The 112443-nt window shown below is 71.7% G+C and carries 106 protein-coding genes, 1 tRNA gene, 1 pseudogene and 1 riboswitch (1 of these 109 only partly in view); of the genes and pseudogenes, 50 read left to right on the plus strand and 58 right to left on the minus strand.

All coding sequences use genetic code 11. The features are described 5' to 3' along the window. Positions 1-389: 389 nt before the first annotated feature. Positions 390-1031, minus strand: a complete 642-nt coding sequence (locus ACGF8B_RS12785; protein ID WP_392737453.1) for a DNA-3-methyladenine glycosylase — start codon at positions 1029-1031, stop codon at positions 390-392. A 73-nt stretch (positions 1032-1104) separates the two neighbouring features. On the opposite strand from ACGF8B_RS12785, the gene ACGF8B_RS12790 reads away from it, so the two are divergent. The 3 genes from ACGF8B_RS12790 to ACGF8B_RS12800 all read left to right on the plus strand — a co-directional run bounded on the left by ACGF8B_RS12790 (position 1105) and on the right by ACGF8B_RS12800 (position 3133). Continuing rightward, positions 1105-1887 (plus strand): sporulation protein, encoded by a 783-nt coding sequence (locus tag ACGF8B_RS12790; protein WP_392737455.1) that lies wholly within the window; start codon positions 1105-1107, stop codon positions 1885-1887. A gap of 52 nt (positions 1888-1939) precedes the next feature. Further along, positions 1940-2470 (plus strand): YbhB/YbcL family Raf kinase inhibitor-like protein, encoded by a 531-nt coding sequence (locus tag ACGF8B_RS12795; RefSeq protein WP_392737456.1) that lies wholly within the window; start codon positions 1940-1942, stop codon positions 2468-2470. A gap of 156 nt (positions 2471-2626) precedes the next feature. Then, on the plus strand, positions 2627-3133 hold the full coding sequence (locus tag ACGF8B_RS12800) for an HNH endonuclease (protein ID WP_392737457.1): 507 nt from the start codon (positions 2627-2629) through the stop codon (positions 3131-3133). Between the two features lie 60 nt (positions 3134-3193). On the opposite strand, the gene ACGF8B_RS12805 is transcribed toward ACGF8B_RS12800, so the two are convergent. From ACGF8B_RS12805 to ACGF8B_RS12820, 4 genes are all read right to left on the minus strand, one after another. Continuing rightward, entirely contained in the window at positions 3194-3961 is a 768-nt protein-coding gene (locus ACGF8B_RS12805) for a sulfite exporter TauE/SafE family protein (RefSeq protein WP_392737459.1), read from the minus strand. Between the two features lie 61 nt (positions 3962-4022). Then, positions 4023-4952, minus strand: coding sequence for an SPFH domain-containing protein (locus ACGF8B_RS12810; protein WP_384761141.1), 930 nt, complete (start codon positions 4950-4952; stop codon positions 4023-4025). Positions 4953-5098: 146 nt separating this feature from the next. Beyond that, positions 5099-5527: an NfeD family protein gene (locus ACGF8B_RS12815; RefSeq protein ID WP_392737460.1), complete on the minus strand. Its 429-nt coding sequence runs from the start codon at positions 5525-5527 to the stop codon at positions 5099-5101. 90 nt (positions 5528-5617) lie between these two features. Beyond that, positions 5618-6415 carry an ABC transporter ATP-binding protein gene (locus tag ACGF8B_RS12820; RefSeq protein WP_124718429.1) on the minus strand — a complete coding sequence of 266 codons (798 nt, stop codon included), beginning with the start codon at positions 6413-6415 and terminating at the stop codon, positions 5618-5620. A 142-nt stretch (positions 6416-6557) separates the two neighbouring features. On the opposite strand from ACGF8B_RS12820, the gene ACGF8B_RS12825 reads away from it, so the two are divergent. Continuing rightward, complete coding sequence (locus ACGF8B_RS12825) at positions 6558-7343, plus strand: hypothetical protein (protein WP_266916809.1); 786 nt, start codon at positions 6558-6560, stop codon at positions 7341-7343. A gap of 98 nt (positions 7344-7441) precedes the next feature. Here the strand turns inward: ACGF8B_RS12825 and ACGF8B_RS12830 are convergent, their stop codons facing one another. The 3 genes from ACGF8B_RS12830 to ACGF8B_RS12840 all read right to left on the minus strand — a co-directional run bounded on the left by ACGF8B_RS12830 (position 7442) and on the right by ACGF8B_RS12840 (position 9618). Continuing rightward, positions 7442-7690, minus strand: coding sequence for a chaplin family protein (locus ACGF8B_RS12830; RefSeq protein WP_392737462.1), 249 nt, complete (start codon positions 7688-7690; stop codon positions 7442-7444). 145 nt (positions 7691-7835) lie between these two features. After that, on the minus strand, positions 7836-8480 hold the full coding sequence (locus tag ACGF8B_RS12835; protein ID WP_392737464.1) for a response regulator: 645 nt from the start codon (positions 8478-8480) through the stop codon (positions 7836-7838). Further along, positions 8473-9618, minus strand: a complete 1146-nt coding sequence (locus ACGF8B_RS12840; protein ID WP_392737465.1) for a GAF domain-containing sensor histidine kinase — start codon at positions 9616-9618, stop codon at positions 8473-8475. Before ACGF8B_RS12840 ends, ACGF8B_RS12835 begins: the two co-directional genes overlap by 8 nt. Before the next feature lie 582 nt (positions 9619-10200). On the opposite strand from ACGF8B_RS12840, the gene ACGF8B_RS12845 reads away from it, so the two are divergent. Further along, entirely contained in the window at positions 10201-10971 is a 771-nt protein-coding gene (locus ACGF8B_RS12845; RefSeq protein WP_392737466.1) for a transglycosylase SLT domain-containing protein, read from the plus strand. 95 nt (positions 10972-11066) lie between these two features. Here ACGF8B_RS12845 and ACGF8B_RS12850 read toward each other — a convergent pair whose 3' ends face one another. Beyond that, the gene (locus ACGF8B_RS12850) at positions 11067-13631 is read right to left on the minus strand and encodes an FHA domain-containing protein (RefSeq protein ID WP_392737468.1); all 2565 of its coding nucleotides are present in this window, start codon (positions 13629-13631) and stop codon (positions 11067-11069) included. Positions 13632-14030: 399 nt separating this feature from the next. Between ACGF8B_RS12850 and serB the strand changes: the two genes are divergently transcribed. Further along, the gene (serB, locus tag ACGF8B_RS12855; RefSeq protein WP_342280627.1) at positions 14031-15308 is read left to right on the plus strand and encodes a phosphoserine phosphatase SerB; all 1278 of its coding nucleotides are present in this window, start codon (positions 14031-14033) and stop codon (positions 15306-15308) included. A 167-nt stretch (positions 15309-15475) separates the two neighbouring features. Here the strand turns inward: serB and ACGF8B_RS12860 are convergent, their stop codons facing one another. The 4 genes from ACGF8B_RS12860 to ACGF8B_RS12875 all read right to left on the minus strand — a co-directional run bounded on the left by ACGF8B_RS12860 (position 15476) and on the right by ACGF8B_RS12875 (position 17975). Next, positions 15476-15994 carry a SixA phosphatase family protein gene (locus tag ACGF8B_RS12860; protein WP_392737470.1) on the minus strand — a complete coding sequence of 173 codons (519 nt, stop codon included), beginning with the start codon at positions 15992-15994 and terminating at the stop codon, positions 15476-15478. Positions 15995-16068: 74 nt separating this feature from the next. Then, a complete protein-coding gene (locus tag ACGF8B_RS12865; protein WP_342280629.1) occupies positions 16069-16275 on the minus strand; it encodes a hypothetical protein in 207 nt (68 codons plus the stop codon). A gap of 231 nt (positions 16276-16506) precedes the next feature. Continuing rightward, entirely contained in the window at positions 16507-16617 is a 111-nt protein-coding gene (locus ACGF8B_RS12870) for an SGM_5486 family transporter-associated protein (protein WP_259931089.1), read from the minus strand. Positions 16618-16643: 26 nt separating this feature from the next. Continuing rightward, positions 16644-17975 (minus strand): CynX/NimT family MFS transporter, encoded by a 1332-nt coding sequence (locus ACGF8B_RS12875; protein ID WP_392737472.1) that lies wholly within the window; start codon positions 17973-17975, stop codon positions 16644-16646. Positions 17976-18132: 157 nt separating this feature from the next. On the opposite strand from ACGF8B_RS12875, the gene ACGF8B_RS12880 reads away from it, so the two are divergent. Continuing rightward, on the plus strand, positions 18133-18807 hold the full coding sequence (locus ACGF8B_RS12880; RefSeq protein ID WP_392737474.1) for a FadR/GntR family transcriptional regulator: 675 nt from the start codon (positions 18133-18135) through the stop codon (positions 18805-18807). Positions 18808-18866: 59 nt separating this feature from the next. Here ACGF8B_RS12880 and ACGF8B_RS12885 read toward each other — a convergent pair whose 3' ends face one another. The 3 genes from ACGF8B_RS12885 to fabG form a co-directional block, all read right to left on the minus strand. Continuing rightward, positions 18867-19247 carry a hypothetical protein gene (locus tag ACGF8B_RS12885; RefSeq protein WP_392737476.1) on the minus strand — a complete coding sequence of 127 codons (381 nt, stop codon included), beginning with the start codon at positions 19245-19247 and terminating at the stop codon, positions 18867-18869. Between the two features lie 167 nt (positions 19248-19414). Further along, the gene (gene fabI, locus ACGF8B_RS12890; protein ID WP_342280633.1) at positions 19415-20182 is read right to left on the minus strand and encodes an enoyl-ACP reductase FabI; all 768 of its coding nucleotides are present in this window, start codon (positions 20180-20182) and stop codon (positions 19415-19417) included. 5 nt (positions 20183-20187) lie between these two features. After that, the gene (gene fabG, locus ACGF8B_RS12895) at positions 20188-20907 is read right to left on the minus strand and encodes a 3-oxoacyl-[acyl-carrier-protein] reductase (RefSeq protein ID WP_392737478.1); all 720 of its coding nucleotides are present in this window, start codon (positions 20905-20907) and stop codon (positions 20188-20190) included. Positions 20908-21139: 232 nt separating this feature from the next. Here fabG and ACGF8B_RS12900 point away from each other — a divergent pair, with 232 nt between their 5' ends. The 4 genes from ACGF8B_RS12900 to tyrS all read left to right on the plus strand — a co-directional run bounded on the left by ACGF8B_RS12900 (position 21140) and on the right by tyrS (position 25955). Further along, entirely contained in the window at positions 21140-22714 is a 1575-nt protein-coding gene (locus ACGF8B_RS12900; protein ID WP_392737480.1) for a TldD/PmbA family protein, read from the plus strand. 197 nt (positions 22715-22911) lie between these two features. Then, complete coding sequence (locus ACGF8B_RS12905; RefSeq protein WP_392737482.1) at positions 22912-23145, plus strand: hypothetical protein; 234 nt, start codon at positions 22912-22914, stop codon at positions 23143-23145. 77 nt (positions 23146-23222) lie between these two features. Beyond that, positions 23223-24617, plus strand: a complete 1395-nt coding sequence (locus ACGF8B_RS12910) for a metallopeptidase TldD-related protein (RefSeq protein WP_392737484.1) — start codon at positions 23223-23225, stop codon at positions 24615-24617. 72 nt (positions 24618-24689) lie between these two features. Then, positions 24690-25955, plus strand: coding sequence for a tyrosine--tRNA ligase (tyrS, locus tag ACGF8B_RS12915; protein ID WP_342280638.1), 1266 nt, complete (start codon positions 24690-24692; stop codon positions 25953-25955). A 109-nt stretch (positions 25956-26064) separates the two neighbouring features. On the opposite strand, the gene ACGF8B_RS12920 is transcribed toward tyrS, so the two are convergent. Then, positions 26065-26340 carry a GlsB/YeaQ/YmgE family stress response membrane protein gene (locus ACGF8B_RS12920; protein ID WP_392737486.1) on the minus strand — a complete coding sequence of 92 codons (276 nt, stop codon included), beginning with the start codon at positions 26338-26340 and terminating at the stop codon, positions 26065-26067. Between the two features lie 248 nt (positions 26341-26588). Between ACGF8B_RS12920 and ACGF8B_RS12925 the strand changes: the two genes are divergently transcribed. After that, positions 26589-26954: a DUF3099 domain-containing protein gene (locus ACGF8B_RS12925; protein ID WP_392737488.1), complete on the plus strand. Its 366-nt coding sequence runs from the start codon at positions 26589-26591 to the stop codon at positions 26952-26954. Between the two features lie 257 nt (positions 26955-27211). Next, on the plus strand, positions 27212-27469 hold the full coding sequence (locus tag ACGF8B_RS12930; RefSeq protein ID WP_350980455.1) for a hypothetical protein: 258 nt from the start codon (positions 27212-27214) through the stop codon (positions 27467-27469). Between the two features lie 606 nt (positions 27470-28075). On the opposite strand, the gene moaA is transcribed toward ACGF8B_RS12930, so the two are convergent. From moaA to ACGF8B_RS12945, 3 genes are all read right to left on the minus strand, one after another. Then, on the minus strand, positions 28076-29065 hold the full coding sequence (gene moaA, locus ACGF8B_RS12935; RefSeq protein WP_392737490.1) for a GTP 3',8-cyclase MoaA: 990 nt from the start codon (positions 29063-29065) through the stop codon (positions 28076-28078). 190 nt (positions 29066-29255) lie between these two features. Beyond that, the gene (locus ACGF8B_RS12940) at positions 29256-30899 is read right to left on the minus strand and encodes a cation acetate symporter (protein ID WP_392737492.1); all 1644 of its coding nucleotides are present in this window, start codon (positions 30897-30899) and stop codon (positions 29256-29258) included. Continuing rightward, the gene (locus ACGF8B_RS12945) at positions 30896-31261 is read right to left on the minus strand and encodes a DUF485 domain-containing protein (protein ID WP_392737493.1); all 366 of its coding nucleotides are present in this window, start codon (positions 31259-31261) and stop codon (positions 30896-30898) included. Before ACGF8B_RS12945 ends, ACGF8B_RS12940 begins: the two co-directional genes overlap by 4 nt. Positions 31262-31553: 292 nt before the next feature. Here ACGF8B_RS12945 and ACGF8B_RS12950 point away from each other — a divergent pair, with 292 nt between their 5' ends. Beyond that, positions 31554-33089, plus strand: coding sequence for a S8 family serine peptidase (locus tag ACGF8B_RS12950; RefSeq protein WP_392737495.1), 1536 nt, complete (start codon positions 31554-31556; stop codon positions 33087-33089). A gap of 106 nt (positions 33090-33195) precedes the next feature. On the opposite strand, the gene ACGF8B_RS12955 is transcribed toward ACGF8B_RS12950, so the two are convergent. Genes ACGF8B_RS12955 through ACGF8B_RS12965 form a run of 3 tightly spaced genes read right to left on the minus strand, consistent with a single transcriptional unit; the run spans position 33196 to position 35825 of the window. Further along, positions 33196-34239: a zinc-dependent alcohol dehydrogenase family protein gene (locus tag ACGF8B_RS12955; protein ID WP_392737497.1), complete on the minus strand. Its 1044-nt coding sequence runs from the start codon at positions 34237-34239 to the stop codon at positions 33196-33198. 21 nt (positions 34240-34260) lie between these two features. Continuing rightward, positions 34261-34950 carry a lysoplasmalogenase gene (locus tag ACGF8B_RS12960; RefSeq protein ID WP_392737499.1) on the minus strand — a complete coding sequence of 230 codons (690 nt, stop codon included), beginning with the start codon at positions 34948-34950 and terminating at the stop codon, positions 34261-34263. Then, positions 34947-35825, minus strand: coding sequence for a sterol desaturase family protein (locus ACGF8B_RS12965; protein WP_392737501.1), 879 nt, complete (start codon positions 35823-35825; stop codon positions 34947-34949). Before ACGF8B_RS12965 ends, ACGF8B_RS12960 begins: the two co-directional genes overlap by 4 nt. Positions 35826-35974: 149 nt before the next feature. On the opposite strand from ACGF8B_RS12965, the gene ACGF8B_RS12970 reads away from it, so the two are divergent. After that, positions 35975-39070: an NACHT domain-containing protein gene (locus ACGF8B_RS12970; RefSeq protein ID WP_392737503.1), complete on the plus strand. Its 3096-nt coding sequence runs from the start codon at positions 35975-35977 to the stop codon at positions 39068-39070. A gap of 5 nt (positions 39071-39075) precedes the next feature. Here ACGF8B_RS12970 and ACGF8B_RS12975 read toward each other — a convergent pair whose 3' ends face one another. The 5 genes from ACGF8B_RS12975 to ACGF8B_RS12995 are packed head-to-tail and all read right to left on the minus strand — an operon-like array spanning position 39076 to position 44016. Further along, a complete protein-coding gene (locus ACGF8B_RS12975) occupies positions 39076-39789 on the minus strand; it encodes a VIT family protein (protein WP_392737505.1) in 714 nt (237 codons plus the stop codon). A 25-nt stretch (positions 39790-39814) separates the two neighbouring features. Then, complete coding sequence (locus tag ACGF8B_RS12980; protein WP_392737507.1) at positions 39815-41044, minus strand: amidohydrolase family protein; 1230 nt, start codon at positions 41042-41044, stop codon at positions 39815-39817. Continuing rightward, positions 41044-42324 carry an amidohydrolase family protein gene (locus tag ACGF8B_RS12985; RefSeq protein WP_392737508.1) on the minus strand — a complete coding sequence of 427 codons (1281 nt, stop codon included), beginning with the start codon at positions 42322-42324 and terminating at the stop codon, positions 41044-41046. The genes ACGF8B_RS12980 and ACGF8B_RS12985 overlap by 1 nt, the downstream gene beginning before the upstream one ends. Positions 42325-42334: 10 nt before the next feature. Further along, a complete protein-coding gene (locus ACGF8B_RS12990) occupies positions 42335-43219 on the minus strand; it encodes an SDR family NAD(P)-dependent oxidoreductase (RefSeq protein WP_392737510.1) in 885 nt (294 codons plus the stop codon). Beyond that, positions 43216-44016, minus strand: a complete 801-nt coding sequence (locus tag ACGF8B_RS12995) for an acetoacetate decarboxylase family protein (protein WP_392737512.1) — start codon at positions 44014-44016, stop codon at positions 43216-43218. Before ACGF8B_RS12995 ends, ACGF8B_RS12990 begins: the two co-directional genes overlap by 4 nt. A gap of 144 nt (positions 44017-44160) precedes the next feature. On the opposite strand from ACGF8B_RS12995, the gene ACGF8B_RS13000 reads away from it, so the two are divergent. The 6 genes from ACGF8B_RS13000 (at position 44161) to ACGF8B_RS13025 (ending at position 49704) form a co-directional block, all read left to right on the plus strand. Then, positions 44161-44835: a TetR/AcrR family transcriptional regulator gene (locus ACGF8B_RS13000; RefSeq protein WP_392737513.1), complete on the plus strand. Its 675-nt coding sequence runs from the start codon at positions 44161-44163 to the stop codon at positions 44833-44835. A 29-nt stretch (positions 44836-44864) separates the two neighbouring features. Then, the gene (locus tag ACGF8B_RS13005) at positions 44865-45863 is read left to right on the plus strand and encodes a DEDDh family exonuclease (RefSeq protein ID WP_342280655.1); all 999 of its coding nucleotides are present in this window, start codon (positions 44865-44867) and stop codon (positions 45861-45863) included. A gap of 64 nt (positions 45864-45927) precedes the next feature. Further along, positions 45928-46161 carry a hypothetical protein gene (locus ACGF8B_RS13010; protein WP_072482991.1) on the plus strand — a complete coding sequence of 78 codons (234 nt, stop codon included), beginning with the start codon at positions 45928-45930 and terminating at the stop codon, positions 46159-46161. 71 nt (positions 46162-46232) lie between these two features. Then, positions 46233-47045 carry an SURF1 family protein gene (locus ACGF8B_RS13015; RefSeq protein ID WP_392737516.1) on the plus strand — a complete coding sequence of 271 codons (813 nt, stop codon included), beginning with the start codon at positions 46233-46235 and terminating at the stop codon, positions 47043-47045. A gap of 99 nt (positions 47046-47144) precedes the next feature. Next, positions 47145-48944 (plus strand): glycoside hydrolase family 15 protein, encoded by a 1800-nt coding sequence (locus ACGF8B_RS13020; RefSeq protein WP_392737518.1) that lies wholly within the window; start codon positions 47145-47147, stop codon positions 48942-48944. Positions 48945-48948: 4 nt separating this feature from the next. Beyond that, a complete protein-coding gene (locus ACGF8B_RS13025) occupies positions 48949-49704 on the plus strand; it encodes an SDR family oxidoreductase (protein WP_392737520.1) in 756 nt (251 codons plus the stop codon). 66 nt (positions 49705-49770) lie between these two features. Here the strand turns inward: ACGF8B_RS13025 and amaP are convergent, their stop codons facing one another. The 5 genes from amaP to ACGF8B_RS13050 are packed head-to-tail and all read right to left on the minus strand — an operon-like array spanning position 49771 to position 52094. Further along, positions 49771-50349 (minus strand): alkaline shock response membrane anchor protein AmaP, encoded by a 579-nt coding sequence (gene amaP, locus ACGF8B_RS13030; protein WP_392737522.1) that lies wholly within the window; start codon positions 50347-50349, stop codon positions 49771-49773. Between the two features lie 5 nt (positions 50350-50354). Next, a complete protein-coding gene (locus tag ACGF8B_RS13035; RefSeq protein WP_392737524.1) occupies positions 50355-51041 on the minus strand; it encodes a DUF6286 domain-containing protein in 687 nt (228 codons plus the stop codon). Then, on the minus strand, positions 51038-51400 hold the full coding sequence (locus ACGF8B_RS13040; protein ID WP_392737525.1) for a hypothetical protein: 363 nt from the start codon (positions 51398-51400) through the stop codon (positions 51038-51040). The genes ACGF8B_RS13035 and ACGF8B_RS13040 overlap by 4 nt, the downstream gene beginning before the upstream one ends. After that, a complete protein-coding gene (locus tag ACGF8B_RS13045) occupies positions 51397-51588 on the minus strand; it encodes a hypothetical protein (protein WP_124718389.1) in 192 nt (63 codons plus the stop codon). The genes ACGF8B_RS13040 and ACGF8B_RS13045 overlap by 4 nt, the downstream gene beginning before the upstream one ends. Before the next feature lie 32 nt (positions 51589-51620). Next, the gene (locus ACGF8B_RS13050; RefSeq protein ID WP_392737527.1) at positions 51621-52094 is read right to left on the minus strand and encodes an Asp23/Gls24 family envelope stress response protein; all 474 of its coding nucleotides are present in this window, start codon (positions 52092-52094) and stop codon (positions 51621-51623) included. A gap of 92 nt (positions 52095-52186) precedes the next feature. Between ACGF8B_RS13050 and ACGF8B_RS13055 the strand changes: the two genes are divergently transcribed. Further along, a complete protein-coding gene (locus tag ACGF8B_RS13055) occupies positions 52187-52882 on the plus strand; it encodes a hypothetical protein (RefSeq protein ID WP_392737529.1) in 696 nt (231 codons plus the stop codon). 113 nt (positions 52883-52995) lie between these two features. On the opposite strand, the gene ACGF8B_RS13060 is transcribed toward ACGF8B_RS13055, so the two are convergent. From ACGF8B_RS13060 to ACGF8B_RS13070, 3 genes are all read right to left on the minus strand, one after another. Further along, entirely contained in the window at positions 52996-53787 is a 792-nt protein-coding gene (locus tag ACGF8B_RS13060) for an enoyl-CoA hydratase/isomerase family protein (protein WP_392737531.1), read from the minus strand. Positions 53788-53937: 150 nt separating this feature from the next. Continuing rightward, the gene (locus ACGF8B_RS13065) at positions 53938-54159 is read right to left on the minus strand and encodes a helix-turn-helix domain-containing protein (protein WP_018518904.1); all 222 of its coding nucleotides are present in this window, start codon (positions 54157-54159) and stop codon (positions 53938-53940) included. Between the two features lie 340 nt (positions 54160-54499). Then, positions 54500-56098, minus strand: coding sequence for an ABC-F family ATP-binding cassette domain-containing protein (locus ACGF8B_RS13070; RefSeq protein WP_392737533.1), 1599 nt, complete (start codon positions 56096-56098; stop codon positions 54500-54502). Positions 56099-56373: 275 nt separating this feature from the next. Between ACGF8B_RS13070 and ACGF8B_RS13075 the strand changes: the two genes are divergently transcribed. Both ACGF8B_RS13075 and ACGF8B_RS13080 read left to right on the plus strand, forming a co-directional pair. Beyond that, the gene (locus ACGF8B_RS13075; RefSeq protein ID WP_392737535.1) at positions 56374-57264 is read left to right on the plus strand and encodes a neutral zinc metallopeptidase; all 891 of its coding nucleotides are present in this window, start codon (positions 56374-56376) and stop codon (positions 57262-57264) included. Between the two features lie 113 nt (positions 57265-57377). Continuing rightward, on the plus strand, positions 57378-57806 hold the full coding sequence (locus tag ACGF8B_RS13080; protein ID WP_392737537.1) for a VOC family protein: 429 nt from the start codon (positions 57378-57380) through the stop codon (positions 57804-57806). Between the two features lie 54 nt (positions 57807-57860). Here the strand turns inward: ACGF8B_RS13080 and ACGF8B_RS13085 are convergent, their stop codons facing one another. The 3 genes from ACGF8B_RS13085 to ACGF8B_RS13095 form a co-directional block, all read right to left on the minus strand. Continuing rightward, the gene (locus ACGF8B_RS13085) at positions 57861-59171 is read right to left on the minus strand and encodes a hypothetical protein (RefSeq protein WP_392738330.1); all 1311 of its coding nucleotides are present in this window, start codon (positions 59169-59171) and stop codon (positions 57861-57863) included. 184 nt (positions 59172-59355) lie between these two features. Continuing rightward, positions 59356-60483 carry an alpha/beta hydrolase gene (locus tag ACGF8B_RS13090; protein WP_392737539.1) on the minus strand — a complete coding sequence of 376 codons (1128 nt, stop codon included), beginning with the start codon at positions 60481-60483 and terminating at the stop codon, positions 59356-59358. A gap of 166 nt (positions 60484-60649) precedes the next feature. After that, entirely contained in the window at positions 60650-61318 is a 669-nt protein-coding gene (locus ACGF8B_RS13095) for a class II aldolase/adducin family protein (RefSeq protein WP_392737541.1), read from the minus strand. A gap of 209 nt (positions 61319-61527) precedes the next feature. Here ACGF8B_RS13095 and ACGF8B_RS13100 point away from each other — a divergent pair, with 209 nt between their 5' ends. The 7 genes from ACGF8B_RS13100 to ACGF8B_RS13130 all read left to right on the plus strand — a co-directional run bounded on the left by ACGF8B_RS13100 (position 61528) and on the right by ACGF8B_RS13130 (position 70155). Then, the gene (locus tag ACGF8B_RS13100; RefSeq protein WP_392737543.1) at positions 61528-62799 is read left to right on the plus strand and encodes an anion permease; all 1272 of its coding nucleotides are present in this window, start codon (positions 61528-61530) and stop codon (positions 62797-62799) included. A 44-nt stretch (positions 62800-62843) separates the two neighbouring features. Beyond that, positions 62844-63074: a hypothetical protein gene (locus ACGF8B_RS13105; protein ID WP_124718378.1), complete on the plus strand. Its 231-nt coding sequence runs from the start codon at positions 62844-62846 to the stop codon at positions 63072-63074. 150 nt (positions 63075-63224) lie between these two features. Further along, positions 63225-63357: riboswitch (cobalamin riboswitch) on the plus strand. 144 nt (positions 63358-63501) lie between these two features. Further along, a complete protein-coding gene (locus ACGF8B_RS13110; protein WP_392737545.1) occupies positions 63502-64515 on the plus strand; it encodes a cobalamin biosynthesis protein in 1014 nt (337 codons plus the stop codon). Further along, positions 64512-66047, plus strand: coding sequence for a cobyric acid synthase (locus tag ACGF8B_RS13115; protein WP_392737547.1), 1536 nt, complete (start codon positions 64512-64514; stop codon positions 66045-66047). Before ACGF8B_RS13110 ends, ACGF8B_RS13115 begins: the two co-directional genes overlap by 4 nt. 58 nt (positions 66048-66105) lie before the next feature. After that, complete coding sequence (locus tag ACGF8B_RS13120; protein WP_392737549.1) at positions 66106-68136, plus strand: putative cobaltochelatase; 2031 nt, start codon at positions 66106-66108, stop codon at positions 68134-68136. Continuing rightward, on the plus strand, positions 68136-68735 hold the full coding sequence (gene cobO / locus ACGF8B_RS13125) for a cob(I)yrinic acid a,c-diamide adenosyltransferase (RefSeq protein WP_388581221.1): 600 nt from the start codon (positions 68136-68138) through the stop codon (positions 68733-68735). The genes ACGF8B_RS13120 and cobO overlap by 1 nt, the downstream gene beginning before the upstream one ends. Positions 68736-68781: 46 nt before the next feature. Beyond that, a complete protein-coding gene (locus tag ACGF8B_RS13130) occupies positions 68782-70155 on the plus strand; it encodes a cobyrinate a,c-diamide synthase (RefSeq protein ID WP_392737551.1) in 1374 nt (457 codons plus the stop codon). A gap of 73 nt (positions 70156-70228) precedes the next feature. Here ACGF8B_RS13130 and ACGF8B_RS13135 read toward each other — a convergent pair whose 3' ends face one another. Continuing rightward, positions 70229-70951: a ZIP family metal transporter gene (locus ACGF8B_RS13135; protein WP_392737553.1), complete on the minus strand. Its 723-nt coding sequence runs from the start codon at positions 70949-70951 to the stop codon at positions 70229-70231. Positions 70952-71031: 80 nt separating this feature from the next. On the opposite strand from ACGF8B_RS13135, the pseudogene cobC reads away from it, so the two are divergent. Next, positions 71032-72714, plus strand: a pseudogene (gene cobC / locus ACGF8B_RS13140) (Rv2231c family pyridoxal phosphate-dependent protein CobC). Positions 72715-72862: 148 nt separating this feature from the next. Here the strand turns inward: cobC and ACGF8B_RS13145 are convergent. Both ACGF8B_RS13145 and ACGF8B_RS13150 read right to left on the minus strand, forming a co-directional pair. After that, a complete protein-coding gene (locus ACGF8B_RS13145) occupies positions 72863-73966 on the minus strand; it encodes an SCO1860 family LAETG-anchored protein (RefSeq protein WP_392737555.1) in 1104 nt (367 codons plus the stop codon). Between the two features lie 324 nt (positions 73967-74290). Then, positions 74291-75391, minus strand: a complete 1101-nt coding sequence (locus ACGF8B_RS13150) for an amidohydrolase family protein (RefSeq protein WP_392737556.1) — start codon at positions 75389-75391, stop codon at positions 74291-74293. Positions 75392-75529: 138 nt separating this feature from the next. Between ACGF8B_RS13150 and ACGF8B_RS13155 the strand changes: the two genes are divergently transcribed. The 8 genes from ACGF8B_RS13155 to ACGF8B_RS13190 all read left to right on the plus strand — a co-directional run bounded on the left by ACGF8B_RS13155 (position 75530) and on the right by ACGF8B_RS13190 (position 85020). Further along, a complete protein-coding gene (locus ACGF8B_RS13155; RefSeq protein WP_392737558.1) occupies positions 75530-76636 on the plus strand; it encodes a pyridoxal-phosphate-dependent aminotransferase family protein in 1107 nt (368 codons plus the stop codon). 338 nt (positions 76637-76974) lie between these two features. Then, positions 76975-77505 (plus strand): diaminobutyrate acetyltransferase, encoded by a 531-nt coding sequence (ectA, locus tag ACGF8B_RS13160; protein WP_311203009.1) that lies wholly within the window; start codon positions 76975-76977, stop codon positions 77503-77505. 114 nt (positions 77506-77619) lie between these two features. After that, positions 77620-78888 carry a diaminobutyrate--2-oxoglutarate transaminase gene (gene ectB, locus ACGF8B_RS13165; protein WP_392737560.1) on the plus strand — a complete coding sequence of 423 codons (1269 nt, stop codon included), beginning with the start codon at positions 77620-77622 and terminating at the stop codon, positions 78886-78888. Positions 78889-79001: 113 nt separating this feature from the next. Then, entirely contained in the window at positions 79002-79400 is a 399-nt protein-coding gene (locus ACGF8B_RS13170) for an ectoine synthase (RefSeq protein WP_342286998.1), read from the plus strand. A gap of 3 nt (positions 79401-79403) precedes the next feature. Further along, the gene (gene thpD, locus ACGF8B_RS13175) at positions 79404-80297 is read left to right on the plus strand and encodes an ectoine hydroxylase (protein ID WP_392737563.1); all 894 of its coding nucleotides are present in this window, start codon (positions 79404-79406) and stop codon (positions 80295-80297) included. A gap of 98 nt (positions 80298-80395) precedes the next feature. Next, entirely contained in the window at positions 80396-81421 is a 1026-nt protein-coding gene (locus ACGF8B_RS13180; protein ID WP_392737564.1) for a VOC family protein, read from the plus strand. A 335-nt stretch (positions 81422-81756) separates the two neighbouring features. Further along, positions 81757-82326 (plus strand): hypothetical protein, encoded by a 570-nt coding sequence (locus ACGF8B_RS13185; RefSeq protein ID WP_392737566.1) that lies wholly within the window; start codon positions 81757-81759, stop codon positions 82324-82326. Positions 82327-82935: 609 nt separating this feature from the next. Beyond that, entirely contained in the window at positions 82936-85020 is a 2085-nt protein-coding gene (locus ACGF8B_RS13190) for a WD40 repeat domain-containing serine/threonine protein kinase (protein ID WP_392737568.1), read from the plus strand. A gap of 233 nt (positions 85021-85253) precedes the next feature. On the opposite strand, the gene ACGF8B_RS13195 is transcribed toward ACGF8B_RS13190, so the two are convergent. Next, positions 85254-86363, minus strand: a complete 1110-nt coding sequence (locus tag ACGF8B_RS13195) for an alkene reductase (protein ID WP_392737570.1) — start codon at positions 86361-86363, stop codon at positions 85254-85256. A gap of 172 nt (positions 86364-86535) precedes the next feature. Between ACGF8B_RS13195 and ACGF8B_RS13200 the strand changes: the two genes are divergently transcribed. Beyond that, positions 86536-87051: a MarR family winged helix-turn-helix transcriptional regulator gene (locus ACGF8B_RS13200; protein WP_392737572.1), complete on the plus strand. Its 516-nt coding sequence runs from the start codon at positions 86536-86538 to the stop codon at positions 87049-87051. Between the two features lie 19 nt (positions 87052-87070). Here ACGF8B_RS13200 and ACGF8B_RS13205 read toward each other — a convergent pair whose 3' ends face one another. From ACGF8B_RS13205 to ACGF8B_RS13230, 6 genes are all read right to left on the minus strand, one after another. Beyond that, positions 87071-88132, minus strand: a complete 1062-nt coding sequence (locus ACGF8B_RS13205; RefSeq protein ID WP_392737574.1) for an aminotransferase class V-fold PLP-dependent enzyme — start codon at positions 88130-88132, stop codon at positions 87071-87073. A 249-nt stretch (positions 88133-88381) separates the two neighbouring features. After that, positions 88382-89101: a DsbA family oxidoreductase gene (locus tag ACGF8B_RS13210; RefSeq protein ID WP_384761202.1), complete on the minus strand. Its 720-nt coding sequence runs from the start codon at positions 89099-89101 to the stop codon at positions 88382-88384. Between the two features lie 407 nt (positions 89102-89508). Next, a complete protein-coding gene (locus ACGF8B_RS13215; RefSeq protein WP_392737576.1) occupies positions 89509-90279 on the minus strand; it encodes an HAD hydrolase family protein in 771 nt (256 codons plus the stop codon). A 261-nt stretch (positions 90280-90540) separates the two neighbouring features. After that, complete coding sequence (locus ACGF8B_RS13220) at positions 90541-91056, minus strand: hypothetical protein (RefSeq protein WP_392737578.1); 516 nt, start codon at positions 91054-91056, stop codon at positions 90541-90543. After that, positions 91056-91667 carry a DUF1349 domain-containing protein gene (locus ACGF8B_RS13225; RefSeq protein ID WP_392737580.1) on the minus strand — a complete coding sequence of 204 codons (612 nt, stop codon included), beginning with the start codon at positions 91665-91667 and terminating at the stop codon, positions 91056-91058. The genes ACGF8B_RS13220 and ACGF8B_RS13225 overlap by 1 nt, the downstream gene beginning before the upstream one ends. Continuing rightward, entirely contained in the window at positions 91664-93184 is a 1521-nt protein-coding gene (locus tag ACGF8B_RS13230) for an aldehyde dehydrogenase (NADP(+)) (protein WP_392737582.1), read from the minus strand. The genes ACGF8B_RS13225 and ACGF8B_RS13230 overlap by 4 nt, the downstream gene beginning before the upstream one ends. Before the next feature lie 205 nt (positions 93185-93389). Here ACGF8B_RS13230 and ACGF8B_RS13235 point away from each other — a divergent pair, with 205 nt between their 5' ends. From ACGF8B_RS13235 to ACGF8B_RS13245, 3 genes are all read left to right on the plus strand, one after another. Next, positions 93390-94160 (plus strand): IclR family transcriptional regulator, encoded by a 771-nt coding sequence (locus ACGF8B_RS13235; RefSeq protein WP_342287150.1) that lies wholly within the window; start codon positions 93390-93392, stop codon positions 94158-94160. Positions 94161-94319: 159 nt separating this feature from the next. Beyond that, positions 94320-95771, plus strand: a complete 1452-nt coding sequence (locus ACGF8B_RS13240) for a peptidoglycan D,D-transpeptidase FtsI family protein (protein ID WP_392737584.1) — start codon at positions 94320-94322, stop codon at positions 95769-95771. A gap of 144 nt (positions 95772-95915) precedes the next feature. Beyond that, complete coding sequence (locus tag ACGF8B_RS13245) at positions 95916-97172, plus strand: MFS transporter (protein ID WP_392737586.1); 1257 nt, start codon at positions 95916-95918, stop codon at positions 97170-97172. On the opposite strand, the gene ACGF8B_RS13250 is transcribed toward ACGF8B_RS13245, so the two are convergent. Then, positions 97155-98333: a hypothetical protein gene (locus tag ACGF8B_RS13250; RefSeq protein WP_392737588.1), complete on the minus strand. Its 1179-nt coding sequence runs from the start codon at positions 98331-98333 to the stop codon at positions 97155-97157. The two genes, ACGF8B_RS13245 and ACGF8B_RS13250, sit on opposite strands and share 18 nt — an antisense overlap. Next, the gene (locus ACGF8B_RS13255; RefSeq protein ID WP_392737589.1) at positions 98330-99289 is read right to left on the minus strand and encodes a 5-dehydro-4-deoxyglucarate dehydratase; all 960 of its coding nucleotides are present in this window, start codon (positions 99287-99289) and stop codon (positions 98330-98332) included. Before ACGF8B_RS13255 ends, ACGF8B_RS13250 begins: the two co-directional genes overlap by 4 nt. Positions 99290-99535: 246 nt before the next feature. Between ACGF8B_RS13255 and ACGF8B_RS13260 the strand changes: the two genes are divergently transcribed. The 3 genes from ACGF8B_RS13260 (at position 99536) to ACGF8B_RS13270 (ending at position 101916) form a co-directional block, all read left to right on the plus strand. Next, on the plus strand, positions 99536-100345 hold the full coding sequence (locus ACGF8B_RS13260) for an NAD-dependent epimerase/dehydratase family protein (protein ID WP_392737591.1): 810 nt from the start codon (positions 99536-99538) through the stop codon (positions 100343-100345). Between the two features lie 64 nt (positions 100346-100409). Then, positions 100410-100628, plus strand: a complete 219-nt coding sequence (locus ACGF8B_RS13265; protein ID WP_342287156.1) for a hypothetical protein — start codon at positions 100410-100412, stop codon at positions 100626-100628. Positions 100629-100704: 76 nt separating this feature from the next. Next, positions 100705-101916 carry a TerD family protein gene (locus ACGF8B_RS13270; protein ID WP_392737593.1) on the plus strand — a complete coding sequence of 404 codons (1212 nt, stop codon included), beginning with the start codon at positions 100705-100707 and terminating at the stop codon, positions 101914-101916. Positions 101917-102022: 106 nt separating this feature from the next. Here the strand turns inward: ACGF8B_RS13270 and ACGF8B_RS13275 are convergent, their stop codons facing one another. The 5 genes from ACGF8B_RS13275 to ACGF8B_RS13295 all read right to left on the minus strand — a co-directional run bounded on the left by ACGF8B_RS13275 (position 102023) and on the right by ACGF8B_RS13295 (position 107615). Further along, positions 102023-102253: a hypothetical protein gene (locus tag ACGF8B_RS13275; RefSeq protein WP_037711258.1), complete on the minus strand. Its 231-nt coding sequence runs from the start codon at positions 102251-102253 to the stop codon at positions 102023-102025. A gap of 78 nt (positions 102254-102331) precedes the next feature. Continuing rightward, positions 102332-103912, minus strand: coding sequence for a TROVE domain-containing protein (locus tag ACGF8B_RS13280; RefSeq protein ID WP_392737595.1), 1581 nt, complete (start codon positions 103910-103912; stop codon positions 102332-102334). Between the two features lie 355 nt (positions 103913-104267). Next, positions 104268-104337, minus strand: a tRNA-Asn gene (locus ACGF8B_RS13285). A 135-nt stretch (positions 104338-104472) separates the two neighbouring features. Then, complete coding sequence (locus ACGF8B_RS13290) at positions 104473-105957, minus strand: alkaline phosphatase PhoX (RefSeq protein ID WP_392737597.1); 1485 nt, start codon at positions 105955-105957, stop codon at positions 104473-104475. Between the two features lie 194 nt (positions 105958-106151). Next, the gene (locus tag ACGF8B_RS13295; protein WP_392737599.1) at positions 106152-107615 is read right to left on the minus strand and encodes a hypothetical protein; all 1464 of its coding nucleotides are present in this window, start codon (positions 107613-107615) and stop codon (positions 106152-106154) included. Positions 107616-107876: 261 nt separating this feature from the next. Here ACGF8B_RS13295 and ACGF8B_RS13300 point away from each other — a divergent pair, with 261 nt between their 5' ends. Further along, positions 107877-109733, plus strand: coding sequence for an endonuclease/exonuclease/phosphatase family protein (locus tag ACGF8B_RS13300; RefSeq protein ID WP_392737601.1), 1857 nt, complete (start codon positions 107877-107879; stop codon positions 109731-109733). A gap of 15 nt (positions 109734-109748) precedes the next feature. Here ACGF8B_RS13300 and ACGF8B_RS13305 read toward each other — a convergent pair whose 3' ends face one another. Further along, the gene (locus ACGF8B_RS13305) at positions 109749-110471 is read right to left on the minus strand and encodes an antibiotic biosynthesis monooxygenase (protein WP_392737603.1); all 723 of its coding nucleotides are present in this window, start codon (positions 110469-110471) and stop codon (positions 109749-109751) included. 137 nt (positions 110472-110608) lie between these two features. On the opposite strand from ACGF8B_RS13305, the gene ACGF8B_RS13310 reads away from it, so the two are divergent. Together ACGF8B_RS13310 and ACGF8B_RS13315 are read left to right on the plus strand one after the other, a co-directional pair. Beyond that, complete coding sequence (locus ACGF8B_RS13310) at positions 110609-111742, plus strand: lipid II:glycine glycyltransferase FemX (protein ID WP_392737605.1); 1134 nt, start codon at positions 110609-110611, stop codon at positions 111740-111742. Positions 111743-111809: 67 nt separating this feature from the next. Continuing rightward, positions 111810-112253: a GNAT family N-acetyltransferase gene (locus ACGF8B_RS13315; protein WP_392737607.1), complete on the plus strand. Its 444-nt coding sequence runs from the start codon at positions 111810-111812 to the stop codon at positions 112251-112253. Positions 112254-112433: 180 nt separating this feature from the next. Here the strand turns inward: ACGF8B_RS13315 and ACGF8B_RS13320 are convergent, their stop codons facing one another. Then, positions 112434-112443 carry the 3' end of a DUF4232 domain-containing protein gene (locus ACGF8B_RS13320; RefSeq protein WP_392737609.1) on the minus strand. Its footprint extends 665 nt past the window's final position, so 10 of the gene's 675 nt are visible here — the last part of the coding sequence; its start codon lies beyond the right edge, outside the window; it ends in the stop codon at positions 112434-112436.

The raw sequence follows: 112443 nt of genomic DNA on the forward strand, positions 1-112443 counted from the left end.
GACTCTATCAGACTCTTTCGTGTCCGATTCCCGGTCGAAGCGGGATCCTGCTTTTCGCTTTCCAGTTCTTCGCTTTCGCGTTTCCCTTTCCGGCGGTTCCAACCTTACCAGACTCTTTTTCGTTCCGTTTCCGGTCCGAATTTGAATTCCGGTGGCCTTTGGAGTGGCCTTGCCTTTCGGCGTGTCCACTACATTAGCCGATTTCCTTGGCGACTCATAATCGAGCCGAGGGGATTGAATTACGGCATGCCGAATTCGCACCCGCCAGGGTGATTCGTAGGTAGTGGTTGGCCGCTCAGGGATGCTTCGGATGCGGTCCGGTGGACCTCATCGAAAACAGCACCCGTCTCAAGCGGCTCGGACTACATTAGGCGCCCCTCAAGGGCGAGTCAAGTTGCGCGTCGACGTGGCACATGGGCCCGGTAGGGGCTCACCGTGGGGTCACCGTCGATCCAGAATCGCCAGGGATGTGTGGCGCCGTCGCCGCCCACTCCGGTGCGGGGACCGTTGCGTACCTGGTCGCATGGGGGCGGGGTGCCGTGCAGTACGGACAGCGAGGCGCCGGGGTGGGCGATGGCGTCGGTGCCGTTCAGTGCGCGGTCGACGTCGAGGGCGGTGGCCAGTCGGGCCGGGCCTTTGGCCAGTTCCCTGTCGTTGCGGGCCGAGTTCCGACGGTCGCGGGTGAGTTCGGCGCCGACCTGGATGTCGCCGGCGCGGAGCAGGACCCCGCTCGCCCAGCCCTCGGGGCCGCACACCAGGTTGAGGCAGTGCCACATGCCGTAGGTGAAGTAGACGTACGCGTGGCCGGGCGGTCCGAACATGACGCTGTTGCGTGCGGTGCGGCCTCTGAAGGCGTGCGAGCCGGGGTCGATCTCGCCGGCGTACGCCTCCACCTCGGTGAGGCGGAGCTCGATGGGTCCGTCCGGTGTGGCTCGCACCAGGGTCCGGCCCAGGAGGTCGGGTGCCACGTCCAGTACGGGGCGGTCGAAGAAGTCACGTGTCAGCGGCGTACGGTCCAAGCCCTCGATCATGGCGGTCGAGGGTACCGGGAACCGACTACGGTCGTGGCGCGTATCTAGGGGTCAGGACCAAGGAGGAGTAAACATGGGCTTCAAGCGGCTGCTCGCGAGCATGGGTGCCGGTGGCGCTTCGGTGGAGACCGAGCTTTCCGAGCTCAACGTCGTACCGGGTGGGGTCGTCCAGGGCGAGGTGCGGGTCCAGGGCGGTTCCGTGGATCAGCAGATCGAGGGACTCTCCGTGGGCCTCCAGGCCCGGGTCGAGGTCGAGGGCAACGACACGGAGACCAAGCAGGACATCGAGTTCACCAAGCTGCGCCTCGGCGGCGCGTTCGAGGTGCGGGCCGGTGCCGTGCACGTCGTACCCTTCGGGCTCGAAATTCCGTGGGAGACGCCGATCACGATGTTCGCCGGTCAGCACCTGCACGGCATGAACATCGGCGTGACCACGGAGCTGGAGATCGCGCGGGCGCTGGACTCAGGCGACCTGGACCCGATCAACGTGCACCCGCTGCCGGCCCAGCAGGCCATCCTCGACGCCTTCGGCCGGCTCGGCTTCGGCTTCCGCAGCGCGGACATGGAGCGCGGTCACATTCGCGGTACGCGTCAGCGGCTGCCCTTCTACCAGGAGATCGAGTTCTTCCCGCCGCAGCAGTACCGCGGGCTGAACCAGGTGGAGCTGACGTTCGTCGCGGACGACCGTGAGATGGACGTCGTCCTGGAGATGGACAAGAAGTCGGGCCTCTTCAGCGAGGGCAGCGACTCCTACCGCTCGTTCAAGGTCGGGCTGCACGACTACCAGGGGACTGACTGGGCGGCGTACCTCAATCAGTGGCTGGCGCAGGTCGGCGGTCAGCGCAACTGGCTCTAGGGTCGGTGGGAGACCTGCTGACAGCAGGAGAGCGATCAGGAGAGGTGCTGACGTGACCGAGCCGAAGAGGGCGCCGCTGCCGCACGACTTCCATCCGGAGGTGCCGTCGTTCACCGTGGCGAGCGAGGATCTCGCCCCCGGTGCCGTGCTGGCGGACGCTCAGGTGTTCGCTGCCGGGAACACCTCGCCGCAGCTGCGGTGGGAGGGATTCCCCGCGCAGACCAAGAGTTTCGCCGTGACCTGCTTCGACCCCGATGCCCCCACCGGCAGCGGGTTCTGGCACTGGGTGCTCTTCGACATCCCGGCGTCGGTCACGGAACTGCCGGCCGGTGCGGGCGGCGGGAAGTCCGAGGGGCTGCCTGCCGGCGCCGTCCAGGCCCGTAACGACTACGGCTCGAAGGACTTCGGCGGTGCCGCTCCGCCCGCCGGGGAGAACCACCGCTACGTGTTCACGGTGTACGCGGTGGACACCGAGAAGCTGGGTGTCGACAGTGACGCGTCGCCCGCGGTCGTCGGTTTCAACCTGCGGTTCCACACGCTGGGCCGTGCTCAGCTGATCGGCGAGTACACCGGTCCCGCCTAGTACCCGGTGAGCCGAGAGTTCCCCTGCTGTTTGCCCTGCCCTGGTCCTGGAGAGATCAGGGCAGGGCATTTTTTATTGCGTTGTCCATCACGGCTCGCCCGGCCAGAGTTGATCCGGGCCTGCCAGGGGGCGGCCGGCACACGGGAGGTGGGCGAGATGCGGGACACGCTGGTACTGAATGCGAGCTTCGAGCCGCTGTCGACGGTGACGCTGAATCGTGCGGTGGTGCTGATTCTTCAGGACAAGGCCGTCGTCGAGCAGTCGCATCCCGATCTCCGCATGCGTGGTGCCGCCGTGGACATTCCGGTGCCCCGGGTGATCAGGCTCTGCCGGTACGTACGGGTGCCGTTCCGAAGACATGCCCCCTGGTCCCGGAGGGGTGTGCTGATACGGGACCAGCACCGGTGCGCGTACTGCGGGCGGCGGGCGAGCACCGTCGACCACGTGGTGCCGCGTGCCCAGGGGGGTCAGGACGCCTGGCTCAACACGGTGGCGTCCTGTGCCGAGGACAATCACCGCAAGGCGGCCCGGACGCCGGAGCAGGCGGGAATGCCGCTGCTGCGCCAGCCGTTCGTGCCGTCTCCCGCGCAGGCGATGCTGCTGGCGATGGGGTCCGGTGACCGGTCGGCGCTGCCGGAGTGGCTGGAGGGCACCGCAGCGTAGGCGGTGTACGCATTTCGTCGGGGTGAAGCCCGTCTCCGTGGGGAGGCGGGCTTCGCCGTGTCAGCGGAGCAGCAGCTGGACGATGGCGGCCGTGCCGACCGCGACGATGAGGACGCGCAGCACGGTGGGGCTGAGGCGGCGGCCGATCCTGGCACCGATCTGGCCACCCAGCGCGGATCCGACCGCGATCAGTACGACGGCCGTCCAGTCGAAGTGCGCGACGAAGAGGAAGAAGAGCGCGGCGATGCTGTTGACGACGGCGGCCAGGACGTTCTTGACGGCGTTGAGGCGCTGCATGGTGTCGTCGAGCAGCATGCCCATCAGGGAGAGGTAGATGATCCCCTGGGCGGCGGTGAAGTAGCCGCCGTAGACGCTGGCGAGCATCAGGCCGACGAACAGCAGCGGTCCGCCGTCGGGACGGGCGGGGGTGCCGGTGTGCTCGCGCCGGCGCTGGACCGCTTTGCTGATGCGTGGTTGCAGGATGACCAGGACCAGAGCCAGGGCCACCAGGATCGGCACGATGGTCTCGAAGGCCGTCGAGGGCAGGGCCAGCAGGAGGGTGGCACCGGTGAGGCCGCCCATGAGGGCGCCGACGGCGAGCTTGAGTACGCGGCGGCCCTGTCCCTTGAGTTCCTCGCGGTAGCCGATGGCGCCGCTGACGGAACCGGGTATCAGGCCGAGGGCGTTGGAGACGGTCGCCGTGACCGGGGGAAGGCCGGTGGCGAGCAGCACGGGGAAGGTGATCAGCGTTCCCGAGCCGACGATCGTGTTGATCGTGCCTGCACTGATGCCCGCGACGAAGACGGCGAGCATCTCCCAGGTGTTCATTGCGTACCCCCCGTGCATGATCGGTGCTTGGTGCATTGATCATGCACGGGGCGTGTACGCGTCAGTCGACCGGGGGCTGTTCCCGGCGTTCCTTGCTGGTGTCGAAGCCGGGGACGCCGTTGCCGAGGTTGCCGAAGGCACCGCTGAGGCCCTTGAGGGCGTCGCCGATCTCGCTGGGCACGATCCAGAGCTTGTTGGCGTCTCCCTCGGCGATCTTCGGGAGCATCTGGAGGTACTGGTACGAGAGGAGCTTCTGGTCCGGGTCGCCGGCGTGGATCGACTCGAAGACCGTACGGATCGCCTGGGCCTCGCCCTCGGCGCGCAGGGCCGATGCCTTGGCCTCACCCTCGGCGCGCAGGATCGCGGACTGCTTCTCGCCCTCCGCGGTGAGGATCGCGGACTGTCGCGTTCCTTCGGCCTGGAGGATCGCGGCGCGCTTGTCACGGTCGGCGCGCATCTGCTTCTCCATCGAGTCCTGGATGGAGGTGGGCGGCTCGATCGCCTTGAGCTCGACGCGGTTGACGCGGATGCCCCACTTGCCGGTGGCCTCGTCGAGGACGCCGCGCAGGGCCGCGTTGATCTCCTCGCGGGAGGTCAGGGTCCGCTCCAGGTCCATGCCACCGATGATGTTGCGGAGGGTGGTGACGGTGAGCTGCTCGATCGCCTGGATGTAGCTGGCGACTTCGTAGGTCGCGGCCCGCGCGTCGGTCACCTGGTAGTAGATGACGGTGTCGATGTTGACGACCAGGTTGTCCTGGGTGATCACCGGCTGGGGCGGGAACGGCACGACCTGTTCACGGAGGTCGATGCGGTTGCGGATGGAGTCGATGAATGGAACGACGATGTTCAGGCCCGCGTTGAGCGTGCGGGTGTAGCGGCCGAAGCGCTCCACGATGGCGGCGCTGGCCTGCGGGATGACCTGGATCGTCTTGATCAGGGCGATGAAGACGAGCACCACCAGAATGATCAGAACGATGATGATCGGTTGCATCGTGTTCCTCGTTGCCCTTCGGTTGCCGACGGATCGCGATGATCGAGGTCGAGTTCGCGGGAGGGGCCGGAAGCTGTACCGGCCCCGATCTCATGATGATCGACATCGAGTCTGACAGAACGCGCTCTGCCTTGTGGGTGGTTCGGTCACATGACGACTGCCGTGGCTCCGTCGATGTCGACGACATCGACCTGTTGGCCGGGATCGAAGCTCTGGCCCTCGTCGAGTGCGCGGGCGGACCAGATCTCGCCGGCCAGCTTGATCCGGCCGCCGCCGCTGTCGACCCGCTCCAGGACGACCGCCTGACGGCCTTTCAGCGCGTCGATACCGGTGGCGAGTCGGGGCCGGTCGGTACGGTGTCTGGCGGCGATCGGACGGACCACCGCGACGAGTGCCACGGAGACCACGACGAACACCAGCACCTGGGCCACGATGCCGCCGCCGAGTGCCGCGACGACAGCCGCTGCGACCGCTCCGACGGCGAACATGCCGAACTCGGGCATCGCAGTCATGACGAGTGGGATGCCCAGTCCCACCGCGCCGATCAGCCACCACACCCACGCATCGATGTCCACGGGGCCATGGTAGAACCGCGAACGCCCTCGCGGACAGGGCGCAAGCCGGTCGCTGCGCCCGTTACGGCCGGGAGTCCGTGCCGGCGGCGGTTACGAGAGCGGCAGTCCGTGGGCCGTGTAGCGGTCGCCGGTGTGCTCGACGACGAGCGGCAGTCCGAAGCAGAGGGAGAGGTTGCGGGAGCTGAGTTCGGTCTCCATGGGGCCCGCGGCGAGCACCTTGCCCTGGCGGATCATCAGGACGTGGGTGAACCCGGGGGCGATCTCCTCGACATGGTGGGTGACCATGATCATGGAGGGGGCGTACGGGTCGCGGGCCAGCCGGCCGAGGCGCCGGACCAGGTCCTCGCGGCCGCCGAGGTCGAGTCCTGCCGCAGGCTCGTCGAGGAGCAGCAGTTCGGGGTCGGTCATCATGGCGCGGGCGATCAGGGTGCGCTTGCGCTCGCCCTCGGACAGGGTGCCGAACTTGCGGTCGAGGTACTCGGTCATGCCGAGCCGGTCGAGGAAGGCGCGGGCGCGCTCCTCGTCGACGGCCTCGTAGTTCTCGTGCCAGGTGGCGGTCATGCCGTACGCGGCGGTGAGCACCGTCTGCAGGACGGTCTGGCGCCGGGGCAGCTTCTCGGCCATGGCGACGCCCGCGATGCCGATGCGGGGGCGAAGCTCGAAGACGTCGGTGCCGACGCCGCCGAGCTGCTCGCCGAGGACCTTGGCGGTACCGGTGCTCGGGAAGAGGTAGCTGGACGCGATGTTGAGGAGGGTGGTCTTGCCGGCGCCGTTGGGGCCGAGGATGACCCAGCGCTCCCCCTCCTTGACCGACCAGGAGACGTCGTCCACCAGAGCGCGTCCGTCGCGGACCACGGATACGTCCACCAGCTCCAGTACATCGCTCATGGCGCGTTGTCTCCCCATGCAGTGTCGAGATCGTCGGTACCTGTGGGCACAGCTCCCAGGGAAATCTACGCCACCGCGCGAGTGCTCCCGGCGCTGGGCCCGAGTGACGACAGCCCCCGGGTCCGTTCCCTAGGGTGTTCCCATGCTTTCGGAACCACGCTCAGGGCTGTTGGCCGCTTGGGGAAACGCGCTTCTGGCGGGACTGGTGTCGCCGGACGAGGCGGCGCTCGCCATTGTCGGGGAGGACGCGGTGCACCGCGTCGAGGGGCTGCCGGGCGAGGCGGGGCCGGTCGGGCTCACGCTGGCGCTCGGCCGGCTGCGGGGTCTGGGGGTGACGGGTTTCCGGGTGGCGCTGCCGGCGCCGGGCCATCCGCTGGGGCTGAGCGGTCCGCCGGACTTCAACGCGCGGGCGCTGGAGGCCGAGGAGGCGGTGGTGGCCTTCGGTGCGCCGTACGGGCTGGTTCCCGAGGTGCGTGAGGTGGGGCCGGCCGGGGATCTGCACATCGAGGTGGTGTGGCGTTGTCTGGCGGTGCGGGAGGCGCCGCCGGCCGATGTGCCGTCGCTGGGCGAGGCGGAGCGGGAGCTCGCCGAGGCGTTGCGGGACGCGACGGCGGTGCTGTCGCGGTTGGACGTGGCCGGTTCGGGGCCGGTGGCGGATGCGGCGGTGGACGCGTACCGGGCGCGGGCGGAGCGGGGGCGCGAGGTGCTGGCTCCGGGTTATCCGCCGCGGGCGGTGCGGGTGCTGGAGCTGGCGCAGCGGGTGGGGCTGCTGATCTCGGTGGCGTACGAGAACGGGCACGGTGGGGCGGTGAGCGCCTCGGAGATCGCGGCCAGGGGCGAGGCGCTGAGACCGGTGGAGCGGGTGGCCCGGCGGGCGCAGGTCGCCGCGTACAACGCGTATGTGGAGGAGCGCGAGCGGGAGCGGTGAGCGGGAGCGGTCGGGCGGGCGGCGGGGTCGCCGGACGGGCTCGATGCGCCCGTCCGGCGAGGTGTGACCGTGGCGCCGGTCAGCCGGCCGCGGGTCGGTCAGCCGTTCAGGCCGAGGTTGCCGAAGGCCGGGTTGAGCAGGCCGATCACGTTGACCGTGTTGCCGACCACGTTGACCGGGACGTCCACCGGGACCTGGATCACATTGCCGCTGACCACGCCCGGGGAGTGGGCCGCGACACCGCCGGCACCCGCGCCGTGTCCGGTGGCGGAGGCGGCGCCCGCGCCGGCGGCGATGATCCCGCCGGCGATCATGGTGACGGCAGCGGCCTTCTTCAGGTTCTTCACTTCAGGATCCTCCTAGCGTGGCTGCGGCCGACCGCCGCAGCACCCTGGAGAACGCCCCGGGGCCGAGCAGGTTGCGCCGTCCGGGTGACATACACCCGACAGTATGAATCTCAGCCCGGAGAGAGACGGTCCACTTCGGCGCAGGTCAGCCCGCCGCCCCGTGTCGCACCGCCCACAGGGCCGCCTGGGTCCGGTCCGAGAGGTCGAGCTTCATCAGGATGTTCGATACGTGCGTCTTGACGGTCTTCTCGGAGAGGACCAGCGCTCGCGCGATCTCCCGGTTGGAGCGGCCGTCGGCGATCAGCCCGAGCACCTCCCGCTCCCGCTCGGTGAGGGTGCTCCCCCGGCCCGTGCCACTGCCCGAGTCCTCCTGGGCGAGCAGGGCCCCCGCGACCTCCGGCTGGAGCAGGACGTGGCCCGCGTACACCGAGCGGATCGCGCCGGCCAGCGCGTCCGGGTCGACGTCCTTGTACACGTAACCGGAGGCTCCGGCGCGCAGCGCGGGGACCACCGTGCGCTGCTCGGTGAAGCTGGTGACGATGAGGACCTTGGCCGGGCTCTCCAGCTCGCGCAGCCTGCGCAGCGCCTCGATGCCGTCGGTGCCGGGCATCTTGATGTCCATCAGGACGACGTCGGGGTGGAGCTCCTCGGTCCTGGCCACTCCTTCCGCGCCGTCGGCCGCCTCGCCGACCACCTCTATGTCGTCCTGGATCTCCAGGAACGTACGCAGACCGCGGCGGACCACCTGGTGGTCGTCGACCAGCAGCACCCTGATGATCTTGTCAGCCACCGGGTACCTCCATCTCGATCGTGGTGCCCTTGCCGGGCGCCGATTCAACGATGAGCTTTCCGCCGACGCCGTTCGCACGGTCCCGCATGGACACCAGGCCCAGGTGCCGGCCCGCCTGCCGGGTCGCCGCGGGTTCGAAGCCGCTGCCGTCGTCGGTGATCCGCAGCAGTGTGCCGCTGCCGTGCCGGGCGAGTGTGACCTCGACGTGTTCCGCCCCGGAGTGGCGCAGTGCGTTGTGCAGGGCCTCCTGGGAGACCCTCAGCAGCGCCTCCTCGTGGGCGGCCGGCAGAGCCCGTGTGCCCAGGCTCTCGAAGGTGACCCGGGCGGTGTGGGCCCGGTCCAGGACCTGGATCTGGGTACGGAGGGTGGCGACCAGGCCGTCCTCGTCGAGCGCGGCGGGGCGCAGCTCGACGACGGCGGCGCGCAGTTCGTCCACGGCTTCCGCGGCGAGTGCGGCGACCTGCTGGAGCTCGCCCTTGGCGCGGGCCGGGTCGCGGTCCACCAGGGCGGCGGCGGCCTGGGCCGTCAGCCGCAGCGAGAAGAGCTTCTGGCTCACCGCGTCGTGCAGCTCGTGGGCGAGCCGGGACCGCTCCTCGGCGATGGTGAGCTCGCGGCTGCGTTCGTAGAGCCGGGCGTTGGTGAGGGCGATCGCCGCGTGCTGGGCGAGGATGGCCAGCAGTTCCTCGTCCTCGGCGGTGAAGCCGCAGCTGCCCTCGGGCTTGGGGCAGCGTTTGTTGGCGAGGAAGAGGGCGCCGATGACCTCCTCGCCGTCCCTGATGGGCAGGCCGAGGAAGTCGGACATGTCGGGGTGGGCGGCGGGCCAGCCCTCGAAGCGGGGGTCCTTGCGGACATCGGCGAGCCGCTCGGGCTTCGCCTCGTGGAGCATCGACGCGAGGATGCCGTGCTGTCTGGGCAGCGGGCCGATGGCCTTCCACTGCTCGTCGCTGACACCGTCGACGACGAACTGGGCGAAGCCGCCGTGGTCGTCGGGGACGCCCAGGGCGGCGTACTCGGCGTCCAGCAGCTCGCGGGCCGAGACGACGATCTTCTTCAGGACGTCGCGCACTTCGAGATGCCGGCTCATGGCGAGCAGCGCGGCGCTCACGGCGGCGAGACCCGACGACGGGCGATGGCTCATGGCCTCACCGTACCGGCGGGGTTCGAACGCCGTATCGGCCTGTGGACGGCCGCCGGTTAGGGCGCAGGGACTAGGTCCCTGCGCCTGTTCGCGAGAACGGCCTCCCCTCAGGGACGGCCTTCTCTCAGGGCCGTCCTCCTTCAGGGACGGCCTTCCTTCAGGACCGGCTGCCTGTACGGGAGCGGCCTGTACGTACGGGAGCGGCCCCGTACACGCGCGAGCGGCCGCGCAGACAGGGGGTGGCGGCCCCGTCGGATACGCACACGCACCCCGGAATCTCACACTCCGGATTGCTGGAGCAACGGTTGGTGAGGTTTCCGCCCGCCCGGTGTGAGGCCGCGCATAGGACCCACATCACTTACGAAGGCTGCTAGTGGACACATAAGCGCCACATCAATGGTTATGAGCGCGGGCCGACACGTTCGAGCGGAGCCCCGGTCCACTACCCGGGTTCGTACGTCACACCTTTGCCACCAGATTTTGCGGGCGCTAAGAATTGCTCTCGTCCCCGACGGAGATGCGCGAACGCTTCCCGTCTTCGTCCTCCGTGAGGACTCCCGCTATTCGAAGAGGTACGTCTGCATGTCCGTGTCCAGCATCCCCGGCCGTCGTCGTCGCCTGAACAAGACCCAGAAGCTCTCCGTCGCGGGAATCTCCGCCATGGCCGTCGCCGCACTCTCGTTCTCGCTCGTCCCCGCCAACGCCGACCCCAAGCCCGAGGCCGAGACCCCCGTGTCCGCCGCCCCCGTGGTCCTCGCGTCGGCCGCCGGTACTCCGCAGGCCAAGGCCGTGCAGGCCAGCATCATCGAGCAGCACTCCACCGCCGAGAAGCTGGTGAAGGCGGCCGACCTCGCCAAGGCCAAGAAGGCCGCCGCCGCGAAGGCCAAGGCCGCCGAGGCCGCCGAGGTCAAGGCCCGGGCCGAGGCGAAGGCCAAGGCCGAGGCCGCCGCCAAGGTGAGGGCGAAGGCCGTCGCCGCCGAGCGCACCGCGCCGCAGGCCGCCAGCCGCTCCGAGGCCCGTACCCCGGTGTACGCGAACAACCTGGACGGCTGGATCAACCAGGCCCTGGACATCATGCGGGCCAATGGCATCCCCGGCTCGTACAACGGTCTGCACCGCAACATCATGCGCGAGTCGACCGGCAACCCGAACGCGGTCAACGGCTGGGACGTCAACGCCCAGAACGGCACCCCGTCCTGCGGCCTGCTCCAGGTCATCCAGCCGACGTTCAACGCGTACCACGTCCCGGGCACCTCGTGGAACATCTACGACCCGGTCGCCAACATCACGGCCGCGGCCAACTACGCGGCCGACAAGTACGGCTCCATGGACAACGTCAACAGCGCGTACTGACCGGCACCGAGCGTCGCCGGACGGCATCCGCATACGCCGAAGGGCGGCACCCCGCGTGGGGTGCCGCCCTTCGGCGGTCGTGCGCCGGACCCGCGCTACTTGCGCATGACCTCCGGCTCGTGGCGGCGCAGCAGTCGCGCGACCACGACGCCGCAGATGATGCCGAGCAGCAGCAGCACCGAGATGTTGATCCCCCACTGAGTGGCCGAGTGCTCCCACAGCGGGTCGAGATCGGTCGGGTTCTTCGGATCCCACGGCGCCATGAGGTGCGAGAGGTCGAGCGTCGTGCCCGCGCCGGCGATGGCCCAGCGGGACGGCATCAGCCAGGCGAACTGCTCCAGGCCCGGCGAGCCGAACACCTGGAAGAGGATGCCGGTGAAGACGACCTGGACGATCGCGAACATGACCAGCAGGGGCATGGTCTTCTCGGCGGTCTTCACCAGCGAGGAGATCACCAGGCCGAACATCATCGAGGTGAAGCCGAGCACGATGATCGTCAGGCAGAGCTCGACGGCCGGCGGCATGATCAGGCCCTCGGCCGGCAGCTCGCGGGTGGCGAAGCCGATGCCGCAGATGATGACGCCCTGGAAGGCGGTGATCACGCCGAGAACGATCACCTTCGACATCAGATAGGCGGAGCGGGACAGGCCGGTGGCCCGTTCCCGTTCGTAGATGACGCGTTCCTTGATCAGTTCTCGTACGGAGTTGGCCGCGCCGGAGAAGCACATGCCGACCGCGAGGATCAGCATGATCGTTCCGGCGGCTCCGTTGAACCGGGACGGCGGCTTCGGCGGGGCCAGGCCGAAGTCGGCCGGGATGACCACGCTGACGACGCCGAGCACCGCGGGCAGGATCACCATCAGACCCATGAAGCCCTTGTCGGACGCGATCACCGAGACGTAGCGGCGCATCAGCGTCCACAGCTGGGCCGACCAGCTCTGCGGCTTCGGCGGCCGCATCTGCTGCGGGGGCGGCATGTGTACGGACTGTGCGGCGACGGCGTCGATGTCCGCGGCGTACATCTGGTAGTGCTGCGATCCGCGCCAGCGGCCCGACCAGTCGTAGTCGCGGTAGTTCTCGAACGCGGAGAAGACGTCGGCCCAGGTGGTGTAACCGAAGAAATTGAGCGCTTCCTCCGGCGGGCCGAAGTAGGCGACGGACCCGCCCGGCGCCATGACCAGCAGCTTGTCGCAGATCGCCAGCTCGGCGACGGAGTGCGTGACGACCAGGACGGTGCGGCCGTCGTCGGCCAGACCGCGCAGCAGCTGCATGACATCGCGGTCCATGCCCGGGTCGAGGCCGGAGGTCGGCTCGTCCAGGAATATCAGCGACGGCTTGGTGAGCAGCTCCAGGGCGACGGAGACGCGCTTGCGCTGACCGCCGGAGAGCGAGGTGACCTTCTTGTCCTTGTGGATGTCGAGCTTGAGCTCGGCGAGGACTTCGAGGATCCGGGCCTGGCGCTCGGCCTCGGTGGTGTCCGCGGGGAAGCGGAGCTTGGCCGCGTACTTGAGCGCCTTGGTGACGGTGAGTTCCTTGTGCAGGATGTCGTCCTGCGGGACCAGACCGATGCGCTGGCGCAGTTCGGCGAACTGCTTGTACAGGTTCCGGTTGTCGTAGAGCACGTCGCCCTGGTTGGCGGGCCGGTAGCCGGTGAGCGCCTTGAGCAGGGTGGACTTGCCGGAGCCGGACGGGCCGATGACCGCGACGAGCGACTTCTCCGGGACGCCGAAGGAGACGTCCTTGAGGATCTGCTTCCCGCCGTCGACCGTCACCGTGAGGTGGCGGGCGGAGAAGGAGACCTCACCGGTGTCGACGAACTCTTCGAGCCGGTCGCCGACCAGGCGGAAGGTCGAGTGGCCGACACCGACGATGTCGTTCGGCCCGATCAGCGCGGAGCCCGACTTGTGCAGCGGCTGACCGTTGACGTACGTGCCGTTGTGGGATCCGAGGTCACGGATCTCGAAGCGGCCGTCGGGGGTCGCGTGGAATTCGGCGTGGTGGCGGGAGACCTGGAGGTCGGAGACGACCAGTTCGTTCTCCAGCGCACGACCGATGCGCATGACGCGACCGAGGTCCAGCTGGTGGAACGTGGTCGGGCTGCGGTCTCCGTACACCGGCGGAGCCCCCGCGGCTCCGCCCGTGCCGGGCGGCTTCGCCGCGCCCTGCTGCTGCGGGACCTGCGGTTGCACGGGCTGCTGCGGCGGCACTCCCTGGGGCGCCTGCTGCGGCCAGCCCTGCTGCGGCTGGTGCGGGGCGGGGGCCTGCTGGCCGGGCCAGCCGGCGCCACCCTGCTGGGGCTGCTGGACCGGTGCCTGCTGGGCACCCGCGCCCTGTCCGCTGTACGCGTCGGCACCTGCCGCGGCGGTGAGGCTCAGCCGCGGGCCGTCAGTGGCATTGCCCAGGTGCACGACCGAGCCGGGGCCGATCTCCAGTTGCTGGATCCGGTTGCCCTGTGCATAGGTTCCGTTGGTGCTGCCGTGGTCCTCGATGAACCAATTCCGGCCTCCCCAGCTGATCGTGGCGTGCCGCCACGACACTCTGGCGTCGTCGATCGTCAGGTCGCCCTGCGGATCGCGCCCCAGCGTGTACGACCTGGACGGATCGAGCGTCCAGGTCCTGCCATTCAATTCCAGTACGAGTTCCGGCACTCCGCGCCCCACTAGTTGTCCCCCGAGTTACCCCCATCGCAGGGAGTCTAGGGATGCTGAACATCGTGGGGAACTATTCCAGGAGCAGTCCCCGATACGAAAGTCGAGCAGGCCGAAGACCCTGCCTGGACCTGCATCGTTACGGTGCCGACACGAACCGCGGAAGCGGCGCGCGACCAAAGGGAACAGGGCACGGCAAGCGACCCGAGTACGTATGAATCACTGGTTACCGGAACATCCCGGTCACCCCGCGTCCGTGGTCCCATCGCCCCGCCGGACACCGGCCGGATCCGGACGCGCGCGATCCGTCACCACGCACGGGCGCCCGGCGGGTGTGGGTGTCCGACGCGCTGTCCGGTCCTCGGGACGGGCCACCGGAGCGCCGGGGCGGACCGATACGGTGGAAGCACCATGAGCGCATCTCAGCCACCTCGGTCCTCCTCGTCTCCTGAGTCCCCTGAGTCCCGTTCCGAGCCCCCCGGGTCCTCTCGGGGCGCCGGCACTCCCACCCTTCTCGTGAAGATCTTCGGGAAGGACCGCCCCGGTATCACCGCCGGGCTCTTCGACACCCTCGCCGCCTACTCGGTCGACGTCGTCGACATCGAGCAGGTCGTCACCCGTGGCCGCATCGTCCTGTGCGCGCTGGTCACCGCCCCGACCGCGGGCGGCACCACCGAGGGCGACCTGCGGGCGACCGTGCACAGCTGGGCCGATTCGCTGAAGCTCCAGGCCGAGATCATCTCCGGTACCGGTGACAACCGGCCGCGTGGTGACGGGCGTTCCCATGTGACGGTGCTCGGGCACCCGCTGACCGCGGAGTCGACCGCCGCCATAGCGGCCACGATCACCTCCACCGGCGGCAACATCGACCGCATCTTCCGGCTCGCGAAGTATCCGGTCACGGCAGTCGAGTTCGCGGTGTCCGGCACCGCTACCGAGGAACTGCGCACCGCACTGGCGACGGAGTCCGCCGGCATCGGCGTCGACGTCGCGGTGGTGTCGGCCGGTCTGAGCCGCCGGGCACAGCGCCTGGTCGTCATGGATGTCGACTCGACGCTCATCCAGGACGAGGTCATCGAGCTCTTCGCCGCCCACGCGGGCTGCGAGGACAAGGTCGCCGAGGTGACCGAGCAGGCGATGCGCGGCGAGCTCGATTTCGAGCAGTCGCTGCACGCGCGGGTGGCGCTGCTGGCCGGGCTCGACGTGTCGGTGGTGGACAAGGTGCGCGCCGAGGTGCGACTGACGCCGGGCGCTCGCACCCTGATCCGTACGCTGAAGCGGCTCGGCTATCAAGTCGGTGTGGTCTCGGGCGGGTTCACCCAGGTCACCGACGATCTGAAGGAACGGCTCGGGCTCGACTTCGCCTCTGCCAACACGCTGGAAGTGGTCGACGGAAAGCTCACCGGCCGGGTCGTCGGCGACATCGTCGACCGGGCCGGCAAGGCCCGGCTGCTGCGCAGCTTCGCCGAGCAGGCCGGGGTGCCGCTGGCGCAGACCGTCGCGATCGGTGACGGTGCCAACGACCTGGACATGCTGAACACCGCCGGGCTCGGGGTGGCCTTCAACGCCAAGCCGGTGGTCCGCGAGGCCGCGCACACCGCGGTGAACGTGCCGTTCCTGGACACCGTGCTGTATCTGCTCGGCATCACCCGCGAGGAGGTCGAGGCCGCCGACGGCCTCGTCGACTGACGCGTTCACACAGAGTCGGCCTCATCGACTGACGCGTTCACACAGAGTCGACCGACGCGACTCACGCGTTGACAGGAGTCGACCGACGCGACTCACGCGTTCGTACAGATGTGTCGCAGGGCCCCGGTGCTTCTCCCACCGGGGCCCTGCGACGTACGGGAACGATGTCAGTCGTTGGGCGTCCAGTACTCGACCAGCTTGCCCACTCCGTGTTCCACGCCCTTCCAGGAGCCGGTGAACTCGACGACGGCGAACGCCGCGGTGGGGAAGCCACCGCGGGTCATCCGGGACAGTGCGTCGCCCTCGGACGACTCCGCGAGGGCGTCGGCGACCGCGTGCATACCGGGGTTGTGGCCGATGACCAGGAGGTTGTGCACATCGTCGGGAGTCTCGTTGATCAGCGCGATCAGCTCACCGAGGGATGCCTCGTACAGCCGGTCCTCGTACACGGTCCTGGGGCGCTGCGGCATCTCGTGGACGGCCAGCTTCCACGTCTCGCGGGTCCTGGCCGCGGTGGAGCAGAGGGCCAGATCGAGGGCGATCCCGGAGTCGACGAGTTTGCGGCCCGCGACGGGGGCATCCTTGCGGCCGCGCTCCGCGAGCGGTCGCTCGTGGTCGGAGTCCTGCGACCATTCCGCCTTTGCGTGCCTGAGAAGGACGATCCTGCGAGGTGTATCGACGCTCATACACCTCAGCTTCGCATGAAATGTGCCGCCCGGCGCAGGGTGTTGGCGGGCTTCCGCGGGGTGTGCGGACGACGTCAGCCGGTCACCAGGGCCGTGATTCGCGCGAGCAACCGGCTGATCGCCGGGTCGGCGGTCGCGGCCTGCGCCTCGCCGGATCCCATGATCAGCAGCAGAAGTGCGGCGAACGCGATCGCGGGCAGCGCGATGGCCCACCATGGCAGCCGGACCTCGACGCTTCCGGTGGCCGGGTGGGTGGTCGGGGTGTGCGTTCGGGCCGGCATGTCCGCCTCCGCGGGTCTTCGGTGCTGATACCGAAAACCTACGGACCCGGGGCGGCCGGTCCCATCCGGCGGCCCACCCACTTCACCCTGACCCTGGCCCCCTAAGGGATACGGGGGCCAGCCCCACCATCGGCGGCCGTACGGCTCGAAGGACGCGTACGGCTGGGGGCGCGTACGGCTGGGGGCCGTACGGATCAAGGAGATGCGTACGGCTCAGGGGGCACGTACGGCTCAGGGAGACGCGATCGAAGCGATCACTGCGACGATCACGGTGATCAGCAGCATCGCCCCGAGCACCATGAGGAGCTTCTTCTGACCGTTCTGGGGATTCGGGTCGAGCACAGGAGACATGGGCTCAGTCTCGCACTTCAGCATTCGTCCTCGATGGTCCGGTCCCGCCCGGCGAGGATTCCGACCGCCATCTGCGGCACCATGAGGCCCGCCATCAGCGCGATCGGCAGTTCCCAGCCGCCGCTGTGCTGGTAGAGCACACCGATCAGCAGCGGCCCCGGGATCGAGATCAGATAGCCGACGGACTGCGCGAACGCGGACAGCCGGACCACTCCGGCGCCACTGCGGGACCGCATGCCGATCATGGTCAGGGCGAGCGGGAAGGAGCAGTTCGAGATGCCCAGCAGCAGCGCCCAGGCCCAGGCGCCGCCGGCCGGTGCGAGGTAGAGGCCCGCGTAGCCGAGGAGGCCGCAGCTGCCGAGGAAGACGACGATCGCGCCCTGGTTCTTCATCCGGGTCGCGACCCGGGGGATGACGAACGCGAGCGGCACGCCCATCGCCATGGTCACGGCGAGCAGCACACCCGCCGTGCCGGCCGAGACCCCGGCGTCGCGGAAGATCTGCGGCATCCATCCCATGGTGATGTACGCGGCGGTGGCCTGCAGCCCGAAGAAGCAGGCGAGGGCCCAGGCGGTACGGCTGCGGGTGATCCGCAGGGCGGGGGCGTCCGGCTGCTGGGCGGCCTGCTTCCCCGGGGCGCCGCTGCGGTCCCGTACCAGCGGGATCCAGGGCAGGATCGCGGCGGCGGCGAGCACGGCCCAGACCCCGAGCCCGAGCCGCCAGCTGCCGCCCATCGCGCTGGTCATGGGCACGGTCACGGCGGCGGCCAGCGAGGTGCCGAGGGCCAGGGCCATCGAGTAGAGCCCGGTCATGGAGCCGACCCGGTCCGGGAACCAGCGCTTGACGATCACCGGCATCAGGACGTTGCTGACGGCGATGCCCATGAGGGCGAGGGCGCTCGCGGCGAGGAAACCGGCCGTCCCGCCGACGAGCGGCCGGATCACCAGACCGGCGGTGATGGCGGTCATACCGGCGCAGACGACCGCGCCCGGGCCGAAGCGGCGGGCGAGGCGCGGCGCCATGATGCCGAAGACCGCGAAGCAGAGCGGCGGTACGGAGGTCAGGACACCGGCGACGCTGCCGCTCATGTGCAGCCCGTCGCGCACCTCTTCGAGGAGGGCGCCGAGGCTGGTGATGGCGGGGCGGAGGTTGAGCGCGGTGAGGACCAGCCCGACGACGACCAGCCGGAGCATCCAGGGGGCGGCCCCGTCGGCGGCCGGTGCCGTCCGGGAGGCCGGCGGGGTCCGCACGGCCGTGGTTGTCCGCGCGGCCGTGGATTTCGTGGGGTCGTCCACCGTGGTGGCGGGGGTCAGGGTCCGGGTCTGGGGCCGGGTCTCGTCGTCGGGCATGAGGCCCATCATAGAATCATGGGATGATTGATTGTCCAATCGTTCTGGAGCCGCCCCGGTAACGGGCTGCTCTGAGACGATTCGCGGCAGGCGGGGCAACGTCCCCGCCGTCCCCGCAGCCCCGTCCGTCACCCAAGCAACCCGACCAAGGAGCACCATGACGCTGACGTCTCCGCGGCGTTCGGCCCTCGCCGACCAGGTGATCGCCCAGTTGAGGAACCAGATCACCTCGGGCGAGTGGCCCGTGGGTTCGCGCATTCCCACCGAGCCCGAGCTGGTGGAGCAGCTGGGGGTGGCCCGCAACACCGTGCGCGAGGCCGTGCGCGCCCTCGCGCACAACGGTCTGCTCGACATCCGGCAGGGTTCGGGCACCTATGTCGTGGCCACCAGCGAACTGGCCGGGGTGATGCACCGCCGTTTCGCCTCCGCCGATCCGCGCCATATCGCCGAGCTGCGCTCCACCCTGGAGTCCTCGGCGGCGAGGCTGGCGGCCGCCCGGCGCACCGAGCGGGATCTGAAGCAGCTGGACGCGCTGATGGCGCGCCGGGAGGAGACCTGGGCCGAGGGTGACGCCGAGGCGTTCGTCGCGGCGGACGCGACGCTGCACCTGGCCGTGGTCGCCGCCTCGCACAACGACGTACTGACCGGTCTCTACGCCGACCTGGGCGATCTGCTGCGCGACTATCTCCGCGGCGACATCGGTCATGAGCTGCGGCCGGAGAACCACATGGACCACGGCAGGCTGGTCGAGGCGATCCGGGCGGGGGACGGGGAGGCGGCGGCGGCCGAGGCCGCGAGCCATGCGCTGAGCTGTCTGGTGGACCGGGTCTAGGGCCTCCCGTCCGGATCACGCCGGACTCGCGTGCCCCCGTGCCGGGCCGCCGCGAGGTCTCAGGCCGTCGAAGGGTCACGCACCTGGTGCGTGACCCAGACGGCGCCGACTTCCTTCCAGCAGCGGTCGTCGATCCGTACGGTCCGGCCGGGGGCCACCTCGACCGGGGCGGCGTCGGCGTCTATGTCCCACCAGCGCCGGCACTCGGTGTGCAGCTGTACGCGGTCGGTGGAGGGGTACGGGTTGTGGCAGTACGTGACGACCCGGGAGCCCCGGACCGACGTACGGCATTCGGCTCCGGCGGGGTCGGGAGGAGCGGCGGGGGCGGACGCCCCGGCTCCCATCCGCCCCGCCACGGATATCCCCACCGGGGCGGCGAGTCCGGCGACGGCTATGGAGGCCGCCAGCAGGGCGCAGGTCCGGCGACGTGTGGCGCGCACGGCGACCTCCTCCCCGCTGCCTGACCCGAAGTCGGGTTCACCACATTCTGCGGTGGATCGACCGTATTTTCGACTTGAGCGGGCCGGAGCCGGGCCCGGATACGCCGGAGCCGCGCACCGCCTGCTCGGAGGTGGTACGCGGCCCGGTCCGTGCCTGTCCCGCGGGGTCAGGCACCCATCATGTGCACGCCACCGTCGACGTGGATGATCTCGCCCGTGGTCTTCGGGAAGAAGTCCGAGAGCAGCGCGACGATGCCGCGGCCGGCCGGCTCCGGGTCCGTCATGTCCCAGGAGAGCGGGGAGCGGGTGTTCCACACGTCCGCGAGCTCGGTGAAGCCGGGGATGGACTTCGCGGCCATGGACTTGAGCGGTCCGGCCGAGACCAGGTTGCAGCGGATGTCGTCCTTGCCCAGGTCACGGGCGAGGTAGCGGGAGGTGGCCTCCAGCGCGGCCTTGGCCGGGCCCATCCAGTCGTACTGCGGCCAGGCGAACTGCGCGTCGAAGGTGAGGCCGACGATCGAACCGCCGTCGTTCATCAGCGGCTTGCAGGCCATGGCGAGCGACTTCAGCGAGAACGCCGAGACGTGCATCGCGGTGGCGACGGACTCGAACGGGGTGTTGAGGAAGTTGCCGCCGAGCGCGTCCTGCGGCGCGAAGCCGATGGAGTGGACGACGCCGTCGAGCGAACCGAGCTCGTCCCGGACCAGGCCCTCCAGCCGGTCCAGGTGCTCGGTGTTGGTCACGTCCAGCTCGATGACCTTGGCCGGCTTCGGCAGCTTCCTGGCGATGCGCTCCGTCAGCGTGGGGCGGGGGAAGGCGGTCAGGATGACTTCGGCACCCTGCTCCTGGGCCACCTTGGCGGCGTGGAAAGCGATGGAGGACTCCATCAGCACACCCGTGATGAGGATGCGCTTGCCGTCGAGAATTCCGCTCATGGTGATCAGTGACCCATGCCCAATCCGCCGTCAACGGGGATGACGGCTCCAGTGATGTACGACGCGTCGTCGGAGGCGAGGAAGCGCACCGCGGCAGCGATCTCCCCGGGCTGCGCGTAGCGGCCGAGCGGCACCTGGGACACGATGCCCTTGCGCTGCTCCTCGGTGAGCACCTGTGTCATGTCGGTGTCGACAAAACCGGGCGCGACGACGTTGAAAGTGATGTTCCGCGAACCGAGTTCACGGGCCAGCGACCGGGCGAAGCCGACCAGACCCGCCTTGGACGCGGCGTAGTTCGCCTGCCCGGCCGAGCCGAGCAGGCCGACGACGGAGGAGATGAGGACGACGCGGCCCTTCTTGGCGCGCAGCATGCCGCGGTTGGCGCGCTTGACGACCCGGAAGGTGCCGGTGAGGTTGGTGTCGAGCACGGACGTGAAGTCGTCCTCGGACATCCGCATCAGCAACTGGTCCTTGGTGATACCGGCGTTGGCGACCAGCACCTCGACGGGACCGTGCTTCTCCTCGATCTCCTTGTAGGCCTGCTCCACCTGTTCGGCGTCCGTGATGTCGCAACGGACCGCCAGGCAGCCCGCCTCGGTGAGTTCCCGGGGCGGCTCGCCGGAGCGGTAGGTGATCGCGACCTTGTCGCCGTTGTCGGCGAAAGCGCGGGCGATGGCGAGGCCGATGCCCCGGTTTCCTCCGGTGACGAGAACCGAGCGGCTCAACGGATCACCCTTTCCCTAGCGGTCTGGTACATCGAAAACCTATCGGTACCCGGTGCTCCACGAGGAATCGGCCCCTGACAGCGCCTTCCCCCGGGCACTGTGGGGTTCCTACAGAGGGACGCCGGCCGGGCCGCGCCGTGTCCAGGCCGGCGGCGGACGGCCTCCGGGATCCCCGGTGGGGGCACCGTCCGGCGTGATTCACTTCCGTGGTGCATCGAGAAGGGAATTTCCTGTGCCCCACGAGGTAGATCAGTCATTCCTGGCCCTGCCGCTGCGGGCCCTCGCCGACGCGGCGCTCGCCCGCGCGCGTGCGCTGGGTGCCGCGCACGCGGATTTCCGTCTGGAGCGGGTGCGCAGCGCGTCCTGGCGGCTGCGCGACGCCCGGCCCTCCGGGTCCTCGGACACCACCGATCTGGGCTACGCGGTACGGGTGGTGCACGGCGGGGCGTGGGGGTTCGCGTCCGGCGTGGACCTGACGATGGACGCCGCGGCGAAGGTGGCCTCGCAGGCCGTCGCCATGGCGAAGCTGTCGGCGAAGGTGACCGCGGCGGCCGGTCCGGACGAGGGGGGCGCGCGAAGCGCTTCCTCCGGGCGGTGGCCGGAGACGGGCGGGCGGGTCGAGCTGGCGGACGAGCCGGTGCACGGCGAGCGGACCTGGGTCTCGGCGTACGAGATCGACCCGTTCGGCGTACCGGACGAGGAGAAGACCGGACTGCTCGCCGAGTGGAGCGGCCGGCTGCTGGGCGCCGAGGGCGTCGCGCATGTGGACGCCTCGCTGATGACCGTCCACGAGAACAAGTTCTACGCGGACACGGCGGGCACCGTCACCACCCAGCAGCGGGTGCGACTGCATCCGCAGCTCACCGCGGTGGCCGTGGACGGGACGACCGGTGAGTTCGACTCGATGCGCACGACCGCCCCGCCGGTGGGCCGCGGCTGGGAGTACCTGACCGGGACCGGCTGGGACTGGGACGACGAACTGGCCCGGATCCCCGTGCTGCTGGCCGAGAAGATGCGGGCGCCGAGCGTCGAGGCGGGCACGTACGACCTGGTCGTCGACCCGTCCAACCTCTGGCTGACCATCCACGAGTCGATCGGGCACGCCACCGAGCTGGACCGGGCGCTGGGCTACGAGGCGGCGTACGCCGGGACCTCGTTCGCCACCTTCGACCAGTTGGGGAAGCTGACGTACGGCTCCCCCGTGATGAACGTGACCGGTGACCGCACGGCCGAGCACGGGCTCGCGACCATCGGGTACGACGACGAGGGCGTCGAGGCGCAGTCCTGGGACCTGGTCAAGGACGGGACGCTGGTCGGGTACCAGCTGGACCGGCGGATGGCGAAGCTGACCGGGCTGGGCCGTTCCAACGGCTGCGCGTACGCGGACTCGCCCGGCCATGTCCCCGTCCAGCGGATGGCCAACGTGTCGCTGCGGCCGGATCCGGGCGGGCTGTCCACGGAGGACCTGATCGGCGGGGTGGAGCGCGGGATCTACGTGGTCGGCGACCGGTCCTGGTCGATCGACATGCAGCGCTACAACTTCCAGTTCACCGGTCAGAGGGCATACAGGATCCGGAACGGCCGTCTCGCTGAGCAGGTCCGCGACTTCGCGTACCAAGGGGTCACGCCCGAGTTCTGGGGCTCCATGGAGGCCGTGGGCGGACCCTCCACCTATGTACTGGGAGGGGCCTTCAACTGCGGCAAGGCCCAGCCGGGACAGGTCGCCGCCGTCTCCCACGGGTGCCCCACGGCACTGTTCCGGGGCGTGAACATCCTGAACACGACGAACGAGTCGGGGCGCGACTGACGACGCGGCCGCCGGGGCCGGGAGTTGCCGACCGGGTCGCGCCGGGGCTCGCGGGCCCCGCACGGCCGCTCCCCCGCAGCCGCCCGCCGCGACCTCGGAAACACCGGGTTCCGGCGGCCTGTCACGGCGTATCGTCGGGGACGAAAATTTCCGTGGTGACCGTTCGGGGGGACGTCGATGAGTGCTGGACCTGATCCATGGGGACCGTACGGCGGCGGACCACAGCCGGCGGGAGGATCATCGCGATCGTGCTGGTCCGGGAGCTCGCGGTCGCGGACCTGTTCTCGGACACCTTCGACGGCGTTCCCGCACTGGTGCGGGGCGCGGCGGTCTTCGGCGGTCCGCTGTCGGTCACCGCGGTGAGCCTCTGGGAACTGCGGCGCCTCAGGACCCGGCACGGGCTCACCCTGCGTCGGGCGCTGGGCCGCTGACCCGGTCGGCAACCGGGTGGCGGGGCCGGACCGCTGGATAGTGTGTGTGATCTCAATACGACGCAGGAGGCCGGACGATGAGCCGCGACAGCAAGCCGCACGAGATCGTCGAGCGGGCGCTCGAACTGTCCACCGCCGACGGCTGTGTGGTCATCGCCGACGAGGAGTCGTCCGCGAACCTGCGCTGGGCCGGCAACGCGCTCACGACGAACGGGGTGACGCGGGGGCGGACCCTGACCGTCATCGCGACCGTCGACGGTGCGCGGGGCACCGCGTCCGGTGTGGTGTCCCGGTCCGCGGTCACCGCCGACGACCTGGAGCCGCTGGTGCGGGCCGCCGAGGCCGCCGCGCGGGGGGCCGGTCCGGCGGAGGACGCGCAGCCCCTGGTCACCGGGGTGCCCGCGTCGCCGGACTTCACGGACGCACCGGCCGAGACGGACTCGGACGTCTTCGCGGAGTTCGCCCCGGCGCTCGGCGACGCCTTCGCCCGCGCGCGCTCCGGCGGCCGTGAGCTGTACGGCTTCGCCCACCACGAGCTGACCTCGACGTACCTCGGTACGTCGACGGGACTGCGGCTGCGCCACGACCAGCCGACCGGGAAGCTGGAGCTCAACGCGAAGTCCCCCGACCGCACCCGTTCGTCCTGGGCGGGCCGCTCGACGCGCGACTTCAAGGACGTCGACCCGGCCGGGCTGGACGCCGAACTGGCGCAGCGGCTGCGCTGGGCCGAGCGCCGCATCGCGCTGCCCGCCGGGCGGTACGAGACGCTGCTGCCGCCTTCCTCCGTCGCCGACCTGCTGATCTACCAGTTGTGGTCGTCGGCCGCGCGGGACGCCGCGGAGGGCCGGACGGTGTTCTCCGCGCCGGGCGGCGGCACCAGGCTCGGGGAGTCGCTCTCCGCACTGCCGCTGACGCTGAGCAGCGATCCGTACGCGTCCGGCCTGGAGGCCGCGCCGTTCGTGATCGCCCACGCGTCCGGGGACAGCTCCTCGGTCTTCGACAACGGACTGCCGCTGGCCCGGACCGACTGGATCCGGGACGGCCGGCTGGAGCATCTGACGACCACCCGGCACACGGCGGGGCTGACCGGGCAGCCGGTCGCACCGGCCGTCGACAACTTGGTGCTGGAGGCCGGCGGTGAGCGGTCCCTGGACGAGATGGTGGCCGCGACGACCGGGCGCGGGCTGCTGCTGACCTGCATGTGGTACATCCGGGAGGTCGACCCGGCGACGCTGCTGCTGACCGGGCTGACCCGCGACGGGGTGTATCTCGTCGAGGGCGGCGAGGTCGTCGGCGAGGTGAACAACTTCCGGTTCAACGAGTCGCCGGTGGACCTGCTGTCGCGGGCCACGGAGGCGGGCCGTACGGAGAAGACGCTGCCGCGCGAGTGGAGCGACTGGTTCACCCGGGCCGCGATGCCCGCGCTGCGCGTCCCCGACTTCAACATGAGCTCGGTGAGCCCGGGCGTCTGACCCGCCTAGACTGGGCGGGAAACTTCTTTCCCCATTCACCTTTCCCCATTCACCACGAGGAGCACCGGAACCGTGACGGACATCGTCGACGAGCTGAAGTGGCGCGGGCTGTTCGCCCAGTCCACTGACGAGGACGCACTGCGCAAGGCTCTCGCGGACGGTCCCGTCACCTTCTATTGCGGCTACGACCCCACCGCGGCCAGTCTGCACGTCGGCCATCTGGTGCAGGTGCTCACCATGCGCCGGCTCCAGCAGGCCGGTCTGCGGCCGCTCGCCCTGGTGGGCGGGGCCACCGGTCAGATCGGGGACCCGCGGCCGACCGCGGAGCGCACGCTGAACGATCCGGAGACGATCGCCGGCTGGGTGACGCGGCTGCGGTCCCAGATCGAGCCGTTCCTGTCCTTCGAGGGCGAGAACGCGGCGGTCATGGTGAACAACCTGGACTGGACCTCGGGCATGTCCGCGATCGAGTTCCTCCGGGACATCGGCAAGCACTTCCGGGTCAACAAGATGCTGACCAAGGAGTCCATCGCCCGGCGGCTGGAGTCCGACGAGGGCATCAGCTACACGGAGTTCAGCTACCAGCTGCTCCAGAGCATGGACTTCCTGGAGCTGTACCGGCGCTACGGCTGCACCCTCCAGCAGGGCGGCAGTGACCAGTGGGGCAACCTCACCGCGGGTCTCGACCTGATCCACCGTCTGGAGCCGGGTGCCGAGGTGCACGCGCTGGCGACGCCGCTGATGACGAAGGCGGACGGGACCAAGTTCGGCAAGTCGGAGAGCGGGGCCGTCTGGCTGGACCCGACGATGACGACGCCGTACGCGTTCTACCAGTTCTGGCTGAACGTGGACGACCGGGACATCTCGCGGTACATGCGCGTCCTCAGCTTCCTCAGCCCCGCGGAGCTGGAGGAGCTGGAGAAGGTCACCGAGGAGCGTCCGCAGGCCCGGACGGCGCAGCGCGCGCTGGCCGAGGAGCTGACGACGCTGGTGCACGGTGCGGATCAGTGCGCCGCGGTCATCGCCGCGTCGAAGGCGCTCTTCGGTCAGGGTGAGCTCGGCGAGCTGGACGAGGCGACGCTGAGCGCCGCTCTGTCCGAGGTGCCGCACGCGCGGGTCACCGAGCTGGGCCCGCTGGTGGACCTCCTGGTGGAGGTCGGGCTGGCGCCGAGCAAGTCGGGCGCCCGCCGCACGGTGAAGGAGGGCGGTGCGTACGTGAACAACGTCAAGGTCACGGACGGTGAGAGCGCGCCGGCCCGCGAGGAACTGCTGCACGGGCGCTGGCTGGTGCTGCGCCGGGGCAAGAAGAACCTGGCCGCCGTCGAGGTCACCGGCTGATCCCGGACCGCGTCGACACCGCGGCCGGACACGCGTGACGCGTGTCCGGCCGCGGTTCTCTGTGTGCCCGGTGTTTCAGGTGTCCCGGTCTTTCGGGTCTCCCGGTGGTTCAGGTCCTCTGTTTGGTGCCGCGGATCGAGGCCCACAGCATGTCGCCGACACCGACGACCACCACCGCGCCGATCAGCTGGAGCAGATGGCGGATCCAGTCGATGCCCTTGGTGTCGTTGACTCCGATCCAGGTGGCGACGGCATTGCCGAGGACGCTGCCGATGATGCCGAAAATGATCGTCAGCCAGAGTGGGATGTTCTGTTTGCCGGGCAGGATCGCCTTCGCGATCAGACCGAGCACCAGGCCCACGATGATTGCCCACAACCAGCCCATGTCGCCTCCTCGTGCGACGCGATGTCGCGCATGTGCGCCCAGTCTCGGCCCGGGGGCCGTGCCCCGCATGCCGGAGGGGCCGTACGTGGGACGCGGATACCGATATGTACGAACAGAGTGCGCCCCGGTCTCGAAGCCCCGGGCCGCCGGGCGTACCGTGGTTCGCGGTCCGGTCCGGGGAGCGTCCGGCACGGGAACGATGTGTCCCCCGGCCCGCGAGGTGCTGGGGGAAGGGTGATGGAGACGTGATGCGGAAGCAGAGCGGCGGTGAGGTCTTCCGGATCACGGGGGCCCGGCAGGGGCTCGCGGACGATGTGCGCGGCAGACAGCGGCGCTATGTGATCTCGATGTCCGTACGGACGGTCGCGGTGATCCTGGCCGCGGTGCTGTGGAACGTGGAGCGGTACGTCGCGATCGTGGCGCTCGCGCTCGGGGTGCTGCTTCCGTACGTGGCGGTGGTCATCGCCAACGCGGGCCGGGAGAACGCCCCTTCGCTGCCCTCCACCTTCGTCCCGGCGCCGATGCGGCCGGTGCTCGACGCGGCGCCGGTGGCCGGTGCCGCGGACCCGGGTCCGGAGGGCGACGGGGTGCGGCGCGGCGGGGAATCGGCCTGAGCCCGGTTGGGTGCGCACTGCACGGTAGGCTCAAGAAAACCTCAGATCAATCATGAAGTTACGGTGCACTGGACCCCGGTCTGCGTGACATACTTCGTAGGCGCTCCGCATCCCCCGTCGGAGCGACGGACCGACGCCGGGCAGCTCCCCCCGTGGCTGCTCGGCGTCGTTTTTTCTCCGCCCGGGAAGTGCCCGGGCCGTCCGGTGAGCCCGGCCGGGCCGAGAGCCCGTATCCGCGCTGACCTAGGGTTGAGTCCGTGAACTCCCCTGAAACCGCGGCCGGGAACACCGCCGCCGCACCGATCTGTTCCGCCAAGGGCTGCCGGGCCGACGCCGTGTGGGTGCTCGCCTGGAACAACCCGAAGCTGCACACCCCGGAGCGCCGCAAGACCTGGCTGGCCTGTGAGGAGCACCGGGAGCACCTCTCCTCGTTCCTGGACGTCAGGAGTTTCCTCAAGGAAGTCGTGACCCTGACGGAGTGGGAGTCCCGCGGACCGGGACCGGACGCGCCCTAGGGTCGGCCCGGCATGGTCTAAACGAGAGGCCCCGGCCCCGGTCCCCGAGCTCAAGAAAAGCTCAGATCAATCATGGGGTTACGGTGCACCCCTCCCCGTTGCTCGTGACAGACTTCGTGCGCGCTCCGCATCGTTCCTCGGGGCAGGCCCGCTGACGGACAGGCCGTCAGCGGGGCTGCTGGACGAACGAGGAGGAGCTGTGAGTGATCAAAGCGATGTGAAGCCTCGCCGGCGAAGGTGGACCGATGCCGAGAGGTGGCAGGTCTGTCTGGCGATGGCAGGTCTGTTCGTGGCGATCATTGCCGCTGTGGGGCAGTTCATGCAGTAGCGGTCCCCACACACGAGACGGTCGCGACCGGAGCTGCATACGCAGAAGCCCGGTCGGCAGTTGGGCGACCGGGCTTGTGAACTGCGCCGGAGGGTCTGGCTCGGGGTGCATCCCGGGCCGGGCCCTTCGTGCCGCTCAGCATCGGATGAAAGCTGACACCCGCTGATCCGGCACGGAGAAATATATCGCAGGCCCTGAGCCATGTCGCAGGCCCTGAGCCGTGGCCGTGAAGTCCTGCCTGGATCGCGACGCTCTCCGGGCGTACGACGGGACAGCCCTTAGCCGCCGATCGCCGACATCGGCCGGTCCGGTTGCAGGAAGGACGGGTCGTCCAGGCCGGATCCGGCCTTCTTCCCCCACATCGCGAGCGTCCAGATCCGGGCGATCTCCTCGTCCGGCGCGCCCGAACGCAGGGCGCCGCGCAGGTCGGTCTCCTCGCGGGCGAAGAGGCAGGTGCGCACCTGGCCGTCGGCGGTGAGCCTGGTGCGGTCGCAGGCCCGGCAGAACGGGCGGGTGACGGAGGCGATGACGCCGACCCGGTGGGGGCCGCCGTCGACGAGCCAGCGCTCGGCGGGGGCGGAGCCGCGCTCCCCGGCGCCCTCCTCGGTGAGGGTGAAGCGGGTGCGCAGCGAGCGCAGTATGTCGCCTGCCGTGATCATGCCGTCGCGCTTCCAGCCGTGCTGGGCGTCGAGCGGCATCTGCTCGATGAAGCGGAGCTCGTACCCGTGCTCGACGGCCCAGGCGAGCAGCTCGGGGGCCTCGTCGTCGTTGAGCCCCGGCATCAGGACGGTGTTGACCTTGACGGGGGTGAGCCCGGCTTCGCGGGCGGCTTCGAGGCCGGCCAGCACGTCGTGATGGCGGTCGCGCCGGGTGAGGGTCTTGAAGACGTCGGGGCGCAGGGTGTCCAGCGAGACGTTGACCCGGTCGAGCCCGGCGGCCTTGAGGGCGGCGGCGGTGCGCCCCAGGCCGATGCCGTTGGTGGTGAGCGACATCCGTGGGCGCGGGGCGAGGGCGGCGCACCGCTCGACGATGGAGACGAGCCCGGGGCGCAGCAGCGGTTCGCCGCCGGTGAAGCGGACCTCCGTGATGCCGAGCCGGGTGACGGCGACGCCGATCAGCCGGACGATCTCGTCGTCGGTGAGCAGATCGGGCTTGGCCAGCCATTGCAGGCCCTCTTCCGGCATGCAGTAGGTGCACCGCAGATTGCACCGGTCGGTCAGCGAGACGCGCAGGTCGGTGGCTACCCGGTCGTACGTGTCGATGAGCATGTGGGCCCCCTCCCCCGATTGCTTCCCGGTGCCGATTGCGCTCTTCGTCCGGCCCTTCCGGCTGACTCCTTCGAGACTACGCGAGAGCGGTGACATCGGCGGGGCCCGTTTGGCACGAGGTGCGGCGCGGCCGTGTCGTAGGGTCCTACGACACGGCCGCGGTGCGGGAGGGCGCCCGGGCGCCGCTCGCTCAGTGTGCTCCGACGCCGGTGAGGGACTTGACCTCCAGCTCGGCGTACTTGCCCTTGTCCGGCTCCTCCTTCGAGAGGAGGGAGCCGATCCAGCCGAGCAGGAAGCCCAGCGGGATCGAGATCAGGCCGGGGTTCTCCAGCGGGAACCAGGCGAAGTCGACGCCCTTGAACATCGATGTCTTCGGGTTGCCGGAGACGACCGGCGAGAACAGCACCAGGATCACCGAGCTCGCCAGCCCGCCGTAGATCGACCAGAGGGCGCCCTGGGTGGTGAACCGCTTCCAGAAGAGGCTGAAGAGGATGGTCGGCAGGTTGGCGGAGGCGGCGACGGCGAACGCCAGTGCCACCAGTCCGGCGACGTTCATGTCGCGGGCGAAGGCGCCCAGGACGATCGCGACCGCGCCGATGAGGACGGTGGCCCAGCGGGCCGCCCGCATCTCCTCCTTCTCGGTGGCCTTTCCCCTGCGGATGACGTTGGCGTAGATGTCGTGCGCGAAGGAGGACGAGGAGGCGAGGGTGAGTCCCGCGACGACGGCGAGGATGGTGGCGAAGGCGACGGCCGAGATCACGGCGAGGAGCACGGCGCCGCCGGTGGTGCCGACCCCGCCGAGGTATTCGGCGAGCTGCGGGGCGGCCGCGTTGCCGGCCGGGTTCTTCGCCTTGATCTCGTCGGGGCCGATAAGGGCCGCGGCGCCGAAGCCCAGGGCGATCGTCATCAGGTAGAAGGCGCCGATGATGCCGATGGCCCAGTTGACCGACTTGCGGGCGGCCTTGGCGGTCGGGACCGTGTAGAAGCGGATCAGGATGTGCGGCAGACCGGCGGTACCGAGGACCAGGGCGATGCCGAGCGAGAGGAAGTCCAGCTTCGAGGTGCCGGTGGCACCGTACTTGAGGCCGGGCTCCAGGAACGCCGCTCCGTGGCCGCTCTTCTCGGCGGCCGTGCCCAGCAGGTCGGAGATGTTGAAGTCGAACTTCAGCAGCACCAGGAAGGTCATCAGCAGGGCACCGGCGATGAGCAGCACGGCCTTGACCATCTGCACCCAGGTGGTGCCCTTCATGCCGCCGATGGTGACGTACACGATCATCAGTACGCCGACGAGGGCGACGATGAGGATCTTGCCCGCGTCACTGGTGATGCCGAGCAGCAGGGAGACCAGGACGCCCGCGCCCGCCATCTGGGCCAGCAGGTAGAAGATCGAGACGATGATGGTGGAGACGCCGGAGGCGGTACGGACCGGGCGCTGGCGCATCCGGTAGGCGAGGACGTCACCCATGGTGTAGCGGCCCGAGTTGCGCAGCGGTTCGGCGACCAGCAGCAGGGCGACGAGCCAGGCGACGAGGAAGCCGATGGAGTAGAGGAAGCCGTCGTAGCCGAAGAGGGCGATGGCCCCGGCGATGCCGAGGAAGGACGCGGCGGACATGTAGTCGCCGGAGACCGCGAGTCCGTTCTGGAAGGCGGTGAACTGGCGGCCGCCCGCGTAGAAGTCGGACGCGCTCCTGGTCTGCCGGCCGGCCCAGACGGTGATGCCCAGGGTCGCGGCGACGAACACGGCGAAGAGCGTGATGATCAGCGGCCGGTGCTCGGTGGTCGAGGAGCCGGCGGCCAGCTGGACGACGGTGTGCGAGTGGTACGCGGCGCTCATGCGTCGGCCTCCATGCGGGACTTGATGGCCTCGGCCTTCGGGTCGAGCTTCGCGGCGGCGTGCCGGGAGTAGAACCAGGCGATGAGGAAGGTGGTGACGAACTGGGCGAGGCCGAACACGAAGGCCACGTTGATGTTGCTGTACACCTTGGTGCCCATGAAGCCGCCCGCGTAGTTGGACAGCAGCACGTAGAGCAGGTACCAGAGGACGAACGCGATGGTCAGCGGAAAGGCGAACGAGCGGTACGAACGGCGCAGTTCACCGAACTCCCCGCTCTCCTGCATCTCGACGAAGTCCTCGGTGGTGGGCTGGGCAGGGCGGGTGTCCGTACGGGCCTCGGGCGGGGGTGCATCGGTAGCCACGGAATCTCCTCGCGACGCGGGTGCGGTGGTGTCGGGGACGGTGGATCTCACTGGGAACGCGGGGTGTCGGGGGGTGTCGGTGCACCTCCCCCGACAACGGCACGGAGGGCACGGCGAAGCGGTTCACGGCGCGGCCGTACTTCTCCCACGCGCCGTTTCCCGCCCGTCCGGCCGAACCCGGCCCCGCGAACTCATTGAAGAGCGGGGCTGATCAGCGATAACTTCACTCGTCATGTACGCGACTGGACACGCCCGGTGTCCGGTCGACCGGCACGGATGATGTGGAGACCCCATGGCTCATCTGGGATCCAGACGGACGCGCGCGCTGTCGCTGCCCGTCGGATTGGCACTCACGGCTTCGCTCGGCTTCCTGCCGACGGCGGCCGCCTCTGCCGAACCCATGGACGCGCAGCCCACGGCTGCGGTGTCGACGGACGGCCCGAAGCTCTCGTACGTGGTCAACACGCGGGGCGGTCACGGGACCGTCAAGCAGGTGAAGAAGGCGATAGCCGCGGCCGGCGGCACGGTGGTGATCGCGTACGAGCAGATCGGCGTCATCGTCGTCCACTCGCAGAACCCGGACTTCGCGCAGTCGATCCGCCGGGTCCGCGGCGTCGACTCGGCGGGGGCCACCCGCACCAGCCCCATCGTTCCGCAGGCCACCACGGACACCGGGGTCGAGCAGCCGCTCACCGCCGCGCAGGCGAAGGCCGCGTCGGCGCGGGCGACCGGTGACCAGGACCCGATGGAGCCCCTGCAGTGGGACCTGCCCGCCATCAAGGCGGACCAGGCGCACAAGCGGACGCTGGGCAGCAGCAAGGTCACGGTCGCGGTCATCGACACGGGCGTCGACGACACCCATCCGGACCTGGCACCGAACTTCGACCGCCGGGCATCGGCGAACTGCGTCTCCGGGGCGCCGGACACCACGGACGGCGCCTGGCGTTCGAAGCCCGGTGAGAGCAACCACGGCACCCACGTCGCGGGGACCATCGCCGCCGCGAAGAACGGCATCGGGGTCACGGGGGTCGCTCCGGGCGTCAAGGTCGCCGGAATCAAGGTGGCCAACCCGGACGGCTTCTTCTACACCGAGTCGATCGTCTGCGGCTTCGTCTGGGCCGCCGAGCACGGTGTCGATGTCACCAACAACAGCTACTTCACCGACCCGTGGATGTTCAACTGCAAGAACGACCCGGACCAGGGCGCCCTGGTCGACGCGGTCGCCCGTGCCACCCGGTACGCGGAGCGCAGGGGCACGGTCAACATCGCCTCGTCCGGCAACAGCAGCTTCGACCTCGCCTCCGACGCCATCGAGGACACGGGGAGCCCGAACGACAGCACGACCGTCACCCGGACCATCAATCCTCGCGAGTGCCTCGACATCCCGGTGCAGCTGCCGGGCGTCGTGACGGTCTCCGCGACCGGTGCCAAGGGCCTGAAGGCCTCCTACTCGAACTACGGGAACGGCGTCATCGACGTGGCGGCCCCGGGCGGCGACTCGACGGCGTACCAGACGCCCGCCCCGCCGGCCACGAGCGGTCTGATCCTGTCCACGCTGCCGAACGGCGAGTACGGCTACAAGGCCGGTACGTCGATGGCCTCCCCGCATGTCGCGGGTGTCGCGGCCCTGATCAAGTCGACGCACCCGCACGCCTCGGCGGCCGCGGTGAAGGCGCTGCTGAGCGCCGAGGCCGACGCCACCGCGTGCGGAGCCCCGTACGACATCGACGGTGACGGCACGATCGACGCCGTCTGCGAGGGCGGCAAGAACCGCAACGGCTTCTACGGCGCCGGTGTGGTGAACGCGCTGAACGCGGTCCGCTGGTAGTCGGAACGCGGCGCGGCGGGAGGACCGGTCCGAAGTCTTCGGCCGGCCCCTCCCGCCGCCTGGTCGTGCCCGCCCGGCCCGCTGGGGGCGGACGCGGCCGTCCGGCTCACGGCTTGATGAGCACCTTCAGCGCCGTGCGCTCGTCCATCGCCTTGTAGCCGACCGGGACGTCGTCGAGGCCGACGGTCAGGTCGAAGACGGGCGACGGGTCGATCGTGCCGGCCAGGACGTCGGGGAGCAGCTCCGGGATGTACGTGCGCACGGGGGCCACGCCGCCGCGCAGGGCGATGTTCCGGTCGAACATGACGCCGAGGTCCAGGCCGGTGCCGCTGCCGTGCGGCACACCGACGTAGCCGATGGAGCCGCCGTCGCGGGTGATCCCGACGGCGGTGCGCATCGACTGTTCGGTGCCGACGGCCTCGATCACGGCGTGCGCGCCCTCGCCGCCGAGCAGTTCCCGTACGGCTTCGACGGCCGCCTCGCCGCGGTCGGCGACGACGTCCGTGGCGCCGAAGTCGCGGGCGATGTCGGTGCGCGCCCGGTGGCGGCCGAGCGCGATGATCCGCTCGGCGCCGAGCCGCTTGGCGGCCATGACGCCGCAGAGTCCGACCGCTCCGTCGCCGACGACCGCGACCGTGGAGCCGGGCTTCACGCCCGCGCCGACAGCGGCGTGGTGTCCGGTGCCGAGCACGTCGGACAGGGCGAGGAGCGCGGTGAGCAGGTGGTCGTCGGCGGCCGCGGCGGCGGGGAGCTTGATCAGCGTGCCGTCGGCGAACGGGACGCGCACGGCCTCGCCCTGTCCGCCGTCGGATCCGGCCGAGCCCCAGAACCCGCCCTGCGGGCAGGAGGTCGTCAGCCCCTCGGCGCAGTAGGCGCAGGTGCCGTCGGACCAGACGAACGGGGCGACCACGAGATCACCGACGGCGAAGCCGGCCACCTCGGAACCCGCCTCCTCCACGATCCCGAGAAACTCGTGCCCGATGCGCTGGCCCGGCTGCCGGGCCGATTCGCCCCGGTACGCCCACAGGTCGCTGCCGCAGATGCAGGCCCGCAGGACCCGCAGCACCACATCGGTGGGCTGCTGGATCGCGGGGTCGGGCACCTCCTGCACGCGTATGTCGTGGGGGGCGTGGATGACGGTGGCGCGCATGCGTGGGGGTCCTTGCCGTTCTCAGCTGCTGGTACTCCGTTCACGGTACGCCCCGGGAGCGGCACCGCCCCATTTCGGCCCTGGTGCGAGGGCTCCGGCGGTCAGCAGGAACTGCGCCGCGATGTAGGTGAGCATGACCCAGAAGTTGGGTGCCGGCAGCTGCGGCCAGTCCGCGACGCCGGTGGCGATCAGCGCGTCGGAGAGCAGGAAGAGCGCCCCGCCGGCGGCCGCGTACCGGCCGAGCGTGCCGGCCCGGAACGCCATCGCCGTGAGCAGCAGGCTGTAGCCGGTCATCGGGATCCGCATGTCGGCGGGCAGCCCGGGCCAGAGCAGCGCGACGAAGGCGGTCAGGACGACGGCGTACGCGACCCCGGCGGGCAGCGAGCCGCGGGCCCGTCCGAAGAGCCACAGGTAGCAGACGTGCCCGACGGCGAAGGAGCCCATCCCGACGAGGAAGGCGGCATCGGCGTCGGCCAGCAGGAACGTGTCACCACCCCAGCCGAACAGCAGCGCCGCGATGAGCAGCCGGGGTCCGCGCCGGGCGGCCGCGTACCCCGCCAGCAGCGGCATCAACAGCGGCTTGGCGACCAGGTGGGCGGCCGGGACGCCGGCGAGCAGCCCGGCGAGGTCGACGGCCGAGGCCACCAGGAAGGCGATGAACAGCGGTCGTACGAGGCGCTCCCGCCGGTCCGGTACGGCGTCCGCGCTCATCCGGTGCGCTCCTTGGCCAAGGCGGCCGTACGGGCGGCCGTTCCGCCCGGCTGCCAGCCGGGCCCGCGGAAGATCCGCCCGGCCCGCTCGCCCCAGCTGTCCGCCTTCCGCACGTCGCGGGCGATGGCGGCGTACTCGTGGGTGGCGACGCGGAGCGGGTTGAAGGTGTCGATGTTCTTGGTGAGCCCGAACACCGGCCGCTCGGTCTCGGCGGTGAACGACCCGAAGAGCCGGTCCCACACGATCAGGATGCCGCCGAAGTTCCGGTCCAGGTATCCGCCCTGCGACGCGTGGTGCACCCGGTGGTGGGAGGGCGTGTTCAGTACGTACTCGAAGGGCCTGGGGAGCTTGTCGACGCGTTCCGTGTGCACCCAGAACTGGTAGACGAGGTTGGCCGACGAGCAGAAGGCGAGCGCCGCCGGATGGACCCCGCACGCGATCATCGGCAGGTAGAACGGCCAGACGGTCAGCGAGGTCCAGGGCTGGCGCAGCGCGGTGGAGAGGTTGAACTTCCGGCTGGAGTGGTGGACCACGTGGCAGGCCCAGAGGATCCGGATGACGTGGTGGCCGCGGTGGGACCAGTAGTAGAAGAAGTCCTGTGCGAGCAGCATCAGCAGGACGGTCCACCACAGCACGGGGACGCGGAGCGGGGTCAGTTCGTAGACCGCGGTGTAGATCGCGACGATGGGCACTTTCCACAGCAGGTCGAAGACCAGGCTGCCCAGCCCCATGGTGATGCTGGTGACGGCGTCCTTCGTCTCGTATCCGGCGGCGTCCTCGTCCGGGTGGAAGTGGTGGAGGGCCATCTCCAGAACAGTGAGCAGGACGAAGGCCGGTATGGACCAGAGCACTACATCGGGCAGGTTCGGCGGCATGCGAGCACCGTAGAGCCGCAGGTCGGCCGGGGACTAGACGTTGTTACCAACAAGTATGCGAGACACGGTGTCAGCAGTCTTTGGTGACTTCTGCCAACAGCCGCGTCGTACGATCCCTGCACCGAGCTTTCCCGGGGGAAGGAACTGCCGTGCAGGGGCTGGAAGTTGCGCTGGTCCGACTGGCGACGACGGTGATCGGCACGGTGACCAGGTCGCTGGTCACGCCGAAGCCCGGCGCGGGCCTCGTCCCTGATCCGGTACGCCCTCTTCCCCGACCGGCGAAGCCGGACCGGCTGGCGAAGGTGCTCGCCGGCCGGCTGGCCCAGTCGTACGCCGGGCTGCCGGAGTACGAGCGACTGGCCGCCGTGGACGCAGTACGGGACACCTTCGTAGCGGCGGGCGAGCTGACGGCGGACCGGCTGTTCGCCGTGGAGCTGGATCCGGGGCGGCTGGCCGCCGAGCTGCCGCCGCCCGCCGCGGGGCTGTCGGAGCGTGCGGCCGGGCTGTACGGGGAGCTGCTCGGCCGGTGCTGCGCGCATGTCGTGGAGCAGCTGACCGCTCAGCCGTCCTTCGTGGCGCGCGCGGCGGTGGAGCAGACCCGTGCGGCGGAGCGGACGCGGGAGCTGGTGGAGGACGTACGGGAACGGGTCGGCCCGCGCCCTGGCGCGGCCGCCCTGGACTTCGAGCGGCGGTACGCGGAGTTCATGGCCGCGACGCACTGCCGGATGGGCCTGTTCGGGCTGACGCTCGGGCGGTCGGCGGCCGAGTGGCCGCTGGAGACGGCCTACATCAGCCTGTCGGTGAGCGGAAACGGTGCCCGGCAGGACTGGCTGGAGCACTCCGCCACGGTGGCGGTCTCCATCGAGCAGGCGCTGTCCGGGACGGACCGGCTGCTGCTGCGGGGCCCGGCCGGTTCCGGCAAGAGCACGCTGGCGCAGTGGCTCGCGGTGAACGCCGCCCGCCGTACGTTCGAAACCGACCTGATGGACTGGAACCGCTGTGTGCCGTTCGTCCTGCGGCTGCGCGCCTTCACCACGCACGAAACTCTGCCCACGCCCGAGGAGTTCCTGCGCGCGGCCGGTGTCCCCCTGCACGGGGCGGCACCGGCCGGCTGGGTGGACGGCCTGCTGGCGTCGGGGCGGGGCCTGGTGCTGGTGGACGGAGTCGACGAGGTCCCTGCGCGGCTGCGCCGGCGTACCGAGAAGTGGCTGAGGGACCTGATCACGGCGTACCCGGAGTCCCGGTACGTGGTGACGACCAGGCCGTCCGCGGTTCCGGAGGGCTGGCTGTCCGGCTCCGGTTTCGAGGCGCACTCGCTGCTGCCGATGAACCAGAAGGACATCCGTTCGTTCATCGGCCACTGGCACACCGCCGCCCGGTCCGAGTGCCTCTCCGCCGAGCAGCGCGAGCAGCTCGACGGGTACGAGGCCTCGCTGCGGCGCGCCGTGGGAACCCGCCGCGACCTGGGACGGCTCGCGACGAACCCGCTGATGTGCGCCCTGCTGTGCGCACTGAACCGGGACCGGCGGATGCAGCTGCCCCGGGCCCGCAAGGAGCTGTACGACGCCGCGCTGGACATGCTGCTCGTGCGGCGCGACACGGAGCGCGAGATCGTCGGGGTCGAGGGCGTCGACCTGACGCGGGAGGAACAGACGGCGCTGCTGCAACGGCTGGCGTACTGGCTGATCCGCAACGGCCAGGCGGAGGCGGACCGCGAAGAGGCGCTGGCCATGGTGGCCGAGTGGCTCACGGCGATGCCTCAGGTGCGTGGGACCCCCGAGGAGGTCTTCTCCCACCTCCTCATCAGGAGCGGCCTGCTGCGCGAACCGGCGCCTGGGGCGGTGGGGTTCGTGCACCGGACGTTCCAGGACTACCTGGGGGCCAAGGCCGCGGTGGAGGCCCGCGACTTCGGCGTCCTGGTCAAACACGCGCACGACGACCAGTGGCACGACGTGGTGCAGATGGCGGTGGGGCACGCCCGCGCCGACGAACGCGCCCGACTGCTGCGCCAGTTGCTGAAGCGCGCGGGCCAGACCCGTAGGCATCGGAACCGGCTGGTGCTGCTGGCGGCGGCGAGCCTGGAGCACGCGCCGGAGCTGGACCCCACGGTACGCGCCGAAGTCCAGCGGCAGACTGCCGAGCTGCTGCCGCCGCGCACCCGGGCGGAGGCGGAGGCGCTGGCCGAGGTCGGCGAGCTGGTCCTCGAACTGCTGCCGGGGCCGGGGGAGGTGGAGGGCGTGTACGCGGCGGGCTACGTGGTGATGACGGCTGCCTTGGTGGGCGGTGAAGCGGCGTACGAAGTGGTCAAGGGCTACCGGGACGACGAGCGGGGATGGGTGGCATTCCAGTTGTCCCACGCTTGGGGCTCGTTCAACACCGATGACTATGCCCGCGAGGTGCTCGCGGCGGGATCCTGGGGCGAGGCCAGCGTGTCTGCGGCGGATGCCGACCAGATGGTGGCCCTGCGGTACGTGCCCGAAGCCCGGGGGATCCGATTGCAGGGCGACCACCCGGACCTCTCCCCGCTGACCTCCCGACGCGGGCTGGAAAGACTCTTCGTCTTCGACAACAAGGCTCTCACCGACATCGCCCCGATGGCCTCGATGCGCTCACTCACGGAAGTGGGTCTCAGCATGTGCCCCGAGGTCCGTGATCTGAGCCCGCTGTCGGATCTTCCGCTGACCTGGCTCTCCCTGCACCGGCTGCATCCCGACGTGCCGGCGGAACAGCTGGAGCCGCTCACGGAGATCCTCGATCTGAGCCTGGGGCACCGCTTCGCTGTCGACAGCATCGGAGAGCTGCGGTTGAGCAGCCGACTCAGGTCTCTCTTCCTGACCAGGGAGGTGGGCGAACTGAGCCTGGAGGGGATCGAACAGTGGACCGAACTGGAAGATCTCCGCATCGAGAGCTCGTCACAGCTTCGGTACGTGTCCCAGATCCCGTTCTTCCGTCGCCTCGATCGGCTCGACCTCGCACGGCTGGACCGCCTGGACCTGTCCGAACTTGCCGGCCTGACCGCTCTGCGCACGCTGGTACTCACCCGTTGCCACCTGCCGTACGGACTGGAGCCACTGCGGGAGCTGCCCATGCTGACAGCGCTCAATCTGTACGCCGAACCCGATGATGCCCCGTACGACCTGACCCCCCTCGCCGGTCTCGACGGACTCACGATCGCCCTCGGCAGCGAGACGCCGGCCACCGGCACCGACCTCTTCCCGCCCGAACGGATCGTACGGCTCGCATAGCGCCCTCAGACCCCCGCCGCCCCCAGCAACTCCCCCACCCCATAGGTCACCGCCATCGCCAGCGCTCCCCCGGCCATGTTCCGCAGCACCGCCGGCCCCGCCGCCGCCTCGCCCAGCCGGGCGCTCCACCAGCCGGTGAGGGCCAGCGCGGCCAGTACCGACAGCACCGTCACCAGGAGCCGCAGCGACGCCGGGGGCAGCACGATCGCCAGCAGCGGCAGCAGCGCGCCGACCGTGAACGCCAGGAAGCTCGCGCCCGCCGCGTGCCACGGGTTCGTCAGCTCGTCCGGGTCGATGCCCAGCTCCACCACCGCGTGGGCGCGCAGCGCATCGCGTTCGGTGAGCTGGACGGCGGCCTCGCGGGCGACCTCACGGCTCAGGCCCTTGCCCTCCAACAGGCCGGTCAGCTCGACCAGTTCCGCCTCGGGTGCCTCCTTGAGCTCCTGCTTCTCCGTCGCCAGCGCGGCCATCTCCGAATCGCGCTGGGTGGAGACGGAGACGTACTCGCCCGCCGCCATCGACATGGACCCGGCCAGCAGTCCCGCCAGGCCGGCGGTGAGCAGGGTGCCCCGGTCGGCCGTGGCGCCGGCCACGCCGACGACCAGTCCGGCGGTGGAGACCACCCCGTCGTTGGCGCCGAGGACCGCGGCACGCAGCCAGTTCAGCCGCGTGCCGAGCCCATTGCCGTGCGGTTCGTCGTGCGCCCGGATATCCGTCACCCGGGGATGGTCTCACCCTGCCCGGTCACCAGACGCGCACCGACCCGCCCGGAGCGAAGGCGGGGCTGGTCGCGCCGGCCGGGACCTCCTTCAGCGGCTCGGCGATCTCCTCGACCGTCGGGCCGGCCTCCGCCGCGACGCGGTCGAGCGCGGCCAGGTCGAAGCCGTAGACGCGGGCCGCGTTGCCGCCGGTCATCGCCGCGACCTCCTCGGGCGGCACTCCCGCGTACGCGATCCGCAGGGCTTCCCTCGTGTACGGGGCGGTGCCCTCGTCGTGCGGGTAGTCGCTGCCCCACATGATCTTGTCGAGGCCGATCCGGTCGCGCAGCGGCACCTCGTGGGGGCGCATGAAGCTGGCACCGACGTAGCAGTTGTCGCGCCAGACCTCGCCGGGGCTCGCGCCCATCGAGGCGGCCAGGCCCGCGCCGAACCTGGATTCGGCGGTGGTCGCCCTGGCCGTCGCCGCGACCAGGCGGCCGTGGTAGTAGTCCAGCATCTCCACCACGCCCGGGATCCAGCCGGAGCCCTGCTCGGTGAGGACCAGTTTCAGTCCGGGGTGGCGGCGGAAGGCCCCGCCGAAGATCAGGTGCCACAGCGCCCGGTGGGAGAACCAGGTCGTCTCCACCATGAAGACGGCGCGGGCCGCCGGTTCGTCGCCGAGCGGCGGGGAGGCCGAGCCGCCGTGGTGGTTCACCGGTACGTCCAGCTCCTCGCATACGGCCCACAGCGGGTCGTACGTCTGCGAGTACAGCTCCGGGACGCCCGAGCCGGGCGGGGCGCCGGGCAGCAGGATGCCGCCGGTGAGTCCCGCCTCCTTGGTGCGGCGGATCTCGCGGACCGCCTCGGCCGGATCGTTGAGGAGGATCTGCGCGACGCCCGCCCGCCGGCCCGGCGCCCGCGCGCAGAAGTCGGCGAGCCAGCGGTTGTGGGCGCGCAGTCCGGCCCAGCGCTGTTCGTACTCCTGCCGGGAGGGTGCGGGGGCCATCAGGGAGGCGGAGGGGAAGAAGGGCGGGATGGTGTTGGGGAAGACGACCTCCGCGACGATGCCGTCGGCCTCCAGTTCGGCGAGGCGGCGCTCCGAATTCCAGTTGCGGTCGGCGGTGTCGGCGAGGAGGTCCTCGTACGGATTGACGTACGCGGCCGCCCACGCGTCGAAGTCGTCGTGGTGCTTCGACTCCAGGTAGGGCCGGTAGTCCAGGAGGTCGGCGCCTGCGTGGCAGTCGGCGGAGATGACGGTGTAGCGCTCGCGGGGCATCAGCCGGCTCCCAGGACCGGGAAGTCATGGCCGGTCAGCCAGTGTCGGCCGGTCTCGCGCGAGCGTGCCCAGGACGTCTCCACCGCTGTCTGGTCGGGGCTCTGGCCCAGGTCGGCGGGGGTGGGGCCGATGCGTTCGGCGATCGGGGCGAGCTTCGCCGTGTCGAAGCCGAACACCTCGGCGGCGGCGAGGCCGAGCATGCGGCGGGTCTCGGCGACGGGGATGTCGTGGAAGGTGTCGCGCAGCCACTGGGCGGTGTTCGGCCAGGTGCCTTCGGGGTGCGGGAAGTCGCTGCCCCACAGGATGTTGTCGACGCCGATCTCGTACCGCTGGGCGAGTTCGCGGCGCTTGGTGTTCGTGGCGCAGATGAAGACCTGGCGGTCCAGGTACTCGTGCGGGGGCCGCTTCAGTTCGGCGAACGGGGAGAGCTTCTTGCCGCCGTGGGCGCCGAGGTAGAGCCGGTCCATGAACCAGAGGAGGTTCGGCAGCCACCAGCAGCCGGACTCGGCGACGCCGAACCGCAGCCCGGGGTGGCGTTCGAAGGCGCCCGACCACAGCAGGAACCAGAGCGGGCGGGACGGCCACCAGGTGACCTCGGAGACGTAGATCCCTAGGTGGTCGCCGTACTCGTGGCGCGGGGCCGCGCCGGAGTGGGTGACGACGGGCATGCCCGTCTCGGCGGCGGCCGCCCAGACGGGGTCGTAACGCCGGTCGTGGTAGGGCGCCTTGTCCACCCACATGGAGGGGATCATCAGCGCGCCGAGGCCGGAGTCCTTCGCCCGGTGGATCTCCGCGACGACCCGGTCGACCTCGCCGGTGACGGGCAGCAGGGCGACTCCGCAGTGGCGTTCGGGGTTCTGCGCGACGAAGTCGGCGAGCCAGCGGTTGTGGGCCTGCGCGCCCGCCATGCCCAGCTCCGGGTCCTGGTCGCCGGAGAGGCCGAGGCCGACGCCGAACGGGGCGGCGGTCCGGCTGTCGACGGCGTCCGCGTCGGGGAAGACCACCTCGGCGGCCACCCCGTCGCCGTCCAGTTCCTTCAGGCGCCGGGCGGCGTCCCAACCGCCCTTCAGACCCTCCTCGTTGTCGTGGAACCACTTGTCGGCGAAGGCCTCGTTGCGTACGCCGAGGCGGGTCATCTCCTCGCGGCGGCGGTCGCGGCCGGCGAGGAAGTCGTCGAATTCCCGGTGGAAGCGGGGGTCGAGATAGGGCCGGTACTCCTCGGTGGGCAGCCCGGCGTGGCAGTCGGAGGAGATGATCAGGTACGGGTCGTCGTCGGACATCGCTCGCTCCTCAGTCGAGAATGAAGTTCTCCAGGTACGACGGGTTGGCCCGGTCCAGCATCGACTGCGACCTGGCGCGGATCTGCCGGTCGCTGTGCTCGCTGTCCGGCAGCATCCAGAAGCGGCCGGCGCGGATCCCGTCCACGACGGTCGCCGCGACGTCCTCCACCGGGGTGAACTCCACCTCGTGGCCCGCCTCCCGCATGGCGGACTCCCACTGGCCGAGGCTGCGGTACGGGGTCCTGCGCGGGCGTTCCTTGGCGTACCGCTCCGGCCGGTTGCGGTGCGACTCCCACAGTCCGGTGCGGAGCATGTGCGGGCCGGGGAAGAGCACCGAGGCGCCGACCTCGACGCCCTCCGCCCTCAGGTGCGCGTACAGCGACTCGGTCATCGTGACGACGGCGGACTTGGTGACCGCGTACACGGAGGCGGTCGGCAGCGGGGCGATCCCGCCGTCCCCGGACGAGGTGTTGACGACGTGTCCGGGGGCGCCGCCCGCGATCATGCGGGGCACGAACGCCTGGATGCCGTGGAAGACACCCCAGACGTTGACGGCGAACGCCCACTTCCAGTCGTTCGGCTCGTGCTCCCACATCCGGCCCTCGGCCCCGGAGCCGACCCCGGCGTTGTTGCACAGCACGTGCACGGCACCGAAGGTGTCGTACGCGGCCTCGGCCAGCGCCTGCACGGATTCGCGTTCGCCGACGTCGACGACCCTGGCCAGTACCCGCGCACCGTCCCGGCGCAGTTCGCCCGCCGCCTCGCCGAGCGCGCCCTCCTCCACGTCGGCGAGGACCACCTTCAGCCCCTCGGCGGCGAACCTGCGTGCCATCGCGAGGCCGATGCCGCTCGCGGCGCCGGTGACGACGGCGACCTGGCCCTCCTCCAGCCTCATCGGACGCTCCCTTCCGGCGGTCCGTCGTGGATCTGCTGCGGGTCGTCGTAGCGCTGGTGGATGTACGGCAGCAGCGCCTCGGCGCTCACCCGGGCCACGGCCCTGCCCTGCTGGTCGCTGGTCTTCTCGCCGATGGTGAGCTCGACCAGCCGGCGTACGGGGAGGTCGGCGACCGGGTCGTACACCGACTCGCGCAGCACCACGTCGCCCGAGATCCGTTCCAGCCTGCGGACCTTCTCGTGGCGGGTGCAGTGGACCAGGACGGGGTCGGAGTCGAAGCCCTCGCCGTCCACGGCGGGCAGGTACTTGAAGTAGAAGTCGAGCTTGCCGGCCGGTTCGGGTAGAGGGAGCGGTCCGCTCACCGCGCCGCGCACCTCGACGAACGCGATGCCGTGCCGGGCGAGCGCGGCGCGGACGACGAGGCCGTCGCGTTCGACGGTCACCTCGCCGAGCTTCTTCGGTTCGCCGAACACCTCACGGCCGCCGATCAGCGCCCGTTCATGGGTCATCGGCATGACGAGCGGATACCAGCCCTCGTGACCGTCGTGGACGGCGGCGACGGCGACCGAGCCCGCGCCGAGCGGGTAGCCGGGCAGTTCGACCGTGCTGATGTTCGCCCGGACGAGCGGGCGTCCGGCGGGTTCCAGCGGCGGCGGGAGGACGGCCGCCACCGCGTCGGGGTCGCTCTCCCAGAGGGCCACCACGCCGGTGGACCAGATGTCGGGGAGCCGGGAGCGGGCCGCGCGGGCCGCCGCGATCTCGGCCCCGGTGCGCGCGCCGTACCGTACGCGTGCCATGTCGTACCACCCTTCTCGGTCGTCCGTGTCTCGTGTTCTCCGTGTCTCGCGTTCTCCGTGCCGGGTTCTGTAACACAGTTACACCGATGCCGATGAAGGGTAAATAGGCATGCGTGTAACGGAGTCCGAGAACCAAGGAGCGCTGTGGCGCGATCGTCGCTGACCCGCGAAGAGGTCCTGGACACGGCCGCCGCCCTGCTGAAGCGGCACGGCCCGCAGGCCCTCACCATGCGCGCCCTCGCCGCGGAGCTGGGCACCGCGGTCACCTCGATCTACTGGCACGTCGGCAACCGTGAGTCGCTGCTGGACGCCCTCGTCGAGCGCACCGTGCGGGAGATGGGCACCCTGCGCCCGGCCGGCCGGACCCCGGCGGCCCGCATCGTCTCCGTCGCCCGCGCCCTGCGCCGCGAGCTGCGGGCCAGACCGCATCTGATCGCGATGGTCCACGAACGGGGGCTCACCGAGCGGATGTTCCTCCCCGCGCAACAGGCCCTCGTCCACGAGGTGCACGCCGCGGGGCTGCGCGGGGCACGGGCGGCCGCGGCGGTGCGGGCGGTGCAGTTCCAGACCGTCGGTTTCCTGCTCGTCGAGCGCAACCGGGAGCGGTCCCCCGTCCAGTCCCCCGGCGAGGGCGACCTGTGGACCGTCTCCGCCGCGGACGACGACCCGGCGCTGGCCCGCGCCCTGGCCCGGCCCGCCGACCCGGACCGGCTGTTCGCCGATTCCGTACGGGCTCTGGTGGAAGGGCTGCTGGCCGGCCCCGTACGGCGGCGGCCGGGCGGCGGAACCGGGACGCGGGGGCGGGGGACGGCCGAATAGGAGACTGTCAGTCGCGGCCCGTATTCTCTGTGACCATGCTCGACGACCGCCAGACCGCAGCACCGTGGCCGACCGCCTACCCGCAGGGGTACGCGGTCGTCGACGTGGAGACCACCGGACTCGCACGGGACGACCGGATAGTGTCCGCCGCCGTCTACCGCCTGGACGCACAGGGCAACGTCGAGGACCACTGGTACACCCTCGTCAACCCCGAGCGCGATCCCGGCCCGGTCTGGATCCACGGCCTGACCAGTGAGGTGCTCGAAGGCGCCCCGCTCTTCCCGGAGGTCGCCGCACAGCTCTCCGAGCGACTCGCGGACCGTGTCCTCGTCGCGCACAACGCGGCCTTCGACTGGTCGATGCTGGCCCGGGAGTACGCCCGGGCCTCGGTCGTCGCCCCCGTCGAGCAGCGGCTGTGCACCATCGCGCTGGCCAAGGAGCTGCGGCTGCCGCTGCCCAACCACAAGCTGGCGTCGCTGGCCGCGCACTTCGGCGTCGTGCAGCAGCACGCCCACCACGCGCTGGACGACGCCCGGGTGCTGGCCGAGGCGTTCCGGCCGAGTCTGCACGCGGCGGCGCGGGGCGGGGTGCGGCTGCCGTTGCTGGAGTGCCGGCCGCTGACCGAGTGGTCGGACTCCCCGGTCACTCCGCGGATCGGCCATCAGCCTTCGCACGGCCAGAACAGCTGGCGCGCCTCGCGCAAGCTCCCGCCGTGCCCGTATCCGAACCCCGGGCGGTACGAGAAGGACAAGCCCCTGATGCAGGGCATGCGGGTGGCCTTCTCCGGGGACACCTCGGTGGACCGCGAGCTGCTGGAGGACCGGGCCGTGGAGGCGGGGCTGCACGTGGCGACCAGCGTCTCCCGGCTGACCAGCCTGCTGGTCACCAACGACCCGGACGCGGCGACGTCGAAGACGGTCAAGGCGAAGTCGTTCGGCACCCCGATCCTGGACGAGAGCGCCTTCACCCATCTGCTGCGCGACGTGGCACCCGCCTCCGGCCGGGTGCCCGCGCCGTCATCGGAGTGAATAGGCGGCGACTCGCCCGCCCACCGCTCGCCCGCCCCGGCCCCGGCGTCCCACCCTGTGGCGCATGGCACGTTGTGAGGTTTGCGGAAACGACTACGGGATGTCCTTCGAGGTGCACGCACAGGGCGCGGTGCACGTCTTCGACTGCTTCTCCTGCGCCATCCACCGCATGGCACCCATCTGTGAGCACTGCCGGGTCCAGATCATCGGCCAGGGCGTCGAGGTGGACGGGCACTGGTTCTGCGGCGGCCACTGCGCCCGCGCCGAGGGGAAGGTGGGCATCATCGACAAAGTCTGAGCAGCGGCCGCCGCGCCCGCTTCCCCGACCCCTGCGCGATGCGCCCCACGGCACAGTTGTACCGTCGTGGGGTGTACCGCTTCCTGTTGACCCGGCAGTGGCTGATCCTCGCCCTCCTCGCCCTCATCCTGATTCCCACCATGGTCGAGCTGGGCTTCTGGCAGCTGCACCGGCATGAGCACAAGGTCGCGCAGAACGCCCTGATCTCCCGCAATCTCAAAGCCGCGCCGGTGCCGGTCGGCTCGCTCACCGCCCCGGGCCACACGGTCCCGCGCTCCGACTACTGGCGGACGGTGACGGCCACCGGCACGTACGACACCGCGCATCAGGTGGTCGTGCGCCGCAGGACCGCCACCGACGGCCGGATCGGCGTCCACGTACTGACCCCGTTCGACCTCAAGGGCGGAGGCACGGTCCTGGTCAACCGCGGCTGGGTGCCCTCCGCCGCGAGCCAGCAGGCCTTCCCCGACGTGCCGGCCGTGCCCCGGGGCGAGGTGACCGTCACCGGGCGGCTCAAGGCCGACGAGACGACGAGCGCCAGCGGCATCAAGGACATCTCGGACCTGCCGGACCGCCAGGTGATGCTGATCAGCAGCGTCCAGGAGGCCAGGAGGCTCGCCCGGCCGGTGCTCGGCGGCTACATCGAGCAGACCGCGCCCGAGTCCATCGGCGACTCCCCGGAGCTGATCGAGGCCCCCGACGACGGCTCGATCGGCCCGCACATGGCGTACGCCGTGCAGTGGTGGCTCTTCGCCGCCGGTGTTCCCGTCGGGTACGTGGTGCTGGCGCGCCGGGAGAAGCGCGACCGGGCAGAGGCTGCGAAGGCCGCTGCCGGGGAGCAGCAGCCCGCCGGGCCGGAGAAGCCGGAACCCGTCACGGCCTGACGCCGTGTCCGCCGGATGCGGGCCGGGACGTGCCCGGCCGGGTGACCCGCGTGGGCCGGGATTGCTTAACGGGGCCCGGGTTCGGGAACACGCCAGAACGTGACCCCACGCATCGAGGACTACGCCCTCATCGGCGATCTCCAGACGGCCGCCCTGGTCGGCAGAAACGGTTCTGTCGACTGGCTCTGTCTGCCCCGCTTCGACTCGGGCGCCTGTTTCGCGGCCCTGCTCGGCGACGAGGACAACGGCCACTGGCGCATCGCCCCGAAGGGCGCGGAGACCTGCACCCGGCGCGGCTACGTGGGTGAGTCCCTCGTCCTGGAGACGTTCTGGGAGACCCGCACCGGCACGGTCAAGGTCATCGACTTCATGCCGCAGCGCGACCGGGAACCCGACGTCATGCGGATCATCGAGGGCGCCAGCGGCACCGTCGAGATGAGCTCCGTGATCCGGCTGCGCTTCGACTTCGGCTCGGTCGTGCCATGGGTGCGCCGCTCGCAGGGGCACCGGGTGGCGGTCGCGGGGCCGGACTCGGCCTGGCTGCGCAGCGAGCCGCCGGTCAAGACCTGGGGCCAGCAGTTCTCCACCTGCTCGTCGTTCAGCGTCTCGGCGGGCCAGAAGGTGGCGTTCGTACTGACCTGGCACCCCTCGCACTCGCCCCGCCCCGATCTGGTCGACCCGCACGAGGCGCTGGAGAACACCCTGTCCGACTGGGCCGAGTGGTCCGCCCGGTGCAAGTACCGGGGGCCCTACCGGGAAGCGGTGATCCGCTCGCTGATCACGCTGAAGGCGCTGACCTTCGGCCCGACCGGCGGCATCGTGGCGGCGCCCACCACCTCGCTGCCGGAGGAGATCGGGGGCGTACGGAACTGGGACTACCGCTTCTGCTGGCTGCGGGACTCCACGCTGACCCTGGGCTCTCTCGTCTCGGCCGGTTACCTGGAGGAGGCCGCCGCCTGGCGGGACTGGCTGCTGCGGGCGGTCGCCGGGGACCCGGCCGACCTCCAGATCATGTACGGGCTCGCGGGCGAACGCAGACTGCCCGAGGCGGAGCTGCCGTGGCTGCGCGGATACGAGAACTCCACCCCGGTCCGGATCGGCAACGCCGCGGTCCGCCAGCGTCAGCTCGATGTGTACGGGGAGGTCATCGACTCCCTGCGGCTCGCCCGTGAGGCGGGCCTCGGCGACAAGCCGCACGCCTGGAATCTGCAGCTCAGCCTGCTCGGCTTCCTGGAGTCCACCTGGCGCGAGCCGGACGAGGGGCTGTGGGAGATCCGCGGCCAGCGCCGTCACTTCGTGCACTCCAAGGTGATGGCCTGGGTCGCCGCCGACCGTGCCGTACGCACCCTGGAGAACGATCCCTCGCTGACCGGCGACGCCGACCGGTGGCGGGCGATGCGGGACGCCGTGCACCGGGAGGTGTGCGAGAAGGGGTACGACCCGGAACGGAACACCTTCACCCAGTCCTACGGGTCACGGAACCTGGACGCCGCGACCCTGCTGATCCCCCGGACCGGTTTTCTGCCGCCGGACGATCCCCGGGTGATCGGTACGGTCGACGCGGTCCGGGCCGAGCTGGGCCGGGACTGCCTTGTCCGCCGCTACAGCACGGACGGCGCGTCGATCGACGGGCTGCCCGGCAGCGAAGGGGCCTTCCTGGCGTGCTCGTTCTGGCTGGCCGACGCGCTGCGCCTGACCGGACGCGCCGACGAGGCGAGGGAACTCTTCGAACGGCTCCTGGCGCTCCGTAACGACGTGGGGCTGCTGGCCGAGGAGTACGACACCGTCGGCCGCCGCCAGGTGGGCAACTTCCCGCAGGCGTTCAGCCACATCGGCCTCGTGGGCACCGCCATGGCACTGAGCGGGGAGGACACGCTGGAGCCCGACGCGGCAGGATAGGGCCATGGATCTTGGACTGAAGGACCGTGTGTACATCGTCACCGGAGCGACCCGGGGGCTGGGCAACGCCACGGCGCGGGCGCTCGCCGACGACGGGGCGAGGGTGATCATCACCGGCCGGGAGGAGAAGCGCGCCGAGGCGGCCGCCGCCGGACTGGGGCCGGGCGCGGTCGGCCTGGGCGCCGACAACGCCGACCCGGCGTCCGCGCGGCGTCTGGTGGACGCGGCGCACGAACGGTTCGGCCGGCTGGACGGCATTCTCATCAGCGTCGGCGGGCCGGCCCCCGGTTTCCTCGCCGACAACACCGACGAGCAGTGGCAGTCGGCCTTCGAGTCGGTGTTCCTGGGTGCGGTGCGGCTCGCCAGGGCCGCGGCGGACGTGCTCGGCGAGGGCGGCGTCATCGGCTTCGTGCTCTCCGGCTCCGTGTACGAGCCGATCCCCGGGCTGACCATCTCCAACGGGCTCCGCCCCGGCCTGGCCGGTTTCGCCAAGTCCCTGGCGGACGAGCTCGGTCCGCGCGGGATCCGGGTGGTGGGCGTGCTGCCGGCCCGGATCGACACGGACCGGGTGCGTGAGCTGGACGCCCTCTCGGGCGACGCGGAGGCCGCCCGGACGGCCAACGAGGCGCAGATCCCGCTGCGGCGCTACGGCACCCCGGAGGAGTTCGGCCGGACCGCGGCGTTCCTGCTCTCGCCCGCGGCCTCGTATCTGACGGGCATCATGGTCCCGGTCGACGGCGGTTCCCGGCACGGCTTCTGAGCCGGAGCCCGGGCCCGGTGGCCGGCCGGAACCGTCCGGCGGCCGGGAAGGCCACGGCAGCGGCGGTCAGCTCACCCGCTCCGCGCGGTGTCTGACCGCCCTCAGCCGCACCTCGGCCGGCAACTCGGCCAGCCCCGCCGAATCCCGCGCATGGGCCAGCGCCTCGTCGCCGAGGCGGCCGAGCGTCTCGTCCGGCGCCGCGTGCGGCTCCATCAGCAGGCGGATCCTGGCGTGCGGCGAGCTGCGCCGGCCGGTCAGCGCGACCTGGGCGCGGGCCACCCCGTCCAGCGTTCCCGCCTCGTCGGCGAGCACCCCTTCCAGGGCCCGGCCCCGCAACAGCGCCCCCTCGCCGTCCCCGCTGTCCACCAGGATCTCGGAGAGGCGGGCCCGGCGCAGCTGGGCCAGCAGCCACCACAGGGCGAGCACGACCACGACGGCGAGGACCGCGATGACCGTCGGCCACCACCAGCCCTGACCCCGCCAGCGGTACCGGTCGGCCGCGCTGACGAGCACATCGTCCTTGCCGTACCAGGGCCACCAGGACGGCACGGCGAGGCCGAGGCCGGCGGCGAGCACCGCGCCGCCGCCGCAGATCAGTACCAGCCCGGCGAGGCCGAGCAGTGCCCGGTTGACGGTCCTGAGCAACGGATTCACCCCTTCTTCGCGGGACGGCGGACATGTACGGACAGGCTCGGCGGCCGGGCCAGTCCCAGCTCCCTGATACCGGTCCCGAGCACGGTGTCCAGGTCGGCCCGTACGTCGTCGAGTTCACGGAAGTGCGACACGGCACGCACCACCGCCCTGCGCCGGCCCATCCGGACCCGCACCGACTGCACCCCGGACACCTCGACGGCCCGGTCGCGCAGCACCAGTGCGGCCGCGGACCGGTCGAGTGCGGCGCGTACGCCGGGGCGTTCACGGCGCATGGGCAGCAGGGCGCGGAGGCCGGGGGTGGCGGCGAGCACCAGCAGCCACAGACCGATCGCCACGGCCGCCGCGGCGGCGCCGAGCAGCCAGGCGCTGTGCAGGGGGCGCTCGGCGAGCTGGCCGGCCAGCGACCGGCGCCAGCGCATCGCCGGGTGGCCGGCCCGTACCGCCGCCACGTCGTAGAGCAGCAGCCCGGTGCCGCCGAGGACCAGCAGGGCGAGGACCGCCGCGGGGATCCGGCGCGCCGACCAGAAGCGGCCCGCCCCGAAGGCGCCCGCCTGCCGGGCGGGCACCGGGTCGTACGCGGCGGAGGAGGCGGACTGGTCGAGTTCGAGCACGTCCCCCTCTTCGACGGGGCCGGTGGCGGGCGGCGCCTGGGCCGGCCGCTTTGGTCCGTGGGGCTCGGTCACTGGATCCTCCCCTGTGCCGCGGCGCTTGCTCCCGTCGGGTGCAAGCGCTCTACCTGTACGGCCACCTCGGGCACTTCCATTCCCGCCAACGCCCTTACCCGCTCGGCGACATGCCGACGCACACGGCCGCACCGGCGGCCGATGTCGCAGGGGTAGCCGAGCTCCAGGGTCACCCGTACCCGGGCGGTGTCCCGGTGCACCGTGACGGTGGCGCGCGGCGGGGCACCCTGCTCCGGCGGCTCGTCGATCGCCTCCTTCGCCGCCTGCGCGGCGATCTTCGCGACCACCCGGTCGGCGATCCGGGTCTCCCCGCGCTCACCTGCGGCGATCCGGTCCTTCACCCCCGACAACGCCGTCACCGCCGTCGGTCGCCGCGCTCGCGACTCCGGAAGAAGTCGCCGAGCTCCAGGTCACCCTCCAGGAGGCGACCGACGACGAAGCCGACCGCCCCGAGTGCGGCCACCAGCAGGAAGGCCCCGAAGCCGCCGAAGTACCCGGCGAATGCGAGCGCCATGCCGGCCACCATGCCGACCACAGCCATGCTCATCGTGTGCTCCTCAACTGCCTCTCGCCGGACGCCTACTGGAGGCGTGGCTCCGGCTGGTCCTCGTCGTCGGCCTCGTCGGGCAGCTTCACGTCGCTCACCGCGATATTGACCTCGACGACCTCCAGCCCGGTCATCCGCTCGACCGCCGCGACCACGTTCTCCCGCACATCACGGGCCACGTCGGAGATCGACACGCCGTAGTCGACGACGATCTCCAGGTCGAGCGCGGTCTGCGACTCGCCGACCTCCGCCTTCACTCCGCGGGTGACGGACTTGCCGCCACCGGGTACCCGGTCGCGCACCGCTCCGAAGGTGCGCGAGAAGCCGCTGCCCATCGCATGGACGCCGACCACGTCGCGGGTCGCCATTCCCGCGATCTTCTCGACCACGCCGTCGGCGATGGTCGTACGGCCGCGGGTGGCGGGCGCTCCCCCGCCGCGTTTGACCAGCGGGCTCGATTCCTTGTCGGGGCTCTCGGGGCGGTTCCGGTGCGTGGTGTCGGTCATCGCCATCTTTCCCTTCTGGGCATTTTGAACCTCTTTGCCCACATTAGGTGTGCTTGCTCCGTGGCGCGCCGTGGATGCGGCAGGCTGGGGCAATGACGACTGCTGACGACCCACGCAGGGCGGACGGATGGACAGCGGCGGTCCGGCAACGGCTCGGCCTCGGCCGGATCCTTCCGCTGGGCGGTCCGGCGGACGGGGCGTGGATCTCCGAGCGGGCCGCGGTCGCGGTGCTGCGCCGCGCGGTGGCGGGGCCCGGCCCCGTGCTCGGGGAGCTGAGGATCTCGGTGGCCGATCCGGACGGGGCGCCAAAGGCCGCGGTGGAGCCGCCGCCGAGCGCGCTGCGGCCGGGCCCGCTGCGGATCGAGGCAACCATGTCGGCGGTGTCCGGTCAGCCGCTGCCCGCCGCGGCCGAGGCGCTGCGCTCGGCACTGCTGACGGCAGCCGACCGGCGACTGGGCCTGGTGGTCGCGGCGGTGGACGTCCGGGTGACGGAACTGCTGGACGCGGCGCCCGAGCCACCGGCCGCCGTCCCGGCCGAGGTGCGCGGGGCGGCGGCGGAGGGGGCCGCGGCGTCCGCGGCGGCGGGTGTCGCGGGTGTGGTGACGCTGACCCGGGTACTGGGGCACGCGGTGCACGCGCGTCCGGACCATGTGCGGGTCGAGCTGGCGACGGCCCCGGACCACCGGGCGCTCGACGTGACCCGTGCGGTGCGGGCCGCCGTGGCGGCCGCGGTGGAGGGCAGTCCCTCGGTCGCGGTGCTGGTCACGGCGGTGGTGGAGCAGGACTGAGCGCGGGGCGGGTCCGGGGTCCGGCCCGCCCCGCGATCCGGCGGGGGGCCCGTGCCCGCGCCGCGATCGGGCAGGTCCGGGGTCCGGGCCCGTCCGCGAATCGTCGGCCGGTCTCAGTCGGTGATGCCCGCCAGATCGCGCAGCCGACGGCCCTGCGCGGCCCGTTCGGCGACGCGCTGCTCCTCGTAACCGCGCGAGACGGCACCGCTCAACAGCGCCTTGGTCTCCACGACGGCGTCGCGCGGTGCGGCCAGCAGCGCGCCGGCCAGATCGCGGGCCGCCGCGTCCAGCTCACCGGCGGGGACGACGAGATTGGCCAGGCCGGTGCGCCCGGCCTCCTCGGCGTGCACGAAGCGGCCCGTGGCGCAGATTTCGAGCGCGCGGGCGTACCCCACCAGGTTGACCAGGGGGTGCGTACCGGTGAGGTCGGGCACCAGACCGAGGCTGGTCTCGCGCATGGCGAACTGCACGTCCTCGGCGACGATCCGCAGATCACAGGCGAGGGCGAGCTGGAAGCCGGCACCGATCGCATGCCCCTGGACGGCCGCGATCGACACGATGTCGTTGCGGCGCCACCAGGTGAACGCCTCCTGGTACTCGGCGATGGTCGCGTCGAGCTCGGCCTCCGGGCCACGCGCCATGTCGAGGAAGGACGGCTCACCGTCGAACCCCTCGGGGGTGAACGCCTGCCGGTCGAGTCCCGCGGAGAAGGATTTGCCCTCGCCACGGAGCACGACGACCCGCACACTGCCGGGCAGTGCCCGGCCGGCCTCCGTCAACGCCCGCCACAGAGCGGGGGACTGAGCGTTGCGCTTGGCCGGATTGGTGAGGGTCACCGTGGCGACCGCGTCGTCGACGGTGAGTCGTACGCCGTCCTTGTCGAGCACAGAGTCGAGCGAGGTCATGGGGCGCCTCCGGTTGCGTTCAGTCAGCATGCAGAGCTAAGTGACTGAACAGTAACCACCCGGTCGACATCGCTGCCGACCGGGTGGTCACCGCCGAAATCCGGTGAACCCCGGGGCGGGCCTGACGGCCTGCCCCGACCGCGCGGACCGTCAGGCCGTGGCGGCCTTCTTGCCCCGTGTCGCTCCGCCGCGTCCCCGCAGCGTGACTCCGGACTCACTGAGCATCCGGTGGACGAATCCGTAGGAGCGGCCGGTCTCTTCGGCCAACGCCCGGATGCTCGCACCGGAGTCGTACTTCTTCTTCAGGTCTGCCGCGAGCTTGTCGCGCGCGGCGCCGGTCACCCGGCTGCCCTTCTTCAGAGTCTCGGCCACCCGTGCCTCCTCATGGGAAGTGCGCTCTGGACTCTCATGATCACCCCTCGGGGGCTTCCTGGCCACCCATTCGGCAAGGTCCGTGCGACCCGGTTCCCGGCCGGAGAACGGGCCGACACGACCGGAATCCCGCATTCCGTGGGGCTGTGGCGGCGGATGGAACAGGGCCCGGGGCGAATCGGCAGGTCAGGGCCACACGAGGAACAGGACCCCCGTACGGGTGCGCCCGGCAGGTATCCGCCGGGCGCCGCACCGGGGTACGAGACGTACTCACGCAGATGATGGATCACGCGTAGGCCGAATGATCCAGACGGAGTGGATCAGACGGGGCGGGCCGGGATCAGGCCAGGGCGACCAGGTCCCGGTAGTCCGCTCCCCACAGGTCCTCGACGCCGTCGGGCAGCAGGATGATGCGCTCCGGCTGGAGTGCCTCGACCGCTCCCTCGTCGTGGGTGACGAGGACGACGGCGCCCTTGTACGTGCGCAGCGCGCCGAGGATCTCCGCGCGGCTGGCCAGGTCGAGGTTGTTGGTCGGCTCGTCCAGCAGCAGCACATTGGCGGAGGAGACCACCAGGGTCGCCAGGGCGAGACGGGTCTTCTCACCGCCGGAGAGAACGCCGGCGGGCTTGTCGACGTCGTCGCCGGAGAAGAGGAAGGAGCCCAGCGTCTTGCGGACCTCGACGAGGTCGAGATCGGGCGCCGCGGAGCGCATGTTCTCCAGGACGGTGCGGTCCGGGTCGAGGGTCTCGTGCTCCTGTGCGTAGTAGCCGAGCTTGAGACCGTGGCCCGCGATCACCTCGCCGGTGTCGGGCTTCTCGGCGCCGCCGAGGAGCCGCAGCAGCGTGGTCTTGCCCGCGCCGTTGAGGCCGAGGATGACGACCCGGGAGCCCTTGTCGATGGCCAGGTCCACATCGGTGAAGATTTCCAGCGAGCCGTACGACTTGGACAGGCCCTCCGCCATCAGCGGGGTCTTGCCGCACGGTGCGGGCTCGGGGAATCGGAGCTTGGCGACCTTGTCGGAGACCCGGACGGCCTCCAGGCCGGAGAGCAGCCGCTCGGCGCGCTTGGCCATGTTCTGCGCGGCGACGGTCTTGGTGGCCTTCGCGCGCATCTTGTCGGCCTGCGAGTTGAGGGCCGCGGCCTTCTTCTCGGCGTTCTGCCGCTCGCGCTTACGGCGCTTCTCGTCGGCCTCGCGCTGCTGCTGGTAGAGCTTCCAGCCCATGTTGTAGATGTCGATCTGCGAGCGGTTGGCGTCGAGGTAGAAGACCTTGTTGACGACCGTCTCGACGAGCTCGGCATCGTGGGAGATCACGATGAAGCCGCCGCGGTAGGTCTTGAGGTAGTCGCGCAGCCAGACGATCGAGTCGGCGTCGAGGTGGTTGGTCGGCTCGTCGAGCAGCAGGATGTCGGCGTCCGAGAAGAGGATGCGGGCCAGCTCGACGCGGCGGCGCTGACCGCCGGAGAGCGTATGGAGCGGCTGCCCGAGCACCCGGTCGGGCAGGCTGAGCGCGGCGGCGATGGTGGCGGCCTCGGCCTCGGCGGCGTACCCGCCCTTGGTGAGGAACTCCGTCTCCAGGCGCTCGTACTTCTTCATCGCCTTCTCGCGGGTGGCGCCCTTGCCGGTCGCCATCCGCTCCTCGTTCTCCCGCATCTTGCGCAGGATCTCGTCGAGGCCGCGGGCGGAGAGGATCCGGTCGCGGGCCAGCACGTCGAGGTCGCCGGTGCGGGGGTCCTGCGGGAGGTAGCCCACCTCTCCGGAGCGGGTGATGGTGCCTCCGACGGGGTTGCCCTCGCCCGCGAGGCACTTGGTGAGGGTGGTCTTGCCCGCTCCGTTGCGGCCGACGAGACCGATGCGGTCGCCCTTGGCGATGCGGAAGGAGGCGGACTCGATGAGGATGCGGGCGCCGGCACGCAGCTCGATGCCGGAAGCGGTGATCACGGTGAAACTCCAGGGCGGTTGGACGGCGGACGGGACGAGGGCGGAGGTCTCTCGACGCCGTCTAATGCACAAGGAGAATTGCCATACGGGCCATTCTACTGGCGGTGTGCAACTGCTTTTCCGCATGCGTCCACGACACCTGCCGGACGATCGCCCCGCGTCGCCGCCCCACTCCACCGCGCGACCAAAAAGGGCATAGCGGTGTGAATTATCCGATACTCGGCGGAGGTGCCGAGGCAGTGGGAGCACCGCGGCCGTAGCGGAGGGTGGTGCCCATGCAGTTCGACGACGACGCCGACCTGGACACGTCCGAGGTCCAGGATGTGCGCGGCAGCCGGATCCCGGGCGGCAGGGCCACCGTGGGCGGCGGCATCGCCGGTCTCGTCGCACTGATCCTGGGGCTTCTCTTCGGCGTCGGTCCGGAGCAGCTCGGCCTGTCGGACGGCGGCCCGGCCACGGCGCCGACCGCGTCGACGGCGGCGCAGGTGGAGCAGTCCTGCCGCACCGGGAAGGACGCGAACACCAGGGACGACTGCCGGACCGTGGCGGTGGTCAACAGCGTGCAGGACTTCTGGCGGCAGGAGTTCCAGCGCCGCCGGGGCACGTACACGCCGTCGCGCACGGTCCTGTTCAGCGACCGGATCGGCACCGCGTGCGGCTCCGCGACCTCGGCGGTCGGGCCGTTCTACTGCCCGGGCGACCGGCAGGTCTATCTGGACCTGGGGTTCTTCGACGAGCTGCGGACGAAGTTCGGCTCCAGCGGCGGCCCGTTCGCCCAGGCCTATGTCGTCGCCCATGAGTACGGACACCATGTGCAGGACCTGATGGGGACGCTGAACCGGTCCCAGGACGGCCGGACCGGTTCGGACAGCAACGCGGTCCGGGTGGAGCTCCAGGCGGACTGCTACGCCGGGGTCTGGGCGCACCACGCGACGACCACGCCGGACGAGTCGACCGGCCGGCCGCTGATCACCTCGCTGACGCGGGCGGACATCCGGGACGGGCTCGACGCGGCGGCCGCGGTCGGCGACGACCGGATCCAGGAGAAGTTCCAGGGCCGGGTCACTCCGGAGTCCTGGACGCACGGCTCGGCCGCGCAGCGCCAGCAGTGGTTCACCACGGGTTTCCGCAGCGGCGACATGGCCGACTGCAACACCTTCCGCTGAGGTCCGCGGCCGTGCCGGGCCGCTGTCGGTGGCGGATGGAAGACTGAGACGCGGATCACAGAACCGGGTCACGGGAGTACGAAGGTCACGGAAGTGCGAAAGGGGTGAGCGTCATGGCAGGCGCACCGGCCGGCGTTCCGACGGTCTATCCGACGATTCTGTACGACGACGCGAAGGCCGCGATCAGGACGCTGACGGAGGGCCTCGGCTTCACCGAGGAAGCGGTGTACGAGGGCGAGGGCGGGCAGGTGCTCCACGCCGAGCTGTCCTGCGGCAACGGCAGGGTGATGCTGGGCTCCAGGGGCCGCGAGGGCGTGTTCGCCGAGGCGATGCGGGGCGCGGGCCCGGCCGGTGTCTACGTCGTGGTCGACGAGGTGGACGAGCACCATGCCCGGGCGGTGGAGCACGGGGTGGAGATCCTGATGCCGCCCACCGATCAGGACTACGGCTCGCGCGACTACATGGCGCGGGACGCCGAGGGCAATGTGTGGAGCTTCGGTACGTACGCGCCGGGGGCGGCGGACCGGGCCGACGGGGCCTGAGCGCGAGCGGGCCCGATCCGCCGGACGGGCCGGGGCCCGTCCGGCGCGGGGGTGTCAGGCGCCGCCGGTGTGGACCTGGAACGCGGCCCGGCGCACCGCCTTGGCCAGCGCCGGGTCCGGGTGCGCGGCGGCCAGCGCCACCAGCACCTGCACGGTGCGCGGGTGGCCGACGGCTCGTACCTCGTCCAGCAGGGCCGGCACCGTGCCCTGGACGGCCGAGTCGAGGTGGCGGACCAGCAGCCCGGTCTCGCCGTGGTCGGCGACGGCCGCCGCCGTGTCGACCCAGAGCCAGGTGGCCTCCTCCCGGCTGAGCACGTCCTGGGCGTCCTCGGGGTCGGCTCCGTCGTACTCGGCCAGCCAGAGCAGCGCGTAGGGGCGCAGCGAGGGGTCGGCGACGACGGAGCGCACCTCGGGCTCGGCCGGGGCGCCGACGACCCGGAGCGCCTCGAAGGCGAGCCCGCGCAGGAGCGCGTCCTCGCCGCGGGCGACGGCGAGGAGCTCCGCGACGGCGCTGCCGACGGGGCGGGCGGCCAGCCAGGCGCGGTATTCGTCGCGGGCCGGGCCGGGGGTGAGCCGGGCGCAGCCGAGCAGCATGTCGGCGGCGGACTGCTCGATGTTCCCGGCCGGGCTCTGGGCCGCGACGCAGATCTGTTCCAGCTTGACCCAGACCGCCCAGTTGCCGAGCGGGGTGAGGGTGGCGTGGCCGGAGCCGAGGGTGAGTGCTCCGACGGCGGCCAGGCCCTCCAGGGCCCAGTCCAGCAGGAGCGCCACCAGGGCGGCGGGGTGTGCGGGGGGCGTGGTCTCGGCCGGTACGGGCAGCGGCTGGGGGCCGTAGGGCACCTCGCAGCGCTCCTCGCGCAGTTCCGCGACACGCTGGCCCAGCAGGTCCAGCAGGGCGGGCACGGTGACCGGGCCGGCCGAGAGCTGGAGCAGGGAGAGGACCTGCGGCACGGCCTCGACGGCCTCGGCGACCGCGGTGGACTCGATGTCCGCGGGCGCCGGGTGGACCAGCGACCAGGCGTCGAAGAGCGCCACCCAGCCGCGGAGCACGGCGGAGTCGTCGCGGTCCCAGGCGCGCAGCCGCCAGCCGGGGCGTGCGGTCTCGCCGTGCAGTTCGACGAGGCCGGCGAGCCGGGCCCGGTCCCAGCCGGAGCGCACCTGGGCCGGGGACAATTCCAGGGCTGTCGCGGCCCGTTGGAGCGCCTGGGAGGCGAGCGGTGGTGCGCCGGGGATCGCGCCGTCGGCCGCCCAGCGGGCGATCCGTACGGCGTCGGCGAGGGCCGTCCTGGCCTGCCGGGCCAGTTCCGACCGGGGTGGGGTGCCCTCCGGTGGGCGGGGGGCCGGCCTGGTGCGCCGGGTGGTCACGGCCTTGCGAGCGGTGGCAAGGGGTCGCGGGCGGACAAGTCGCAGCCTGGAGTCGCGCGGGTTACGGGACGTCACGGGGAGCAGTCTTGCTCCTGACGGCCCGAAAGCCCAAACGGAACCCGAATTCCCGGTGGGGACCGGTGGGACGGGGCCCGGGACCAACCGCCCGATCCCTCGCATCAGGTCACATCAGGGGCGTGAGGAAGCGGCGCAGGGTCTCTTCGTAGTGCGCCGGGTCGGCGTTCCACATCGCCGCATGCGGAGCCTGCTCCACGGCGTGCAGGGCGATCAGGTCCGGGCGGCGGGCGGCGAGGTCGCGGGAGGGCTGCCAGGGGGCTATCCGGTCGTCGGGCCCGTGGAAGATCAGGGTCGGCACGTGCAGCGCCGGGGCGAGGGAGCCGTCCAGCAGCCGGGCGCCATGCAGTCCGGTCTGCCCCTCGGCGGCGCGGACGGCGAGCGGCAGCAGGGCGGACGGTACGCCGCGGGCGAGGGCCAGGGCGCGCAGCGTGGTGGCCCAGTCCAGCACCGGGGAGTCCAGGACGAGGCCGCAGATCCGGTCGCGGAGCGCGGAGTTGACGGTCGCGAGCAGCGCCATGGAGGCGCCGGTGGACCAGCCGTGCAGGACGACCTTCTCGGCTCCGTACCGCACGGCGAAGCGGATCGCGGCGTCCAGGTCGCGCCACTCGGATTCGCCGAGATGGGCGAGGCCGTCGGGGGGCCTCGGGGCTCCGGCGTCGCCGCGGTAGGCCAGGTCGAGCACGGGCAGCCGCAGGGCGTGCAGGAACCTCATGATGTTCATGGGGTGTTCCCGGGTGGTGCCGATGCCGTGCACGGTGATGACCCAGGTGTCGCGGGGGCCGGGCAGGAACCAGGCGGGCAGGGTGCCGAGCTCGCCGGGGATCTCGACGTCCCGGTGGCCCAGGCCCAGGGCCGAGGACGGATCGCCGCTGTGCAGCTGCGGAGTGACGCGGACCTTGGCGCCGGTCTCCAGGCTGCCGCGGTCGACGCGTTCCAGCCGGCGGACGACGGTGTCGGGGGCGTGGTGGGCGTGCTCGATCACCGGGCCGACCACGGCGTGGACGTCCTTGCCCGTCAGTCCGTACGTGCCGGGCCGCAGGGCGGTGAGGGAGCGGGTCAGGGTGACCTGCCCGGCCGCCGTGGCGTGCACGGTGAGTCTGCGGTCGGCGGGGAGGGGCCGTCCGGACGGCGCCCTGAGGGCGGCGTCGCTGGCGTACCGGCCGGCCGCGACCGCTGCCGCACCGACGCCGAGGATCGTGGTGACGGCTGCTGCCGTAACTGTTGCCGGGCGCACCGCTTCAGTGTCGTGGCGGCTGCGGAACCCCGCCAGCGGGCGGGGGCCGTCCGGCGGACCGGGGAGGACAGCGCCGGGGCGGCCCGGCGGACCGCAGGCGGACGGGGCCCCGGGGACGGGCGGGTGGACCGGGGACGGGCCTCCCCGGGCGGACCAGCCGGGACGGTCAGTCGGGTCGGCCGGGCTGGCCGTATCCCTTGAGGGCCTCCTGCACGTCGTCGAGCTGCTCCGGGGAGAGGAGGCTCGGGCTGCGTCCGGGGACGGAGCTCGCGGCGAGCCAGAGCCGGCAGAGCCATTCCAGCTGGGCGGTCCGGTCGTACGCCTGGTCCAGGGTGGCTCCGTAGGTGACGGTTCCGTGGTTCTGGAGCAGGCAGCCCGTGCGGTCGCGCAGGGCGGCGAGCATGTTCGCGGCCAGTTCCTCGGTGCCGTAGCGCGCGTAGCCGGCGACGCGGACGGGGCCGCCCAGCATGGCGGCGGCGTAGTGGACCGACGGGATCTCGGGGACCAGCGTGGAGACGGCGGTGGCGTGCACCGCGTGGGTGTGCACGACGGCGGCCGCGTCGGTGTTCCGGTAGACGGCGAGGTGGAGCGGGAGTTCGCTGGTGGGGGCGAGTTCGCCGAGTACGCGGTTGCCCTCCGGATCGACGCCGACGACGTCCTTCGGGCCCAGCCGGTCGTACGGCACTCCGCTCGGCGTGACCAGGATGGTGTCGCCGACCCGTGCCGACACGTTTCCCGAGGTCCCGACGACGAGGCCCTCGGCCGCCGTCCGCCGGGCGGTGGCGACGACACCGTCCCAGGCGCGTCCGATCGCGTCCCGCTGCTGATCGCTCATGCGCCGATCCTGTCAGCCGCGGAGGCGGACGGGTATGGGGTCGGACACAGCCCCGCACCGCGGGAGAGCCGGGCCACGCCTGCCCCCAGGACAAGCGGAATGCCTGAGCTCCGCTTTGGAACACCCCAGCGCCCTACCCAGTTCATCTTCCGTTCATCCAGGTTGCCTACGGTCCACGTGCCAATGACGTCGAACGATTGCCTGGGTAAATGGAACACATCACGCTGCTACTCGCGATTGTGATCGTGACAGCTCTAGTGTTCGATTTCACGAACGGTTTCCACGACACCGCGAACGCGATGGCGACCACCATCTCGACCGGTGCACTCAGACCGAAGACCGCGGTGGCCATGTCCGCCGTTCTCAATCTCGTCGGCGCGTTCCTGTCGGTGGAGGTCGCCAAGACGATCTCCGGCGGGATCATCAACGAGGACGGGCTGCGGACAGAAGTCATCTTCGCGGCACTCGTCGGCGCCATTCTGTGGAATCTGCTGACATGGCTGGTCGGGCTGCCGTCCAGCTCGTCGCACGCCCTGTTCGGCGGCCTGATCGGCGCGGCCGTGATGTCGGCCGGCTGGTCCTCCGTCAACGGCGGCACCGTCGTCACCAAGGTGCTGCTTCCCGCGGTCGCCGCCCCGATCGTCGCCGGTCTGGCCGCGCTGCTGGCCACCCGGCTGACGTACCGGATCGGCGGCAGGGTGCGCGACGAAGCCCAGCAGAAGGCCACCGCCAAGGGCTACCGGGCCGGCCAGATCGCCTCGGCCGGACTGGTCTCGCTCGCCCACGGCACCAACGACGCGCAGAAGACCATGGGCATCATCACCCTGGCCCTGGTCACCGGCGGCGTCCTGCACCCGGGCGCCAACCCGCCGGTCTGGGTCATCGTCGCCGCCGGCACGGCCATCGCGCTCGGCACCTACCTGGGCGGCTGGCGCATCATCCGCACCATGGGCAGCGGCCTCACCGACCTCAAGCCGCCGCAGGGCTTCGCCGCCCAGACCAGTGCGGCCACGGTCATCCTGGCCTCCTCGCACCTCGGCTTCTCCCTCTCCACCACCCAGTCCTGCTCCGGAGCCGTGATGGGCGCGGGCCTCGGCCGGCAGGGCGGTGTGGTCCGCTGGTCCACCGCCACCCGGATGTTCGTCGCCTGGGGTCTGACCCTGCCCGCCGCCGGTCTGGTCGGCGCGGGCGCGGAGCTCCTCACCAAGCAGGGCACCTGGGGTGTCGTCGTCGTGGCGGCGCTGCTGGTCCTGGGCTCCGGTGCGATCTGGCTCCTGTCGCGCCGCAAGCCGGTCGGCCACGACGACGTCGCGCCCTCGGCCGCCGGCGTCGAACCGGCGGGCGTCGTCACCACGGCCATCGCCGCCGTCAGCCCGCCGCCCACGGCGGCCGCGGTGCAGGCACCGTCCCAGAACCTCATGACCACCATTCCGGCCCCGGCCGGAACCACCCAGGACCCGGCGCGACCCGCCACCGTCTGAGCCGGCCGCCAGGCCGGCCGTCCAAGGCCGTCTAAGGATTCAGCATGAACATCGACTGGGCAGCCCTCGGCTCCGTATTCGGCGTCTCCCTCGTTGTCACCGTCGCGCTGGTGGGCCTCTTCACCCTGGGCATCGTCGGCCTCTCCAAGCAGCCGGAACCGGCGGCGCAGGGCGGCTCCGGCGGCTCGCTGCTGCTGGCCCGCGCCGGCGCGTACGTCTGCTTCGGGCTGTGCGCGGCGGCCGTCGCGTACGGGATCTATCTGATCGTCGCCTGAGCCGCTCCCGCGCACGCTCCCCCGTCGGGCCGGACACCTCGGTGTCCGGCCCGATGTGGGTATCAGCACACTGCACCGTCGCAGGTCAACGGCAGGTTGACGGGCGTTCGCGGAGCGTGGTGGACTGCCGGAGCCAATTACGGCGACAGCAGAGGAAGCCGGTGCGAATCCGGCGCGGTCCCGCCACTGTCACCGGGGAGCGGTCCCCCAACACCGGAAGTCACGGCTCGCACGAGCGGGCTGGAAGGCCGGGGGTACCGCGGATCCGGGAGCCAGGAGACTCTCGTCGCCGGTCACGTCGAACCAGGGCGCGGACCCTGAGTGAGGACATATCGCCATGCCTGGCTGCCGTGCGTCCGCTGTTTCGGCGCTCTCGACGAGAGCCGCCTGTACGAAGGTCCGCCGAGGCGCGACGGCCGGCTGAACCGTGCGAGCCGACCGCATCTTCGCGTACGGCGCCACGGCCGGCCTGATCGGCGATCTGCTGCTCGGTGACCCCCGCAGGGGACACCCGGTCGCCGCGTTCGGGCGGGCCGCGGCGGACGTCGAGCGCCTGCTGTGGCGCGACCACCGTGGCCGGGGCGCGCTGCACACTCTCGTCTGCGCCGGAGGCGCCGCGGGTGGTGCCGCGCTGATCACCCGCGCCGTGCGCCGCAGCCCCGCCGCCTCCGTGGCGCTGACCGCCGCCGTCACCTGGTCCGTCGTCGGCGGCACGTCCCTGGGGCGTGAGGCGCGGGCCATCGGCGGAGCCCTGGCCGCCGGTGACATCGAACTGGCCCGCGAGCGGCTGCCGCATCTGTGCGGCCGCGACCCGCACTCCCTGGACGGCCCGCAGATCGCCCGCGCCGTGGTGGAGTCCGTGGCGGAGAACACCTCGGACGCCGTCGTCGGCGCGCTGGTGTGGGGCGCGCTGGCCGGGGTTCCCGGGCTGGCCGGGTTCCGGGCCGTCAACACCCTGGACGCGATGGTCGGGCACCGTTCGCCCCGGCATCTGCGCTACGGCTGGGCCTCGGCCCGCCTCGACGACCTCGCCGGCTGGCCGGGGGCCCGGCTCACGGCGCTGCTCGCCGTGGCGGCCGGGGGGCGGCCGCGCGGCGCGGTCCGGGCCTGGCGGGCCGACGCCGCCGAGCACCCGAGCCCCAACGCAGGCCCGGTGGAGGCCTCGTTCGCGGGTGCGCTCGGCGTACGGCTCGGCGGCACCCTCGCGTACGGCGGCCGGGTCGAGCACCGCCCGGTGCTCAACGGGGAGACGGGCCGGGCCGTGGAGAGCGCGGACATCGAGCGCGCGGTGCGGCTGTCGCGCCGGGTGAGCGCGCTGGCGCTGGGCGTCTGCGTGGCGGGGCGGCTCGGCGCGGCCCTCGCCGCACGTCGGCTCGCCGGGCGCCGGACCACCGGGACGAACGTGGCGGGGCCTCGCACCGCAGGACGGAGAGACGCATGAGCGGCGGGCTGCTGGTCGCCGGTACCACTTCCGACGCGGGCAAGAGCGTCGTCACGGCAGGCATCTGCCGCTGGCTCGTGCGCCGGGGCGTGAAGGTGGCGCCCTTCAAGGCGCAGAACATGTCGCTCAACTCGTTCGTCACCCGCGAGGGCGCCGAGATCGGGCGCGCCCAGGCCATGCAGGCCCAGGCGGCCCGCGTGGAGCCGTCGGCCCTGATGAACCCGGTCCTGCTCAAGCCGGGCAGCGACCGCTCCAGCCAGGTCGTCCTGATGGGTAAACCGGTCGGCGAGATGAGCGCCCGCGGCTACCACGGGGGCAGGCAGGAGGCGCTGCTCTCCACAGTCGTGGACTGCCTGGAACAGCTCCGGTCCACGTACGACGCGGTGATCTGCGAGGGCGCGGGCAGCCCCGCCGAGATCAATCTGCGGCGCACGGACATCGTCAACATGGGCATCGCGCGGGCGGCGCGCTTCCCGGTGGTGGTCGTCGGCGACATCGACCGCGGCGGGGTCTTCGCCTCGTTCTTCGGCACGACGGCGCTGCTCGCCGCCGAGGACCAGTCGCTGATCGCCGGCTATCTCGTCAACAAGTTCCGCGGCGACGTCTCGCTGCTGGAGCCGGGCCTGGAGATGCTGCGGGACCTCACCGGCAGGCCGACGTACGGGGTGCTGCCCTTCGCCCACGGCCTCGGCATCGACGAGGAGGACGGGCTGCGGGTCTCGCTGCGGGGAGCCGTGCGCGAGTCGGTCGTCGCCCCGCCGCACGGCGAGGACGTGCTGCGGGTCGCGGTGTGCGCGGTGCCGCTGATGTCGAACTTCACCGATGTGGACGCGCTGGCCGCCGAGCCCGGTGTCGTCGTCAGGTTCGTGGACCGGGCCGAGGAGCTGTCCGACGCCGACCTGGTCGTGGTGCCGGGAACCCGGGGCACCGTGCGGGCGCTGGCCTGGCTGCGCGAACGGGGCCTCGCCGACGCGCTGGTGCGGCGGGTGGCGGAGGGCCGGCCGGTCCTCGGCATCTGCGGCGGATTCCAGCTCCTGGGCGAGCACATCGAGGACGAGGTCGAGTCCCGGGCCGGTCACGTCGACGGCCTGGGGCTGCTGCCCGTACGTATCCGCTTCGCCCGCGAGAAGACCCTGGCCCGGCCCGTCGGCGAGGCGCTCGGCGCGCCGGTCGAGGGGTACGAGATCCACCACGGCGTGGCGGAGGTGCTCGGCGGAGAACCGTTCCTCGACGGCTGCCGGGTCGGCGCCGTATGGGGCACCCACTGGCACGGCTCGCTGGAGAGCGACGAGTTCCGCCGCCGCTTCCTGACCGAGGTGGCACGGGGCGCCGGCCGGCGTTTCGTCCCCGCTCCGGACACCTGTTTCGCGGCGCTGCGCGAGGAGCAGCTCGACCGCCTCGGCGATCTCGTCGAGGAACACGCGGACACCGACGCGTTGCTGCGGCTCGTCGAGTCGGGCGCGCCACCGGGGCTGCCCTTCATCGCTCCCGGAGCCCCGGGAGCACCCGGAGCCCCGGGGGGACGCCGGTGAACGGCGCGGGCCGAGGCCGCCTTTTCCATGACCATTCATTCGCAGGAGGGATCGCCCCGTGAGCACGCATTTCCCGTTCACCGCCGTCGTCGGGCAGCAGGACCTGCAACTCGCCCTGCTCCTCAACTCCGTCGCCCCGAACATCGGTGGCGTCCTCGTACGGGGTGAGAAGGGCACCGCGAAGAGCACTGCCGTGCGCGCGCTCTCGGCGCTGCTGCCGGAGGTGGACGTCGTCTCCGGATGCCGTTTCTCCTGCGCCCCCGAGTCGCCCGACCCGGCGTGTCCGGACGGCCCCCACGAGCCGGGTACCGGCGTGGCGCGGGACGCCCGCATGGTGGAGCTGCCGGTCGGCGCGTCCGAGGACCGGCTGGTCGGGGCACTCGACATCGAGCGGGCGCTCGCGGAGGGCGTGAAGGCCTTCGAGCCGGGCCTGCTGGCCGACGCGCATCGCGGGATCCTCTACGTCGACGAGGTCAACCTCCTCCACGACCACCTCGTGGACCTGCTGCTGGACGCGGCCGCCATGGGTGCCTCGTACGTGGAGCGCGAGGGCGTCTCCGTACGGCATGCCGCCCGCTTCCTGCTCGTGGGGACGATGAACCCCGAGGAGGGCGAGCTGCGGCCCCAGTTGCTCGACCGGTTCGGGCTGACCGTCGAGGTCGCCGCGTCCCGGGAGACCGATCAGCGGGTCGAGGTGGTGCGGCGGCGGCTCGCGTACGACGACGACCCGGCGGGCTTCGCGGCCGGATGGGCCGACGAGGAGGACGCGTTGCGGGCGAGGATCGTCGCCGCGCGGGCCCTGCTGCCCGAAGTGCTGCTCGGGGACTCGGCGTTGCGGCAGATCGCGGCCACCTGTGCGGCCTTCGAGGTCGACGGGATGCGCGCGGACATCGTGATGGCCCGGACGGCCACCGCGCTGGCCGCCTGGGCGGGCCGTACGGATGTGCTCGCCGAGGACGTGCGTCGGGCGGCCCTGCTCGCGCTCCCCCACCGGCGCCGGCGCAATCCGTTCGACGCGCCGGGGCTCGACGAGGACAAGCTCGACGACACGCTGGAGCAGAACGGCGGCGGGGACGACGACCCGGACCCGGACGGCCCCGGTGGCGGCGGCCGCCCCCCGCAGGGCGACGGCCCCGACACGCCGCCGGCGCCCGAGGGCGGGGCCGACGACGCGCCCGCGCCGTCCGTGCCCGAGCAGGGCCGGGAACAAGGGCAGGAACAGGGCCAGGGGCAGCCGTCCGGGGGCGGTGAGCGGCAACCGGTGGGCGCCACCGAGCCGTTCCGCACGAAGATGCTGAGCGTCCCCGGGCTGGGCGAGGGCGCGGCCGGGCGGCGCTCCCGGGCCCGTACCGAGCACGGGCGTACGACCGGCGCGCGGCGTCCGCAGGGCGCCCTGACCAAGCTGCATCTGGCGGCCACCGTGCAGGCCGCCGCCCCGCACCAGCGGTCGCGGGGCCGGTCCGGGCGCGGTCTCGTGGTCCGGCGGGACGATCTGCGGCAGGCGACGCGGGAGGGGCGCGAGGGGAATCTGGTGCTCTTCGTGGTGGACGCCTCCGGGTCGATGGCCGCCCGGCAGCGGATGGCCGCGGTCAAGGGCGCGGTCCTCTCGCTGCTGCTGGACGCGTACCAGCGGCGGGACAAGGTCGGGCTGATCACCTTCCGGGGCAGGGACGCCGAGGTGGCGCTGCCGCCGACGTCGTCGGTGGACGCCGCCGCCGCGCGCCTTGAACTGCTGCCGACCGGCGGTCGCACCCCGCTCGCGGCCGGACTGCTCAAGGCCCATGAGGTGCTGCGGGTGGAGCGGTTGCGTGATCCGTCGCGCCGGCCGCTGCTGGTCGTGGTGACCGACGGGCGGGCGACCGGCGGCCCCGATCCGGTGGCGCTGGCCTCCCGGGCGGCGCGGCTGCACGAGGCGCAGGGCACCGCGTCCGTCGTCGTGGACTGCGAGTCGGGGCCGGTACGGCTCGGCCTCGCGGGAAGTCTCGCCCGCGATCTCGGGGGCGGCGCCGTCACGCTGGAGGAGCTGCGGGCCGACTCGATCGCCGGGCTCGTCAAGGACGTTCAGGAAACCAACAGGAGGGCCGCGTAATGCCGCAGGGACAGCCGACCACCGTGCCCGACGACGGGCTCACGACCCGTCAGCGCCGCAACCGTCCGCTGCTGATGGTGCACACCGGCATCGGCAAGGGCAAGTCGACGGCGGCCTTCGGGCTGGCGCTGCGCGCCTGGAATCAGGGGTGGCCGATCGGCGTCTTCCAGTTCGTCAAGTCGGCGAAGTGGAAGGTCGGCGAGGAGAACGCGCTGAAGGTCCTCGGGGCGAGCGGCGAGGGCGGCTCCGTCGTCTGGAACAAGATGGGCGAGGGCTGGTCGTGGGTGCAGCGCGACGGCCAGCTGGACAACGAGGAGGCGGCGCGCGAGGGCTGGGAGCAGGTCAAGCGCGACCTGGCGGCCGAGACGTACCGGCTGTACGTCCTCGACGAGTTCGCGTACCCGATGCACTGGGGGTGGGTCGACACCGACGAGGTGGTCGAGGTGCTGCGCGAGCGCCCCGGTGCGCAGCATGTGGTCATCACCGGGCGCAACGCGCCGCAGAAGCTGCTGGACGCCGCCGATCTGGTGACCGAGATGTCGAAGGTCAAGCACCCGATGGACGCCGGTCAGAAGGGCCAGCGGGGCATCGAATGGTGAGGGACCGGCAGTTGGTCAGGGACGGACAGCCGGCTGGGGACGGGCAGTGAACACTCCTCGTCTGGTGATCGCCGCGCCCTCGTCGGGCAGCGGCAAGACCACCGTCGCCACGGGGCTGATGGCGGCCTTCGCGGCGCGGGGCCTCGCCGTGTCCCCGCACAAGGTCGGGCCCGACTACATCGATCCCGGCTACCACACGCTGGCCACCGGCCGGCCGGGGCGCAACCTCGACGCGTACATGTGCGGCCCCGACCGGGTCGCCCCGCTGTTCGCGCACGGGGCGGCCGGCTGCGACCTCGCGGTGGTCGAGGGTGTGATGGGACTGTACGACGGTGCGTCGGGCCAGGGCGAGCTGGCGTCGACCGCGCAGGTCGCGAAGTTGCTGCGGGCGCCCGTGGTACTGGTCGTCGACGCGTCGTCGCAGTCGCGTTCCGTGGCCGCGCTGGTGCACGGTTTCGCCTCGTGGGATCCGCAGGTGCGGCTCGGCGGGGTGATCCTGAACAAGGTCGGCTCCCAGCGGCACGAGGCGCTGCTGCGGGACGCGCTGGAGGAGTCCGGTCTGCCGGTGCTGGGGGTGCTGCACCGGGCCGAGCAGGTGGCCGTTCCGTCGCGTCATCTGGGTCTGGTGCCGGTCGCCGAGCGGCGGGGCGACGCGGTGGGCGCGGTCGCGGCGATGCGGGAGCAGGTCGTGGCGGGGTGCGATCTTCAGGCGCTGATGGCGCTGGCCCGTTCCGCGCCGCCGCTGCCGGGCGAGGTGTGGGACGCGGCGGAGGCGATCGCCGGCTGCGGCGGGCCCGTGCCGCTGTCCGCCCCGGCCGGGGCCCCGGTCGTCGCAGTGGCCTCCGGTGCCGCGTTCACCTTCTCGTACGCCGAGCACACCGAGCTGCTCACCGCGGCCGGGGCCGAGGTCGTGCCGTTCGACCCGTTGCGGGACGAGGGGCTGCCCGAGGGCACCCGGGGGCTGGTCGTCGGCGGGGGGTTCCCGGAGGTGTACGCCGGTGAGCTGTCCGCCAACGCGGCGCTGCGCAAGGCCGTGGCCGGGCTGGCGGAGTCCGGGGCCCCGCTGTCCGCCGAGTGTGCCGGGCTGCTGTACCTGGCGCGTTCGCTCGACGGGCTGCCGATGTGCGGGGTCCTCGACGCGGAGGCCCGGATGTCGAAGCGGCTGACGCTCGGCTACCGGGAGGCCGTGGCGATCTCCGACAGTGTGCTGGCGGCCCCCGGCACCCGGGTGCGCGGCCACGAGTTCCACCGCACCGTGCTGGAGCCGGGCGCCGGCGCCGATCCGGCGTGGGGCATGCACCAGCCGGAGCGGCGGGTCGAGGGGTACGTACAGCGGGGCGTGCACGCGAGCTACCTGCACACGCACTGGGCGTCGGCGCCCGGCATGGCCCGCCGGTTCGTCGAGCGGTGCGCGGAATGAGCCGGTGCGGGAACCGGTGTCGGTACGGGGACCGGTGTCGGAAGCGATGAGGCGCCCGGGGGCGCTGCGCTGCTCAGTCCGCGATGCCCACCACGAGCCAGATGAAGCCCACCCCGGCCACGGTGCACAGCAGCGTGGAGCGGGCCGGGTGTTCGTGGTGTGCCTCGGGGAGGATCTCGGCGGCCGCCAGGTAGAGCAGCGCGCCGCCGAAGAAGCCGAGATAGCAGCCGAGGAGTTCCGCCGGAAGGGTGAACAGGAGCGTCGTCGCGGCGCCCACGATCGGTGCCAGCGCGTCCGCGAACAGCATGATCAGGGCCTTGCGGCGGGCGTTGCCGTACAGGCTGGTGATCGTGTACGTGTTGAAGCCGTCGGCGAAGTCGTGCGTGATGACGGCGAGCGCGACGGCGGCTCCCATGCCCGCGCCCACCTGGAAGGCCGCGCCGAGGGCGACGCCGTCCATCAGGCTGTGGCCGACCATCGCCGCCGCCGCCGTGAGCCCGACCTGCGGCACCCGTTCCCCGCCCGCGCCGTGTGCGGCCTGGCGCACCGCGAGCAGCCGCTCCACCAGGTGGGCGACGAGGAAGCCGCCGACGAACAGCAGCAGGGCGGCCGGGACGCCGAACACGGCCTCGCCCGCGGCGTCGACCGCCTCGGGCAGCAGGTCCAGGCCGACCACACCGAGCATCAGCCCGCCGGCGAAGCCGAGCACCAGGTGGCGGCGGTCGGTGACGCGCTGGGCGACCCAGCCGCCTGCCAGGGTCATCAGGAACGCGCCGAGCGCGACGAACACCGCCATGCGCTCTTGCTAGCCGATCGACCCCGGTGCGCGCATCTCAGCGCGCCTCCGTTCCCGCACTCCTCGTGAAAGGCCGCTCCATGTCCGAAGCCGACGCGCCCGCCGCGTCGCTCGCCGTCGGGGTCGGCGCGTCCAGGGGCGCGCCGGTCGAGGAGGTCCTCGGGCTGGTCCGGGACACCCTGCGCGCGGCCGGGCTCTCGCCGATGGGCGTCGCCGAGCTGGTGACCGTGGACGCCAAGGCGGACGAGCCGGGCATCGTCGCCGCCGCCGAGGCGCTCGGCGTACCACTGCGGACCTATCCGGCCGGGGAGTTGGCCCGGATCGAGGTGCCCAATCCGTCCGGCGCGCCGCTCGCCGCGCTCGGAGCGCCGTCGGTCGCGGAGGCCGCCGCGCTCGCGGCGGGCGGTGAGCTGCTGGTACCCAAACGGAAGTCGGCCCCGACGGGGCGGGCACCGATGGTGACGTGTGCGGTGGCGCGCCGCGGTCCGCCCTGAGGGCCGTCCGTGACGCCCGCGGCAGCGGACGCGCCTCTTCCCGACCGTTGCGTGAAGCCCGGTGCCGGGCGCATAGTCGTTCTGCCGTACTCAGAGGATCGACCGGGACGGCCGCGGCAGCCGGCCTCCCGTACCCACGACGACGGCCATCACCACCATCCCCCCACGGCGGACATGCACACTCCCACTGAGAATCCCGACGCGACAGGCGCGGGCACGCACGATCTGCGGCATCACGGTGACGCGGAAGTACGGGGACGGGACCGGGATCTGACCGATCTCGCCGTCAACGTACGGGCCGGTACTCCCCCGGCCTGGCTGAGGGAGCGGATAGCCGGGTCGCTGGGCTCGCTCGCCGCCTACCCGGACGGCCGGTCCGCGCGGGCCGCGGTCGCGGACCGGCACGGGCTGCCGGTGGAGCGGGTGCTGCTGACGGCGGGTGCGGCGGAGGCGTTCGTGCTGATCGCGCGGGCGCTGCCGGTCCGCCGCCCGGTCGTGGTCCATCCGCAGTTCACCGAGCCGGAGGCGGCGCTGCGCGCGGCCGGGCACGAGGTGGGGCGGGTGCTGCTGCGGGCCGAGGACGGATTCCTGCTGGACCCGTCGGCGGTGCCCGAGGACGCGGATCTGGTGGTGGTCGGCAATCCGACCAACCCCACGTCGGTGCTGCATCCGGCGGCGCTGGTGGAGCGGCTGGCCCGTCCCGGCCGGACGCTGGTGGTCGACGAGGCGTTCATGGACGCGGTGCCGGGCGAGCGCGAGACCCTGTGCGGGCGTACGGACGTTCCCGGCCTCGTCGTGCTGCGGAGCCTCACCAAGACCTGGGGGCTCGCGGGGCTGCGGATCGGCTATGTGCTGGCCGATCCGGGGACCGTCCGCGCGCTGGAGGAGACGCAGCCGCTGTGGCCGGTGTCGGCCCCGGCGCTGACCGCCGCCGAGGCGTGCATGGAGCCGCGGGCGCTGGCCGAGGCGGCCGCCGCCGCGGAGCGGATCGCGGTGGACCGGGCCCATCTGGTGGCGGGGCTGCGGGAGTTCACCGAGGTGCGGGTGGCGGAGCCGGCCGAGGCGCCGTTCGTCCTGGTGCGGCTGGAGCGGGCCGCGGAGGTGCGGGAGCGGTTGCGGATGCTGGGGTTCGCGGCGCGGCGAGGAGATACGTTTCCCGGGCTCGGTCCGGAGTGGCTGCGGCTGGCCGTGCGCGACCGCGCCACGACCAACCGCTTCCTCCAGGCGTTCGACCAGGCGCTGCAGACGCTGGGCGCGGCCGTGCGCTGACGGCCTGCGGCCGCTGGGCCCGCGCGCCGGCGGCCGGTCGCTGCCGGCGCTCCGTCGCGCGCGGCTGCGGGGAGCGGCGCCCCGTCACACGTACGCCGCTCCCCGCCCCCTACAGCTCCTCCGCCCCCCCTCGGGCCTCCGGGCGGGATCAGCCCTGGGCGCGCCGCCTGGCCACGATCACGGCCCCGGCGCCCGCCGCCAGCAGTACGGCCGCGCCACCCGCGATGATCGGAGTGGCGGAGCTGCTGCCGGTCTCCGCGAGGTTCGAGTCGACGGCCGGTTCGTTGCCGGTGCCGGTCTGGGGCTTCACCCCGCCGTCGCTGTTGCCACCGTTTGCGCCGTTGCCGCCGTCACCGGAACCACCGTTGGTCGAACCGCCGTCGGTGGAGCCCCCGCCGGTGGACCCACCGCTGCTCGGACCACCGTTGCCGGACCCGCCGTTGCCGGACCCGCCGTCGCTGGATCCTCCGTTGCTCGTGCCGCCGTTGCTCGTGCCGCCATTGCTCGTGCCGCCGTTGTCGCCGCTGCCCGGCCCGGTCGACTTCGGTGTCTCGCAGGTCGCCTCGGCGAGCGTGATCTCGCCGCGCACATCGGCGACGTTCAGCTTGAGCGGGTTGACGGAGACCCTCAGCTGCAACGCGGTCGCCGCGGCGGTGCGCGAGGTGGTGCGCGTCTTCGAGAGGTCCAGGGTCACCTCGCCGACGGCCGGGACCTTGACCTGCGTGGTGCCGCCCGCGGTGAGGTCGATGCGCTTGCCGAGGACCGTTACGTGCCCCAGCACGTTCGACTCGGCGACCGGCTTACGGCCCACCTCGCAGACCGCCCTGGACGTGACCTTCTCCACCTCGATCAGCGAGAGCACCGGCAGTCCGGGCACATGGACCCGGGCCCTGGCCACATTGCTGTAGCCCTCGGCCCGGTGCTTGTCCGCGGTCGCGTTCGCGGTGGCCACATCGGCGGCGAGCACGCTGACCGGCCGGCCGCCGTCCACACCGTCGAGCCGCACACTGAGCGCGGTCTCCTTGGCGTCGGCGGGCGCGTGCACCTCGTTGAGCGTGGCCCTGAGCGGCACGTCGACCGTCTTGTTCAGGAGCGAGACGTCGAGTGCGGTACGGAGCACGACCGCGCTCGCCCTGCCGCCACCCGTGGTCGTGGTGGTCGCGGTGGCGGCCTGCGCCGGGGCGGCGACCAGCAGCGCGACGGGAGCGGCGGCGACCGCCAGGGCGGCCAGGCGGAAGGTGTTGCTGTTCAAAGTGGTGGAACCCCCACAAGAGACATGGAGCCACCGGTGCCGTCCAATGGGGGACATCGAGAGCTCCGGTGGCCTCGACCCCGAAAGCTTTACGCACGGAGGGTGAACTGGCGGACACCTGACGTGAGTTCACCCCAAAGGGTGGTTTCCGTGCCTGTATTCGAATATCTCGGTACGTTCGTTCCTCCGGGTCACCCGATCCGCTGAGCGCGCACCGCACCGGATCCGACTGCGCCGGGGTGCGCGCGAAAGTGTTCCAACGACGGGGCAGGGGTTCGGTAACTGCCTGTCAACACGACGCACCCCGGTCACATGACGCCGGACTCAGCCGACCACCCGCCCGTTCAGAACCACCCGCCGGGGTGCCGCGAGCACCCGTACGTCCGCCCGCGGGTCCTCGTCGTACACCACCAGGTCCGCCGGGGCGCCCTCCTCCAGCGCCGGCCGCCCCAGCCACTGCCGTGCGCCCCAGGTCGTCGCGGACAGCGCGTCCAGCGCCGGAATGCCCGCCTTCACCAGCTCGGCGACCTCGTCCGCCACCAGCCCGTGGGCGAGCACCCCGCCCGCGTCGGTGCCGACGAAGACCGGCACCCCGGCGTCGTACGCCGAGCGCACCGTGTCGTAGCGCCGCTCGTGCAGCCGCCGCATATGCGCCGACCAGCGGGGGAACTTGGCGTCGCCGCCCTCCGCGAGCGAGGGGAACGTGGCGATGTTGACCAGGGTGGGGACGATCGCGACCCCTCGCTCGGCGAAGAGCGGAATGGTGTCCTCGGTGAGCCCGGTGGCGTGCTCGATGCAGTCGATCCCGGCCTCCACGAGATCGCGCAGCGATTCCTCGGCGAAGCAGTGCGCGGTGACCCGGGCGCCGAGCCGGTGCGCCTCGGCGATGGCCGCTTCGACCGCCCCGCGCGGCCAGCAGGCGGTCAGATCGCCCACCTCCCGGTCGATCCAGTCGCCGACCAGCTTCACCCAGCCGTCACCGCGGCGCGCCTCCTGCGCGACGTAGGCGACCAGCTCGTCCGGCTCGATCTCATGGGCGTAGTTGCGGGTGTACCTGCGGGGCCTGGCGATGTGCCAGCCGGCCCGGATGATCTTCGGCAGGTCCTCGCGGTCGTCGATCCACCGGGTGTCGGCCGGCGACCCCGCGTCCCGCAGCAGCAGCGCACCCACCTCCCGGTCGGCGAGGGCCTGCTTCTCACTGGTCGCCGCGTCCACGGCGCCGTGGTGGTCGAGCCCGACGTGGCAGTGGGCGTCCACCAGACCCGGCAGCACCCAGCCGGTGACGGTCACCGCCCCGTCCGCGCCGGCCGGCCTCCCGTACGAGATCCGCCCGTCGACCACCCAGAGCTCGTCCCGGACGTCGTCGGGGCCGACGAGCACCCGTCCCTTCACGTGCAGCACCTGCGATGCCTTGTGATCACTCATGGGCAGCACTGTACGAGGCGGCGTACGGGGCCCCGGCTACCCGTACGGCCCTGGGTACGCTTCGACGGAAACACCTCCCGTACGCGACAACGCGCACCGGCCCGACCCGGCCCGACCCGACCCGAAGAGAGCACCACCGTGACGCACCCCTTCCTCGACCTCGCCCCGCTCACCGCCGCGCACTTCGCGGCCATCGAGAAGCGGGTGGCCGGCCTCCTCGCCACCGAGCAGGACGTCGTCATCATGCAGGGCGAGGCGCTGCTCCCCCTCGAAGGCTGCATCCGGGGCGGTGCCCGGCCCGGCTCGACCGCGCTGAACGTCGTCACCGGTCCGTACGGGCAGACCTTCGGCAACTGGCTGCGGGACTGCGGCGCCGATGTCGTCGACCTGGCGGTTCCGTTCCACACCGCGGTCACCGCCGACCAGGTCGCGCGGGCGCTGGCCGAGCACCCGGAGATCGACTTCGTCTCCCTGGTCCACGCGGAGGCGGCCACCGGGAACACCAATCCGGTCGCCGAGATCGGTGAGGTGGTCCGTTCGCACGGGGCGCTGTTCATGCTGGACGCCGTCGCCTCGGTGGGTGCCGAGCCGCTGCTGCCGGACGCGTGGGGCGTCGACCTCTGCGTGATCGGCGCGCAGAAGGCGATGGGCGGCCCGGCCGGGGTGTCCGCGGTGTCGGTGAGCGAGCGCGCCTGGGAGCGGATCGCCGCCAACCCCCAGGCTCCGCGCCGCTCCTACCTCTCGCTGCTGGACTGGAAGGAACGCTGGATCGACGGCGGCCGCAAGGCCCTGCTGCACGCGCCGGCCCAGCTGGAGATGCTGGCGCTGGAGGCCTGTGTGGAGCGGATCGAGACCGAGGGACCGGCCGCGCTGATGGCCCGTCACGCCTCGGCCGCCGCAGCGACCCGGGCCGGCGCGGTGGCGCTCGGCGGCGGCCTCTCGCCGTACGTCCACGAGGCCGCGGAGGCGGCGCCGGTCGCGACCACGCTGCGCGCTCCGGAGGGGGTCGACGCCGCAGGGCTGGTCGCGCGGGCGCTCGCGGCCGACCCCTCGCTGCCGCTGATCGCGGGCGGGGGTGCGCTGTCCGGGGAGATGATCAGGGTCAATCACTACGGTGTGGATGCGACGCGGGGCGCGGTGCTGTCCTCGCTCGCGGCTCTGGGGGCGGCGCTGGCCGATACGGGCCGGCAGGTCGACTTCGAAGCTGCCCGCAAGGCCGTTTCGGAAACCTGGCCGAGCGAATAAATCCGGGCCGGGCGCCAATATTTCACGAATGCGGGGAGCTGCTTTATTCAGAGCAGCTCCCCGCATTCTTCTGCCCGGTTTCCCGAGCCCTAAACACCCGAGTTTCCAAAGTCTCCGAGCGGACCCGAACCACACAATTCCGTTGCGCCGCCCGAGAGTTACAACTATGTGACCGACTCCACACCGCGACCGTTATGCCGGATAAATAGCCATCAAAACGTAGGAAATCGCGGCCCGGTCGCGCCGGGGCACGCGCCCGCGTGATAACACAGGACGCCTTCCCGCCCAACCCTTCTCCTCGATGCGATTTGGAAATTTGCTGGGTAAATTCAATTTGCATGACCGCCGCACCAGCAGATTTTGCAAGTGCCCAAAACGAATTCATCACCATCGACACCCCACGAGTGGAGGACGGGGCCGCGATCTGGCGCATCGCCCGCGACTCCGAGGTCCTGGACCTCAACTCCTCGTACAGCTACCTGCTGTGGTGCCGTGACTTCGCGGCGACCTCCGTGGTCGCCCGGGGCGAGGCCGGTGAGCCCGTCGCCTTCGTGACGGGGTACGTCCGGCCGGACCGTCCCGGGACGCTCGTCGTCTGGCAGGTGGCCGTCGACCACGCCCACCGCGGGGCGGGGCTCGCCGGAAAGCTGCTGGACGCGCTGACCTCCCGGGTCGCCGCCGCACAGGGCCTGGCCTCGGTCGAGACGACCATCACCCCGGACAACACCGCGTCGGACCGGCTGTTCACCTCCTACGCGCAGCGCCACGACGTGGCCCTGGACCGCGAGGTGCTCTTCGACGGCGGGCTGTTTCCCGAGGGCGACCACCTTCCCGAAGTCCTGTACCGCATCGGCCCGTTCCACGCCTGAGCCCGCCCGGCCACCGCCACACCCGTACGCCCCGGCCCGGCCCGGCGGGGCTCCGCCACGCCCGAGCGCGCCCGCACCGCCGGCCCCACCCCCCTCTTGAGCAGGAGAGCCCCTGTGACCATCACCCCGCCCGCGCTGAGTGTCTTCGAGACCCTGGAGTCGGAGGTACGGAGCTACTGTCGCGGCTGGCCCGCCGTGTTCGACCGTGCGCAGGGCGCCCGGCTGACCGACGAGGACGGCCACAGCTACCTCGACTTCTTCGCCGGCGCGGGGTCGCTCAACTACGGCCACAACAACCCGGTGCTGAAACGGGCGCTGATCGACTACATCGAGCGCGACGGCATCACCCACGGCCTGGACATGGCCACCACGGCCAAGCGCACCTTCCTGGAGTCCTTCCAGAACAACGTGCTGCGCCCGCGCGATCTCCCGTACAAGGTGATGTTCCCCGGCCCGACCGGCACCAACGCGGTCGAGGCGGCGCTGAAGCTGGCCCGCAAGGTGAAGGGGCGCGAGTCCATCGTGTCGTTCACCAACGCCTTCCACGGCATGTCGCTCGGCTCGCTCGCCGTCACCGGCAACGCCTTCAAGCGGGCCGGCGCCGGCATCCCGCTCGTGCACGGCACGCCGATGCCGTTCGACAACTACCTCGACGGCCAGGTGCCCGACTTCCTCTGGTTCGAACGGCTCCTGGAGGACCAGGGCTCCGGGCTCAACAAGCCCGCCGCCGTGATCGTCGAGACCGTCCAGGGCGAGGGCGGCATCAACGTGGCGCGCCCCGAGTGGCTGCGGGCGCTGGCCGATCTGTGCCACCGCCGCGACATGCTCCTGATCGTCGACGACATCCAGATGGGCTGCGGACGCACCGGGTCGTTCTTCTCGTTCGAGGAGGCCGGCATCGTCCCCGACATCGTGACCCTGTCGAAGTCCATCAGCGGCTACGGACTGCCCATGTCCCTCTGCCTGTTCAACCCGGAGCTGGACATCTGGGGGCCGGGCGAGCACAACGGCACCTTCCGCGGCAACAACCCGGCGTTCGTCACGGCCGCCGCCGCGCTGGACGCCTACTGGGCGGACGGCCAGATGGAGAAGCAGACCCTGGCCCGGGGCGAGCAGGTCGAGCAGGCGCTGCTCGCGATCTGCGACGAGCACACCGCTCTCGGCGCGCGGTACCGGGGCCGGGGCCTGGTCTGGGGAGTGGAGTTCACGGACGAGGCACGCGCCGCCGCGATCTGCGCCCGCGCCTTCGAGCTGGGGCTGCTGGTGGAGACCTCCGGCCCGCGCAGCGAGGTCGTGAAGCTGCTGCCGCCGCTGATCGCCACCCCCGACGAACTGGACGAGGGCCTGCGCACGCTGGCCCGCGCGGTCCGCGACACCGTCTGACCACCCGGCCCGCCCGCCGGGGCGGGCCCCGACGAGAAACCGCACAGCGGAAGTCGCCGCGGTGGAGCACACCACGGCAGAGGACACCGCAGAGAGAAAGGCACCGACCCACCGTGATCGTCCGATCGTTCAGTGACATCGAGAACACCGACCGGCATGTGAAGGCCGCTTCCGGCACCTGGGAGAGCAAGCGCATCGTGCTCGCCCGGGAGAAGGTGGGCTTCTCGCTCCACGAGACCACGATGTACGCGGGCACCGAGACCTCGATGTGGTACGCGAACCACATCGAGGCCGTCCTGTGCGTCGAGGGCGAGGCCGAGCTCACGGACGACGAGACCGGCGAGAAGTACCGGATCACCCCGGGCACGATGTACCTGCTGGACGGACACGAGCGGCACACCATGCGCCCGAAGACCGACTTCCGCTGCGTCTGTGTCTTCAACCCGCCGGTCACCGGGCGGGAGGAACACGACGAGAGCGGCGTCTACCCGCTGCTGACCGAGGAGGGCTGAACCATGACCACCGATGTACGCACCGACCTGTATCCCACGCGCGGCACAGCCGAGATGACCACCCCCCGCCAGGACCCGGTGATCTGGTCCACGCCCGGCACCCCCGGCCCGGTGGCGGTGCGCGACCTCCAGGGCTTCGAGCGCGACGGTTTCCTCACCGTCGACCAGCTCATCACCCCCGACGAGGTCGCCGTCTACCACCGCGAACTGGACCGGCTGATCGCCGATCCGGCGGTGCGGGCCGACGAGCGCTCGATCATCGAGCCGAAGTCGCAGAAGGTGCGGTCGGTCTTCGAGGTCCACCGGATCAGTGAGGTCTTCGCCCGGCTGGTCGCCGACGAACGGGTGGTGGGCCGGGCCCGGCAGATCCTCGGTTCGGACGTGTACGTCCACCAGTCCCGGATCAACGTCAAGCCCGGCTTCGGCGCCTCGGGGTTCTACTGGCACTCGGACTTCGAGACCTGGCACGCCGAGGACGGGCTGCCGAACATGCGGGCGGTGTCCGTGTCGATCGCGCTGACCGAGAACCACGACACCAACGGCGGGCTGATGATCATGCCCGGTTCGCACAAGTCGTTCCTCGGGTGCGCGGGCGAGACGCCCAGGGACAACTACAAGAAGTCGCTGAAGATGCAGGACGCCGGAACCCCGTCCGACGAGGCCCTGACGAAGATGGCCGACCGGCACGGCATCAAGCTCTTCACGGGCAGGGCGGGTTCGGCGACCTGGTTCGACTGCAACTGCATGCACGGCTCGGGCGACAACATCACCCCGTACCCGCGCAGCAATGTCTTCATCGTCTTCAACAGCGTGGACAACGCCGCCGGGGAACCGTTCGCGGCACCGGCGCGGCGCCCGGAGTTCATCGGGGCGAGGGACTTCACCCCGGTGCGCTGAGGTGATCCGCCCGCGGGTCGGAGCGGTGTTCGCCGCTCCGCCCCGCGGGCCCCGAAATCGCTGGACCGGCACGGCGGCCGACGGCGAAGGTAGGGCCCATGACCTCACTCGTACGGCACATCACCATCGACTGCTCCGACCCCTACGGGCTCGCCCGCTTCTGGTCCGGGGTACTCGACACCCCGATCTCCGACCAGGACGCCCCCGGCGATCCCGAGGCACTCCTCGAAACCCCCGGTGCGGCGCTGCTCTTCATCCGGGTGCCGGAGCGCAAGGGCGGCAAGAACCGTATCCACCTGGACATCCAGCCGCAGGACCGGAGCCGGGACGAGGAGGTCGAGCGGTTGCTCGGTCTGGGCGCCACTCTCGTCGCCGACCACCGCAGGCCGGACGGGCGGGGCTGGGCGACGCTCGGCGACCCCGAGGGCAACGAGTTCTGCGTCGAGTGCGGTGCGGCGGAGCGGGCGGCCCTGACCGGGGCCCGGCTGCCGGTCACGGCGGACGACGTGACCACCGCGGTACGTCTCGCGATCGACGCGCTCCGGGAGTGCCCGCAGGACGGCTGGCACGCCCCGGCGGGGACGCTGGAGTGGACCCGCTGGGAGACCGCGGAGCACCTGAGCGACGATCTCTTCTCCTACGCGGCCCAGCTGGGCCTGCGGCAGCCGCCGCTGGACGCGTACGTCCCGTTCCGCTGGAGCGCCGACCGCGAGGGCGGTCCGGCGAACGCGGTCTTCGCGGACCGGTCGGCCGGAACCGCGGGGCTCCTGCGGACGTTGGAGGCGTGCGGCGCGCTGCTCGCCTCGATGGTGCGGACGGCCCCGCCCGGGCTCCGCGCGTACCACTCCTACGGGGTGTCCGACCCGGAGGGCTTCGCCGCGATGGGGGTCGTGGAGACCCTGCTGCACGCGCACGACATCACCGCGGGCCCGGGCGGCGACTGGACCCCGCCCGCCGGTATCTGCGACCGGGTGCTGGCCCGGCTGTTCCCGGACGCCCCGAAGGACGCCGACCGGTGGACCGTACTGCTCTGGGCCACCGGCCGCGCCGAGCTGCCCGGCCACCCGCGCGTCACCTCGTGGAAGTGGCGCAGCGCCCCGCTGGACGAGTCCGGACAGGAATAGCCCCGGGCCGCGGGCCCGGCGGGCCGGCCCGCGGCCGCCGAGCGGGGCCGGGCCCGCTTCGGCGTCGTCGGCCTGAGCCATCTGCCCGACCCGGCCCACCAGGTGCCGGCCGTCGAGGCACAGGATCCGCACCCCCCGCACGGCGCGGATCCCCGGCCGGGCGAGGGGCTCTGTCTCTTCGTCGGTCCACACAACTCACGATGATCGACGGTGGCCGTACCCATGCCCGTGCCAGCCCCCACCAGCAGGATCACGAACCCTGGTTGGAGGTCTTCGTTCTGAGCCGGTGACGGAGCGCGCGGACGTGGACGGCAACGCCCTGCCACTATCGGGTGATGAACCGACCCGACCTGCGGATCAGTCTGGACGACGCGACATGGCGCGGATTGCTCGCACTCGCCGAGCTCTACCGCACAACCCCGGAAAGAATGGTCAAGAGCTGGGCAGAAGGCGAGGTGACCTGTCGGCTCGGCCAGATGCTCGCCGGTATGCCCGCAGAACTCATCGTCCCCAAGGTGGGCACGTTCGTCGAGGTCCCGGCTCCGGAGCAGTGCCGTTGTTGGACGATCAACGGCTATCGACCGACCGGGGCCGACGAATCGTTGACCGTCAGTTTGATGGTGGCCTCGGGTGAGTTGCCGCCCGACTTCTACTTTGTTGCCCGAATACTGCGACGCTGGGCCGAGCTCGGCGTGGTGGCGCGCGGCACCGTCATGGACAGGTTTGCATGGCCCGCCCACACGGCGCTGGGCGGGCCGGAGCTGACCTTCGGCGGTGGCCGGCGTTGGACGCTCCGCTTCGCCGAATGCGACGCCTCCGGCCTGAGCGAACTCGGCGTCCTGGTGGAGTTCAACGGCACGGAGGTCACCGGGATCGACGCCCTCACGGACGCCACGGAATGCTGACCAGCCCATCGGCCCGCCGGAACAAGAGGGGTGAGAACGGGCCGCGACTGTGCCGGCCCCTCTCCCGCCTGCTTGGCACGCTCGACCGGGTCCGTCTCCGGCGGTTCTCGGTAAGGACCGGGCGACAAGCCGCTCAGGCATGAAGATCACGGACTACGGCTGAGTACCAGTACTCCAGCCGGAGTTCTTCATCAGCGCTGGTCAACGGCGTGGGCGTGGAGCGCGCAGCGGGCTGGAACGGGGGTGGGCGGTCTTTGCCCGGGCATCTGGCGAACACGTGGGCGCGCTGCTTGTAGTGGCAACGGCGGGCGCGTACTCGGTGGCGGCGACGCCGGTGGGACCACGCCGTCGCATGCGGCCAACGGCAGTTGTGTGATGTCGGGCGGGAACACCGGGGGACAGAATCTCGGTGGCGAGGACGCCGCGCCCGAGCCCACGGCGACGGACGAACCCACTCGTCTCCTGCGGGTAATCAAGCCCGTGGCCCAGGAGTTGGGTTGTGGAATGATCCGGGCCAGGCTCGCACGTCTCGACAGTCGCGGGCCGTCGTCGAGCAGAGGCTTGGAGAGTCATGATCCGCTGCACCGCATCCACCGAAGCGCTCGCGGGATGACGGGGAGGCCAGACCCGGCCGGTGACATACCGGCGGAGATCGGTCCGTACCGGCTGGAAAGGCTGCTGGGCGAGGGCGGGATGGGCCGCGTGTACCTGGGACGCACGCCCGCCGGAAGTGCCGTGGCCGTCAAGGTCGTCCACCGTGCGTATGCCGCGGACCCGGAATTCCGCAAGCGGTTCGCGCTGGAGGTCGCGGCGGCCCGGCGCGTCCAGGGGCTCTACACCGTGCCCGTCGTCTCGGCGGACCTGGACGCCGGGGAACCCTGGCTCGCCACGGCCTACGCCCCCGGGCCCTCCCTCCAGCAGGCCGTCGGTGAACGGGGGCCGCTGCCCGCCGAGGAGGTCCTCGCGCTGACGGCCGGGGTCGCCGAGGCGCTGGAGACCATCCACGCCGCCGGAGTGATCCATCGCGACCTGAAACCCTCCAACATCGTCCTCACCGCCGACGGACCCAAGGTCATCGACTTCGGCATCGCCCGCGCCGCGGACGTCACCGCCGTCACCGCCACGGGCATGCGCGCCGGAACGCCGGCCTACATGGCTCCCGAGTACATCCGGGGGCAGCAGGTCACCGAGGCCGGTGACGTCTTCGCACTCGGCCTCGTCGCCCATTTCGCCGTCACCGGACGGCTCGCCTTCGGCGGCGGCAGCGACCACGGAGTGGCGTACCGGATCCTCGAAGCGGCGCCCGACCTCGACGGCTGCCCCGAGTCCGTGCGCCGCGTCGTGGCCCGCTGCCTGGAGAAGGACCCGGCACGGCGGCCGACGCCCGCCGAGGTCGTCCGGCTCTGCGGCGGGGCGGAGACAGCGGGCACCGGTGACGGCCGCACGCCCACCGTCGTGTCCGCGCCCCCGGTGACCGGCCCGGACGCGCCCACCGCCACCGCGCCGGCGCGCACCCCCGCACCGGACGCCGACCCCGCCACCCCGTCCAATCCGTCGTACGCCGCCCTGCTCGGCGTCGTCGGTGTCATCGCCCTGGCCGCCGTTCTGGTCGCGGTGCTGCTTCCCTCGTCGGAGGAACCCCCGAAGAGCAAGCGGCCGTACCCCGTGGTCGCGGCGACCGCGATCTTCGCCAAGAGGACCAGCGGCATCGCGTTCAGCCGGGACGGCAGGACGCTCGCCACCGGCGGCGAGGACGGCAAGGTCAGACTGTGGGACGTCGCCACCCGCAAGGTGCGCACCACGCTCACCGAGAAGGACTATTCGGGGGAGCCGCTGAACGTCCTCAACGTGGTGTTCAGCGCCGACGGGAAGACCCTGGCCACGAGGACCCACAGCGTCCTGGTCGGTGTCTGGGACGTGGCGGGGCGACGGGAGATCCGCCGCATCAAGGACCATGCCTATTCCATCGCCCTCAGCCCCGACGGGGGGCGGATCACCCTCGGCAACATCACCGGGGCCAACCTGTGGGACGTCAACAGCCGCAGTGAGCGCCCGCGCGCCCACTTCACGCAGGAGGTGCGCGTGACGGACATGGCGTTCAGCCCCGACGGCAGGACCCTCGCCTCCGTCGGCGACGCCTCCGACAAGCGCAACTACCCGGACAACGAGCCGGCCAAGCTGTGGGATCTCACCCGGATCGATCCGAGGCCCTACGGCCAGGGCGACCCCCGCCGCAACCTCGCCCTTGAGGACGTCACCTACGCCGTCGCGTTCAGCCCCGACGGCAAGACCCTCGCCACCGGCGGGCCGGGCGGCGACGTGCGGCTGTGGGACGTGGCCACCGGCCGCCTCAAGGCCACCCTCGCCAACCGCCTCCTTGAGGCCCGGGACCTGGCGTTCAGCCCCGACGGCCGCAGCCTCGCCGTCACCGCCGACGGCGGGGTGCTGCTGTGGAACCTGGCCGCCCGCAGACCGAGCGCCATCCTGACCGACGACGACACCGGCTACGGCGACGACGAGATCCGGGAGCTGGCCTTCAGCCCGGACGGACGGTTCCTCGCGGGCAGCACCGCCGGGGGCGTCGACGAACCCGACGAAGATTCCGACACCCCGGACGAGTACGGCCCCCCGGACGACGCCGAGGCGAACAACGGCGTACGGCTGTGGAAGGTCCCGTCGGGGTCCGCTCCTTGAGCGTTCCCGCCCTGACCGGGAGTCAGGACGGTTGCGGGTTCGGCCGGCTCGCGACCCTGCCGTGGTGGGACATCACCGTTCAGCGCACCGCCTCCGGCACCGGGCCGGGGGACCTCCGCCCGGACACGGAATCGACGGCGCGGCCGAAGGGGAAGCCGTACGGGCGGGAGCCGTGCTCCTCGCGCCCCGGCGGCTTCCCCCTCGTTCCCGCCCCGACGGCCGTCGACCTCACCTCAGCCGACGCCACCGCCCTGTTCCCGAACGGCCTGGACCCGGACGTCGTCCAGCGCCGGGTAGTCGACGTACCCCTTCGCACTCCCGCCGAAGAACGTGGACGGGTCCGGGGTGTTGAACGGGCCGCCGGCCTTCAGCCGGGCCGGCAGGTCCGGGTTGGCTATGAACAGGGCGCCGTACGCGATGATGTCGGCGAGTCCGTCGTCGACCACCGAGTGGTCGTCCGGTCCGGTCGGGCCGTCCGTCAGCGCGCTGAGGACGAAGGTGCCGGAGAACTGCTTGCGCAGCGCGAGGGTCAGTTCGCGGATCTGCACCGCCTCCAGGACATGCAGATAGGCGAGGCCGAGCGGCTCCGTCTCCCGTACCAGCGCGGTGTACACGGCGTCCGGCGCGGGCTCGTCGATGTCGTTGTACGGGTTCCCGGGCGAGATCCGCAGCCCGGTCCGCTCCGCGCCGATCTCGGCGGCGACCGCCTTGACCACCTCGACGGCGAACCGGATGCGGGCCTCGTCCGAGCCGCCCCACTCGTCGTCGCGCAGGTTGGTGTTGGGGGCGAGGAACTGGTGGATGAGATAGCCGTTGGCGCCGTGCAGTTCGACTCCGTCGAAGCCGGCGTCGATCGCGTTGCGGGCGGCCGCCGCGAAGTCGGCGACGGTCTGCCGGACCTCGTCGCCGGTCAACTCGCGCGGGGTGGTGAAGTCCGCCATGCCGGTGCCGGTGAAGAGCTGTCCGGCGGGCCTGACCGCTGACGCGCTGACCGGGGTCAGGCCGTCCGGCAGCAGGTCCGGGTGGCCGATCCGGCCGGCGTGCATCAGCTGGGCGAAGATCCGGCCGCCCGCCGCGTGCACCGCGTCGGTGACCTTGCGCCAGGACGTGACCTGCTCCGCACTGTGCAGCCCGGGGGTGGAGGGGTAGCCCTGGCCCACCGCCGACGGCTGGACGCCCTCCGTGATGATGAGGCCCGCCGAGGCGCGCTGTGCGTAGTACTGGGCGACGAGATCCGTGGCGGTGCCGCCCTCACCGGCCCGGCTGCGGGTCATCGGAGCCATCGCGATGCGGTTGGCGAGCCGGGTGCCGGAAAGGTCGATCGGGTCGAATGCGGTGGTCATGAGGACTCCCGGACTATTCATGTGGTTGGCCGGACTATTTATGTGGTCGGCCAATTATCTGCGCCGACGTCACTGTAGCCCATTACTTGGCCGACCAATGTAAAGTGGACGGAAAGCCGCCGGAGCCCGGCATCCGAGCCGGGGCCGTAGCGTCGTCCCGAGGAGTCACCCCATGAAGGCCGAACCCGCCGGACCCGCAGACCCCGCCTGTCCGGGCCTGCCGAGCGCGGCCCTCGGCGGCCCCGTCAGCCATGCGCTGGCCCGGGTAGCCCGGCTGCACCGGATCGCCGCGGGCAAGCTGCTCAAGGGGCTCGGGCTCTATCCGGGTCAGGAGTTCCTGATGATGTGCCTGTGGGATGCCGGTGCGGTGCGCCAGGCCGAGCTGATCAAGGCCGTCGACCTCGACCCCTCCACCGTCACCAAGATGCTCCAGCGCCTCGAACAGACCGGGCACGTGCGCCGCCGCCCCGACCCGGACGACCGCAGGGCCGTCCTGGTCGAGGCCACCGACGACAGCTGCGCGCTGCACTCCGACGTGCAGCGGGCCTGGACGGACCTGGAGGACCACACCCTCGCCGGTCTCGAACCCGCCGAACGCGAGGAGCTGACCCGGCTGCTCGCCAAGGTCGAGGCGAACCTCTGCCGGGAGGCCGGAGCAGGGGCCGGGGACTGCCCCGGCCCCTGCTGAACCGTTCCGGCGGGCGCGGTCAGCGGGCGAGTACGTCCAGCACCCGGTCCACGTCCGCCTGCGTGTTGTACAGGTGGAAGGCGGCGCGCAGACTTCCCGCCCGGTTCGCGACCACCACCCCGGCCCGCGCGAGCTCCGGCTCCCGCGCGCCCAGTCCGGGCACGGCCACGATCGCCGACTCCCCCGGCACCGCCTCGTGCCCGAGCCCGGCCAGCCCGGCCCGCATGCGGGCGGCGAGCCCGGTCGCGTGGGTGTGGACGGCGTCCACACCGACCTCGTTCAGCAGCGCGAGGGACTGTTCGGCGCCGTGGTACGAGAGGAAGGCGGGCGGTTCGTCGTAGCGGCGCGCGGTCCCGGAGAGCTGCCCGACCGGACCGTACGTGCTGTTCCAGGGGTCGGCGGCGGCGTACATGCCGGCGAAGAGCGGCGGCAGGGTCCACTGTGCCTCCTCGGTGACGGTGAGGAACGACGCACCGCGCGGTGAGAGCAGGAACTTGAACCCGCCGGTGACGGTGTAGTCGTACTCCCCGGCGTCCAGCGGCAGCCAGCCGGCCGACTGGGTGGTGTCGAGCAGCGTCCGGGCACCATGGGCACCGGCCGCCGCCCGCACCGCCTTCAGATCGGCGATCCGCCCGTTGGACGACTGAACGGAGGACAGGGCGACGAGCGCGGTGTCCGGCCCCACCGCGTCGGCCAGCCGGTCCAGCGGGGCGTACCGCATCCTCAGGTCGCCGCGGACCGCGAAGGGACTGACGACAGAGCTGAACTCGCCCTCGGGCGCCAGGACTTCGGCCCCCGGCGGCAGCGCGGCGGCGACCAGCCCGACATGCACGGAGACCGAGCTGCCGACGGCGACCCGGTCGGCGTCGACCCCGGACAACCGGGCGAAGCCGGACCGGGCCGCCTCCACCGCCTCGAAGTCGCCGGAATCGGCCCGGCTTCCCGAGCCGATCGCCTCGGCGAGCGCCCGTACGGCCGCCACGGTCCGCCGGGGCAGCAGCCCGCAGGTGGAGGTGTTGAGATAGGTCGTCCCCGGCGCGAACTCGGCGTCCACCGCACTGCTGAGCGAAGTAGTCTCCATGCGCCCAGCCTGGGGCCCCCTCACCTCCCGGTCAATCACGAAAAGTTGAGGGGAACACCCAAGCACCGCTTGTACCTGCCCCCGGGACAGCACCGTTCCACGCCGGGCACCGTTCTGCGCCGGGCACCGTTCTGCGCAGGGTGCCGTTCCACGCCGGGCGCCGTTCCACGCCGGGCACCGTTCCACGCCGGGCGCCGTTCCACGCCGGGCGCCGGACAGCGCCGTTCGCGCACGGCCCGGGGACGGGCCTCAGGCGTTGCCGCCGGCCTGCGGGACCTCGCAGGCGCCGTCGGCGTCGCACGCCGCCGCGTCGCCGCCGATCGCGGTGAGCGGGCGGTCCTTCCACGCCTGCTCCAGCGCCTGGGCGAAGACCTCGGCGGGCTGGCCGCCGGAGATGCCGTAACGCCGGTCGAGCACGAAGAACGGCACCGCGTTGGCACCCAGCTCGGACGCCTCCCGCTCGTCGGCCCGCACCTCGGCCGCGTACGCCTCCGGGTCGGCGAGAACGGCGCGCGCCTCGTCGGCGTCGAGCCCGGCCTCGACGGCCAGCTCGACCAGCACGCCGCTGTCGTAGACGGACCGCTCCTCGGCGAAGTTCGCCCGGTAGGCGAGGCTCAGCAGCTCGTCCTGGCGGCCACGGGCCTTGGCCAGGTGGAGCAGCCGGTGGATGTCGAAGGTGTTGCCGTGGTCACGGCCCTCGGTGAGGTAGCCGAGCCCCTCGGCCTGCGCGTTGGCCGCGACGTTCGCCTCCATGGACTGCGCCTCTTCACGGGTGCGCCCGTACTTCTGCGCCAGCATGTCGATGACCTGCGCGGTGTCCCCCTTGGCCCGGCCGGGGTCGAGCTCGAAGGACCGGTGCACGACCTCGACCTGGTCGCGGTGGGCGAATCCCGCCAGGCCCTTCTCAAAGCGGGCCTTCCCGATGTAGCACCAGGGGCAGGCTATGTCGCTCCAGATCTCGACGCGCATGTCTCTTCTTCTCTCCGTGTCCTCGTACGTACCGCTGTTGTCGTACGCAACGCTGTTCTCGTACGTACCGCTCAGGGCGCGGAGCCACCCTCCGCTCCCGTCGACAACGCGGGAGCGGACCTCCACATTCCCGGCCCTGCGGACATCCCTCCGAGCAGCGTGGATCATCTCGACCGGCCGGTCCGCACACGGTCCGGATGCGCACGATGTCGTCCTCGGCGGCATCGGCCGGTCCCGTGGCGGGCTGAGTACCGAGGTCCACTCGGCGATCACCTGCGGCTACGGCACATCCACGCGGTCGTCCCGCAGCCCGTTGACCGGATCCGCAACCGGCGACGGCGTGGTCGGCGAGGCGGCCGGCCACCCGGCTTCGGCCCGCGTGCCCGAGCTGGGCCGGGACACGGCCCTCAGTCTCCAGGCGTCGCTGCGGCGAGCCTGGAGATCTCCGCGGCGACGGCCTCCGGGTCGGGGGCGGTGGTGACGTGGGCGACGTCGTCCAGACCGGGGTGGGTGCCGACGCGGACGGAGTGCTGTGCGTTTCGCAGCAGGTCGAGGTCGTTGATGTCGTTGCCGAAGGCTTTGTACTGGTCGATGCCGAGCGAGGTGAGGGCCTGCCACTTGTTCGTGGCGCCCGGGGCGAAGTCGATGATCGCCTCGTCGAGGTGGTGGTTGACCGTCATCCCGAGTACGCGACCGGCCTCGGCGAGGGCTGCCATGTCGGTCGCGTCGACCACGAGGAACTTCACGACGGCGGGGAGGTCGGCGAGGTCGACCCGGCGCGCGAGGCGGCCCTGGTCGACGCGGCCGAGGATCGGGTGGTCGGCCGGCCCGGTGTAGGCGTAGTCCCAGGGGCCGTCCGCGAGGTAGCCCGCCCGGAACCGGTCGGCCTCGACCAGCAGCTTGCCGAGGTCGCCCGCGTCGAACGCGGCCCGCGCCCGGACCCGGCCGTCGACCGAGACAAGACTGCCGTTCCCGCCGATCAGGGTGGCGCCGGGGAAGGCTCCGTCGAGGACGGGCAGGAGGTCGCGAACCGGCCGGGCGGAGGCGAATACCAGCTGGTGACCAGCGTGCTCGCAGTCCTCGATGGCAGCCAGGATCCGGCGGTCGATGGTCCGGCCGTCGAAGCAGAGTGTGCCGTCGATGTCGAAGACCATGGTGCGGGCAGTCGAAGTGATCACGACCAGATCGTATCGGGCGGTGCCGACCGATACGTTCGCCGGACTTGATGCCTGGCCGCGCGCTGCGCGCGACGAGCCCGCGCTTGCAGCCCTCCTTGCCGCGATCGACCGGGTTCGGCCCGGTCAGCGAACCCCCTTCCGGCGCGAACGGGGCCGCGTCGACGATCGCCGAGGTCCGGTCCACCTCGCCCCGGGCCCCGGGGGGCCGTCCGGCACCGCCCGGTGCAGCCGACGCCGCCCGGCCCGCGGCCCGCCCCGTCGTCACTCCCCGTCGTCGAGCTCGACGATCGGCCGGTCGGCGACCACCGCGGCCAGGACCATCGGCGCGTCACCGTCGCACTGGTTGAGGGAGACCGCGACCCACCGGCCGTCCACCGGCCCCCAGACCCTCAGGTCCCCGAGGCAGTCCGTGTCGCACAGCGCCCGGTACAGCGGGGGCAGGGGCTCGCCCGCGAGATCGCGGAAGATCGGCACCCGCATGCCCGCCGTCCGGTGGGCGCCCCACCTGCGGTCCAGCTCGCCCACGAGATCGGCGAGATGTCCGGTGGCGGCCTCCTCGGCCTCCTCCCACTCGCGCTCGTACACACCCACGAGATCGTCGCTCTCCCAGAGCGGCACGATCCGGAAGCCCTCACCGGCGGTCGCGGACCACTCCCCGGTGTCCGGCTCCCCCTCGTCGACCGTCGGGCCCGTGGCGGGCACCGGACCGGTGAGCAGCGCCTCGATGTCGGACACCGCGCGGCCGGTCCCGAACGTCTCCCCCGCCCGGGCGGTCATCAGCTTCCGTCCCGCAGGTCGTCCGGAGCCGTCGCGCGGAACTCGATCCGGTCGAAGGATGCCTCGCAGCCGTCACCCGTCGGCGACTGGACCAGGAAGCCCACCGAGGCGTCGGCCGCGTGCTCCGGGTCGCCCAGGGCGAAGACGCGGACGAAGGTCCACTTCTCGCCGTCGGCGGAGGCGTGGAAGGCGAACGCGTCGCCCGTGCGGCTCAGGCGCAGCCAGCAGCTGTCGGCGTCCACGGTGAAGGAGTTGACGTCGTCGGAGCGGCCCCGGGTGACGACCGTGCAGACGGTGGGGCGGTCCGGGGAGAGCTCCAGGCAGAGCTTGGCCCACTCCCGTTCCCCGACGTGCAGGTAGAGCACCCCGGCGTCGAAGGCGGCCGCGAAGCCGACCCGGACCCGGGCGATCAGCTGGAAGTCGCCCCGGGGCGCGGCACCGAGCAGGCGGGGGGCGTCGCTCGCGGGGTCTGGAGAGGCTCCGCCCGGCGGTACGAACCGGTCCTGGCGGGCGCCCGCCCTGCCGGTCAGTACGCCGTCCTCGTACATCCAGCTGCCCTCGGGCCCGAACGGACTGAGCTCGAAGGGGAGTTCGGGCAGGTGCGGGGTCATGCGCGGCGTCCGTCCACCCGGCGGGGAAGGCCCTGGGGGTTGTCCTCGCGCAGCTCCGGCGGGAGCAGGGCCTCGGGGGTGGTCTGGTAGGTGACCGGGCGCAGCCAGCGTTCGACCGCGGTGGCGCCGACCGAGGTGGAGGTGGAGGTGGCGGCCGGGTAGGGGCCGCCGTGGTGCTGGGCGGGGGCGACGGCGACGCCGGTCGGCCAGCCGTTGACGAGGACCCGGCCGGCCAGCGGGGTGAGGGCCGCGAGGAGTCCGGGGGCGTCGGCGTCGGCGCCGTCCGTGGCGGTCTGGAGGGTGGCGGTGAGGTTGCCGGGGAGCCGGGAGAGCACGGCGGTGACCTCGTCGTGCGAGGTGTAGCGGGCGACCACGGTGACCGGGCCGAAGCACTCCTCCAGGAGCTCGTCGTGCGGGCCCTCGGCGGTGAGCAGCCGCGCCGGTACGGTGAGGAAGCCGGCCGAGACGGTGTGGTCGCCGCCCGCGCCGGGAGTGACCGGGGCCTGGACGCCGGGGAGTTCGGCCCGGGTCCGGATGCCCGCGAGGAAGGCGTCGCGCATCCGGTGGTCGAGCAGGACCGCGGCCTCGGTGTCGCTGACCGCGGCGGTCAGCGACTCCAGCAGCCGGTCGCCGGTCTCACCGGCCGGGGCCAGGACGAAGCCGGGCTTGGTGCAGAACTGGCCCGCGCCCATGGTCATCGAGCCGCCGAGCCCGGCGCCGATCTCCTCGGCGCGCTCGGCGGCGGCCGCCGAGGTGACGACGACGGGGTTGAGGGAGCCCAGCTCGCCGTGGAACGGGATGGGGCGGGGGCGGGCCGCCGCGGCGTCGAACAGGGCGCGGCCGCCGCGCACCGAGCCGGTGAAGCCGGCGGCGGCGACCAGCGGGTGCCGGATCAGCTCGATGCCGGCGTCGAAGCCGTGCACCAGGGTCAGGACGTCCTCGGGCAGGCCGGCCTTGGCCGCCGCCCTGCGCAGCACGGAGGCGCAGAGTTCGGAGGTGGCGGGGTGGTCGGGGTGCGCCTTGACGACGACGGGGCAGCCGGCCGCCAGCGCGCTCGCGGTGTCGCCGCCGGGGACGGAGAAGGCGAGCGGGAAGTTGCTGGCCGCGTAGACGGCGACGACGCCGAGCGGGATCTTGTAGCGGCGCAGGTCGGGCCAGGGCGGGGTGCGGGTGGCGTCCGCGTGGTCGATGTGGATGTCGAGGTAGGCCCCCTCGTCGACGACCTCCGCGAAGGCCCGCAACTGGGCGGCGGTGCGGGCGAGTTCACCGGTCAGCCGGGCCGGTCCGAGTGCGGTCTCGGCGTCGGCGGCCTCGATGACGTGTTCCCCGGCCTCGGTGAGCAGATCGGCCGCGATGCGCAGGAAGGCGGCACGCACGGTGCGGTCGGCGAGCGATTCACGTACCGCGTGGGCGGCCCGGACCGCGCGGTCGACCTCCTCCGCTGTAGCCTCCACCGCAACCTGCTCGCGCGGGTTCCCGGTGCGGGGGTCGACGCTCCAGACTGGTGCTGCTGCCACCGTGATTCCTTCCGCTCCACTGCCGCACATCAGAGTTTGTTCGGTATTCTGAACAGAGTTCCTGATCGTGAATATGAAGCGACTCTATTTCCGGGCGTTCGATGTTGGCAAGGAGCCGCCGGATTCCGGAAGTCGCCCGCTTCGAGAAGTCGTCGGGTGCAGGAAGTCTCAGGGTTTCGCAAGTGGGCTGGAAGGGCGTGGGGCGATGTCGGTTGCCGAATCCGGTGGAGGACAGGTCAAGTCCGCCGTGCGGACGGTGGAACTGCTCGAATACTTCGCGGGGCGGCCGGGCATGCACTCGCTCGCCGCGGTGCAGGAGGCCGTCGGCTATCCCAAGTCCAGCCTGTACATGCTGCTGCGCACGCTGGTGGAGCTGGGCTGGGTGGAGACCGACGCGACGGGCACGCGGTACGGGATCGGCGTACGGGCCCTGCTGGTGGGCACCTCGTACATCGACGGCGACGAGGTGGTCGCGGCGGCCCGTCCCACCCTGGACCGGCTCTCCGACGACACCACGGAGACCATTCACCTGGCCCGTCTCGACGGGACGAACGTGGTGTACCTCGCCACCCGGCAGTCCCAGCACTATCTGCGCCCGTTCACCCGTGTCGGACGCCGGCTGCCCGCGCACTCCACCTCGCTCGGCAAGGCGCTGCTGGCCACCCACAGCGACGAGCAGGTCCGCAAGCTGCTCCCCGAGACGCTGCCCGCGCTGACCGAACACACCATCACCGACCGCGAGAAGCTCATCGAGGAGCTGCACATCGTCCGCGAGCAGGGGTACGCGGTGGACCGCGAGGAGAACACCCTCGGGCTGCGCTGCTTCGGCGTCGCGATCCCGTACCGCACCCCCGCCCGCGACGCCATCAGCTGCTCGGTGCCGGTCGCCCGGCTCACGCCCGCGCACGAGCAGATGGTGAAGGACGCGCTGTTCGACGCCCGGGACCGGCTGACGCTCGCCACCCGGAGGCTCTGACACCGCCGCCCGGACGACGGGCCCGGCGGCGGTGCCCGCGGGGCCTGTGCCCTGGCCCGCACCTGTGCCCTGGCCCGCACCCGGGCCCGTCATGAGAAACCGGTGAGAATCACCGCATTCGGGAACGGTGCGCGGCGCCCCGCTCGTCGTCCGGGCGGGATGAACAGAACGATCAGGCGAGCCTCGGTCTTCTGCCTGCTGCTGGTTCTCGCCCTGCTGGGGCGGGCGACCTGGGTGCAGGCGTACCAGACACGGGCGCTCGCAGACGACGAACACAACCGGCGGAACACCATCGCGCAGTACGCGCGGCCGCTCGGCGACATCATCGTGGCCGGGAACCCGGTCACCGGATCGAAGAGGACGGTGGGCAGCGACCTCGCGTACAAGCGCACCTACACACAGGGCGAGCTGTACTCGGCCGTCACCGGCTACAGCTCGCAGGCGTACGGCGCCACCCAGCTCGAAGGGATCTACAGCCATGTGCTGGACGGCACCGACGACCGGCTGAGGAACCCGCTGAGCGCGGTGACGCGCAAGCAGGCCGCGCCGGGCAACGTCCTGACGACGATCGACCCGGACGTGCAGAGGGCCGCGTACGAGGCGCTCGGCGACGACAAGGGGGCGGCGGTCGCGATCGACCCGAGGACCGGCCGGATCCTGGGCATGGTCTCCACCCCCTCCTACGACCCGTCGAGGATCAGCGGGACCACGGACGGCGAGGACTGGCAGCGGCTGCTCGACGACGAGGACAAGCCGATGGTCAACCGCGCGCTGCGGCAGCCGCTGGCGCCCGGTTCGACGTTCAAGCTGGTGGTGGCGGCCGCGGCGCTGGAGGACGGGCTGTACGGCTCGGTCGACGAGCGCACGGACAGCCCCAATCCGTACACGCTGCCCGGCACCAGCACCGTCCTGAGCAACGAGAATCCCTCGGCGCCCTGCGAGAACGCCACGTTGCGCACCGCACTCCAGTACTCCTGCAACAACGTCTTCGCGAAGGCCGCCGTCGACCTCGGTCAGGACAAGGTCAGGGCGATGGCGGAGAAGTTCGGCTTCAACACCGACAGGCTCGACGTGCCGGTACGGGCGTCGAAAAGCGTCTACCCGACCGGCATGGACCGCCCGCAGACGGCGCTCACCGGCATCGGTCAGTTCGAGGTCACCGCGACGCCGTTGCAGATGGCCATGGTCTCGGCCGCCCTCGCCAACGGCGGCGAACTCGCCGCTCCGCACATGGTGTCCGCCGTGACCGACTCCAAGGACAACCCGCTCCAGGAGTTCGCGGACGGTGACACCGAGCGGGTCGTCTCCGAGTCCACCGCCGAGCAGCTGCGCAGCGCCATGGTGACCGTCGTCGAGGAGGGCACCGGCACCAACGCCCGGATCGCCGGGGCCGAGGTGGGCGGGAAGACGGGCACCGCGCAGAACGGCGTGGGCAACAGCAAGAGCCCGTACGCCTGGTTCACCTCGTACGCGAAGGACGCCGCCGGCGGCAAGGAGGTCGCGGTCGCCGTGGTCGTCGAGGACTCGGGGGCGGCACGCTCCGAGATCAGCGGCAACGGCCTGGCGGCGCCGATCGCCCAGAAGATGATGAAGGCGGCGCTGGCGGACTGATATCCGGCATGCGGGACACCCCTTAGGGCCCGGTGGGGGAGGCGCTCCCCCACCGGGCGCGCGATAGGGCATTCTCCCGATGCCGCCGGGCCTCCTCGGTCGGCAGCCTTGCCCCATGACGAAGTCGCTGGTCGGGAGGGTGCGGTGGGTGTCGTGGGTGCGTTGAGCGGGTCGGCGACGGTGCGGGTGCTGCGGGACCGTACGGCGGGACTGTTCCTGGCGGCGGTCGTCGTCTCGGGTTTCGGGACCTCCGCGATGTGGCTCGCGGCCGGGGTCTGGGTCAAGTCCCTGACCGGATCGGACAGTCTGGCGGCGCTCGCCGTGTTCGCCATGTGGCTGCCGGTGCTGGTCGGGCCGGCGCTCGGGACGATCGCCGACCGGATCCCGGGCAGGCGGCTGCTCGTCCGGGTGAATCTCGTGATGGCGGGGCTGCTGGCCTCGCTGACGACGGTCGGCCCGGCGGGCCGGGTCTGGCTCCTGTTCGCCGTGCTCGTCCTGTACGGGGCGAGCTTCGTACTGATGGAGGCGGCCGAGTCGACGCTGGTCGCCGGGGCCGTGGACAAGCGGTTGCTGGGCGATTTCAACGGGCTGCGGATGATGGCCGGCGAGGGCATGAAGCTGCTGGCGCCGCTGGCCGGTGCCGGGCTGTACGCGAGGTTCGGGGGCGGGGCGGTGGCGTTGCTGGACGCGGCGTCGTTCGTGCTGGCGGCCGGCGTCTACGCGCTGCTGCCGGCCCCGCTGCCGCACCCGGCCGGGGCGGCCCGGGCCGGCCGGCGGGGCGAACTGACCGCGGGTGTACGGCAGGTGTGGGGTTCACCGGTGCTGCGGCCGCTGGTGCTCGCCGGGTCGGTGACGATGCTGTGCGCGGGGCTCAACGGGGCCGCGATCTACGCCGTGGTGGACGAGGGGCTGGGGCACTCCCCCACGTACGCGGGTGTGCTGTACGCGGTGCAGGGCGCCGGGTCCGTCGCGGTCGGGCTGCTGGCCGGTCCGCTGCTGCGGCGGCTTCCGGAGCGGGTGTTCACGGCGGCCGGGATCGCGCTGTTCGCGGTGGCGGTGGGGGCGCGGGCGCTGCCGTACGACGCGGTGGCGCTGGCGGCGAGCGCGGCCGTCGGGATCGGGCTGCCGTGTGTGCTGATCGCCGCGATGACGGCGGTGCAGCGGGAGGCCCCGGCGGCCGTGCTGGGCCGCACCGCCGCGAGTGCCAACACCCTGCTGATGGTGCCGAACGCGGTGGCGCTGGCGCTCGGCGCGGGCCTGATCGCGCTGGTGGACATCAGGGTGCTGCTGCCGCTGGTCGGCGCGGCCGCGCTGCTGACGGCGCTCCTGCTGGTGAAGGGCCGGCGGGGAAGGCTGACGGACTCCCCCACCGGCCCGGCTCCTTCACCGGCCGAGGCGTGAGAGCGCCTCGGTGACGGCCCGCAGGTCGGGCGACGAGGCCAGCCCCGCGTGGTACAGCCGCAGTTGGTCCGCGCCGAGCGATGCGGCGTGCGCCGCGTCCCGCTCCAGCGTGGCGGGGCTGCCGCCCATCCCCGTGACCACGCCGAAGTTGGCCGCGAGCACGCCGCCGCGCCCGGCGAACGGGCCGAGCACGGCCTCGCGCGCCGCGTCGCCGCCGGTGCAGGGCAGCACCACACCGTCCGCCACGGAGAGGATGTGTTCCGGGTCGACGCCGACGTTCGCGCCGGTGCGGTGGGGCTCGGGGTCGGCGTGCAGCAGCACCTGGAACCCCGGCTCCGCCGCCGCCCGCACGGCGGCGACCACGGATTCCTGGAGCGTGCGGGCGACCGTGCCGCGCCACCGGAGGGTGGCTTCGGCGAGGTCGGCGCCCAGGAGCTTCCCGATGCCCGCCAGGCCGGTCTCCGGTGAGCCGGCACCGGCCCAGGCCGGTTCCAGCGCGCCGCGCACCGCCGCGGCCAGCTCGTCGGCGTCCAGCCCCTGTCCGGCATAGCCGGTCCGGCAGGCGGGGCAGAAGCAGAGCGACATCAGGTACTGCGCCGCGTCCCCCAGCCCCACGCCCGCGATCTTGTCGTGGGCGTGCAGATGGGCGAAGCCGTACCAGCCGCAGGACTCCAGCTCGGTGCCGCGCGCACCGGCACGGACCGCCGCCTCCGCCGCCAGATCGATCAGGTACTCGCGGACCGCCGCCCCGGCGATGCACGGCGCCCAGGGGTAGCGGTCACCGTACGCGTTGACCACGGAGGTGTCCGGGTGTTCGGCGCCCAGCCGGGAGTTGTGCGCCAGGACCACCCAGGTGTGGACCTCCAGACCGGCTCCGGCGAGGGCCTCTGCGGCCTCGGCGAACGCGTCGTCCGAGGCCACCCAGGACTGCTCGTGCGGTCGCAGCCCGCGCCCCGCCCACCGGGCGGCGTCCGGCGGGTAGAGCACCGCGGCGTGCCCGGCGGTGACGATGCGGTGCCCGGGGTGGCGCGGGGTCAGCGCCCGGGTGGAGTGGTAGGCGGCGGCGAGCGTCACCTGCCCGACGCCCAGGTCCGCGACGCGGGCGGCCGCGTCCGGGTCGCCGACGACGTCCCAGGGGTAGAGGAAGGCCGAGGTCTTCACCCGCGCCGCTCCTGCCCGTACTTCTCCAGCAGGGCACGGCCGCGGGCGATGATCGCGGTGAGCTCCTCGATGTGGGCGGCGGGCGGCTCGGTGAGCGGGGTGCGGACCCCGCCGACGTCCAGGCCGCCGAGCCGGACCCCGGCCTTGACGAGCGAGACGGCGTAGCCGCGGCCCTTGGCGCGCAGCTCGACGAGCGGCCGGTAGAAGTGGTCGAGGAGCGCGCCGGTCAGTTCGTCGTCGCCGGAGTCCAGCGCCCGGTAGAAGGCCAGCGCGATGTCGGGCGCGAAGGCGAAGACGGCGGAGGAGTAGAGGTCGACGCCGATGCCCCGGTAGGCCGGGCCGGTCAGCTCGGCGGTGGGCAGTCCGTTGAAGTACAGGAAGTCCCCGCCCGGCAGCTCGGTGCGCACGGCGCTGACGATGCGCTGCATCAGGTCGAGGTCGCCGTAGCCGTCCTTGAGACCGATGATGCCCGGCGTGGTGGCCAGTGCGACGACCGTGGCGGGGGTGAAGACGGCGTTGTCGCGCTGGTAGACGATCGTCTCCAGCGAGGTGGCCGCGGCGAGCGCGGTGTAGTGGCCGAGCAGCCCCTCCTGGTCGGCGACGACGAGGTACGGGGGCATGGCGAGAAGCCCGTCCGCGCCCGCCTCCTCGGCGAGCTTCGCGTACTGGATCGCGAGCGCCGTGCCGTATCCGGCCCCCGCGACCACGGGTACCTCTCCGGCGGTCTCCTCCACGGCCGCGGCGACGACGCGGTGGAACTCCTGGGGCGTGAGCGCGTGGAACTCACCGGTGCCGCAGCAGGCGAAGACCGCCGCCGCACCGGCGTCGACGCCGGTGCGCACATGGGCGCGGAAGGCATCGAGGTCGACGTCGCCGTCCGGTCCGTACGCGGTGACGGGGAAGAAGAGCGGCCCGGCGACACGGCCGAGTCGGGCGGCAAGAGGGGCTGATGTCACTGGCGCTCCCTGAGCGGTTCAGGCGTGCACAATTCTGATCGGCGTCCATATTCATGAACGCCCACACGCTAAGGCAGCCGCCAGCCGCAGGTCAAGGAGAGGAACGGCCGAGGTGGCCGGTGCCAACCGCGGAGCGATCGGCACCGGGTGAGCGGCACCCCACCCCGGCCGCACACTTGACTCCGCACTCCAGGACTTCTTAGCTTGTCCACACATATGAATGCCGTCCGTGGAGGAGATCCGCGCATGCCCGCTCCCCGCACCGTCCTGCTCACCGGCGCAGCCGGCGGCCTCGGCACCCTGATGCGCGGACTCCTGCCCGCGTACGGCTACGACCTCCGCCTCCTGGACGTCGTCCCCGTGGACGGCGAGCCGGACGCGATCGCCGCCGACCTCGGCGACCGGGAGGCACTGCGCGAGGCCGTGCGGGGCGTCGACGCGATCGTCCACCTCGCGGGCATCTCCCTGGAAGCCACGTTCGACAAGATCCTCAGGGCGAACATCGAGGGCACGTACAACCTCTACGAGGCCGCCCGCGAGGAGGGCGTGCCGCGCGTCGTGTTCGCCTCCTCCAACCACGTCCTCGGTTACACCCCCCGCCCGCTCCCCGGCGACCCGCTGATCCCCGTCGGCGCCCCGCGCCGCCCCGACACCTTCTACGGCCTGTCCAAGTCGTTCGGCGAGGACCTCGCCCAGCTGTACTGGGACCGGCACGGCATCGAGACCGTCTCGGTGCGCATCGGCTCCTGCTTCCCCGAGCCGACCTCGGTACGGATGCTCTCGGTCTGGATGAGCCCCGCGGACGGCGCCCGGCTCTTCCACGCCGCGCTCACCGCCGAGGACGTGCGGCACACCGTCGTGCACGGCTCCTCCGACAACACCCGGCTGTGGTGGGACCTGACGACGGCACGCTCACTGGGGTACGAGCCGCAGGACGACTCCGAGCCGTACGCGGCCGGGCTCATCGCCGAGCAGGGCGAACTGGACCCGGACAACCCCGACCACGCGCACCTCGGCGGCCACTTCTGCACCGACCCGCCGATCTGGCCGCGCTGACCGCGGCCCGGGGCCACCGAAAACCGCGCGACAGGGCGCCGCACTGCGGGCAGGATGCGGAGCCATGCCGAGACCTTCCGGATTCCTGTACGAGCAGCACGGCGACGCGAGCGTCACCATCACCCACCACGGCCGCCCCGCGGGCACCCTGCGCGGCGGCCGGGCGGAGAAGTTCCTGGCGGAGGTGGGATCCGGGGACGCGCAACTGGTGATGGCCCGCTGGACGGGGGCGTACAAGCACGGCAACGAGCGCACCGCCCGCAACCATCCGCGCAACCGCTGACGGGTCCCGGCGGAGCCGGCCGGCCGGGCCGGAAAAGTAAGGGAACGGCAAAGCGGGGTCGTTCGTTACCCCGAGCATGACCGCTATGACCCCCGGCTCGAACATCCCTCTCTCCGCCGCCCGCGTGGCAGTGGACGTCTCCGCACCCGTGCGGCTCGACGTTTCGGGCCTGCTGCTCACCGCAGACGGCAAGGTGCGCTCCGACGACGACTTCATCTTCTACAACCAGCCCAGCGGCCCCGGTGTGACCTACCGCTCCGGCGGCGGCACCGCACCGGACGCGATCGTGGTGGACACCACCGCGGTCCCGCCGGGCATCGAGAAGATCGTCGTCACCGCGAGCCCGGACGCGGCGGGCCAGACCTTCCAGGGCATCGAGCCCACCGCGACCGTGCGCAACGCCGACGACGGCAGCGTGCTCGCCACGTTCACCCCGCCCCGGCTGGGCGCCGAGACGGCGCTCGTGGTCATCGAGGTCTATCTCCGCAACGGCGCCTGGAAGGCCCGCGCGGTCGGCCAGGGCTATGCCAACGGGCTGGCCGGCATCGCCACCGACTTCGGCGTCTCGGTCGAGGAGGAGCCCGCCGCCGCCCCGGCGCCCGCGCCGGTGGCGCCCCCGATGCCCGCCGCCGCCCCGGTCGACCCCCGGATCGCCGCGCCCCCGGCACCCGCCGCCCCGCCGGCCCCGCCCGCACCCGCGTCCGCGCCCGGCAAGATCAACCTGGACAAGGGGCGGGTCAGCCTCCAGAAGAACCAGACGGTGTCCCTGGTCAAGGGCGGCCGGCCGCTGCTCTCCCAGGTCAAGATGGGTCTCGGCTGGGAGCCCGCGTTCCGGGGCAAGGACATCGACCTCGATGCCTCCGTGATCGCCTACGGTCCCAACCGCAACCACCTGGACAGCTGCTACTTCGGCAAGCTCTCCATCCTGAACGGCGCGATCAAGCACTCCGGCGACAACCTCACGGGCGAGGGCGCGGGTGACGACGAGGTGATCGTCGTGGACCTGGGCCGGATCCCGGCGGAGGCGACCGGTCTGGTCTTCACGGTCAACTCGTTCACCGGCCAGAAGTTCACCGAGGTCGCCAAGGCCTACTGCCGGCTGCTCGACGCGACCACCGGCGAGGAGCTGGTCCGCTTCGACCTGACCGGCGCCGAGCCGCAGACCGGCGTGATGATGGCCAAGCTGATCAAGCAGTTCTCCGGCGAGTGGGAGATGACGGCGATGGGCGACTTCGTGAAGTCGCGCACCGTCCGCGGCATGGTGAAGCCCGCCGCCCAGTCGCTGTAGCGCGGCAGCGGGCTCCGGATACGCATTCAGGGGCACCTGTCGGCTGCAGGTGCCCCTGAATCCGGAGAGCGTGACGGGAAAACGCCGCGCGTGCTCGCCGCCGCTCTCAGAGCTTGGTCAGCTTGGAGTACGGGCTCAGGATCCTCCCCTGCCGCCCCGAGAAGTCGATGAGCACCGCGTCGTTGTCGCCCTCGACGGCGAGGACGCGGCCGAGTCCGAACTGATCATGCGACACCCTGTCGCCCACATCGAACAATTCGACCGGTGGGGCCGCCTGGGCCGGGCGGTTGAAGGGACTGGAAGGCAGGTGGCGCCGGGATCCGGCTGACTGTTTCATTACCTTGAGTATGCGCCCTGGGAACGCCCGACGCCATGCCCGTTCATCTCAGGGGGCGCACTGATACCGGATTCGTGATCAGCGGATCCAGGGCCAGTCCGCGTCACGGCCCGCTTCCAGCAGCGGCACCAGACGGAACGCCGCGTCCGAAAGACCCCCGAAGGTGTGGCGCATCCCGTCCCCCGAGGGGGCGTGTCCCACCCGGTATCCGGCCAGGTTCCAGGTGTAGACGGGCACCGTGGCGGGCACCGCCGCGACGGCGTCGGCGGCGTACGAGAACGACGCCTGCTCGTCGGTGACGATCAGCACCCGGTCGTGGCCCCGGAAGTGCCGGCGCACCGCCTCCTCGGTGTTGGTGCCGCCGAGCTCACCGAAGCGCCCCAGGACCTTCAGCACGGACTCGCTCCGGCGAAATGTCACCGGTGAGCTGTTCGTACCGAACTGCACCAGATCGGCATCGGCCGCCCGCAGTGCCAGAGCCGTGCCGAAGATCGCGGCGGCGTCGGCCCGGTTGAGCTGCGAGCGGTCCGAGAGCGGCGACCACATCGAGCCCGAGCGGTCGACCAGGACCAGCGTCCGCCCCGGCAGGGCGGGCACGTTGTCCAGCGAGTGGCCGAGCGCCTGCTCCAGCGGGTGGGCCCAGCGCAGCGAGGGCGCGTGCTGGTAGGCGGCGAGGTAGCGGAACGGGAACTGCTGGGACGCGGCGACCGCGGCCGGGTCGCAGATCCGCTCCGCCACCCGCGCGGCGACCTCGTCCGAGACACCCGCCTCGTCGAAGTTGCGCAGATTGCGGATGAGCGCCATCGCGCCCATCGACGGGATCATCGCTTCCCAGGCGGTGGCGTCCATCGGCCCCTGCAACCAGCCCGCCAGGGCCTCCCAGGTCATGCCCGCGGCGGCCAGCCGGTCCGCCCCGTCGGCGCTCTCGACCACGGCCCGGCGCTCCTCCACGGGCAGCTCCATCAGCGCGCGGTGGGCGTTCAGGACCCGGTCCGAGACCGGCACCACGGCCGCCTCGGGGTGGTGGCGGCGGTCGAGGGCGTACCGGAACAGCTCGCCCTGCCACGGCTTCTGCGGGTCGGGCGAGGCATGCACCAGGTTCAGGATGTCGCCGAAGCGGTAGCCCTTGGACGCGGTGTCGTACTTCAGCAGCGACCTGCCGTTGTAGAGCCGGCGCACGGCATCGGCGATGCCTCGCTTGACCGGCTTGGGCACGGCCCGGCCGTAGCGGGAGGTCCAGTACCCGAGGAGTTCACCGGGCTCGTCGGCGCGCAGCAGGACGGAGTCGACGACCTGGCGGTTGGCCGGTCCGTCCTCGGCGCCCGCGTCCAGCCGCGCCTTCACGTACTCGGCGGCGCCGACGATCGAGGCGGTGCGCATCCGGCCGTCGCGGCGCAGCCAGTGCAGCAGGCCGGCGGTCCACTCGGGATCACCGACGGCGAGCACCCGCACCAGTTCGGCGAAGCGCTCGTCGCGCTGCTCGCCGTCCTCGTAGAAGGTCTGCTGCGAAACGAAATTGGCGACCGCGAGCAAGAAGAGTTCGGAGCGGTTGTCGCGCAGATGTCCCCGGCCGCCCTGATGGGTCGGCGCGGTGCGCCCGGTCGTCCGCACGGGCGAGGCGACGTGGGGCCTGGTGGTGCGGGTGTTGAAGCGTGCCATGAGAATTCCCCCGAATTCGTTGGGGAAAGGCACAGCGGAAGAGGGTGCCCGAGATCAGGAGTCGGCGACGGGCTTACTGATGCTCTACCCGATTGAGCTACCGGCCGTGGCCGGGCGGGACTCGAACCCGCAACCGTCAGTTCAATGGAAGTATCCGTCGCCTGCGCACCGGGCACCCCCCGGCGTCTGTGCCTCCCGAGATCAGAGTCGGCGGCGGCGGGTTCGTGAGAGGAAGTAGCCGCAGCCTGCGCACCGGGAGGTGCGATGCAGTCGTGCTGATGAAGTTGTGGTGCCCAGAGTTCAAGGTCGGCGGAACCGACGAAGGTGCTCTGCCGACTGAGCTACACCGGAACGGATCCGGTGGCGGGACTCGAACCCGCGACATCCCCATTAACAGTGGAAGTAGGTCCTGCCTGCGCACCTGGGCACGGACAGGACTCTAGAGGGATGCCCGTCCGGCGCGCGAGGGAATTACGCGCGCCGGCCGGAGAGGACGCCATTGCCGGACATCCGGCGACGGCCCGTCAGCGACGGTTCGGCCGGTGCTTGGCGACGGCCCGTCAGCGACGGTTCGGCTGACGCTTCCACGGGCCGGTGATCGCGAGCATGATGCCCGGCGTCTGGATGTTGGCGTACAGCGTCCTGCCGTCGGGCGAGAACGTGACCCCGGTGAACTCGCTGTACTCCGGGTCCTCCTCGCTGCCGATGTTCAGCTCGTTGCGCGCGATGGGGTAGGTGCGGCCGCTCTCGGTCGCGCCGAAGAGGTGCTGGACGCCGTCGCCGTCCTCGGCGATGACCAGGCCGCCGTACGGCGAGACGGTGATGTTGTCCGGACCGTCGAAGGCGCCGTCCTTCGACGGGTCGGCGTTCACGCCGAGGAGCACCTTCAGCGTGAGCGTGCGGCGCTTGGGGTCGTAGAACCAGACCTGGCCGTCGTGCTGGACGGGGCTCTCGGAGCGGGCGAACGAGGAGACGATGTAGGCGCCGCCGTCGCCCCACCACATGCCTTCGAGCTTGCGGGCGCGGGTGACCTCGCCCTCGGCGAACTGCTTGCGCACCGAGACCGACCTGGCGTCACGGTCGGGGACGTCGACCCAGTCCACGCCGTACACCGTGCCGATCTTCGTGGCGCGGGACAGGTCGTCGACGAACTTGCCGGTGCTGTCGAAGCACTTGGTGGCCTGGAGGACGCCGGCGTCGTCGGCGAGCGTGCGCAGCTTGCCGCGGCCGTGCCGGAAGCCGTGCGGCGGAACCCAGCGGTAGAGCAGTCCGTTGGGGCCCGAGGCGTCCTCGGTCAGGTAGGCGTGCCCCTGCTTGGGGTCGATGACGACGGCCTCGTGGGCGTACCGGCCGAACGCCTTGATCGGGCGCGGGGCGCGGTTGGCGCGCTTGTCGTACGGGTCGACCTCGAAGACGTAGCCGTGGTCCTTGAGCAGACCGTTCCTGCCGGCCTTGTCCTCGGTCTCCTCGCAGGTGAGCCAGGTGCCCCACGGGGTGGCGCCACCGGCACAGTTGGTGGACGTGCCGGCGATGCCGACCCACTCGGCGGTACGGCCGTCCCGGCGGGTCTCCACGACGGTGCAGCCGCCGGCCGCGACCGGGTCGTAGACGAGGCCGTCGGTGAGCGGCACGGGGTGCTCCCAGTCGGCCCGGACGCCGCTGAGCTCGTGGTTGTTGACGAGCAGGGTGACGCCGCGCGGGCCCTCGAAGCTGGCCGTGCCGTCGTGGTTGGAGGGGGTGAACTCGCCGCTCTCCAGCTTGGTGACCCCGCAGTGGGTGATGACCCGGTACGAGAAGCCGGCGGGGAGCGCGAGCAGTCCCTCGGGGTCGGCGACCAGCGGCCCGTAGCCGGGCTCACGGCCGTGCCCGTGACCGTGGTCGTGATCGTGATCGTGGTCATGACCGTGACCGTCGTGGCCGTGCTTCGAGTCCCCGGCGGCCAGGGCGCCCGGCGCGGTGGCGAGGGCCGCGACGGTACCGGTCAGCGCGATGCCGGCACCGGTGAGGGCGGACTGTTTGGTGAATTCCCTGCGCGTGAAGGACATCACGTACTCCTGGGACAGCTGGGCGGGTGGTTGGCGCGCCCACATTCGCGCCTCCGCGCCAACACCAGTTGAACTACGGGCGACGCCGGGGGGCATCCTTCCTGTGCAGTTGGCCGGAAGGTGTGTCCCGAAGTCGCCGTTCACCATGGGACGGCCCGCTCACGCCGACCGCCCCGTACCCGGCCCTGTGGCGGTCAGGCCCCCTGGCGCGAACGGGCCTTGAACGCCGCCTTGCGGGCCTCCTTGGCCTTCTTCTTGTCGCTGTGCAGCCGCCCCATCGCTTCGAGGACATCGGCGGTCGCCGGGTGCGCCACCCGCCACGCCTCGTCGAAGAAGCCGCTGTGCTGGCCCGCCAGGCCCTCGACCAGGTCCTGCAGTTCGTCCAGATCGCCGTCGGTCTCCAGCTGGGCCGCGATCGTGTCGATGGCCAGCCAGAAGATCATCGACTCCGGCGGCGCGGGGACGTCCGCGGCGCCCAGCTCCGCGAGCCAGACCCGGGCGAGGCCGCCCAGCTCGGGGTCGTCCAGCACCGCGCGCACCGCGGGTTCCGCCGTCGCGCCGACCAGGGCGAGCGCCTGCTGGCAGTGGAGCCTGCGCAGCGGTGCCTGCCGGTCCATGCCCCGGGACGCGTCCAGGAGTTCGGCCGCCGCGCCGTCCGCACCGCCGCGCCGGTCGAGCCACAGCTCGACCTCGCCGCGGGCGGCCGCCTCGGGGTAGTACGCGATCCCGCCGAGCAGCGCGTCGGCGCCCTTGTCCGCGAAGTCGCCGATGGCCGGGGCGTCCACCCCGGCCTCCAGCATCCGGCTGCGCAGCCCGTAGAGGCCGAGGGGGGTCAGCTTCACCATGCCGTACCGGGTGACGTCCTCGTCGTCGGCCGGCGGGGTGGCGTCCTCGCCCTCCTCGACCAGCAACGCCTCGTCCACCGGGCGGTACTCGACGATCCCGATGGGTTCGAGGACCCGGAACTGGTCGTCCAGCCGCATCATCGCCTCGGACACCTGCTCAAGGATGTCGTCGGTGGGTTCGCCCATGTCGTCGGGGACGATCACCGACGCGGCGAGGGCGGGCAGCGGTACGGGAGCGGGGTCCGTGCCGCCGTGGCCGTCGCCGACGGTGAGCAGGTACAGGTTGCCGAGCACCCCGTCGAGGAATTCCGCCTCGACCTCCGGGTCCCAGTCCAGGGACTCGAAGTCGATCGAGCCGTCCTCGCCGACGAGCTCGGCGAGGTCGTCGAAGACGGGCGCGGTGGCGTCGGCGTGGACGGCCTCCAGGCCGTCGAGCCAGATCGACAGGACGTCCTTCGGCGAACCACCGGTGACCAGCGCCAGGTTCGCACCGGCGCGGGCGGTCCCCTCCGCGTCCGGTCCGGCGTCCTGGCCGGGGTCCTCGACGTCGACGAGCCCCGTGTCCACCGCGAGCCGCCATGCCTCGCTGGCCTCCGCGGCCCCGTCCTCGTCCGCCGCCAGGCCGATATGCTCGGCCGCCGCGGGCAGTTGGGCGTCGACGAGCTCGCCGCCGGCGCCGACCCGGGTCTCCGGGCCCGCCCAGCGGGCGAGCCGGACGGCGCGGGCGAGCAGCGGCGCGGCGAGCGCGTCCCGTGCCAGCTCGGCCTCGGTGCGCAGCCGTACGGGCGGCAGGGTGGGGGGCTCTGCGGACATCAGGCGGTTCTCCTCGGGACGTACCGGGCGTACGGATCGGACGTACCGGACGCGCGTGCCGGGTGTACCGGACGTACGGTCCGGGCATGCTGGGCGTACGGTTCGGGCGGCCCAAGCGTAGACGCATTTCGCCCCATGCCGCCCGGTTCATGAAACGGACAGCGGCAGTCCACCCGGCAGACCTTGACAACCCCCTTGCGCACACAAGAGATTGACGCGCGTAGATCTCCGTTCCGACCCTCGATACCCCCGGAGCCCGTGATGCCTGCCGCATCGTCCAGAACCACCGCCGTCTCCGCCGTAGTCACCGCCGCGCTCGCCGCCGGTCTGCTCACCGGCGCCGCGACCACCTCCGCCTCCGCCTCCACCACCGCCCTGCCCGTGGACGGCCAGGTCCGGATCCACGACATCCAGGGCTCCACCCGGATATCCCCGCTCGTCGGCCAGCAGGTCGGCGACGTGGCGGGCATCGTCACGGGCGTGCGGACGTACGGCTCGAAGGGCTTCTGGTTCCAGGACCCGAACCCCGACGCCGACCCCGCGACCAGCGAGGGCGTCTTCGTCTACACCGGCTCCGCGCCCACCGTCGCGGTCGGTGACGCGGTCACCGTCTCCGGCACGGTCACCGAGTACGTCCCTGGCGGCCTCGACTCCGGCAACCAGTCGCTGACCCAGATCAGCAAGCCCACCGTCACCGTGGTCTCCTCCGGCAACGCCCTGCCCGCGCCGGTGCGGGTCTCGGAGCGCTCGGTGCCCTCCCGGTACACCCCCGCGGGTGACCCCGCCGCGGGCGGCTCCGTCAACGCGCTGCCCCTCGCGCCGTCCCGCTACGCCCTCGACTACTACGAGTCGATCGAAGGGATGAACATCAGCGTCGGCACCTCGCGGGTGGTCGGCGCCACCGACGCGCACGCCGAGCTGTGGGTGACGGTGAAGCCGCGCGAGAACGACGCCCGCCGCGGCGGCACCGTCTATGGTTCGTACCGCTCCCAGAACACCGGACGGCTCCAGATCCAGTCCCTGGTGCCGCTCGCCCAGCAGCCGTTCCCGAAGGCGGACGTGGGCGATGTGCTCTCCGGTACGACCGAGGGCCCGCTCGACTTCAACCAGTACGGCGGCTACACGCTGACCGCCCGCACCATGGGCACGGTCACCGACAAGGGCCTGCGGCGGGAGACCACCCGCAAGCAGCGCGGCGGCGAGCTGGCCGTGGCGACGTACAACGTCGAGAACCTCGACCCGAGCGACCCGCAGGAGAAGTTCGACGCGCTCGCGGCGGCGGTCGTCGACAACCTCGCCTCGCCCGACATCGTGGCGCTGGAGGAGATCCAGGACAACAACGGCGCGAAGAGCGACGGCACGGTCGCCGCCGATGTGACGGTGAAGAAGTTCACCGACGCGATCGTGGCGGCGGGCGGCCCGGCGTACGACTGGCGCTCCATCGACCCGGAGGACAAGAAGGACGGCGGCGAGCCCGGCGGCAACATCCGTCAGGTCTTCCTCTTCAACCCGGAGCGGGTCTCGTTCACCGACCGGGCCGGCGGCGACGCGACGACGGCGACCGACGTCGCCCGGGTGCGGGGCCGCGCCGCCCTCACCCTCTCGCCCGGCCGGATCGACCCGGCGAACCCGGCGTGGGAGAACAGCCGCAAGCCGCTCGCCGGGGAGTTCAGCTTCCGCGGCCGTACGGTCTTCGTCGTCGCCAACCACTTCGCGTCCAAGGGCGGCGACGAGTCCATCTTCTCGGAGCACCAGCCGCCGTCGCGTTCCTCCGAGGTCCAGCGGCACGCGCAGGGCCGGGCGGTCAACACCTTCGTCAAGAAGCTGCTGAGCGTCCAGAAGAACGCGGACGTGCTGGTCGTCGGTGACATCAACGACTTCGAGTTCTCCGGCACGGCCGAGGCCCTGACCGCCGGGCGGGCACTGTACCCGGCGATCAAGTCCCTGCCGCGCTCGGAGCGTTACAGCTACGTCTACCAGGGCAACAGCCAGGTTCTCGACCAGATCCTGACCAGCCCGTCGATCGACGATTTCCACTACGACAGCGTGCACATCAACGCCGAGTTCGCCGATCAGAACAGCGACCACGACCCGCAGGTGATCCGCTTCCGCCCGTAGCGGTGCCCCGCACCCTCAGCGGTGCTGCGCGCCCGCGCCCGGCCGGATGCTGAGCGCGGGCGTGTACCGGTGCACCCCGCCGCCGGTCACCCCCGGGTAGGACCGCACCCGCTCCCACTGCGGGGTGGCCGAGCCGATCCCGGCACCGGGCGCGGCCAGTGCGGCGGCGTGGGCCCCGGCGCTCTCCCATTCGGCGTAGTTCAGCACGCGCGTCCCGTCGGTGCTCACGTGGAAGTGCGCGGAGATTCCGCCGGGAGGGAGCGCCGGGTCGGTGCCCAGCGCCTCGAACACGGTGTCCACCCAGTCCCGTTGCCGCGCCTTGTCCGCACCGTCGAACTCGACGTCGACGATCACCACGCAGCCGGGCTCCCGCCCGTCGCCCGCCGGCGGGAGCGTGGAACGGTAGAGCTCCAGGGTGTGCAGCCCGAGCCGCCGGATGCCCGGCACCGCGGCGTCGATGTCCGCGTTGCGCTCGTCCCTGCCGTTCCGGTAGAAGTCCTGGTACGCCTGCTCACCACTCCACTGGCTGTAGTGGAACAGGGTCTTCCCGTCCTCACCGGCATGGACGGTGTACGAAAGAAGTCCCGGATGCGGCCAGTCCCGGCTGTCCCACGCCTCTCGAACGGCCTCGACCGTCCGCCGCATGCGCTCCGGGGTGGAGACGTCCCAGGTGCTCGCCTTGGCGAGTCCGGCGTCGTTACGGGCAAGATCGGGACGGGATGCGAACTGCACGCTCATGACGGGTCCTCCCTGGCGGGCGCACCGGGGCGGCGCGCCGTCGCCGACCACCCTGATACGTCAAGTCCGCTTGAGGTCAACAGCGCGCCCCGTCGGCACCGCCGGACCCACCGGCAACACAACGAACGGAGTACCGCATGGCACCGCACCTCAGGACGATCAGCCGCGAGGAGCATCTGGCGTTCGTCGCGAGCCGTCCGGCCGTGAGCCATCTGCAGGTTCCCTCGTGGGGCGATGTGAAGCCCGACTGGCGTGCGGAGAGCATCGGCTGGTTCGACCGGGACGGTGCGGGCCGGGAGCGGATCGTCGGGGCCGGGCTGGTGCTGTACCGGCCGATCCCCCGGGTGAAGCGCTCTCTGGCCTATCTGCCGGAGGGCCCGGTCATCGACTGGCACGACGGTGGTCTGCGTGAGTGGCTGGATCCGATGCTGGCGCACCTGAAGGCTCAGGGCGCGTTCTCGGTGCGGATGGGTCCGCCGGTCGTCGCCCGGCGCTGGGACGCCGGGACGGTGAAGGCCGCCATCGCCGACCCGGCCGCCGGACGGCTGCGCGACGTACCGCCGGACTCGCGGGAGCCGGGGGCCGACGAGGTCGTGGAGCTGCTGCGCGGGCTGGGCTGGCGGCGCGGCGAGGCGGAGAGCGAGGACGGTTTCAGCGCGGGGCAGCCCCGGTACGTCTTCCAGGTGCCGTTCGCCGGGCTGTCGCTGGAGGAGGTCCGGGGCAATCTGAACCAGCAGTGGCGGCGCAACATCAAGAAGGCGGAGAAGGCGGGCGTCAAGGTCGTCGAGGGCGACTACGAGGACCTTCCGGCCTTCTACGAGCTGTATCGCGAGACGGCCGAGCGCGACCGGTTCATCCCCCGTCCACTCGGCTACTTCCAGCGGATGTGGACCGCGCTGCGGGCCGAGGACCCCGAACGGATGCGGTTGTACCTGGCCCAGCACGAGGGCGAGACGCTCTCCGCCGCGACGATGCTGACCGTCGGGAACCACGTCTGGTACTCCTACGGCGCCTCGACCGGCCGCAGGCGCGAGGTCCAGCCCAGCAACGCCGTCCAGTGGCGGATGATGAGTGACGCGCACGAACGGGGCGCCGCCGTCTACGACCTGCGCGGCATCACCGACACCCTGGACGAGGGCAACCATCTGGTGGGCCTGCTGCGCTTCAAGGTCGGCACCGGCGGCCGGGCCGCCGAGTACATCGGCGAGTGGGACTACCCGATCAACAAGGTGCTCCACAAGGCCTTCGGCCTCTACATGGCGCGCCGCTGACCGTGCCGCGCGGGCGGGCCGCGGGCCGGGCACCGGGCGCTCCGGTGCCCGTGCCAGACTCCGGGGCATGAACCTCCGCACCGCCACCCGTGCCGATCTGCCCGCCGTGCTCGCCCTCCTCGCCGACGAGGAGCGGGTCGTCGATCCGGCCTCGGTCGTGGTCGACGAGGCGTACGAGAGGGCCTTCGCGGCCATCGGGAGCGACCCGCGCAACGAGATGCTGGTGCTGGTGGACGGCGACACCGTGCTGGGCTGTGCGCAGGCCACGTACATACCGGGGCTCGGCAGGAACGGCGAGGAGCGGGCGCTGATCGAGGCGGTGCGGATCAGGGCCGACCGGCGGGGTGGCGGTCTGGGCCGGGAGCTGATGAGGCAGGCGGTCGACCGGGCCCGGCAGCGGGGGTGCGGGCTGGTGCAGCTGACCAGCGGCAAGCGGCGTACGGACGCGCACCGGTTCTACGAGTCGCTGGGCTTCGCCCGCAGCCACGAGGGCTTCAGGCTCGCCCTCTGACCCGGCCCCGGCGCCGCTGGGGGCTGTCCCGCACTTCCTGGTGGAACAGCGCGCGGCGTCGGACGCGGTGCGTCGCCGGGCGGAGGGACGCCCGAATACTGGAGGTATCAGGGCGTTCCGACAACGCGGCGAGGTGCCGTGGCTGTCGTCGTGCGCCCGCCGGGAACCGCGGGACAGCCCTCAGGCGGGG

Source organism: Streptomyces sp. NPDC047917 (assembly GCF_043204345.1).
In the GTDB taxonomy this organism is placed as follows: Bacteria; Actinomycetota; Actinomycetes; order Streptomycetales; family Streptomycetaceae; genus Streptomyces; species Streptomyces sanglieri.

Bases quoted from the DNA above. Each gene is read 5' to 3' on its own strand.
- ACGF8B_RS12790 (WP_392737455.1), top strand. From the start codon at position 1,105: ATGGGCTTCAAGCGGCTGCTCGCGAGCATGGGTGCCGGTGGCGCTTCG.
- ACGF8B_RS13095 (WP_392737541.1), bottom strand. From the start codon at position 61,318: ATGAGCGATCAGCAGCGGGACGCGATCGGACGCGCCTGGGACGGTGTC.
- ACGF8B_RS12965 (WP_392737501.1), bottom strand. From the start codon at position 35,825: ATGCCGCCGAACCTGCCCGATGTAGTGCTCTGGTCCATACCGGCCTTC.
- fabI (WP_342280633.1), bottom strand. From the start codon at position 20,182: ATGAGCGGAATTCTCGACGGCAAGCGCATCCTCATCACGGGTGTGCTG.
- ACGF8B_RS12820 (WP_124718429.1), bottom strand. From the start codon at position 6,415: ATGAGCGATGTACTGGAGCTGGTGGACGTATCCGTGGTCCGCGACGGA.
- ACGF8B_RS13225 (WP_392737580.1), bottom strand. From the start codon at position 91,667: ATGACCCCGCACCTGCCCGAACTCCCCTTCGAGCTCAGTCCGTTCGGG.
- ACGF8B_RS13305 (WP_392737603.1), bottom strand. From the start codon at position 110,471: ATGAGCGTGCAGTTCGCATCCCGTCCCGATCTTGCCCGTAACGACGCC.
- ACGF8B_RS12800 (WP_392737457.1), top strand. From the start codon at position 2,627: ATGCGGGACACGCTGGTACTGAATGCGAGCTTCGAGCCGCTGTCGACG.
- ACGF8B_RS13275 (WP_037711258.1), bottom strand. From the start codon at position 102,253: ATGAAACAGTCAGCCGGATCCCGGCGCCACCTGCCTTCCAGTCCCTTC.
- ACGF8B_RS13210 (WP_384761202.1), bottom strand. From the start codon at position 89,101: ATGCGCGTCGAGATCTGGAGCGACATAGCCTGCCCCTGGTGCTACATC.
- ACGF8B_RS12840 (WP_392737465.1), bottom strand. From the start codon at position 9,618: ATGAGCCATCGCCCGTCGTCGGGTCTCGCCGCCGTGAGCGCCGCGCTG.
- ACGF8B_RS13205 (WP_392737574.1), bottom strand. From the start codon at position 88,132: ATGGAGACTACTTCGCTCAGCAGTGCGGTGGACGCCGAGTTCGCGCCG.
- ACGF8B_RS12880 (WP_392737474.1), top strand. From the start codon at position 18,133: ATGACGCTGACGTCTCCGCGGCGTTCGGCCCTCGCCGACCAGGTGATC.
- ACGF8B_RS12940 (WP_392737492.1), bottom strand. From the start codon at position 30,899: ATGAGCGCCGCGTACCACTCGCACACCGTCGTCCAGCTGGCCGCCGGC.
- ACGF8B_RS12865 (WP_342280629.1), bottom strand. From the start codon at position 16,275: ATGCCGGCCCGAACGCACACCCCGACCACCCACCCGGCCACCGGAAGC.
- ACGF8B_RS13200 (WP_392737572.1), top strand. From the start codon at position 86,536: ATGAAGGCCGAACCCGCCGGACCCGCAGACCCCGCCTGTCCGGGCCTG.
- ACGF8B_RS12950 (WP_392737495.1), top strand. From the start codon at position 31,554: ATGGCTCATCTGGGATCCAGACGGACGCGCGCGCTGTCGCTGCCCGTC.
- ACGF8B_RS13185 (WP_392737566.1), top strand. From the start codon at position 81,757: ATGAACCGACCCGACCTGCGGATCAGTCTGGACGACGCGACATGGCGC.
- ACGF8B_RS13310 (WP_392737605.1), top strand. From the start codon at position 110,609: ATGGCACCGCACCTCAGGACGATCAGCCGCGAGGAGCATCTGGCGTTC.
- ACGF8B_RS13105 (WP_124718378.1), top strand. From the start codon at position 62,844: ATGAACATCGACTGGGCAGCCCTCGGCTCCGTATTCGGCGTCTCCCTC.
- ACGF8B_RS12985 (WP_392737508.1), bottom strand. From the start codon at position 42,324: ATGTCCGACGACGACCCGTACCTGATCATCTCCTCCGACTGCCACGCC.
- ACGF8B_RS12825 (WP_266916809.1), top strand. From the start codon at position 6,558: ATGCTTTCGGAACCACGCTCAGGGCTGTTGGCCGCTTGGGGAAACGCG.
- ACGF8B_RS12955 (WP_392737497.1), bottom strand. From the start codon at position 34,239: ATGCGCGCCACCGTCATCCACGCCCCCCACGACATACGCGTGCAGGAG.
- ACGF8B_RS13025 (WP_392737520.1), top strand. From the start codon at position 48,949: ATGGATCTTGGACTGAAGGACCGTGTGTACATCGTCACCGGAGCGACC.
- ACGF8B_RS13055 (WP_392737529.1), top strand. From the start codon at position 52,187: ATGACGACTGCTGACGACCCACGCAGGGCGGACGGATGGACAGCGGCG.
- ACGF8B_RS12785 (WP_392737453.1), bottom strand. From the start codon at position 1,031: ATGATCGAGGGCTTGGACCGTACGCCGCTGACACGTGACTTCTTCGAC.
- ACGF8B_RS12905 (WP_392737482.1), top strand. From the start codon at position 22,912: ATGGGGACCGTACGGCGGCGGACCACAGCCGGCGGGAGGATCATCGCG.
- ACGF8B_RS13270 (WP_392737593.1), top strand. From the start codon at position 100,705: ATGACCGCTATGACCCCCGGCTCGAACATCCCTCTCTCCGCCGCCCGC.
- ACGF8B_RS12980 (WP_392737507.1), bottom strand. From the start codon at position 41,044: ATGCCCCGCGAGCGCTACACCGTCATCTCCGCCGACTGCCACGCAGGC.
- ACGF8B_RS13180 (WP_392737564.1), top strand. From the start codon at position 80,396: ATGACCTCACTCGTACGGCACATCACCATCGACTGCTCCGACCCCTAC.
- ACGF8B_RS13010 (WP_072482991.1), top strand. From the start codon at position 45,928: ATGGCACGTTGTGAGGTTTGCGGAAACGACTACGGGATGTCCTTCGAG.
- ACGF8B_RS13235 (WP_342287150.1), top strand. From the start codon at position 93,390: ATGTCGGTTGCCGAATCCGGTGGAGGACAGGTCAAGTCCGCCGTGCGG.
- ACGF8B_RS12960 (WP_392737499.1), bottom strand. From the start codon at position 34,950: ATGAGCGCGGACGCCGTACCGGACCGGCGGGAGCGCCTCGTACGACCG.
- serB (WP_342280627.1), top strand. From the start codon at position 14,031: ATGAGCGCATCTCAGCCACCTCGGTCCTCCTCGTCTCCTGAGTCCCCT.
- ACGF8B_RS13115 (WP_392737547.1), top strand. From the start codon at position 64,512: ATGAGCGGCGGGCTGCTGGTCGCCGGTACCACTTCCGACGCGGGCAAG.
- ectA (WP_311203009.1), top strand. From the start codon at position 76,975: ATGACCGCCGCACCAGCAGATTTTGCAAGTGCCCAAAACGAATTCATC.
- ACGF8B_RS12805 (WP_392737459.1), bottom strand. From the start codon at position 3,961: ATGAACACCTGGGAGATGCTCGCCGTCTTCGTCGCGGGCATCAGTGCA.
- ACGF8B_RS12845 (WP_392737466.1), top strand. From the start codon at position 10,201: ATGTCCGTGTCCAGCATCCCCGGCCGTCGTCGTCGCCTGAACAAGACC.
- ACGF8B_RS13290 (WP_392737597.1), bottom strand. From the start codon at position 105,957: ATGTCCTTCACGCGCAGGGAATTCACCAAACAGTCCGCCCTCACCGGT.
- ACGF8B_RS13050 (WP_392737527.1), bottom strand. From the start codon at position 52,094: ATGACCGACACCACGCACCGGAACCGCCCCGAGAGCCCCGACAAGGAA.
- ACGF8B_RS12995 (WP_392737512.1), bottom strand. From the start codon at position 44,016: ATGGCACGCGTACGGTACGGCGCGCGCACCGGGGCCGAGATCGCGGCG.
- ACGF8B_RS13075 (WP_392737535.1), top strand. From the start codon at position 56,374: ATGCAGTTCGACGACGACGCCGACCTGGACACGTCCGAGGTCCAGGAT.
- ACGF8B_RS12990 (WP_392737510.1), bottom strand. From the start codon at position 43,219: ATGAGGCTGGAGGAGGGCCAGGTCGCCGTCGTCACCGGCGCCGCGAGC.
- ACGF8B_RS12860 (WP_392737470.1), bottom strand. From the start codon at position 15,994: ATGAGCGTCGATACACCTCGCAGGATCGTCCTTCTCAGGCACGCAAAG.
- ACGF8B_RS13045 (WP_124718389.1), bottom strand. From the start codon at position 51,588: ATGAGCATGGCTGTGGTCGGCATGGTGGCCGGCATGGCGCTCGCATTC.
- ACGF8B_RS13265 (WP_342287156.1), top strand. From the start codon at position 100,410: ATGCCGAGACCTTCCGGATTCCTGTACGAGCAGCACGGCGACGCGAGC.
- ACGF8B_RS13195 (WP_392737570.1), bottom strand. From the start codon at position 86,363: ATGACCACCGCATTCGACCCGATCGACCTTTCCGGCACCCGGCTCGCC.
- ACGF8B_RS12910 (WP_392737484.1), top strand. From the start codon at position 23,223: ATGAGCCGCGACAGCAAGCCGCACGAGATCGTCGAGCGGGCGCTCGAA.
- moaA (WP_392737490.1), bottom strand. From the start codon at position 29,065: ATGCTCATCGACACGTACGACCGGGTAGCCACCGACCTGCGCGTCTCG.
- cobO (WP_388581221.1), top strand. From the start codon at position 68,136: ATGCCGCAGGGACAGCCGACCACCGTGCCCGACGACGGGCTCACGACC.
- ACGF8B_RS13280 (WP_392737595.1), bottom strand. From the start codon at position 103,912: ATGGCACGCTTCAACACCCGCACCACCAGGCCCCACGTCGCCTCGCCC.
- ACGF8B_RS12925 (WP_392737488.1), top strand. From the start codon at position 26,589: ATGCGGAAGCAGAGCGGCGGTGAGGTCTTCCGGATCACGGGGGCCCGG.
- ACGF8B_RS13260 (WP_392737591.1), top strand. From the start codon at position 99,536: ATGCCCGCTCCCCGCACCGTCCTGCTCACCGGCGCAGCCGGCGGCCTC.
- ACGF8B_RS13315 (WP_392737607.1), top strand. From the start codon at position 111,810: ATGAACCTCCGCACCGCCACCCGTGCCGATCTGCCCGCCGTGCTCGCC.
- ACGF8B_RS13190 (WP_392737568.1), top strand. From the start codon at position 82,936: ATGACGGGGAGGCCAGACCCGGCCGGTGACATACCGGCGGAGATCGGT.
- ACGF8B_RS13300 (WP_392737601.1), top strand. From the start codon at position 107,877: ATGCCTGCCGCATCGTCCAGAACCACCGCCGTCTCCGCCGTAGTCACC.
- ACGF8B_RS13220 (WP_392737578.1), bottom strand. From the start codon at position 91,056: ATGACCGCCCGGGCGGGGGAGACGTTCGGGACCGGCCGCGCGGTGTCC.
- ACGF8B_RS12875 (WP_392737472.1), bottom strand. From the start codon at position 17,975: ATGCCCGACGACGAGACCCGGCCCCAGACCCGGACCCTGACCCCCGCC.
- thpD (WP_392737563.1), top strand. From the start codon at position 79,404: ATGACCACCGATGTACGCACCGACCTGTATCCCACGCGCGGCACAGCC.
- ACGF8B_RS13100 (WP_392737543.1), top strand. From the start codon at position 61,528: ATGGAACACATCACGCTGCTACTCGCGATTGTGATCGTGACAGCTCTA.
- ACGF8B_RS13295 (WP_392737599.1), bottom strand. From the start codon at position 107,615: ATGTCCGCAGAGCCCCCCACCCTGCCGCCCGTACGGCTGCGCACCGAG.
- ACGF8B_RS13150 (WP_392737556.1), bottom strand. From the start codon at position 75,391: ATGAGTGATCACAAGGCATCGCAGGTGCTGCACGTGAAGGGACGGGTG.
- ACGF8B_RS12810 (WP_384761141.1), bottom strand. From the start codon at position 4,952: ATGCAACCGATCATCATCGTTCTGATCATTCTGGTGGTGCTCGTCTTC.
- ACGF8B_RS13060 (WP_392737531.1), bottom strand. From the start codon at position 53,787: ATGACCTCGCTCGACTCTGTGCTCGACAAGGACGGCGTACGACTCACC.
- ACGF8B_RS13240 (WP_392737584.1), top strand. From the start codon at position 94,320: ATGAACAGAACGATCAGGCGAGCCTCGGTCTTCTGCCTGCTGCTGGTT.
- ACGF8B_RS13080 (WP_392737537.1), top strand. From the start codon at position 57,378: ATGGCAGGCGCACCGGCCGGCGTTCCGACGGTCTATCCGACGATTCTG.
- ACGF8B_RS12920 (WP_392737486.1), bottom strand. From the start codon at position 26,340: ATGGGCTGGTTGTGGGCAATCATCGTGGGCCTGGTGCTCGGTCTGATC.
- ACGF8B_RS13135 (WP_392737553.1), bottom strand. From the start codon at position 70,951: ATGGCGGTGTTCGTCGCGCTCGGCGCGTTCCTGATGACCCTGGCAGGC.